Annotated in this window: 119 protein-coding genes, 2 tRNA genes and 3 pseudogenes; 58 read left to right on the top strand and 66 right to left on the bottom strand. The window is 63.5% G+C overall.

What is annotated here, in order from left to right:
• Nucleotides 1–255: 255 nt before the first annotated feature.
• Nucleotides 256–441, bottom strand: a complete 186-nt coding sequence (locus LB553_RS11515) for a hypothetical protein (RefSeq protein ID WP_224513254.1) — start codon at nt 439–441, stop codon at nt 256–258.
• A 556-nt stretch (nt 442–997) separates the two neighbouring features.
• On the opposite strand from LB553_RS11515, the gene LB553_RS11510 reads away from it, so the two are divergent.
• The gene (locus LB553_RS11510) at nt 998–2,395 is read left to right on the top strand and encodes a sensor histidine kinase (RefSeq protein WP_224513253.1); all 1,398 of its coding nucleotides are present in this window, start codon (nt 998–1,000) and stop codon (nt 2,393–2,395) included.
• Complete coding sequence (locus LB553_RS11505) at nt 2,392–3,048, top strand: response regulator (RefSeq protein WP_224513250.1); 657 nt, start codon at nt 2,392–2,394, stop codon at nt 3,046–3,048. Before LB553_RS11510 ends, LB553_RS11505 begins: the two co-directional genes overlap by 4 nt.
• Before the next feature lie 133 nt (nt 3,049–3,181).
• Here LB553_RS11505 and LB553_RS11500 read toward each other — a convergent pair whose 3' ends face one another.
• The 6 genes from LB553_RS11500 to minC all read right to left on the bottom strand — a co-directional run bounded on the left by LB553_RS11500 (nt 3,182) and on the right by minC (nt 8,193).
• Entirely contained in the window at nt 3,182–3,730 is a 549-nt protein-coding gene (locus tag LB553_RS11500) for a hypothetical protein (RefSeq protein ID WP_224513247.1), read from the bottom strand.
• 352 nt (nt 3,731–4,082) lie between these two features.
• Nucleotides 4,083–4,679, bottom strand: a complete 597-nt coding sequence (locus LB553_RS11495; protein WP_224513245.1) for a hypothetical protein — start codon at nt 4,677–4,679, stop codon at nt 4,083–4,085.
• Nucleotides 4,680–4,944: 265 nt separating this feature from the next.
• Complete coding sequence (locus LB553_RS11490) at nt 4,945–5,829, bottom strand: EamA family transporter (RefSeq protein WP_224513242.1); 885 nt, start codon at nt 5,827–5,829, stop codon at nt 4,945–4,947.
• A gap of 212 nt (nt 5,830–6,041) precedes the next feature.
• Nucleotides 6,042–6,314 (bottom strand): cell division topological specificity factor MinE, encoded by a 273-nt coding sequence (minE, locus tag LB553_RS11485; RefSeq protein WP_224513240.1) that lies wholly within the window; start codon nt 6,312–6,314, stop codon nt 6,042–6,044.
• Complete coding sequence (gene minD / locus LB553_RS11480; RefSeq protein ID WP_140757287.1) at nt 6,311–7,126, bottom strand: septum site-determining protein MinD; 816 nt, start codon at nt 7,124–7,126, stop codon at nt 6,311–6,313. Before minD ends, minE begins: the two co-directional genes overlap by 4 nt.
• Before the next feature lie 164 nt (nt 7,127–7,290).
• Nucleotides 7,291–8,193 carry a septum site-determining protein MinC gene (minC, locus tag LB553_RS11475; protein ID WP_224513238.1) on the bottom strand — a complete coding sequence of 301 codons (903 nt, stop codon included), beginning with the start codon at nt 8,191–8,193 and terminating at the stop codon, nt 7,291–7,293.
• A 181-nt stretch (nt 8,194–8,374) separates the two neighbouring features.
• Between minC and LB553_RS11470 the strand changes: the two genes are divergently transcribed.
• Nucleotides 8,375–8,923 (top strand): YybH family protein, encoded by a 549-nt coding sequence (locus tag LB553_RS11470; protein ID WP_224513236.1) that lies wholly within the window; start codon nt 8,375–8,377, stop codon nt 8,921–8,923.
• A 32-nt stretch (nt 8,924–8,955) separates the two neighbouring features.
• Here the strand turns inward: LB553_RS11470 and LB553_RS11465 are convergent, their stop codons facing one another.
• A complete protein-coding gene (locus tag LB553_RS11465) occupies nt 8,956–10,530 on the bottom strand; it encodes an FAD-dependent oxidoreductase (protein ID WP_224513234.1) in 1,575 nt (524 codons plus the stop codon).
• 91 nt (nt 10,531–10,621) lie between these two features.
• Nucleotides 10,622–11,494: a ferritin-like domain-containing protein gene (locus LB553_RS11460; protein WP_224513233.1), complete on the bottom strand. Its 873-nt coding sequence runs from the start codon at nt 11,492–11,494 to the stop codon at nt 10,622–10,624.
• Nucleotides 11,495–11,693: 199 nt separating this feature from the next.
• Here LB553_RS11460 and LB553_RS11455 point away from each other — a divergent pair, with 199 nt between their 5' ends.
• Nucleotides 11,694–13,073, top strand: coding sequence for an FAD-binding oxidoreductase (locus LB553_RS11455; RefSeq protein WP_224513231.1), 1,380 nt, complete (start codon nt 11,694–11,696; stop codon nt 13,071–13,073).
• A 101-nt stretch (nt 13,074–13,174) separates the two neighbouring features.
• On the opposite strand, the gene LB553_RS11450 is transcribed toward LB553_RS11455, so the two are convergent.
• Together LB553_RS11450 and LB553_RS11445 are read right to left on the bottom strand one after the other, a co-directional pair.
• The gene (locus LB553_RS11450; protein WP_224513229.1) at nt 13,175–14,032 is read right to left on the bottom strand and encodes a BA14K family protein; all 858 of its coding nucleotides are present in this window, start codon (nt 14,030–14,032) and stop codon (nt 13,175–13,177) included.
• A 374-nt stretch (nt 14,033–14,406) separates the two neighbouring features.
• Complete coding sequence (locus tag LB553_RS11445; protein ID WP_224513505.1) at nt 14,407–15,528, bottom strand: KamA family radical SAM protein; 1,122 nt, start codon at nt 15,526–15,528, stop codon at nt 14,407–14,409.
• Nucleotides 15,529–15,839: 311 nt separating this feature from the next.
• Between LB553_RS11445 and LB553_RS11440 the strand changes: the two genes are divergently transcribed.
• Nucleotides 15,840–16,778 carry a hypothetical protein gene (locus LB553_RS11440; protein ID WP_224513227.1) on the top strand — a complete coding sequence of 313 codons (939 nt, stop codon included), beginning with the start codon at nt 15,840–15,842 and terminating at the stop codon, nt 16,776–16,778.
• A gap of 43 nt (nt 16,779–16,821) precedes the next feature.
• A complete protein-coding gene (locus LB553_RS11435; protein WP_224513226.1) occupies nt 16,822–17,358 on the top strand; it encodes a hypothetical protein in 537 nt (178 codons plus the stop codon).
• Between the two features lie 42 nt (nt 17,359–17,400).
• Here the strand turns inward: LB553_RS11435 and LB553_RS11430 are convergent, their stop codons facing one another.
• Entirely contained in the window at nt 17,401–18,954 is a 1,554-nt protein-coding gene (locus LB553_RS11430; protein ID WP_224513225.1) for a serine hydrolase, read from the bottom strand.
• A gap of 145 nt (nt 18,955–19,099) precedes the next feature.
• The gene (locus tag LB553_RS11425) at nt 19,100–19,489 is read right to left on the bottom strand and encodes a VOC family protein (protein WP_224513224.1); all 390 of its coding nucleotides are present in this window, start codon (nt 19,487–19,489) and stop codon (nt 19,100–19,102) included.
• A 133-nt stretch (nt 19,490–19,622) separates the two neighbouring features.
• Between LB553_RS11425 and LB553_RS11420 the strand changes: the two genes are divergently transcribed.
• The 4 genes from LB553_RS11420 (at nt 19,623) to LB553_RS11405 (ending at nt 23,306) form a co-directional block, all read left to right on the top strand.
• A complete protein-coding gene (locus tag LB553_RS11420) occupies nt 19,623–19,796 on the top strand; it encodes a hypothetical protein (RefSeq protein WP_224513223.1) in 174 nt (57 codons plus the stop codon).
• A gap of 45 nt (nt 19,797–19,841) precedes the next feature.
• Nucleotides 19,842–20,429 (top strand): hypothetical protein, encoded by a 588-nt coding sequence (locus tag LB553_RS11415; protein WP_412033331.1) that lies wholly within the window; start codon nt 19,842–19,844, stop codon nt 20,427–20,429.
• A gap of 233 nt (nt 20,430–20,662) precedes the next feature.
• Entirely contained in the window at nt 20,663–22,321 is a 1,659-nt protein-coding gene (locus LB553_RS11410; protein WP_224513222.1) for an acyl-CoA synthetase, read from the top strand.
• Nucleotides 22,322–22,412: 91 nt separating this feature from the next.
• A complete protein-coding gene (locus LB553_RS11405; protein WP_224513221.1) occupies nt 22,413–23,306 on the top strand; it encodes a hypothetical protein in 894 nt (297 codons plus the stop codon).
• A 39-nt stretch (nt 23,307–23,345) separates the two neighbouring features.
• On the opposite strand, the gene LB553_RS11400 is transcribed toward LB553_RS11405, so the two are convergent.
• The 5 genes from LB553_RS11400 to LB553_RS11380 all read right to left on the bottom strand — a co-directional run bounded on the left by LB553_RS11400 (nt 23,346) and on the right by LB553_RS11380 (nt 27,170).
• The gene (locus LB553_RS11400) at nt 23,346–24,773 is read right to left on the bottom strand and encodes a hypothetical protein (RefSeq protein ID WP_224513220.1); all 1,428 of its coding nucleotides are present in this window, start codon (nt 24,771–24,773) and stop codon (nt 23,346–23,348) included.
• 438 nt (nt 24,774–25,211) lie between these two features.
• Nucleotides 25,212–25,721: an Hsp20/alpha crystallin family protein gene (locus LB553_RS11395; protein ID WP_224513219.1), complete on the bottom strand. Its 510-nt coding sequence runs from the start codon at nt 25,719–25,721 to the stop codon at nt 25,212–25,214.
• A gap of 91 nt (nt 25,722–25,812) precedes the next feature.
• Nucleotides 25,813–26,289 (bottom strand): Hsp20 family protein, encoded by a 477-nt coding sequence (locus tag LB553_RS11390; RefSeq protein ID WP_224513217.1) that lies wholly within the window; start codon nt 26,287–26,289, stop codon nt 25,813–25,815.
• Nucleotides 26,290–26,530: 241 nt separating this feature from the next.
• On the bottom strand, nt 26,531–26,809 hold the full coding sequence (locus LB553_RS11385; RefSeq protein ID WP_224513215.1) for an usg protein: 279 nt from the start codon (nt 26,807–26,809) through the stop codon (nt 26,531–26,533).
• Nucleotides 26,810–26,822: 13 nt separating this feature from the next.
• The gene (locus LB553_RS11380) at nt 26,823–27,170 is read right to left on the bottom strand and encodes a hypothetical protein (protein ID WP_224513213.1); all 348 of its coding nucleotides are present in this window, start codon (nt 27,168–27,170) and stop codon (nt 26,823–26,825) included.
• A gap of 331 nt (nt 27,171–27,501) precedes the next feature.
• Here LB553_RS11380 and groES point away from each other — a divergent pair, with 331 nt between their 5' ends.
• The 7 genes from groES (at nt 27,502) to LB553_RS11345 (ending at nt 33,292) form a co-directional block, all read left to right on the top strand.
• Nucleotides 27,502–27,816: a co-chaperone GroES gene (groES, locus tag LB553_RS11375; RefSeq protein ID WP_040988406.1), complete on the top strand. Its 315-nt coding sequence runs from the start codon at nt 27,502–27,504 to the stop codon at nt 27,814–27,816.
• Nucleotides 27,817–27,877: 61 nt separating this feature from the next.
• Complete coding sequence (gene groL, locus LB553_RS11370; RefSeq protein ID WP_224513211.1) at nt 27,878–29,506, top strand: chaperonin GroEL; 1,629 nt, start codon at nt 27,878–27,880, stop codon at nt 29,504–29,506.
• A 68-nt stretch (nt 29,507–29,574) separates the two neighbouring features.
• Complete coding sequence (locus LB553_RS11365) at nt 29,575–29,796, top strand: hypothetical protein (RefSeq protein WP_224513209.1); 222 nt, start codon at nt 29,575–29,577, stop codon at nt 29,794–29,796.
• Nucleotides 29,797–29,858: 62 nt separating this feature from the next.
• The gene (locus tag LB553_RS11360) at nt 29,859–30,260 is read left to right on the top strand and encodes a helix-turn-helix transcriptional regulator (RefSeq protein WP_224513207.1); all 402 of its coding nucleotides are present in this window, start codon (nt 29,859–29,861) and stop codon (nt 30,258–30,260) included.
• Complete coding sequence (locus LB553_RS11355; protein ID WP_224513205.1) at nt 30,241–30,543, top strand: DUF982 domain-containing protein; 303 nt, start codon at nt 30,241–30,243, stop codon at nt 30,541–30,543. The genes LB553_RS11360 and LB553_RS11355 overlap by 20 nt, the downstream gene beginning before the upstream one ends.
• Before the next feature lie 60 nt (nt 30,544–30,603).
• The gene (gene htpG / locus LB553_RS11350; RefSeq protein ID WP_224513203.1) at nt 30,604–32,496 is read left to right on the top strand and encodes a molecular chaperone HtpG; all 1,893 of its coding nucleotides are present in this window, start codon (nt 30,604–30,606) and stop codon (nt 32,494–32,496) included.
• Between the two features lie 115 nt (nt 32,497–32,611).
• Nucleotides 32,612–33,292, top strand: a complete 681-nt coding sequence (locus LB553_RS11345) for a type 1 glutamine amidotransferase (protein WP_224513201.1) — start codon at nt 32,612–32,614, stop codon at nt 33,290–33,292.
• A gap of 9 nt (nt 33,293–33,301) precedes the next feature.
• On the opposite strand, the gene LB553_RS11340 is transcribed toward LB553_RS11345, so the two are convergent.
• On the bottom strand, nt 33,302–34,924 hold the full coding sequence (locus LB553_RS11340) for an ABC-F family ATP-binding cassette domain-containing protein (protein WP_224513199.1): 1,623 nt from the start codon (nt 34,922–34,924) through the stop codon (nt 33,302–33,304).
• A 215-nt stretch (nt 34,925–35,139) separates the two neighbouring features.
• Between LB553_RS11340 and LB553_RS11335 the strand changes: the two genes are divergently transcribed.
• A complete protein-coding gene (locus tag LB553_RS11335; RefSeq protein ID WP_224513197.1) occupies nt 35,140–35,466 on the top strand; it encodes a GYD domain-containing protein in 327 nt (108 codons plus the stop codon).
• A 27-nt stretch (nt 35,467–35,493) separates the two neighbouring features.
• Here the strand turns inward: LB553_RS11335 and LB553_RS11330 are convergent, their stop codons facing one another.
• The 3 genes from LB553_RS11330 to LB553_RS11320 form a co-directional block, all read right to left on the bottom strand.
• Entirely contained in the window at nt 35,494–36,237 is a 744-nt protein-coding gene (locus LB553_RS11330) for a 2OG-Fe(II) oxygenase (RefSeq protein ID WP_224513195.1), read from the bottom strand.
• 123 nt (nt 36,238–36,360) lie between these two features.
• Nucleotides 36,361–36,885: a hypothetical protein gene (locus LB553_RS11325; protein WP_224513194.1), complete on the bottom strand. Its 525-nt coding sequence runs from the start codon at nt 36,883–36,885 to the stop codon at nt 36,361–36,363.
• 5 nt (nt 36,886–36,890) lie between these two features.
• Complete coding sequence (locus tag LB553_RS11320; protein ID WP_224513193.1) at nt 36,891–37,313, bottom strand: OsmC family protein; 423 nt, start codon at nt 37,311–37,313, stop codon at nt 36,891–36,893.
• Between the two features lie 321 nt (nt 37,314–37,634).
• On the opposite strand from LB553_RS11320, the gene LB553_RS11315 reads away from it, so the two are divergent.
• Nucleotides 37,635–38,879, top strand: a complete 1,245-nt coding sequence (locus LB553_RS11315) for a cytochrome-c peroxidase (RefSeq protein WP_224513191.1) — start codon at nt 37,635–37,637, stop codon at nt 38,877–38,879.
• A 448-nt stretch (nt 38,880–39,327) separates the two neighbouring features.
• Here LB553_RS11315 and LB553_RS11310 read toward each other — a convergent pair whose 3' ends face one another.
• Entirely contained in the window at nt 39,328–39,915 is a 588-nt protein-coding gene (locus LB553_RS11310; RefSeq protein ID WP_224513189.1) for a dihydrofolate reductase family protein, read from the bottom strand.
• Between the two features lie 97 nt (nt 39,916–40,012).
• Here LB553_RS11310 and LB553_RS11305 point away from each other — a divergent pair, with 97 nt between their 5' ends.
• Complete coding sequence (locus LB553_RS11305) at nt 40,013–40,471, top strand: winged helix-turn-helix transcriptional regulator (protein WP_224513187.1); 459 nt, start codon at nt 40,013–40,015, stop codon at nt 40,469–40,471.
• A 1-nt stretch (nt 40,472) separates the two neighbouring features.
• Here LB553_RS11305 and LB553_RS11300 read toward each other — a convergent pair whose 3' ends face one another.
• The 3 genes from LB553_RS11300 to LB553_RS11290 form a co-directional block, all read right to left on the bottom strand.
• On the bottom strand, nt 40,473–40,688 hold the full coding sequence (locus tag LB553_RS11300) for a hypothetical protein (protein ID WP_224513184.1): 216 nt from the start codon (nt 40,686–40,688) through the stop codon (nt 40,473–40,475).
• Nucleotides 40,689–41,223: 535 nt separating this feature from the next.
• The gene (locus tag LB553_RS11295; protein ID WP_224513182.1) at nt 41,224–41,370 is read right to left on the bottom strand and encodes a hypothetical protein; all 147 of its coding nucleotides are present in this window, start codon (nt 41,368–41,370) and stop codon (nt 41,224–41,226) included.
• 99 nt (nt 41,371–41,469) lie between these two features.
• The gene (locus tag LB553_RS11290) at nt 41,470–41,703 is read right to left on the bottom strand and encodes a hypothetical protein (protein WP_224513180.1); all 234 of its coding nucleotides are present in this window, start codon (nt 41,701–41,703) and stop codon (nt 41,470–41,472) included.
• Nucleotides 41,704–41,867: 164 nt separating this feature from the next.
• Here LB553_RS11290 and LB553_RS11285 point away from each other — a divergent pair, with 164 nt between their 5' ends.
• The 9 genes from LB553_RS11285 to LB553_RS11245 all read left to right on the top strand — a co-directional run bounded on the left by LB553_RS11285 (nt 41,868) and on the right by LB553_RS11245 (nt 51,608).
• Nucleotides 41,868–42,026: a hypothetical protein gene (locus LB553_RS11285; RefSeq protein ID WP_224513178.1), complete on the top strand. Its 159-nt coding sequence runs from the start codon at nt 41,868–41,870 to the stop codon at nt 42,024–42,026.
• 230 nt (nt 42,027–42,256) lie between these two features.
• Nucleotides 42,257–43,324 (top strand): type III polyketide synthase, encoded by a 1,068-nt coding sequence (locus LB553_RS11280; protein WP_224513176.1) that lies wholly within the window; start codon nt 42,257–42,259, stop codon nt 43,322–43,324.
• Nucleotides 43,321–44,043, top strand: coding sequence for a methyltransferase domain-containing protein (locus tag LB553_RS11275; protein WP_224513174.1), 723 nt, complete (start codon nt 43,321–43,323; stop codon nt 44,041–44,043). Before LB553_RS11280 ends, LB553_RS11275 begins: the two co-directional genes overlap by 4 nt.
• Nucleotides 44,040–45,293, top strand: a complete 1,254-nt coding sequence (locus tag LB553_RS11270; protein ID WP_224513172.1) for an NAD(P)/FAD-dependent oxidoreductase — start codon at nt 44,040–44,042, stop codon at nt 45,291–45,293. Before LB553_RS11275 ends, LB553_RS11270 begins: the two co-directional genes overlap by 4 nt.
• A 119-nt stretch (nt 45,294–45,412) precedes the next feature.
• On the top strand, nt 45,413–45,877 hold the full coding sequence (locus LB553_RS11265; RefSeq protein ID WP_224513170.1) for a DUF2231 domain-containing protein: 465 nt from the start codon (nt 45,413–45,415) through the stop codon (nt 45,875–45,877).
• Between the two features lie 652 nt (nt 45,878–46,529).
• The gene (locus LB553_RS11260) at nt 46,530–48,026 is read left to right on the top strand and encodes a tlde1 domain-containing protein (RefSeq protein WP_224513168.1); all 1,497 of its coding nucleotides are present in this window, start codon (nt 46,530–46,532) and stop codon (nt 48,024–48,026) included.
• 245 nt (nt 48,027–48,271) lie between these two features.
• The gene (locus LB553_RS11255) at nt 48,272–49,507 is read left to right on the top strand and encodes a glycosyltransferase (RefSeq protein WP_224513165.1); all 1,236 of its coding nucleotides are present in this window, start codon (nt 48,272–48,274) and stop codon (nt 49,505–49,507) included.
• 158 nt (nt 49,508–49,665) lie between these two features.
• On the top strand, nt 49,666–50,451 hold the full coding sequence (locus tag LB553_RS11250) for a ThuA domain-containing protein (RefSeq protein WP_224513162.1): 786 nt from the start codon (nt 49,666–49,668) through the stop codon (nt 50,449–50,451).
• 98 nt (nt 50,452–50,549) lie between these two features.
• Nucleotides 50,550–51,608: a Gfo/Idh/MocA family protein gene (locus LB553_RS11245; RefSeq protein WP_224513161.1), complete on the top strand. Its 1,059-nt coding sequence runs from the start codon at nt 50,550–50,552 to the stop codon at nt 51,606–51,608.
• Nucleotides 51,609–51,748: 140 nt separating this feature from the next.
• Here LB553_RS11245 and LB553_RS11240 read toward each other — a convergent pair.
• The 3 genes and pseudogenes from LB553_RS11240 to LB553_RS11230 form a co-directional block, all read right to left on the bottom strand.
• Nucleotides 51,749–52,471: pseudogene (locus tag LB553_RS11240) on the bottom strand (3-keto-5-aminohexanoate cleavage protein).
• Nucleotides 52,472–52,638: 167 nt separating this feature from the next.
• Nucleotides 52,639–53,571 carry a dimethylarginine dimethylaminohydrolase family protein gene (locus LB553_RS11235; RefSeq protein WP_224513159.1) on the bottom strand — a complete coding sequence of 311 codons (933 nt, stop codon included), beginning with the start codon at nt 53,569–53,571 and terminating at the stop codon, nt 52,639–52,641.
• Between the two features lie 31 nt (nt 53,572–53,602).
• On the bottom strand, nt 53,603–55,198 hold the full coding sequence (locus LB553_RS11230) for an amidohydrolase (RefSeq protein WP_224513157.1): 1,596 nt from the start codon (nt 55,196–55,198) through the stop codon (nt 53,603–53,605).
• Nucleotides 55,199–55,280: 82 nt separating this feature from the next.
• Here LB553_RS11230 and LB553_RS11225 point away from each other — a divergent pair, with 82 nt between their 5' ends.
• Nucleotides 55,281–56,177, top strand: coding sequence for a LysR substrate-binding domain-containing protein (locus LB553_RS11225; protein ID WP_224513154.1), 897 nt, complete (start codon nt 55,281–55,283; stop codon nt 56,175–56,177).
• A gap of 62 nt (nt 56,178–56,239) precedes the next feature.
• Nucleotides 56,240–56,914: a helix-turn-helix domain-containing protein gene (locus LB553_RS11220; protein ID WP_224513152.1), complete on the top strand. Its 675-nt coding sequence runs from the start codon at nt 56,240–56,242 to the stop codon at nt 56,912–56,914.
• A gap of 50 nt (nt 56,915–56,964) precedes the next feature.
• Here LB553_RS11220 and LB553_RS11215 read toward each other — a convergent pair whose 3' ends face one another.
• Nucleotides 56,965–58,080, bottom strand: a complete 1,116-nt coding sequence (locus LB553_RS11215; RefSeq protein ID WP_224513150.1) for an epoxide hydrolase family protein — start codon at nt 58,078–58,080, stop codon at nt 56,965–56,967.
• 235 nt (nt 58,081–58,315) lie between these two features.
• Here LB553_RS11215 and LB553_RS11210 point away from each other — a divergent pair, with 235 nt between their 5' ends.
• The 4 genes from LB553_RS11210 (at nt 58,316) to LB553_RS11195 (ending at nt 62,264) form a co-directional block, all read left to right on the top strand.
• Entirely contained in the window at nt 58,316–59,410 is a 1,095-nt protein-coding gene (locus tag LB553_RS11210; protein WP_224513148.1) for an ABC transporter ATP-binding protein, read from the top strand.
• Nucleotides 59,411–59,482: 72 nt separating this feature from the next.
• Nucleotides 59,483–60,595, top strand: a complete 1,113-nt coding sequence (locus tag LB553_RS11205; RefSeq protein WP_224513146.1) for an ABC transporter substrate-binding protein — start codon at nt 59,483–59,485, stop codon at nt 60,593–60,595.
• Between the two features lie 22 nt (nt 60,596–60,617).
• Nucleotides 60,618–61,451 carry an ABC transporter permease gene (locus LB553_RS11200; RefSeq protein WP_224513144.1) on the top strand — a complete coding sequence of 278 codons (834 nt, stop codon included), beginning with the start codon at nt 60,618–60,620 and terminating at the stop codon, nt 61,449–61,451.
• Nucleotides 61,452–61,454: 3 nt separating this feature from the next.
• On the top strand, nt 61,455–62,264 hold the full coding sequence (locus tag LB553_RS11195; RefSeq protein WP_224513142.1) for an ABC transporter permease: 810 nt from the start codon (nt 61,455–61,457) through the stop codon (nt 62,262–62,264).
• Between the two features lie 558 nt (nt 62,265–62,822).
• Here the strand turns inward: LB553_RS11195 and LB553_RS11190 are convergent.
• Nucleotides 62,823–63,182, bottom strand: coding sequence for an ArsR/SmtB family transcription factor (locus LB553_RS11190; protein WP_095767198.1), 360 nt, complete (start codon nt 63,180–63,182; stop codon nt 62,823–62,825).
• A 429-nt stretch (nt 63,183–63,611) separates the two neighbouring features.
• On the opposite strand from LB553_RS11190, the gene LB553_RS11185 reads away from it, so the two are divergent.
• Nucleotides 63,612–63,806: a hypothetical protein gene (locus LB553_RS11185; RefSeq protein WP_224513140.1), complete on the top strand. Its 195-nt coding sequence runs from the start codon at nt 63,612–63,614 to the stop codon at nt 63,804–63,806.
• 105 nt (nt 63,807–63,911) lie between these two features.
• A complete protein-coding gene (locus tag LB553_RS11180; protein WP_224513138.1) occupies nt 63,912–64,157 on the top strand; it encodes a DUF982 domain-containing protein in 246 nt (81 codons plus the stop codon).
• Nucleotides 64,158–64,657: 500 nt separating this feature from the next.
• On the opposite strand, the gene LB553_RS11175 is transcribed toward LB553_RS11180, so the two are convergent.
• On the bottom strand, nt 64,658–64,879 hold the full coding sequence (locus tag LB553_RS11175) for a hypothetical protein (protein ID WP_224513136.1): 222 nt from the start codon (nt 64,877–64,879) through the stop codon (nt 64,658–64,660).
• A 27-nt stretch (nt 64,880–64,906) separates the two neighbouring features.
• Here LB553_RS11175 and LB553_RS11170 point away from each other — a divergent pair, with 27 nt between their 5' ends.
• The gene (locus LB553_RS11170) at nt 64,907–65,149 is read left to right on the top strand and encodes a DUF982 domain-containing protein (RefSeq protein WP_224513134.1); all 243 of its coding nucleotides are present in this window, start codon (nt 64,907–64,909) and stop codon (nt 65,147–65,149) included.
• A gap of 286 nt (nt 65,150–65,435) precedes the next feature.
• On the opposite strand, the gene LB553_RS11165 is transcribed toward LB553_RS11170, so the two are convergent.
• Both LB553_RS11165 and LB553_RS30690 read right to left on the bottom strand, forming a co-directional pair.
• Nucleotides 65,436–66,395, bottom strand: coding sequence for a glycosyltransferase family 8 protein (locus LB553_RS11165; protein WP_224513132.1), 960 nt, complete (start codon nt 66,393–66,395; stop codon nt 65,436–65,438).
• A gap of 14 nt (nt 66,396–66,409) precedes the next feature.
• Nucleotides 66,410–66,991, bottom strand: a complete 582-nt coding sequence (locus LB553_RS30690; RefSeq protein ID WP_318011493.1) for a CatB-related O-acetyltransferase — start codon at nt 66,989–66,991, stop codon at nt 66,410–66,412.
• Between the two features lie 192 nt (nt 66,992–67,183).
• Between LB553_RS30690 and LB553_RS11155 the strand changes: the two genes are divergently transcribed.
• The 4 genes from LB553_RS11155 to LB553_RS11140 all read left to right on the top strand — a co-directional run bounded on the left by LB553_RS11155 (nt 67,184) and on the right by LB553_RS11140 (nt 70,744).
• On the top strand, nt 67,184–67,969 hold the full coding sequence (locus tag LB553_RS11155) for a hypothetical protein (RefSeq protein WP_224513130.1): 786 nt from the start codon (nt 67,184–67,186) through the stop codon (nt 67,967–67,969).
• A gap of 162 nt (nt 67,970–68,131) precedes the next feature.
• Nucleotides 68,132–69,058, top strand: coding sequence for a hypothetical protein (locus tag LB553_RS11150; RefSeq protein WP_224513128.1), 927 nt, complete (start codon nt 68,132–68,134; stop codon nt 69,056–69,058).
• Between the two features lie 57 nt (nt 69,059–69,115).
• Nucleotides 69,116–69,277 (top strand): hypothetical protein, encoded by a 162-nt coding sequence (locus LB553_RS11145; RefSeq protein ID WP_224513126.1) that lies wholly within the window; start codon nt 69,116–69,118, stop codon nt 69,275–69,277.
• 375 nt (nt 69,278–69,652) lie between these two features.
• Nucleotides 69,653–70,744, top strand: coding sequence for an acyltransferase family protein (locus LB553_RS11140; RefSeq protein WP_224513124.1), 1,092 nt, complete (start codon nt 69,653–69,655; stop codon nt 70,742–70,744).
• Between the two features lie 55 nt (nt 70,745–70,799).
• On the opposite strand, the gene LB553_RS11135 is transcribed toward LB553_RS11140, so the two are convergent.
• The 4 genes and pseudogenes from LB553_RS11135 to LB553_RS11120 all read right to left on the bottom strand — a co-directional run bounded on the left by LB553_RS11135 (nt 70,800) and on the right by LB553_RS11120 (nt 71,936).
• Entirely contained in the window at nt 70,800–71,108 is a 309-nt protein-coding gene (locus LB553_RS11135) for a HigA family addiction module antitoxin (RefSeq protein WP_224513121.1), read from the bottom strand.
• Between the two features lie 27 nt (nt 71,109–71,135).
• A pseudogene (locus LB553_RS11130) lies at nt 71,136–71,415 on the bottom strand (type II toxin-antitoxin system RelE/ParE family toxin).
• Nucleotides 71,416–71,498: 83 nt separating this feature from the next.
• Nucleotides 71,499–71,575: transfer RNA gene (locus LB553_RS11125), tRNA-Arg, on the bottom strand.
• A gap of 55 nt (nt 71,576–71,630) precedes the next feature.
• Nucleotides 71,631–71,936 carry an ETC complex I subunit gene (locus LB553_RS11120; RefSeq protein WP_224513119.1) on the bottom strand — a complete coding sequence of 102 codons (306 nt, stop codon included), beginning with the start codon at nt 71,934–71,936 and terminating at the stop codon, nt 71,631–71,633.
• A gap of 248 nt (nt 71,937–72,184) precedes the next feature.
• Here LB553_RS11120 and LB553_RS30785 point away from each other — a divergent pair.
• From LB553_RS30785 to LB553_RS11100, 4 genes and pseudogenes are all read left to right on the top strand, one after another.
• Nucleotides 72,185–72,745: pseudogene (locus LB553_RS30785) on the top strand (NADPH-dependent FMN reductase); the annotation flags it as partial.
• The gene (locus LB553_RS30780) at nt 72,719–73,153 is read left to right on the top strand and encodes a YybH family protein (protein ID WP_411962214.1); all 435 of its coding nucleotides are present in this window, start codon (nt 72,719–72,721) and stop codon (nt 73,151–73,153) included. The pseudogene LB553_RS30785 and the gene LB553_RS30780, both read left to right, overlap by 27 nt.
• Nucleotides 73,154–73,290: 137 nt before the next feature.
• A complete protein-coding gene (locus tag LB553_RS11105; RefSeq protein ID WP_224513499.1) occupies nt 73,291–74,472 on the top strand; it encodes a flavin-containing monooxygenase in 1,182 nt (393 codons plus the stop codon).
• Between the two features lie 215 nt (nt 74,473–74,687).
• Nucleotides 74,688–74,764: transfer RNA gene (locus LB553_RS11100), tRNA-Pro, on the top strand.
• A gap of 387 nt (nt 74,765–75,151) precedes the next feature.
• Here the strand turns inward: LB553_RS11100 and LB553_RS11095 are convergent.
• The 5 genes from LB553_RS11095 to LB553_RS11075 form a co-directional block, all read right to left on the bottom strand.
• A complete protein-coding gene (locus LB553_RS11095; RefSeq protein WP_224513118.1) occupies nt 75,152–75,574 on the bottom strand; it encodes a type II toxin-antitoxin system VapC family toxin in 423 nt (140 codons plus the stop codon).
• On the bottom strand, nt 75,571–75,825 hold the full coding sequence (locus LB553_RS11090; RefSeq protein ID WP_224513115.1) for a FitA-like ribbon-helix-helix domain-containing protein: 255 nt from the start codon (nt 75,823–75,825) through the stop codon (nt 75,571–75,573). The genes LB553_RS11095 and LB553_RS11090 overlap by 4 nt, the downstream gene beginning before the upstream one ends.
• Before the next feature lie 72 nt (nt 75,826–75,897).
• Nucleotides 75,898–76,602, bottom strand: coding sequence for a DnaA regulatory inactivator HdaA (gene hdaA / locus LB553_RS11085; protein WP_224513113.1), 705 nt, complete (start codon nt 76,600–76,602; stop codon nt 75,898–75,900).
• Between the two features lies 1 nt (nt 76,603).
• Nucleotides 76,604–77,866, bottom strand: a complete 1,263-nt coding sequence (locus tag LB553_RS11080) for an AI-2E family transporter (RefSeq protein WP_263484013.1) — start codon at nt 77,864–77,866, stop codon at nt 76,604–76,606.
• The gene (locus LB553_RS11075) at nt 77,763–78,395 is read right to left on the bottom strand and encodes a CDP-alcohol phosphatidyltransferase family protein (protein WP_224513109.1); all 633 of its coding nucleotides are present in this window, start codon (nt 78,393–78,395) and stop codon (nt 77,763–77,765) included. The genes LB553_RS11080 and LB553_RS11075 overlap by 104 nt, the downstream gene beginning before the upstream one ends.
• A gap of 381 nt (nt 78,396–78,776) precedes the next feature.
• On the opposite strand from LB553_RS11075, the gene purM reads away from it, so the two are divergent.
• From purM to LB553_RS11060, 3 genes are read left to right on the top strand one after another with little or no spacing between them, the layout of a single operon-like run.
• Nucleotides 78,777–79,856 carry a phosphoribosylformylglycinamidine cyclo-ligase gene (gene purM / locus LB553_RS11070; protein ID WP_224513496.1) on the top strand — a complete coding sequence of 360 codons (1,080 nt, stop codon included), beginning with the start codon at nt 78,777–78,779 and terminating at the stop codon, nt 79,854–79,856.
• On the top strand, nt 79,853–80,560 hold the full coding sequence (gene purN, locus LB553_RS11065) for a phosphoribosylglycinamide formyltransferase (RefSeq protein WP_224513108.1): 708 nt from the start codon (nt 79,853–79,855) through the stop codon (nt 80,558–80,560). Before purM ends, purN begins: the two co-directional genes overlap by 4 nt.
• Before the next feature lie 8 nt (nt 80,561–80,568).
• The gene (locus LB553_RS11060) at nt 80,569–81,084 is read left to right on the top strand and encodes a SixA phosphatase family protein (RefSeq protein ID WP_224513106.1); all 516 of its coding nucleotides are present in this window, start codon (nt 80,569–80,571) and stop codon (nt 81,082–81,084) included.
• Nucleotides 81,085–81,156: 72 nt separating this feature from the next.
• Here LB553_RS11060 and LB553_RS11055 read toward each other — a convergent pair whose 3' ends face one another.
• The 6 genes from LB553_RS11055 to LB553_RS11030 all read right to left on the bottom strand — a co-directional run bounded on the left by LB553_RS11055 (nt 81,157) and on the right by LB553_RS11030 (nt 83,337).
• The gene (locus tag LB553_RS11055; RefSeq protein WP_224513104.1) at nt 81,157–81,408 is read right to left on the bottom strand and encodes a DUF680 domain-containing protein; all 252 of its coding nucleotides are present in this window, start codon (nt 81,406–81,408) and stop codon (nt 81,157–81,159) included.
• A gap of 268 nt (nt 81,409–81,676) precedes the next feature.
• Entirely contained in the window at nt 81,677–81,883 is a 207-nt protein-coding gene (locus LB553_RS11050) for a DUF680 domain-containing protein (protein WP_224513103.1), read from the bottom strand.
• Between the two features lie 319 nt (nt 81,884–82,202).
• Nucleotides 82,203–82,409, bottom strand: coding sequence for a DUF680 domain-containing protein (locus tag LB553_RS11045; RefSeq protein WP_224513101.1), 207 nt, complete (start codon nt 82,407–82,409; stop codon nt 82,203–82,205).
• Nucleotides 82,410–82,463: 54 nt separating this feature from the next.
• Entirely contained in the window at nt 82,464–82,670 is a 207-nt protein-coding gene (locus LB553_RS11040; protein WP_224513100.1) for a DUF680 domain-containing protein, read from the bottom strand.
• A gap of 54 nt (nt 82,671–82,724) precedes the next feature.
• On the bottom strand, nt 82,725–82,955 hold the full coding sequence (locus LB553_RS11035) for a DUF680 domain-containing protein (RefSeq protein ID WP_224513099.1): 231 nt from the start codon (nt 82,953–82,955) through the stop codon (nt 82,725–82,727).
• A gap of 1 nt (nt 82,956) precedes the next feature.
• A complete protein-coding gene (locus tag LB553_RS11030) occupies nt 82,957–83,337 on the bottom strand; it encodes a hypothetical protein (protein WP_224513098.1) in 381 nt (126 codons plus the stop codon).
• A 95-nt stretch (nt 83,338–83,432) separates the two neighbouring features.
• Here LB553_RS11030 and LB553_RS11025 point away from each other — a divergent pair, with 95 nt between their 5' ends.
• A complete protein-coding gene (locus tag LB553_RS11025) occupies nt 83,433–84,110 on the top strand; it encodes a response regulator (RefSeq protein WP_224513097.1) in 678 nt (225 codons plus the stop codon).
• Nucleotides 84,107–85,480, top strand: a complete 1,374-nt coding sequence (locus LB553_RS11020; RefSeq protein ID WP_224513096.1) for a sensor histidine kinase — start codon at nt 84,107–84,109, stop codon at nt 85,478–85,480. The genes LB553_RS11025 and LB553_RS11020 overlap by 4 nt, the downstream gene beginning before the upstream one ends.
• A gap of 30 nt (nt 85,481–85,510) precedes the next feature.
• Here the strand turns inward: LB553_RS11020 and LB553_RS11015 are convergent, their stop codons facing one another.
• From LB553_RS11015 to LB553_RS10985, 7 genes are all read right to left on the bottom strand, one after another.
• Nucleotides 85,511–86,389, bottom strand: coding sequence for an ABC transporter permease (locus LB553_RS11015; RefSeq protein ID WP_224513095.1), 879 nt, complete (start codon nt 86,387–86,389; stop codon nt 85,511–85,513).
• Nucleotides 86,390–86,399: 10 nt separating this feature from the next.
• Nucleotides 86,400–87,209 carry an ABC transporter ATP-binding protein gene (locus LB553_RS11010; RefSeq protein WP_224513094.1) on the bottom strand — a complete coding sequence of 270 codons (810 nt, stop codon included), beginning with the start codon at nt 87,207–87,209 and terminating at the stop codon, nt 86,400–86,402.
• A 108-nt stretch (nt 87,210–87,317) separates the two neighbouring features.
• Nucleotides 87,318–88,319 carry an ABC transporter substrate-binding protein gene (locus LB553_RS11005; protein ID WP_412033332.1) on the bottom strand — a complete coding sequence of 334 codons (1,002 nt, stop codon included), beginning with the start codon at nt 88,317–88,319 and terminating at the stop codon, nt 87,318–87,320.
• 177 nt (nt 88,320–88,496) lie between these two features.
• A complete protein-coding gene (gene dapB / locus LB553_RS11000) occupies nt 88,497–89,273 on the bottom strand; it encodes a 4-hydroxy-tetrahydrodipicolinate reductase (protein WP_224513093.1) in 777 nt (258 codons plus the stop codon).
• Between the two features lie 62 nt (nt 89,274–89,335).
• Nucleotides 89,336–90,139 (bottom strand): agmatinase, encoded by an 804-nt coding sequence (gene speB, locus LB553_RS10995; RefSeq protein WP_224513092.1) that lies wholly within the window; start codon nt 90,137–90,139, stop codon nt 89,336–89,338.
• Nucleotides 90,140–90,227: 88 nt separating this feature from the next.
• The gene (locus LB553_RS10990; RefSeq protein WP_224513089.1) at nt 90,228–92,348 is read right to left on the bottom strand and encodes a molybdopterin oxidoreductase family protein; all 2,121 of its coding nucleotides are present in this window, start codon (nt 92,346–92,348) and stop codon (nt 90,228–90,230) included.
• 212 nt (nt 92,349–92,560) lie between these two features.
• A complete protein-coding gene (locus LB553_RS10985; protein ID WP_224513087.1) occupies nt 92,561–94,438 on the bottom strand; it encodes an ABC-F family ATP-binding cassette domain-containing protein in 1,878 nt (625 codons plus the stop codon).
• 137 nt (nt 94,439–94,575) lie between these two features.
• On the opposite strand from LB553_RS10985, the gene LB553_RS10980 reads away from it, so the two are divergent.
• From LB553_RS10980 to LB553_RS10970, 3 genes are all read left to right on the top strand, one after another.
• Nucleotides 94,576–94,812 carry a hypothetical protein gene (locus tag LB553_RS10980; RefSeq protein ID WP_224513083.1) on the top strand — a complete coding sequence of 79 codons (237 nt, stop codon included), beginning with the start codon at nt 94,576–94,578 and terminating at the stop codon, nt 94,810–94,812.
• A gap of 210 nt (nt 94,813–95,022) precedes the next feature.
• Nucleotides 95,023–95,790, top strand: coding sequence for a lysozyme inhibitor LprI family protein (locus tag LB553_RS10975; RefSeq protein WP_224513081.1), 768 nt, complete (start codon nt 95,023–95,025; stop codon nt 95,788–95,790).
• A gap of 293 nt (nt 95,791–96,083) precedes the next feature.
• The gene (locus tag LB553_RS10970) at nt 96,084–96,287 is read left to right on the top strand and encodes a hypothetical protein (RefSeq protein WP_224513079.1); all 204 of its coding nucleotides are present in this window, start codon (nt 96,084–96,086) and stop codon (nt 96,285–96,287) included.
• 2 nt (nt 96,288–96,289) lie between these two features.
• On the opposite strand, the gene LB553_RS10965 is transcribed toward LB553_RS10970, so the two are convergent.
• The 5 genes from LB553_RS10965 to LB553_RS10945 form a co-directional block, all read right to left on the bottom strand.
• On the bottom strand, nt 96,290–96,598 hold the full coding sequence (locus LB553_RS10965; RefSeq protein ID WP_224513076.1) for a hypothetical protein: 309 nt from the start codon (nt 96,596–96,598) through the stop codon (nt 96,290–96,292).
• A 3-nt stretch (nt 96,599–96,601) separates the two neighbouring features.
• Complete coding sequence (locus tag LB553_RS10960; RefSeq protein WP_224513073.1) at nt 96,602–97,045, bottom strand: MucR family transcriptional regulator; 444 nt, start codon at nt 97,043–97,045, stop codon at nt 96,602–96,604.
• A gap of 355 nt (nt 97,046–97,400) precedes the next feature.
• Nucleotides 97,401–97,622 (bottom strand): hypothetical protein, encoded by a 222-nt coding sequence (locus tag LB553_RS10955; protein ID WP_224513072.1) that lies wholly within the window; start codon nt 97,620–97,622, stop codon nt 97,401–97,403.
• On the bottom strand, nt 97,603–98,601 hold the full coding sequence (locus LB553_RS10950; protein ID WP_224513070.1) for a DMT family transporter: 999 nt from the start codon (nt 98,599–98,601) through the stop codon (nt 97,603–97,605). Before LB553_RS10950 ends, LB553_RS10955 begins: the two co-directional genes overlap by 20 nt.
• Nucleotides 98,601–99,434 carry a hypothetical protein gene (locus LB553_RS10945; protein ID WP_224513068.1) on the bottom strand — a complete coding sequence of 278 codons (834 nt, stop codon included), beginning with the start codon at nt 99,432–99,434 and terminating at the stop codon, nt 98,601–98,603. The genes LB553_RS10950 and LB553_RS10945 overlap by 1 nt, the downstream gene beginning before the upstream one ends.
• Before the next feature lie 113 nt (nt 99,435–99,547).
• Between LB553_RS10945 and LB553_RS10940 the strand changes: the two genes are divergently transcribed.
• A complete protein-coding gene (locus tag LB553_RS10940; protein WP_224513065.1) occupies nt 99,548–100,516 on the top strand; it encodes a LysR substrate-binding domain-containing protein in 969 nt (322 codons plus the stop codon).
• A gap of 256 nt (nt 100,517–100,772) precedes the next feature.
• Here the strand turns inward: LB553_RS10940 and LB553_RS10935 are convergent, their stop codons facing one another.
• Nucleotides 100,773–100,955: a hypothetical protein gene (locus LB553_RS10935; RefSeq protein WP_224513063.1), complete on the bottom strand. Its 183-nt coding sequence runs from the start codon at nt 100,953–100,955 to the stop codon at nt 100,773–100,775.
• 137 nt (nt 100,956–101,092) lie between these two features.
• Here LB553_RS10935 and LB553_RS10930 point away from each other — a divergent pair, with 137 nt between their 5' ends.
• From LB553_RS10930 to LB553_RS10920, 3 genes are all read left to right on the top strand, one after another.
• A complete protein-coding gene (locus tag LB553_RS10930) occupies nt 101,093–101,260 on the top strand; it encodes a hypothetical protein (RefSeq protein WP_095767064.1) in 168 nt (55 codons plus the stop codon).
• Between the two features lie 163 nt (nt 101,261–101,423).
• The gene (locus LB553_RS10925) at nt 101,424–103,505 is read left to right on the top strand and encodes an ATP-dependent helicase (RefSeq protein WP_224513061.1); all 2,082 of its coding nucleotides are present in this window, start codon (nt 101,424–101,426) and stop codon (nt 103,503–103,505) included.
• Nucleotides 103,506–103,725: 220 nt separating this feature from the next.
• Nucleotides 103,726–104,028, top strand: a complete 303-nt coding sequence (locus LB553_RS10920) for a DUF982 domain-containing protein (RefSeq protein WP_224513059.1) — start codon at nt 103,726–103,728, stop codon at nt 104,026–104,028.
• A gap of 86 nt (nt 104,029–104,114) precedes the next feature.
• Here LB553_RS10920 and LB553_RS10915 read toward each other — a convergent pair whose 3' ends face one another.
• The 4 genes from LB553_RS10915 to LB553_RS10900 all read right to left on the bottom strand — a co-directional run.
• On the bottom strand, nt 104,115–104,927 hold the full coding sequence (locus LB553_RS10915; RefSeq protein ID WP_224513056.1) for a sterol desaturase family protein: 813 nt from the start codon (nt 104,925–104,927) through the stop codon (nt 104,115–104,117).
• A gap of 90 nt (nt 104,928–105,017) precedes the next feature.
• Nucleotides 105,018–105,803, bottom strand: coding sequence for a GGDEF domain-containing protein (locus tag LB553_RS10910; protein ID WP_224513054.1), 786 nt, complete (start codon nt 105,801–105,803; stop codon nt 105,018–105,020).
• Between the two features lie 382 nt (nt 105,804–106,185).
• A complete protein-coding gene (locus LB553_RS10905) occupies nt 106,186–106,896 on the bottom strand; it encodes a hypothetical protein (protein WP_224513052.1) in 711 nt (236 codons plus the stop codon).
• A gap of 98 nt (nt 106,897–106,994) precedes the next feature.
• Nucleotides 106,995–107,206: DinB family protein (locus tag LB553_RS10900; protein WP_318011491.1), on the bottom strand; the 212-nt coding region annotated here is incomplete at its 5' end.

Below are 107,206 nucleotides of genomic sequence, written 5' to 3'. Positions count from 1 at the left end.
CGGGCTAAAGCGCCGACATTGGGTTTCCTTGGGGGGAGCCGGCGCAGGGTCAGAGTGTCCGTTTCCCATTGTGCCCACAATTGTTGCTGAGGTCCTATGCGCCAGCGCAATGGTCTGACCATGTGGCGCTGACGAATCACCCATCGCCGGAGCGCTCCACTGTTCGCGGAAACGGCGAACCGCTTTTTGCACTGACCCAATTCCGGAAGCTACGAAGGCGCCGGGCTCCCTGGCAACGCTTTACGTCCGGACGCTCTAGGCCCGCGTGACGCGACCGACGTTTTGCAGCGCTCTCTTGACGAACAACTCGGCGTGCCGCGCCCATTCCGCTTCGGCGACATCGTTCTCGCGAACAGACTGCCTGAAAGCTTCCCGCAGCGCCTCGAGCTCAAAGATCGAGAACGGCTGATTTCTTTTTTGCTTTTTTGTACCGGCATCCATAACGCGTTGCCAAGACCACAAGATTTTAACCCATTATGCGGTCGCTGGTCGCCCCATCAACAGCTTGGCCCAGACTTCTTTTGGGGGCAAATCTTACCGCGGCTCCAACGGCTTATGTCGGAAGGAGCAGCCGGTAGGACCCGGGGTTCCGAACCGGGCCATTCAAAGGACCAGCCGCTATATGGTTTCGTCCATAACGAACAGCGGGAGACGGCCAGCGGCCGGCATCGGCCGCCCTGTAGCGCTGTATTCGCCGAAGCATATGTCTTTTGATGTGGACCTCGGGGCCTATCGGTGATTGTCTCGGCAATGCAGAGCCGCAAGATGATCCAAATCCAGGTGGCGACCGGCCCGCGCCTTCCCCGTCAACAGGAGTGGCGCGGGCTTTTGCCGTCGGGAAGATGCATGAGCAGCCTTGCCTGGCTGCGAATCGGCGCCGGGCATGGGCCTGCAAACCGCCTCGCCATTAACCTTCCCCAAGGGCACGGACCAAGGTCGGTGTCGCAATTGCCTTCCCTGGCCTATACTCTGGCGAACGGGTGGGTGAACGGTGCCGATGTTTGGGAGGTATTTAAAACGACCTGCGCGGATCTGGAGCGGTCTGTCGCTGGCCTGGCAGTTCGTGATAGCGGGCGGCATCGGCCTTCTGGCCGTAATGCTCGTGGTTGGGCTGTGGGTGACATCGCAGATCCGTGACGGCGTCTTGCACAATTCCGCCGCCACCACCGCGCTCTATGTCGACAGCGTGATCGCGCCGCTGCTGCCAGACATGCGCAAGAGCCAGGAACTCGACGACACGGTCAAGCGGGCGCTGGACGAGACGCTCGGCCAGGGCGCACTCGGCAAAAGACTGGTGTCGTTCAAGCTTTGGCGGCGCGACGGCACAATCCTCTATTCAAAGGACGCAAGCCTGATCGGCAGGCAGATCAAGCCCAACGCCAACCTCATCGCCGCTTTCGCCGGCAACGTCATGGTCAAATACAACAGGCTCGAGGACGAGGAAGACGACAGGGAGCGGTCGATGGGCGCTCCGCTGCTGGAAATCTACAACCCGGTGCGCGAGCCCTGGTCCGGCGAGGTTGTGGCTGTGACCGAATTCTACGAATTGTCCGGCGACTTCGAGGAATCGCTCCACTCGGCCCTGCTGTGGACATGGCTGGTGGTGGCGGCCGCCACCGCCGCGGCGCTCGCCCTGCTCTCCGGCATTGTTTTCCGCGGCAGCCGCACCATTGTCACCCAACAGGCGGCGCTCGAGGCCAAGGTTTCGGAATTGCAGGCGGCGCTGGCGCAGAATTCGTCGCTGCGCCAGCGCGTACAGCGCGCCTCGCGCCGCGCCACCGCGATCAATGAACGGTATCTGAGGCGTATCGGGGCAGACCTGCATGACGGACCGGCGCAACTGGTGGCGCTCGCAGCGCTCAGGATGGACAGCCCGGTGCTGGTCGATCCGACCACATCGAGCACGCTGCGCGAGGCCGAGATCGCCGGCATCCACAAGACTCTGGGCGAAGCGATGCGCGAAATACGCGGCATCTGCAACGGGCTGGTGCTGCCGCAGATCGAGGCGCAGGCCATCGCCGACATTTTGCGGCTCGCGGTGGTCGAGCATGAGCGGCGCACCAGCACCAAAGTGTTGCTAACCCTGCCCGAGCGCTTGCCGGAACTCGGCACCTCGGAAAAGATCAGCATCTATCGCTTCGTGCAGGAAGGCCTGAACAACGCCTTCCGGCACGGCAAAGGCAAGGGCCAGCAGGTCAGAACCACGACGAAAGGCGGCAAGCTCCTCGTCGAGGTTGTGGACGCCGGCCCCGGGTTCGACCCGGCCCGAAGCGAGGGCCTTGGCCTTGCGGGCCTGAGGGAGCGTATCGAAAGCATCGGCGGGCAGTTCGAAACGCTGTCTGGCCCGGGAGGAACAAGACTGGTGATCACCTTGTCTGTCGAGGAGCAACCGTGAGCGCATCCATCCGCATCGCAATAGTCGACGACCATCCCCTGTTTCGCGAGGGCGTGGCGCGCAGCCTCGGCGAAATGGGGGGCTTCGAACTCGTGGGCGAAGGCGCCAGCGCCGAGGACGCCGAAAGGCTGGCGCGCGCCAGCACGCCCGATATCCTCCTGCTCGACATCAGCATGCCGGGCGGCGGCCTTAACGCGCTCGCCGGCATCCTTGCTGCGGTGCCCGAGCAGAAGATCGTCATGCTGACTGTGTCGGAGACCAATGCCGATGTCGCCCAGGCGCTGAAGGCCGGCGCGCGCGGTTATGTGCTGAAAGGCGTCGGCTCCAAGGCGCTGGCCGAGATCCTGCGCGACGTCGCCAATGGCCAGAGCTACGTATCGCCGAGCCTCTCGGCCAGGCTGCTTTCCGACCTTCTGCAGCCCACAGGCGGCAAGCCCGATCCGCTGAGCCAACTCACCGGCCGCGAGGCTGAGATCCTAAAACTGGTCGCGGAGGGGCTGAGCAACAAGGAGGTCGCCGCCCGGCTATCGCTGCAGGAGAAGACGGTCAAGCATCATATGACCAGAGTGCTCGCCAAGCTCAACGTGCGCAACCGCACCGAGGCGGCGCTGCTGATGCATGAGGCGCGGGAAAGGCAGCAAGTTAGGCAATAGGCAGGCAGTGGCGAAGATGACATCCCACTGCCTACTGCCTACTGCCTACTGCCTACTGCCTGAAGGCAATCACCCCCTCCATGGGCGGGGGTGACATGCGGGTGGGGGAGAAGGGATAGCTCTTCCAGAACCTTCACAGGTTCAGCAGGCGCGACAGGTCCTTCTCCGTCGCCTGCCGTTCGATGATTGTGCGGCCTTGCGCGTCCGTCATCTCGAAACGGCCGTTCTGGACTTGCTCCTTCATGCCGTTGCGATGAATGACGGTGACCTTATCACCGTCGATCGAGAGCGTGTCGCCTGTTGCGGCGTTGGTGTAGCTGTTCTTGCCGCCGGGATTGGTATTGCCCTTGCCGCTATTGTTGCCCGGCCCGGCATTGGGGTTGCCGCCACCGGCATTGCTGTTGCCGTTGTCGCCCTGGCCGTTGCTGTTGCCATTGTTGCCGCCATTGCCGGAATTCGAGCCGCCGCCGGAACCCGAATTGCCGCCACTGCCGTTGCCGCCGTTCCCGCCTCCATTGTTCCCGCCTCCATTGCCATTGCCATTGCCGTTGCCGGCATAGGCTGCGGATACGAGCTTGGTCATGTAGCCCGGCTTCACCAGACAGGGCGCGACGACAATCGCCAGCGCGCCAACGGCGCGCAGCACAAGGTAGGCTGGCCTTTTGCAGGCGGGTTGGTGCATCCCGTCCTTTCCTGCGGGTTCGTCTCGGCATGGCCGAAGTTCCGCTCACGGGACAGGCGCGACGGAACAGTGTCTCTGCAAGGATTCACATTCCGGCGGTCCGACGAAAGTGGCCCACGACCCATGCCCTGGCCAATCGGACCATTTCCGCCACCGTGACTGACCAATGTCGCAAGCGGCGGACATTGCCGAACTTGAAAAAATTACCCCCGCACGGAGGCGGGGGTAAGGTGAGTAGCCAAGTTCTACCGCAAGACGATCAGGACCGCAGAGACGAAGCAAAAGGTGGCAACCTGGTTTTGCAGCGCTGACCTTCGGTCCCTTAAGATCTAATCCCGATAAAACCTCGCTCTCACAAACTCTTCAGGCGATTGAGATCGGCCATGGTGGCCTTGCGGTCGATGATGGTGCGTCCGTATTTGTCTTCCATCCTGAACCGGCCGTTCTCGATCTTCTCCTTCATTCCATTGCGGTGCGTGACCTCGATTTTGGTGCGGGTGGCCTCAACCTTGTCGCCCGTCAGGGCATTCACATGATCATCGACATCGGCGGTGCTTGCCGCGCCGGCGCTGCTGCTCTTGCCGCTGTTGCCGTTGTCGCTGTTCCCGTTTCCGTTGTCGCCGTTTCCGCTATTGCCGCCGCTGCTATTACCGTTTCCGCTGCTGCCGCCATTGCCGGAATTCGAGCCGCCGGCCGAACCGGAGTTGGAGCCGCCGTTCCCGTTGCCGTTGTTCCCGCCTCCGTTGCCGTTCCCGCTATTGCCGCCCCCGTTACCGCTTCCACCACCCTTGCCGCCGCCGCCACCGTTTCCGCCGCCACCGCCGCCTTTGTCGGCATAGGCTTTGGTCACAACCAAACCATCAACGGAGAGACTGAAAGGCGCGACAACCAGCGCCACCGCAGTCAGCGCTTGCAAGACCAGCCTGCAGACCCTGCGCGATCCGCGCATTCCGCTCTCCCCATGCCAGCCCTTCAGCCCGTCGGCCGAGCTACCCCACCGGCAATGTCGCAGCATAAGCATCCCCAATCAGCAGGTCATAAGGAAGTGGCCCACGACCCTTGTCTTGTCCACTCGGACCTAATGCGTTTTACTGTAGGACCTAAGTCTTATTTCAACCACCGGATGTGGTCGGACACTACCGTCGTGGGATCAATTCCCAGGCCGAGCAAGCCGTTAACGAGATTCGCGCTCGCGGCATGTTCGCAAGACGCGCTCAGGCCAATGGCACCGGCCGCCGCGCCGCAAGCGCCGTGCCGAAAGCGGCAGCAATGACGGCGGCAACGCCCGCGCATTGCAAAAGATTGAGCTTCTCATGCAAAAACTGGAAGCCAGTCAGCGCGCCGCCAGCCGGCTCCAGGCAGACCAGCATGCCGTAGACCTTGGCAGGCATGCGGGCCAGCACCAGCATTTCCAGATAGAAGGGCAGCGCGCTGGAGAACAGGCCGACCACTGCCGCGCCCGCCATGATGTACGGATCGGCGAGGTAGGGCTGCGCGGTGCTGAAGCCGAAAGGCAGCGCCAGCATCGCGGCGATCGCCATCCCATAGGCGGAGGTGCGCACACCGAGCTCGGCGCCGGCCTTCTGGGCGAAGATAATGTAAAGCCCCCAGCAAGCGCCCGCCGCGAGCGCCAGCGCCACGCCCAGCGGATCGAGCCCGCGACTGATACCGGCAAAGGGCGACAGCAGCACGATGCCGACGACAGCCAGCGCCACCCAGACAAGGTCAAGCAGGCGCCTGGAGCCGAGCGTGGCGACAAACAGCGGCCCGGTAAATTCGAGCGCCACGCAGATACCGAGCGGAATGCGCTGGAGCGCGGCATAGAACAGCATGTTCATGGCGCAGACGGTGATGCCATAGGCGGCAAGCCAAGGCAGATTTTTCCGCGAGGGCAGTACCTTCCAGGGCCTCAGCACCACAGCCAGCATCAGCGCGCCGATGGCGAGCCTGAGCATGGTCGTGCCTTCCGGCCCCAGCACCGGGAACAGGCCCTTGGCAAAGGCAGCGCCCACCTGCACCGACATCATTGCGCCAAGCAGGCCAAGCACGGGCATGGCGCCGACGTGGCTCTCTTGGTTAACGGCCTGTGCTGTGGTCAATCCTGGCTCCATCCTCCCGGTTCGGGAATGGAGATAGGGCGCGCCGGTTGCGATGTCGTGAGGCAGCGGGCGGGGATGGATGGGACAGGATTGCCTAGGCGGAACGTCCGAAGGGCTGGCGGGACAGCATCCCCTCTGCCCTGCCGGACAGAGGGAAAGTGTGCGGGAACGAGGCCTTGCCAGATGCACGCCCGGCGCCTTCCCGAAATGCTTCACCCCGCCATGGCAAGCGGCGCGGCGCCCTTGTTGGGAATCTGGATGTCGATCTCCAGCGTCGACATGGTCGCGCCGCGATCCATCGAGACCTGGAGGTAGTCCTGGTCGATCTGCACGTGCTTGGCGATGACCGCCATGATCTCCTCGCGTAGGATGGAGACGAGATCCGGCTGGCCGCGGCTCTGGCGCTCATAGGCGAGCAGCAGCTGCAGCCGCTCGCGCGCTACCGGCGCGCTGGTGCGCCGTTTGAAGAGATCGAGGATGCTCATGCGGCCCTCCTTCCGAGCAGCCGGTCGAGGAAGCCTTTGCGTTCGAAGGGGACGACCACCGGCAGGTCTTCGCCTTCCAGGCGTCTTGCCGCTTCGAGGTAAGCTTTTGCGGCACCATTGAGCGGCTCCGAGAGCGTGACGGGCGAGCCGAGGTTCGAGGCCCGCAGCACATCCTGGCTTTCCGGGATGATGCCCAAGAGCGGCGTCGACAGGATCTCCAGCACGTCGTCGATCGACAACATCTCGCCACGCGCGGCGCGCGCCGCGTCGTAGCGCGTGACCAGCACGTGTTTCTGGACCAGCTCGCCCTGCTCCGCCTTCATGGTGCGGGCGTCGAGCAGGCCGATGATGCGGTCGGAGTCGCGCACCGACGACACTTCCGGGTTCGTGACGATGACCGCCTCGTCGGCGAAGCGCATGGCAAGCTGGGCGCCGCGCTCGATGCCGGCCGGGCTGTCGCAGAAGACGTAGTCGAACACCGAACGCAGCCGCGCGATGACTTCAGCCACGCCCTCTTCGGTCAGCGCATCCTTGTCGCGGGTCTGCGAGGCGGGCAGCAGGTAGAGCGTCTCCAGCCGCTTGTCGCGGATCAGCGCCTGCGACAGCTTCGCCGAACCCTGGATGACGTTGACGAGGTCGAACACCACGCGACGCTCGGCGCCCATGATGAGGTCGAGGTTCCTGAGGCCCACGTCGAAATCGACCAGAGCTACCTTCTTGCCGGTCTTGGCCACGGCGGCGCCGAGCGCGGCCGTCGAGGTTGTCTTGCCGACACCCCCCTTGCCCGAAGTGACCACGACTACCTTGCCCATATATCCAGCCTCCATTGGCGGTTTTTATTCTCTGGCCGTGCCGGGCACGGCGAACTCGTTCATTTCTTGGTGCATGTCGTTCTCCCAAAACCGCTGGGCACTTTTGGGCGACATGCACTCATAACTCTGGCACGCGAAACCGGTCCGAAGCTTGCGTTGCCGGACTAGCCGAGCGGCACCACGCACAGCGCATCATTATCGAGGAAGGCCTGCACGGCCTTGCCGCGCGAGGTGCCTTCCATCTCCTCGGCCGTGGTGTACCAGCCGTCGACGGCGAGCAGCTCGGCCTCGTTCTTGCGGCAAAAGATGCGCGCCGAAACATTGCCTTCGGAGCCGGCGATCGCGCGCCCGCGCAGCGTGCCATAGACATGGATCGAGCCGCCGGCGACGATTTCCGAGCCGGACGCGACCGAGCCCAGCACGATGACGTCGCCGTGCGGATGGAAGACCGACTGTCCCGAGCGGATCGGCGCCTTGATCATCAGCGTGCCGGCGGACGGCGTCGGCCCCTGCCCGGACCTTTCCGGTTCGGCCTGTCCGGCCTGGGTCGGCTCGATCCTGACCGCTTCCAGCCATGCTAGCTCGGGATCCACCGGCTCATCGCCGGACATCCCTATGGAGGAACCTTCCGCCTGCGGCGCCTCTGCGGCCAACGGCGTCATCTGGGCGGCCTGGACCCGCTCCCCGGCGGAGGCTTCCAGTTCCTCGGCCCGCGCCTTGCGCGCGGCTCGGCCCAGCAATCCCTCGGCCGTCGCTTCCTTGGCGCCGGCGAGCAGCGGCGGCAGCTCAGGCCCGAGCTCGGCGCCTTCGAGCTCGATGGCATAGACGCGGATGCCGCGCGAGCCGAGCACACCCACCAGTGCGCCGATCTCCTCCGGTCCCGGCTGCAGGACGTTCAGATCCAGCACCACCGGCCGCCCGTTGAAATAGCCCGGCGAGTTGGCGATCCAGTGATCCAACCCCTCCAGCCAGTCGGCGATCGGCGCCTCCGGCGTCAGCGTGAAAGCGACAAAGGAGCGGGCGCGAAAGCGGATCGATTTGTTGTGCAGAGGGGCGGCGAAGGTCACGTCCGGGCGAATCCTTACTCAATGGTTAAAGGGTGCCGGGCGAATGGTTAACAAAAGGTTAATTTTGGGGGTCGGTGCCGTTAACAGCTGACGCGGCTAACTTCTGTGGCCGGGCGGTGACAGTGCCCGCCGATGCCGCTATCGTCTCATCCAGCTGGAGGAAAGCAAGGGAGGTGATGTCATGGCGCTGGAAGTCAACAGGCCCGAGGATGCCGCGACTGCCTTTGCCGATGCCTGGAACAGACATGATATCGATGACTTCGCGGCGCTGTTTTCCGAGGATGCCAATTTCGTCAATGTCGTGGGCATGTGGTGGAAAAACCGCGCCGAGATCGAGGCGGCGCACCGCGCGACTCATGAGACCATGTTTCGCGACAGCCGATTGCAGGGTGTGGTCTCGCCAGTCGTCGAGCTATCTCCGGGCGTTGCATCGGTGCACTACAGATGGACCCTCACCGGTGCGTCCGCTCCGGACGGCTCCCCCGCCGGAACGCGGGAAGGCATTCTGCTTCTGGTGGTGAAGAAGGAACAGTCCGGCTGGCGGATAAAGGTGGCCAAAACACCGACATTGTTCCAGGGGCGATCGCTCCCCCTTCCAAGACCAGATAGCTGCATCGCGGCAGTTCGCAGTCGATGGCCCGGCGAAGCGAGGCGCACGAGTATCCCTGGCCCGGGACTTTCCTTCGAGAGGGCGAGACAGCCACACGCTCTGCGCGGCGGCCACAACTGAGGACCCGAGGCGGTTGCGCTGAACGTGAACCGTTACTCTCCCCCGGACGCCACCTTGGGCTCCGCGCGAGACCCGCGACCCTCCGGCCGGGCCAAGCCGCGGATGGCCGGGGCGTTGAGCACCGTACCGTCCGGCGCGAACTGCGAGCCGTGGCAGGGGCAATCCCAGCATTGCTCGGTCGAATTCCAGTGCACGATGCAGCCGAGATGGGTGCAACTGGCCGAATGCCGGTGCAGCTTGCCGTCGCGGTCGCGGCACACGGCGAACTTGCTCAAGCCGTCCTGCAGGATGCCGCCTTCGCCAGGCTTGAGGTCGCCGGCCGACTTGATCTCACCGGGCAGCAAGTAGCCGGCGAGGTTCTTCACTGTTGTAAGGTTCTCATTGACGTAGTGCGCGAGCGCGGCGGGCGGCTTCCGGTCGGGAGCATAGACGGCTTCCCATGGGTTCGATCCGTCCACGATCAGATCGCGGATCAGCAGTCCGGCCAATGCACCATGCGTCATGCCCTGGCCGGAATCGCCGGTGGCCATGAAGACGTTGCCGTTGCCGGGGCTTCGGCCGATGAAGCCGCAATAATCGATCGTTTCGAGAACCTGACCGGACCAGCGTGCTCTTTCTGCGCCAAGATCGGGCACCAATGCCCTGATCCATGCTTCAAGCGCGGCAAAGCGTGCCTCGCCGTCATCCGCTTCGCCCGATTTGTGATCGCGGCCGCCGGCGATGAGACAGTCCGTCTTGCCGGGGCCTGGATTGAGGCGGACGTAATAATAGGGATCGTCCATGTCCCAGTAGAGGGCATCCGGGAGGGTTCCCCTGGCGATGTCGAAAGCCATGGCATAGGTGCGGTAAGGCGCCATCTTGCTATGGATCTTGACCCATGTGTTGATCGGGGAATTGGTGGCAAACACCGCGTTCGAAGCCGTGACGGTGGAGCCGCCGTCGCATTTCAGGCGAACCTGCTCCCCCTCCTCGATCTCGACGACGGCGCTGTCGGCGAATGCCTTGCCGCCTCGCTTCTCGAAATCAGCCAGCAGGGCGCGCAAATATTTCAGCGGGTGGAAGGTGGCCTGTCCGGGGTAGCGCAGGATGGGCGCCGATTCATGACCCTTGAGCGGCACGCCTTTGCCATGTTCGGCCTCGGCGCCGATCTTTGCCGCAGCCGCATACTCCTTATTGCATTCTCTGGCGGCCTGCTTCTCGTCCATCCATGCGGCCGGGAAAAGGAAGCCGTCCAGCCGCCGGAAATCGCAGTCGATCTCCAGGCTGGCAACGTGCCGTTCGATGCGGTCGACGGCGGCTTGCTGGCTCTCCTGAAATCCGCGCGCCAGAGCCTCGCCGCGCATGTCGATCAGCGCGCTCAAGCCATCGTCGCAGATCGGCGCCAAATGAGCGGTCGTGCGCGATGTCATGCCCCCGAGCAACGGGCCGCGATCCACGAGCACCACCTTGCGCCCTGCCAGCGCCAGTTCATAGGCAATCGAAACCCCGGCGATGCCGGCTCCAACGACGGCCACGTCGCAATGTTCGTGCCGATCGAGGCGGGGCGCGCCGGGCAAGCTGGCGTCGAGCATCCAAAACGATCTGGTCGCTTCGCCGCTGACGTTCATCGCGTGCCCCGTCGAGACGATATCGGATGGCCAGCGACCAATGCTGCGCCGCGCGGGTTGTAGGTCATCGTGACCGGCTCCATCCTCGCGGCTAGGTGCTCTTGAGCGTTCCGTTCATCCCGTTCGGGTAAAAGCCGCCCTTGCTGACACCCGATTGGTCGGTCAGATAAACAATGCGCAGCACCTCCTGCGGCGTCCTTGTGAAGGCAATCGCATCGGGCGTTGAAGGAACGAAGTTGGCCTTGCCGTCGACGCGAATGCCCTGGTCCTTGTCATCGGGCCCGTCGATCTTGTCGCGTGCGTCGGAAATCGCATTCGCCGCCTTCCAGGCCTTCTCGCCCATGCGATAGAGCGACGACCGCGCCATCCCCATGTGGTAGGCCTCGACCGCGAGAATTCCAGCCGCGGCTGCCAGGAATTCCTTGTTCTTCAGGACGGTTGCCGCACCGGCGTAGGCGGTGACGCCGACATCCTCGAACAGCATGCCGCCAAGCACGAAGTTCATCTGGTTGCCGAAGGGGTCGAAGTCGGCACCGAGCCCGGCCGCCTTGGCGACCGCGGCAAAGCCGGCATCAAAATCGATCGCCGGCCGGTCCACCGCATTCGACGCCAGGGTCTTGCGGTAGAACCTGACATGGGCAAGTTCATTTTCCGCGACTTCCCGCAAAAATTCAGCCAGTGCGGGTGTTTCGAAGGGAACCTTCTTGCCGCCGACGACGTCGCCGGGCTTGGAACCGGCATCTGAATCGTCGATGCCTTTTCCTGTGGTGCCCCGGAGGTAGTATTCGGCCTCCATATATTCCAGGTTCAGCGCGAACCGGAAAATGTCTTCGTCCTTTATGTCATCTTGTGCGAAAGCAGGCGAAACGGGGGCGACGCCGGTCGCTGAAGCGAGCGTCGCTCCAAGACCAATTTGCAATGCGCCGCGGCGAGAAACATGAAGTGAAGGGGTGGCATGGATCATAGCTTCCTCCCGAAGCCCGCCATGAACCGGTGTGGCCTCAAACGAGCGGGCCGTCCTGTCAACTCCGCCAAACGCGGAATGTTCCTGAACCGAGCCGGTATGGTTGTGGACCCGGGCGATTCGATGGGCGTGCCGGCGTGACTCCCGGGCTGCGGTTCCTCTATAGGACGAGCTTCACGTCCGACGCCGGATCCATTTCATGGCCCTCCTCCCCTCTCTCCGCGCCGCCCTCCCCAACGCCACCATCTGGGACGCCGCCGAGCTCGCCTCGCGCGATCCTGGCTTCGACACCCGCAATTTCGGCGCCTCGGCTCTGGTGCGTCCGCGCGATGTCGAAGAGGTCGCGGCGCTGGTGAAATTCTGTTCGGAGCGGGGCATCAGTCTTGTCGCGCAGGGCGGGCGCACCGGGCTGGCGGGCGGAGCAGCCACTTCCCAAGGGCAGGTGATCTGCGACCTTGGCGGGCTTAACAGAATAGAGGACATCGATCCGTTCACGCGCGTGGCGATCGTGCAGGCGGGCGTGACGCTGGGCGCGCTGCAGGAGGCGGCAGCCCAGCATGGGCTCGACCCGGGCATCGACCTTGCCGCGCGCGGCAGCGCCACGATCGGCGGCATGGTTTCCACCAACGCCGGCGGCATCATGGCCTTTCGCAACGGCACAATGCGCCACCGCGTGCTTGGCTTGGAGGCCGTGCTGCCGGACGGGCGGTTGTTTTGCGATCTCACCCGGGTGCTGAAAACCAGCGCAGGCTACGATCTGAAGCATCTCTTCATCGGCGCGGAAGGCACGCTCGGCATCGTCACCCGCGTGGCGCTGCGGCTCGATCCGGTGGCCGGGGCGAGTGCCACCGCGCTTGTCGGCGTGCCGAATGCGGCCAGCGCCCAGCACATCGTGCGGCATTTTTTGACCTCGACCAGCGCGAGGCTCACCGCCGCCGAGATCCTGTGGCGTAATTTTGCGTCCCTCATGCAGCGGTCGCTGAACTATGCCTCGGGCAGCCTGCCGCTCGATGCGCCCTGTCTGCTGGTGCTGGGCCTAGGCGCCGACTCGATCGAGGCGGCGAGAAGCGCGCTCGAGGGCGGGCTGGCGGCGATCTGGGAAGAGGTCGGCATCGTCGACGGGCTGGTCGCGAGCTCCGAGGGCCAAGCCGCAGCGATGTGGCGGCTGCGCGAGGAGACTGTTGAGATCGAGCGCGCGCACCCTATGGCGCCCTCGTTCGACGTCTCCGTGCCGGCCGGCGCGCTGGACGCCTATGTGGCGCGCATCGAGGCGGGGCTGAAGAAGCTCGACGCCTCATATGCGCCCTATGTCTACGGCCATCTCGCCGACGGCAATCTGCACATCTCCCTCAATTGCGAAGGGCCGGTTCCACATGAGCGGCATGAGGCGATCGAGGACGTGCTCTATGAGGGGCTGCGCGAGGCCGGCGGTTCGTTCTCAGCTGAGCATGGGGTGGGGCTGGAGAAACGCGAGGCCTATGAGCGGCATGCTGATCCGGTTAAGCGGGATTTGGCGAAGGCGATCAAAGAGTTGATCGATCCGGGCAATGTGATGAATCCGGGGAAGGTCGTGGGCTGAGTTTGGCGGGGGCGCGCGAGAGGCTAGAGCGAACCTGCCTGTGTCGCAGCCCCTCTCCGGTCGCTTCGCGATCACCTCTTCGCTGTCGCGGGCCAGAAACACTACTCGCACTGGCGGCGCGGGCCGCCGTCGAAGGGCTGGTAGGTGTTGTCCTGCGGATCGTAGGAGCGGTAGCGGCTGAAGCAATCGTCGATATGGGCGGCCGAGATCTGCCGGCCCTGTGCCCGCACGGCCCCGGCCTCGGGCGAGATCTCTTCCGGCGGGCCGCCATAGGTGGTGACGTAGCCGTCGCCCGACGGGGCGTAACCTTCCATCTCGGCCTGGTCGTCGCTCGTCTGATCATCGGCCGCGGCGGGTTGCCCATCATCCGCTACCGCTTGACCACCCTGGCCTTGCCGATCGTTTGAGCCGGTCGAGGCGGTGCGGTGGCCCATCGGGTCGTAATAGGGTGAGATGCAAGGGCGCAGCTCGCCGCTGTAGGCGCGGTAGCTGTTTTCCGCCGGACGGTAGCTGCGATAGCGGGCCGAGCACCATTGCAGATGGGCCACGGGCAATTGCTGCTCGGCCTGCCGATCGGCCGGAGCCGGCTGGGAAGGCTGGGTCGCGTCAGGCTCGGCTGCGGGCTGGTTCGGCTGAGCGGTCGTGGGCTGCAACTGCTGCGGCTGCGCGGGTGCGGTCGGCGCCGCGAGCGTCGCCGTCTGCACTGCGCTGTCGGTCTTGGCCGGCTCGCCCCCTGGGGCGGGCGCGACGGCAGCCTGCTGGGCGGGAATGCGCTGAAGATTCTGCTTTTGCGGATCGACCGGCTGAGCGTCCTTGGTCCAGAGCTCGGAAACGCCGATCGCCGGGGTCGCCTGGCGCACTGGCTTGGCGGCGAGCAGCCAGGTGGCGAAGGCGAGCCCGCTGGCGAACACGGCAAGGGTCAGCACGAAGCCGCCGACAATTCCCAACAAAGCCTTCATGCCGAACTCCTTTAGTCCCCGCTGATAGAATGCGAGGCGCGGAATCCGGTTCCCACAGCAAGAGGGCGATGTTGCGCCCGGCGGTAACAAACGAAGGCCCCGCGTGCTCCGGGGAGGAGCACGCGGGGCTTCGAGAGGATCGCTAGGTGAACCCAGCTGGGGACTAGGCAGCTAAGGGACTTTACGATGATCCAAACGGATCGACGACAGTGTCGCGCCTTTGCTACGACGCCGCATCGTGCAAACAGAGGAATAAATGCAGGTGGTTCACATGGCAGTCCCACGCCTCGGACTCGCAGCCGGCGGCGGCCGGTCAGGCCCGGCAGAATGCCCCAACGAGGCGGCCGGGCCGCGCCCGAGCGGCATGCGGGCACTCAGCAGTCCGCCACCACCTCGCTGTAGCTCCTCGCCTTCCCGTCCTGGCCGCGAATGCGCCACGTTTCGCCGTCCCGCCCCTCGATATGGCTCGCCGCCAGCGGCACCTTGCCGCCGCCATCCGGCAGATCGATGACATAGGTCGGATTGCAGATTCCGGATAAGCGCCGGCGCAGTTCCGCGACCAGCGCCTGGCCTTGGGCAATCGTCGTGCGGCGATGCGCCATGCCGCGCGCGAGGTCGCCGTGGTGCAGGTAATAGGGTTTTACGCCGAGACGGTACATCAGCTCGCGGCAGAGCTCCTCCAGCACCTCGACCTTGTCGTTGACGCCTTTGAGGAGAACACTCTGGTTGAGCAGCACGAAACCTGCCTGGCGCATCGTGCGGCAGGCCGCCTCGGCTTCGGCGGTGAGCTCGCGCGGATGGTTGAAGTGCGTGACAACCGTCACCATCAGCCGGCCCTGCAGCGCCTCGACCAAGCCGGAGGTTACGCGCGACGGCAGCGCCACGGGCACGCGGGTATGGATGCGCAGAAGCCTGAGATGCGGGATCGCCTCCAGCCGGGCGCGGATTTCAGCCAGCGCCTTGTCAGGCAGCGACAGCGGATCGCCACCGGTCAGGATCACCTCGCGGATTTCCGGGTACCCGGCTATGTAGACCAGCGCCGGCTCCAGCGCTTCGCTTGTGTAGCCGCGGCCGATCGAGGTCAGCGATTCCTTGCGGAAGCAGAAGCGGCAATAGACCGCGCATTGATAGGTCGCGAACAAAAGCACGCGGTCGGCGTGGCGGTGCGTCAGGCGCGGCACCGGGCTGAAGGCATGATCGCCGATCGGGTCGTCGAGCTCGCCATCGGTGGCGACGAGCTCGCCCGGCGACGGGATCACCTGGGCGCGGATCGGATCGTTGGGGTCGCTCCAGTCGATCAGGTCGAGATAGGGTTTGGGCACGCGCACCTTGTGCGCGGTCGCGGCTTCTTGCATGACGGCGCGCTCGGCGGCCGAAAGCGGCAGGGACGCGAGGTCGCGGACATGGCGCACGCCGGCGCGGATGTCGGCTTGCCAGGCGTCGGGGGCGGCCAAAAGGACGTTCCGATCATCGGCCGGTTTGCAGCTCGCCTCCATCGGTTCGTCGCCCGTCCTGGCGCGATCATTGAAGATCATAGAAGACTCCTTGAACTCGAAGCGCCTGATACAGCATCCGCGCCAAGGCGCAAAAGACTTCGACCTCCTCCTTCGGGCTGGCGATGGGAGCATTCGCCTACCTGACGATTGGATCACGCCAATCGCTGCCCTCATCGCCGGATCGACGGCCGGAATTATGATCGCAGCCAAGTCGTTCCGAGAGAAAATTCAAACTGACCTAGCGTCAAAGCGAATGTGTTGAATCAAAAATGGTATTAGTCTGCGTTGTCCGGGGCTTTGGGGCGACGCGAATGGATTTCAACGCAGGCCATGGCTACCTTCTTATCGGCGGACTCATCTTGGTCGGCGCCGGGCTGCTGGTCCTTTCGCTGATTGTCAATCTGCATGTCGCGCGCAGCGTGCGCGACGACATACGCCACCGCGAAAAGCTTCTGGAATATTACCGCAACATCTTTTCGCAGTTGGGCGTGATCCTGATCGGCATCGGCGTTTCGCTGTTCATCTTCTTCTTCCAGCAGAACTATCAGGACCAGCGCAAACGCGAGATGGAGCTGCAGCAGGTCTTGGCCAGGCTCGCCGCGCGTGTTGCCCGCGGCGCCGCCGTCATTGAAACGCTCGGCGAGTTCGACGAGGTGCTGGACCAGGGCGGCGCCTATGTCGGTCCCGAACTCGGCGGAAACAACGCCGCGATCAACGCCAATGGAGCCGAGCTCGGCAAGCAGGTCGAAAAGATCCTGCTGGTCGAACGTGACATCGATGTCCGAGACTTCGATATCCTGAACCTGTCGCGCGATCTCGAAAACACCTTCGTCGTCAACGAGCTCGATCCGACGCTGTGGTTCAACATCGTGCGTGACGAAAACGAGATCAAATACGCCACGACGCAGTTGAGCCTCGACTACAAGGACCTGCATGACGCGATCGGCGACGAGCCGGTCGGGGCGGTGGTCGCCAACCCCGACAAGGAACAGAAGATCAAGCGCGAGGTGCTCGACATATTCTATGACGCCGATCTGCTGCGTCAGCGCAGCAGGCGGTTCCTCGCCCGCGCCTGCTGGCTCTTCAGCAAGGGCAAGAGTTTCGTCGCGCTTCCACCGGCCGACGCGATCGAGGCCGACACTAAGTCGCAGCAGCTATGGATCGACCGCGCGAAACCGGTGCTGACGCAGACAAAGTCGAGCAGCGGCGACTGCTTCAAATTGCTCCACTACAGAGGAATCTCCGAATAATCCCAGCGGTGCAGCTCAGGCCCCATAAATTGAAGTTGAGGTAATGCGAAACGCGACGGTGGCGGCACTCATATACGAGTTTCTTTTCGACGTTTACCGGCTACTCGACGCCGAGCGAGAATATAACTGCTGGCTGCCGGGCGAACATGGCGTGCCGCACGAAGCCTTCAATCACTGGTACACTAGCTGCTGGGAGTGGAGTACCTCCGTACTGGAGGAAGCTGGCGCCACCAAAGCCTTAGTCAGCAAACGAGAGACGAAGAGCGCTATTCGCGGCCCGTTCAGCTATCCCGTGATGACGTTGGATGAATGTCACCGTGCCGACTTCTCGGATTTCGAGACGTTCGATAATTATTGCTACGCAATGTTCGCCTTTCAGCAACTGATCAATCAAACATCAGGGAGTGAGGTCAATCTAGACGTCCGGTCTGACCGGTTCCTGGAGGAGGTTGCATCCAAGGACGATATATTTCTGATCGAGAGCATTCATTGCGTTCGATTCAAAAGCCTTCGCTTCGAGGAAAAGGTTTTGACGCGTTGGCGCGAGATGGACCTTCGTGTTTTTCGACGTAAGGACTGAGTGTAAGGGTGGCAGCACCCTGGGCTGGGTCGCACTCATTTGTTAGTCGCCCACGCGCGGCAGCGTGCCCAGATGATTGTCGTCGAGGAACCCGATGGTCACGGCCGATGCTTTGCCGTCCGGGCCGACGACAAAGCTCACGCCCACCGGCCTGTCCGGGGTCTCGGCGTCGGGATAGGTCAAGAACAGGTCGCCGTTGTAATGCGTCAAGGAATAGGACCGTGCTCCGGCCGGCCCGACCTTGAGCACAAGATCGTCTCCCGCCCGCGATACGACCGCATCGCCAATGAAGTCGTTGGCATAATGGCCGGCATAGGCGTTGGCCGGTGCCGCCGGCCGAGCCGCTGACGGCGGCGCGGCAAATCTGGCCTTGGCCGCCTCGACCACCGGACCGAACATGCCGGCGTAGATCGCATCCCACGCCTCGATCCAGTTCTTCTCGACCTTGCCTTCAAAGACGAGATCGGCAAAGCTGTCTGAAAGTCCTTCCGGCACGCCTGTCGGGAAGGCGTTGGCAAGGATGACGATGCCGAGTTTGTCCTTCGGGAAGATCGTCACCAGGGTGCGCGCACCGACGCTGAAGGCGCCCGCGTGGCCCCAACTCAGACCGTGCCGGCCGAATTCGATGTTCCAGCCGAGGCCGTAGAAGGATTCGCCACCGGAGACGGGGTTCTTGCCGCGCGTCATCAGTGGCATATGCGTCTGGTCCAAGGCATCGGCGGCGATCAACATCTTGCCGGCATAGACGCCGTCACCCAGCAGCAGGCGCACCCATTGCGCGAGATCGCGCGCGGTGGAGCTGACGCCGCCGGCAGGCGCCTGCGCGTCCGGATCGCGCTTGATCTTGGCGGCCCAGGCGCCGTCCACCTTGACGTGAAGCGCGGCACGGTTTGCATGCTTGGTGAAATCGGCGTTCCGGGAACTGGTCGAAGCCATGCCTAGCGGACGATAGAGCTTTTCATCGGCGACCTCCTCCCAGGATTTTCCCGTCGGCCTGGCGGCCGCGACTGCGCCCTCCGTCAGCCCGAAATTGCTGTAGGAGTAGCCTGCGCGAAAGCTCGACAATGGCGGCACGAAGCGCAAGCGGTGAAGGATCGTGGCGCGATCGTAGCCTATGTCCTCGAGATCGTCTCCAGCGGTGCCTGGGAGCCCGCTGCGATGCGAAAACAAGTCGCGGATGGTGAGCTCGCTCGCCGGATAAGGATCGGCGAGCCGGAAGCCCGGATCGAGGTCGGCGATCTTGGAATTCCAGGACACGACGCCGTCGCTGACCAGCGCCGCCACGACCGTGGCGGAGACCGGCTTGGAAAGCGAGGCGATCTGGAACACGGTATCGGCGTCGACAGTCTCGGGCTTGCCGGCCTCGCGATGGCCGAACCCCTTGAGGAAGACCACCTCGTCATTGTGCACGACCGCGATGGCGAGACCGGGCACCGCGCCATCGGCAACAGCGCCTTGCGCCAGCGCCTCGAGCTTCGGCAAGGCGACGGCGATCTGTTCGGGCGTGATGGGGTCGGCCGATGCCGCGTTGGACCAAAGCGACATTGCGATAAAGGCCGCAACCGTCAAATGGCAGAGATTCCGACCAAGCCGCATCACGCGCTTCCCTCCCTTCCCTGCATTCACCCTACGATCGTACAGGTCGGCGCTGTCGCGGCCAAGCCTTCGCCCGGGGACCCGGCGAACTGCGCAACCGCTGAAAGCGGCACATGGAAGCTCAAGGGATTGAACTGCCGCAAGGCTAGATATCCGCGTAAATCTCCAGCACATTGCCATCGGGATCGCGAAAGAAAAGCGTGCGATGGCCCCAGGGCCGGTCGGTCGGCCCGCTTTCGATCGCCACGCCCTTCTCACGCAACGTCTCGGCACATTGATCAACCTGGCTGGCCGTCACGCGGAAGGCGAGTTGCACGGAGAGCGCGCCCGCAGGCGTCGGCGCGTCATGGAACATCACGCCACGCTCGGTGAGCGCCAGGAGGCACGAGCCGACCTGGTAGGCAATCCAGCCCTCGCCCAGGCTGGAATGGGCGTGAAAGCCCATCACGTCCTCATAGAAACGGCGCATCTCCTTCATGTCGCGAGCGAAGATGACGGTGTAGTCGATATTCCTGATGTTTTTCAGCGCATTCATCTGCAGATCCTCTGGGTGGCGCCGCGTTCCGGCGCGGTAGTTGTGCGATGCGCTGCCTCATTATACTGGTAGTAAGGTGGTACAAGATGAGCGGCGCTGCTGGTAGTGCCGCTACCCCCTTCGAGGCGCAACGATGCTGGAACGGACCGCGGAGATCGACAGGCGCAAGGAACTCGGCCGCTTCCTGCGCGCCATGCGCGAACGCGTCGAGCCGTCACGGCATGGCATCCGCACCGGCACGCGACGGCGCGCAAGCGGGCTGCTGCGTGAGGAAGTCGCGCTGCTGGCAGGAATCAGCGCCACCTAGTACACGTGGCTGGAACAGGGACGCGAGGCCAATCCTTCCGCCCAGGTGCTCAATGCGCTCGCCGACGTGCTGGACCTCCTGCCCGTGGAACGCCAGCACCTGTTCAAACTCGCAAAGCCGGAATGGCTGCCCGAAGCGGCGCCGCTCGAAGGCCCCTCGCCCGATCCGCGCATTATCGGATTGCTTGCCACGCTCTCGCCCAACCCGGCCTATGCGCTCAACCGCGCCTGGGACTTCATTGCCTGGGACGACGAGGCGGCGGATTTGTTTGGCGGCTTCGATCAGGAGGATGCCGCAAGGCGCAACCTGCTGGCGCGGCTGTTCCTCGATCCCGCCTGGCGCGCGCTTTTCGCCGACTGGGAAGTAGTGGCTCGCTCGGCGATCGCGCAGTTTCGCGCCGCGACCGTCGAATACGCGTCGGCTGCTGACGTTCGCGCCGTGCTCGACCCGCTCAAGGCGCTGAGCCCCGACTTCGGGCGCCAATGGGCCGAGATGCGGGTGGAGGAAGCGCCGATCTGGTCGAAGCGGATGGTCGGTCCGAACGGCGAGGTGACGACCTATGATTACTTCATGCTGGCCCCAGCAGGGGTGGGCAAACAGATGACCATCAGTCTCTATCGGAAGCGTGGGTAGGCAGCTCAGACGCCGATTCAGGAACGGATGCCAACTTGCAGGTTGGAAAGGGCTTTGACCGACAACAGCTCGCGTTCCGTCGCGCCCCCTCTGTCCGGCGGCTCCGAGGCCGCCGTGGAGCGCGGCCTCGGTCGCTTGCTCGACTTTCGCCGCAATCGACCAGCGCCGTCTTTTCAGGCAATCTCCTCCGGCGGCGATCATGGGGAGATGATCCGCCGGCGAGGGAGGATGCCATGACCGAGACGCAGGCGCTGCCGCGCTATGAGGATGCCGTTGCGCAATTCCGCATCGAGGACGAGATCGCGCGCCTCCACGGCGATCCGGCGACCGGCATCAACGCCTATGTCGAATGCTGCGGCCGCTATACCGGCGACAACAGGCTGGCGCTGCGCGCGATCTCGGCTGCCGGTGAATTGCGCGAATACTCCTTCGACGATCTGGCCGACATGGCGGGCCGCGTCGGCACCCTGCTCAAAAGTCTCGGCGTGCGCCCCGGCGACGTCGTCGCCGGCATGCTGCCGCGCATCCCTGAATTGGTGGCGCTGATCCTCGGCACGTGGCGGGTCGGCGCGGTCTACCAGCCGCTGTTCACCGCTTTCGGGCCGAAGGCTATCGAGCATCGCCTGAACTACAGCAAGGCGAAGCTGGTGGTGACCAATCCCGCAAACCGCGCCAAGCTCGACGAGGTGAAAAACCATCCGCGCATCGCCACCATCCTTGGCCCCGGCGATGCCCTTGCAGCAGGCGACGTCGATTTCCGCGCGGCGCTCGCGGCTGCCTCCCTCGATAGCGAGCCGGTCATGCGCAAGGGCACCGACCTGTTCATGATGATGTCGACCTCCGGCACGACCGGGCACCCAAAGGGCGTGCCGGTGCCGCTCAACGCGCTGCTTGCCTTCGGCGCCTATATGCGTGACGCGATCGGGCTTCGGCCCGACGACATCTTCTGGAACATCGCCGATCCCGGCTGGGCCTATGGGCTCTACTACGCCATCACCGGGCCTTTGCAGCTCGGCATCGCCACCACCTTCTATGAAGGCGCGTTCAACGCCAAATCGACCTACGACATCATCGAGCGTCTGGGCGTCACCAGCCTGGCCGGCTCGCCGACAGCCTATCGCCTGCTAATGGCGGAAGGGCCCGAGGCCGCGGCCCGCGTCAAGGGCAGGCTGCGCGTGGTGAGCAGCGCCGGCGAGCCGCTCAATCCGGAGGTGATCCGCTGGTTCGACGCGCATCTTGCAGCGCCGATCCACGATCATTACGGCCAGACCGAGAACGGCATGATGGTCAACAACCATCATGGTCTGGCGCATACGGTTCGCGCCGGCTCGGCCGGCTTTGCCATGCCCGGCTACCGCATGGTGGTGCTGGACGAGGCAGGCAACGAACTCGGCCCCAACCAACCCGGCGTGCTGGCGGTCGATATCGCCAACTCGCCGCTGCGCTGGTTCGACGGCTACCACCAGGCGGAAACGCCGGCGATCGCGGGCGGCTACTACCGCACCGGCGACACAGTGGAATATGAGACGGACGGCTCCGTCTCCTTCATCGGGCGGGCCGACGATGTCATCACCTCGTCCGGCTACCGCATCGGACCGTTCGATGTCGAAAGCGCGCTGATCGAGCATCCGGCGGTCAACGAGGCGGCCGTCGTCGGCGTGCCCGATCCGCAGCGCACGGAGATCGTCAAGGCGTTCGTAGTGCTGGCGCCCGCCTTCAAGGGCAGCGAGGCGCTAGCCGAGGAACTCGCCCAGCATGTGAAGAAGCGGCTGTCTGCGCATTCCTATCCGCGCGAGGTCGAGTTCGTCAGCGAACTGCCGAAGACACCGAGCGGCAAGATCCAGCGGTTCTTGCTGAGGAAGGCCGAGGTGGAGAAACGCAAGCCGGAATAAAGATTTGGCTCTCCATGATTTCCGCCACGCAAAAGCCGCCAAGTCGGGCGATGGCTCCCAAGGGCTTTGATCGCTAATTTGGGGTTGCGGCATGCGGTTGGTTTTAACGCTTCTTTTCGCACTGGCGGGCAGCACGGCACTCGCTGCCTCGCCGGAGGACGATTATATCGCGGCGCGCGATAAGGCGATTGCCGACATAGCGGCACAGGCAAACGCCAACACCGCCATCGAAACCATCGATGCGCAGAACGAGAAGGCGCTGGCCGATCTGCAGCAGCGTCTCGCCGCCATTCTCGGCCCGCTTTCCGTGAAGGGTTTCCCGGCGACGGGCACCATCAACATTCAAAGCCTCAACGCTTCCGACATCGGCTATGGCATGCTGGATGGGTTGCGGTATGCCCAGAGCGAAGACGGTCCGAGCATCGTCGCGTCGACGCGCGGGCTAACAGAGCGCTGGCTGAAGTCCAAATCGAGCGAGGCGGAAGCGGATTTCAAGCTGCCCACCGACATCGGTGCGGCATTGAAACTCGACAGTTTCTACACCCAGGCCATCGGCAGCGACGCAGCATTCTCCGGCACGCTCGACTTTCCGCTGAAGAATCCCGACGGCGCCGACATGGCGATCGCGCGGCTCGGCGGCTGGACGCAGGATGTCGGTCCGATCTACGACCAGCATGTCGTGGTGACGGTCGTCAAAGGCGACCGCGTGCTGATCGCCGAGGCGCCGGCCTCGCCCGCCGTGCCGAAGATTGCGGCCTGCGATTCAATCTGGGCAGCCGCCGACGCCGCGGCGCAGAAAGCCCAGCAGGCCGATCAAGGCTCGGACCAGGACGACGCGCAGGCTTCCGATCCCGCCAACGCTGCCTGGGAAGAGGGCGACGCCGACTACCGCGCCTGCATGGCCCAGCGCCTGCCTGGCGACCCGTCTTTTCCGGCGCTGCTCAAGCAGGCGCAGGACCTCGCCGACGGCATGGCGGGCAAATAGCCCGCGAAGCCTCATTCCAGAAAAGTGCGCGGCGGTTTGTCAGCCCCCGTTCGCCCGCATGCTGCGCCGGGAAACGCGTCGCGCGACGGGGCGCGCCGCTTCCGCGATGATCCCGTTGGTTTGAGGCGCGGCATCCTTGCGCGACCTTGCGTCGGTCACCCGATGCAAGCGCTCGTAAGGCAGCAATTCCCGGATGCGGGCGTTGAGCGCTTCGACTTCGGCGCGCAAATCCTCGCATTCCTGCTTCTGGATGTCGAGCTGGATCTGCTCGGACGCCTGCTGCAGCGAAAGCCGTGAAAGATTGGTGCTGACCTCGGACAGGTTCTTCTTGTCGGCTTCGCTCTCATCCTTGAGAACGGCGAGCCTTTTCTCCGCAATCTGGCGCTCGGTGACGGCGTCGTTCAATTGCGCCTTGAGCCTGGCGATCTCAGCCGTGGCTTCGCCATTGTCGGTCGAGACCTTATCCAGACGCGACTGCAGTTCCTGGATCTCGGCACGCAAACCGCGCATTTCCGCCTGGCTGCGCGCCAATTCGGCGGTGCTGTCGCTTTCGGCGATACGCGCCGCCTCGACCGTTTCGGCAAGCTTGGCTTGCGTCGCCTCCAGGGCTTTCTGCAGCCGAGTCTCTTCCTTTTCGTGGTTGCCGAGCTGGGCCATCAACTCGGCAATATGAGCGGTTTCGCAGGCGTGGGTCGCCGCGAACTCATCGAATTTGTGCCTGGCCTCCGCTTCGCGCTTTTGCGCCTGCTCCAGATCGACCGAAAGGCCGACCTGCTTTTCGCGCAGCAGCTTGTTCTCGGCGCCGCGCCTGTCGACTTCGACGGTCTTAGCGGTCAGGGCTTTGGCGATCTCGCCGAACTCCGTCTCGCGCCTGGCGGCCTCATTGCCCATCTCCACCAGTTCCAGGCGCACGGCCGCAAGCGCCGAGCGCAGCTGCTCGCGGTCCTGGACGAGGCCCGCCTCGCGCTGCTGCCAGGCCTCGGCCGCGCCGTCACGTTCGCGCTGCTTGCGGGCGGCATCGAGCAATTGTTCGGAGAGCGCCTTGCGCTCGGTGGTGAGAGCGAGGTTTGCCAGCTCCAGTTCGTTGGAGCGCAACACGTCGCGATGGAAGACGTTGAGGACCTCACGCGTCATATGATGCGCGGTGGCGATCTCCGCCAGCTTCGCCTCGATCTCCTGCAGATGCCCCTGCCCGTCGCGGAAAAGCCCGGCCACAGCTTCAAGCGCAGCGAGCCGTGTCTGGGTATGCGGCGTCAGCCGCGACGGAGCCGCGTCGGGCTGCTCTTCGGACGGCGGCGGATTCTCGTCGCTTGCCACCAGTTCCTGGCCGGCAGCGGCATCGTCCTCCGACGGCGGCCGTTCATCATCTTTAAGAACGTCCTCGAATGCTTCCGCCAGATCCGATTGGAGTTCCTGAAATTCCTTATCGACGTCCTCGGCCCGCTTGATCAGAGACTTGAAATTCATCACGGCACATCCCTTACGCTCGACGACACACTTTTTACGCTCGCCCCCGGGCGTACTTAACGAATTGCTAATCTATCGCGTTGCCTTCCGTTCGGGAAGCCTGTGCAAATGAAACCAGAATTAAGGTTATCGCCGGTCTCAATCTTATGCGGATCCACCCCAGGTGATCCCCTCTTCGGCTCCTAAAATATGCTAATTTTCCCTCGAGTAGGCGCTGAAAGCATGCGCTGCAAAAGGGAAAGACGGCTAGCTGCTTGTCATCATTCAGATGAGCGATGCGAACACTGGTGGAGGGGCAAATGGAGCTCCCGCCGCATAATTTTCTCTATCTCAGCCGCCTGATCGGGCGGGAAGAGCTGCGCTGCGCGGGGCATCCGGTCGCTGTGGCTCTCATGGATTGCGACGCGGGAGGCGTATCGGCCTCCCGCGTCGATGCAGTCAACTCTTGATGTCGATGCGCTTGACCTGCGACTGCGCCTTTTCGCTCTTCGGCAAGGTGACGGTCAGCACGCCGTTCTTGAAGCGGGCATCCACCTCGTCTTCCTTGACCTCGTAGCCAACCGGGATGCGGCGCTCGAAGCGGCCGTAATAGCGCTCGGAGAACTGCCGATCCTTGTCCTCCGTCTCGGAGCGCTTCTCGCCTCTCAGCGTCAGCACGCCGTCGTCGAGCAGGACCTCGATGTCTTTCTGCTCGAGGCCCGGCACCTCGGCCATCACCTTGATCTCCTTCTCGCCGTTGGAGATCTCGACGCTCGGCCAACCGGCGCCGAGGGCGGAAACACCGCCCAAAGACGGCAAGCGGCTGTCAAAGCCGCGGAAAACGTCGTCAAACAGGCGGTTCACCTCGCGATGCAGCGACAGGAACGGGTCGCGCTCACCGTCGCGGAATATGCTTGGAAGCTGGTTGCCGTTGCTTCGGCCCCAGGGAATCAGATCACGGACACTCATGGTTTCGCTCCTTTCTGTTCATCGGCTCGAAAAGCTCCTGCGCGCCGGGCAGTGCCCGGCGCGTAGCGCGGATGCGCTCGCAGGAAGGCCCTCAAGCAGCGTGCTTCTCGGCTTCGATCTTCTTTGTCGTGCCTTTGAGCGTTGCGCTGTCGGCTGCGATCTCGATCCGTCGCGGTTTCATCTCTTCCGGGATTTCGCGCTTCAGATCGATCGTCAGCAGCCCATTGACCAAGCTGGCGCCAACGACCTTGACGTGGTCGGCAAGCTCGAAGCGTCGCTGGAACGCGCGGCCGGCGATACCACGATGCAGGTACTCACCCTTGTCCTCGCCGGCTTTCTGGCCCGAGACCATAAGCATGTTCTGCTCCTGGGTAATGGCCAGTTCATCCTGCGAGAATCCGGCCACCGCCATGGTTATGCGGTAGTCGTCATCCGCGGTCTTGGCGATGTCGTAGGGTGGCCAATTGTCGACGGTTTCGATCCGGCTCGCCGTTTCGAGCGCGTTCAGCATTCGATCGAAGCCTATGCTCGACCGGAACAGGGGACTGAAGTCAAACGTGGTTCTCATAGCTACATCCTCCATTGAGCAACATAGATACGAGGGGCGCCAAGGAAGCGGTGCCCCTTGACCTGCCGGTCTATCTCAAGCACCGGCCTCATCGATCTGGGAATTCAACGCCGGCACGTCAAGACCCCGCCCCGACGCGCCTTTAGGGTCGTGAAAAACTCGGCCTCGTCATCTGCATGCAGGCAGGCAAATCATGAATTGAAGGCGGCCGTGCAACACGACCGCCTTGGGGAGCTGGTCTTCAATGGATTGCGATGATCCCGTCGACGGCCCGCCATTCCGATGCCCTGATGAGCCGATGGTGGGCGACGCGGACGGAATGCAAGGCGCCAGCCAGCTCGCGCTCCCAAAAACCCAGAAAGCCCCTCAGCGCGGGGAAATCCGGGGCAAGATCATAGTCCTGCCAGACGTAAAGCTGGAGCAGGCTCGGATGATCGGGCAGATGATAATGGATCTCGGCAGTGGTCAAGCCATAGCCATTCATCTGCAAGCGGAATTCCCTGCTGACCGCTCTCGCCATCGCCTTCGGGCCCTCACGCGCTCAGCCGGTCGACCAACTGCCGGTGGTCGTTATCGGTAGGGCCGCTGGGCGACGGGGCTAGCGCATCAAGCCGGCGCAGCGCATCCATGATGTCGTCGAAGGAGACCGGCCGCTCGGCGCCCGGCGGCTGGCGCAGCGCGGGCATCGATTCCACGGCGCAGGCGTCAGATGCCCAGGACGAAAGGATCGCCCGCTTTTCCCATATGTCGAGCGAGCCTTCCTCCAGCACATCCCGCGGATGCTGAAAATGGCTGGCCGGCGACAGCAGCCGGTCGAGCGAAAGGTCTGATATTTCGGGAGCAAGGGAAGGAATGATCGGCGAAAGCGTCTGTCGGTCCATTTCTGTCCTCCGTCTCCAAAAAACTCCTTGTTTCGGGTTCCAGTTTCTCAACGGTCCCGGCGCTGCCGGGCGCCGATAATCTTGTTCAACTCAATCGCGAATTCAAGCCTCTCCGTTATCGGAGCGGTCCAATTTACCGCATGTTTTCAGCGCACTAGCACTCGGTGGTCGAGAGTGCCAAAAAATTTGCGGCACCCCCTTGAAAGTAGAAGAAGGCAAAACTAGCTCGACATGCGCGCGATGCCGAAAGGGTCGCGCGAGCCTCGCTCCGGTCCTGCCGGCCCGGAGCGGAGGAACCTCTCGCAATCTGTTTGTCCTGAAGGAGAACGATATGACGTTCCGTCCACTGCATGACCGCGTACTCGTGCGCCGCATCGAGGCCGAAGAGAAGACGGCCGGCGGTATCATCATCCCCGACACTGCCAAGGAAAAGCCGCAGGAAGGCGAAGTCATCGCCGTCGGCCCGGGGGCCCGCGACGAGAGCGGCAAGCTCGTGCCCCTCGACGTGAAGGTCGGCGACCGCATCCTGTTCGGCAAGTGGTCCGGCACCGAGATCAAGCTCAACGGCGAGGATCTGCTCATCATGAAGGAAAGCGACGTGATGGGCGTGATCGAGCAGGCCGCGACGTTGAAGAAAGCCGCCTGACCGGGGCTTCGATAGAACCGCAACCCAGTCAATGAAAGCTGCCTAAACAAGGAGTGATCCAATGGCTGCCAAGGAAGTCAAATTCCATTCCGACGCCCGCGAGCGCATGCTGCGCGGCGTCAACATCCTGGCCGACGCGGTGAAGGTGACCCTCGGTCCGAAGGGTCGCAACGTCGTCATCGACAAGTCGTTCGGCGCGCCGCGCATCACCAAGGACGGCGTCACCGTCGCCAAGGAGATCGAGCTCGAGGACAAGTTCGAGAACATGGGCGCCCAGATGGTCCGCGAAGTCGCTTCGAAGACCAGCGACATCGCCGGCGACGGCACCACCACTGCCACCGTGCTTGCCCAGGCGATCGTTCGCGAAGGGGCTAAGGCCGTTGCCTCGGGCATGAACCCGATGGATCTGAAACGCGGTATCGACAAGGCGGTGGATGCGGTCGTCGCCGAACTCAAGGTCAATGCCCGCAAGATCACCAGCAACGACGAGATCGCACAGGTCGGCACCATCTCGGCCAATGGCGATGCCGAGATCGGCCGCTTCCTGGCCGAGGCTATGGAAAAAGTCGGCAACGAAGGCGTCATCACCGTCGAGGAAGCCAAGACGGCCGAGACCGAGCTGGAAGTCGTGGAAGGCATGCAGTTCGATCGCGGCTATCTCTCACCCTATTTCATCACCAACCAGGACAAGATGCGCGTCGAGCTCGAAGAGCCCTATGTGCTGATCCACGAGAAGAAGCTCAGCAATCTTCAGGCCCTGCTGCCGGTGCTGGAGGCCGTGGTGCAGTCCGGCAAGCCGCTGCTGATCATCGCCGAGGATGTCGAGGGCGAGGCTCTGGCCACGCTGGTGGTCAACAAGCTGCGCGGCGGGCTGAAGGTAGCCGCCGTCAAGGCTCCGGGCTTCGGCGACCGGCGCAAGGCCATGCTGGAGGACATCGCCATCCTCACCGGCGGCACGGCCATCAGCGAGGATCTCGGCATCAAGCTCGAGAACGTCACGCTGGAGATGCTCGGCCGCGCCAAGAAGGTCGCGATCGAGAAGGAAAACACCACCATCGTCGACGGCGCCGGCAAGAAGGAGGAGATCCAGGGCCGCATCACGCAAATCAAGGCCCAGATCGAGGAGACTACCTCCGACTATGATCGCGAGAAGCTGCAGGAGCGGCTGGCCAAGCTCGCCGGCGGCGTTGCCGTGATCCGCGTCGGCGGCGCGACGGAAGTCGAGGTCAAGGAGAAGAAGGACCGTGTCGACGACGCGCTGCACGCCACGCGCGCCGCGGTCGAGGAAGGTATCCTGCCCGGCGGCGGCGTTGCCTTGCTCAGGGCGGCCAAGGCGCTCGACGCGGTCGCCGTCGACAACCCGGACCAGAGATACGGCGTCGATATCGTGCGGCGCGCGATCGAAGCTCCGGCGCGGCAGATCGCCGAGAACAGCGGGTCGGAAGGTTCGATCATCGTCGGCAAGCTGCGCGAGAAGACCGAATTCGCCTATGGCTGGAACGCCCAGACCGGCGAGTATGGCGACCTCTACAAGCAGGGTGTGATCGACCCCGCCAAGGTGGTGCGCACCGCGCTGCAGGATGCAGCCTCGGTCGCAGGACTGCTCGTCACCACCGAGGCGATGGTGGCCGAGAAGCCCAAGAAGGAAGCCGCTCCGGCCATGCCGGCCGGCGCCGGCATGGATTTCTGAGACGCTGACGAAAGGCCCGCTTCCGGCAACGGGAGCGGGCGCTTCACCAGCAACAATGGGAGGCCCTTATGGATATGATGAGCGGAAATGGCTCGGTTCCGGCGCCGACGCATCCGGCAAGCGAATTCCTTGCCTATGAAACCGAGTGCCGGAGCGCGCTGAAGCCGCTGCTGACACGCTTGCTCGACACGGCCGAATCCGCCGGATGGAACCGGCGGACGGTTGCCTCGACGCTGATGTTCCTCGCCGCACAGCAGGTATCGGCGGCGGAAACATCGGCGCGCGGCTGAGCCAAATCGGGCCCCGCTTCCAAGGCGGGGTCCATCCGATCGCGGAACGGACGAGGATTGCCATGATTGCGGGACGATTGCGGGAATGCCTGAGAACCTTGCGATGGGACGCCGCAGACCTCGCGCAGGAGCTTGGCTGCGCCAGAAACGACGTGGCGCGCTGGATTGAGGGGCGCGCGCCAGTGCCGCTGGCGGTCGCCGCCTGGATCGAGGCCCTGGCCAAGGCGCATAGCGCGCTGCCGCCGCCGCGCCTGAACCAGCAGAGTCCAGCGGCGCACACCACGCCGGCGGGCCCGGTGGTTGTGCAGGCCTTCACCGGCATAGGCCAGTCGCGGCCGCACGGCATCGTCCTGCAAGCGCCCTACCCGCGCCGGCCTGCGCTCGCCGGGACGACCGGCCTTCGCCCCAGCGCCATGGGCACCCACCCGAAAGAGGGTCCAGACCATGAACCACGACCGCTTTGAAGAGCCTGTCACTGTCCTCGTCGGCATGGGCTTGCCGGTGCGGCTGGAGACGGTGGCGGAAGCCTACGCCCTGCTGCAGGATTGGCCGGCTGCGAGCAGGAGCAGCGCATATGCGATCGCGCTCAACGCCTGCAAAGCCGGCATTGCCGGCCAGATCGACGCGGAAATGGTGCGGGCAACCCTTGTTGCCTTCGCCCGCCGCCACGATATTCTGGCGCCGGACGTGGTTTCGCTGGCGCCCGCAGCGCTGGCAGGGCGCGCGTCCACAAGCAATAATGGCTGAAGATTTGAAACCGGCGCGTGCTGGCGCGACGGACAAAATAACCGAACCCAGGAATTCTGAATGACGACGGACACCAAGGCGAAGGAAACCAGGACATTCGAGGCGGACGTCTCGCGGCTGCTGCATATGATGGTGCATTCGGTCTATTCGGACCGGGACGTCTTCCTGCGCGAGCTGATCTCCAACGCGGCGGATGCCTGCGAAAGGCTGCGCTTCGAGGCGGTGAGCCGGCCAGAGCTTCTGGGCGACGATGCCAAGCCGCGCATCACGATTGCCGCCAATCCGGACAACAAGGAACTCTCCGTCGAGGACAACGGCATCGGCATGAGCCGCGACGAGATGGCCGAGGCGCTTGGCACGATCGCGCGCTCGGGCACACGCGCCTTCATGGAGCGCGTCGAGGCGGGCAAGGCGGCGGAAGACACGCAGCTCATCGGCCAATTCGGCGTCGGCTTCTATTCCGCTTTCATGGTCGCAGACCGGGTCGACGTCATCAGCCGCCAAGCCGGCAGCAACGAAGCCTTCCGCTGGTCCTCCGACGGCAAGGGCACCTACGAAATCGCGCCGATCCCGCTCGAGGCCGCACCCAAGCGCGGCACGCGCGTCGTGCTGCATCTGATGGAAGACGCCTCTTCCTATACCACGCCTTACCGGCTCGAGGGGCTGGCGAAGTCGCAGTCGGGACATGTGCCGGTGCCGATCACGCTCGTCGAGAAACCCGGCGCCGAACCGCGCGACATCGCCGACGGCACGGCGCTTTGGGTGCGGCAAAAGAGCGAGATCAAGCCGGAGGAATATACCGACTTCTACCGCAGCATCGCCGGCCAGTATGACGAGCCAGCCTCGACGATCCATTTCCGCGCCGAGGGCCGACAGGAATACGGTGTGCTCGCCTTCGTGCCGGGATCGCGGCCGTTCGACCTGTTCGACCAGGACCGCAAGGGCCGCATGAAGCTCTATGTGCGGCGCGTCTTCATCACCGACGATGCCGATCTCCTGCCGCGCTACCTGCGCTTCGTGCGCGGCCTGGTCGATTCCGCCGACCTGCCGCTCAACGTCTCGCGCGAGATGATCCAGGAAAGCCCCCTGCTCGCAGCGATCCGCAAGGGCGTCACCAACCGCATTCTCGGCGACCTCGCCAAAACGGCCGAAAACGATGCCGAAGCCTACGCCAAAATCTGGGAGAATTTCGGCGTCGTCCTCAAGGAAGGTCTTTATGAAGACTACGAGCGGCGCGAGCAGCTGCTGAAGCTTGCCCGCTTCCGTTCGACGACTTCAGGCGAAGGCTGGCGCAGCCTTGCCGATTATGTCGGAGCGATGAAGGAAGGCCAGAAAGCGATCTTCTTCATGGCCGGCGACGATCGCGCCCGGCTCGAAGCTTCGCCGCAGCTCGAAGGTTTTCGCGCGCGCGGCATCGAGGTGCTGTTGCTCACCGATCCGGTCGACAGTTTCTGGGTGACGATGGCACCGGAATTCGACGGCAAGCCGTTCAAGTCGGTGACGCAGGGCGCGGCGGAACTTGCCGATATCGCGCTGCCCGAGGATACGGCGAAGCCCGAGGCCGAAACGTCATCGGATATCGCCGCCTTCCTGGCGTTCGTGAAGACGACGCTTGGCGAGAAGGTGTCGGACGTGAAGGCCTCCGACAGGCTGACCGAAAGCGCCGTCTGCCTTGTCGCTCCCGAGCACGGCCCCGATCGCCAGTTCGAGCGCCTGCTCAATGCCGCCGGCCGGCTTGACAAAGCGGCCAAGCCGATCCTTGAGATCAACCCCCACCACGAGCGCGTAGCGGCGCTGGCAAAGCTCGGCGACGACGACAAGGCGTTCAAGGAAGACGCCGCGCACCTGCTTTACGACGAAGCGCGCGTGCTCGACGGCGACAAGCCGGCGGACGCCAAGGCGTTCTCGGCGCGCCTAGCGCGGCTGATCGATCGCGGGTTGGCAAAGGGGTAAGCGCCGGCGCTGCGCTTGAATGGCTTGCCGGAGCCCAGCAGTAACTGGGCGCTGGCACATTTCCGACAGGCCGCTTAGCCTTATAGTTCCTACGGATAAGCGGCAGGAGCCTCTGATGAAACGTATTGTTCTCGTCCGGCACTGGGAAGAACCGGGCGACGATCGCGCCCAGACCACCCTGGAGGCCGTCGGCCATGCAATCACGACCGCGATGCCGTTCAAAGGCGAGACGATCGATCTCAGCGCTGTCGACGGCGCCGTGATCTATGGCGGACCATTCAATGTCTTCGACACCGACAAGCATCCGTTCCTCGACGACGAGGCTGCGCTGATCGAGCATTGCCTGGAGAACGACCTGCCGCTGCTCGGCATCTGCCAGGGCGCGCAGCAGATCGCCTGGCATCTGGGCGCCGATGTCGGGCCGGTGGGAAGCGGCATCAGAGAGTTCGGCTATTTCGAGATAACGCCGACGGCTGAGGCCGGCGACTTTCTCGACCGGGCGCTCTTCCTGCCACAGAACCATTTTCATACGTTCGCCCTGCCGGAAGGCGCCGTGCATCTCGCCTCGAGCGAGACTTTCCCCAATCAGGCGTTCCGGATCGGCGAGAAGACCTACGCGCTGCAATTCCATGCCGAGCAGGGTCCGGCCGGCTTTCGGCGCTGGCAGGAACGGCAAAGCGCGCCCTACGGAACGCTCGGCGCGCAGGACCGGGACGAACAGGACAGGCTGATGGAAGCTCACCACGCGGCACAGCTTGCCTGGTTCAGCGGCTTCGTGACGAAACTTTTCGGCTGAAAAGCGGCCCTACCCCCTCAGCCCAGGCGCTTCCTGGCCGGTGCGGGCGACATATTCCGTGTAGCCGCCGCCATAGGTGTGGATGCCTTCGGGTGTCAGCTCCAGCACGCGGTTCGACAGCGCAGCCAGGAAATGGCGGTCATGCGAGACGAAGAGCATGGTGCCCTCGTATTGCGATAGCGCCTCGATCAGCATCTGCTTGGTGGTGATGTCGAGGTGGTTGGTCGGTTCGTCGAGCACCAGCAGGTTGGGCGGGTCGAACAGCATCAGCGCCATCACCAGCCGCGCCTTCTCGCCGCCGGAAAGCACGCGGCACTTCTTTTCGATCTCGTCGCCGGAAAAACCGAAGCAGCCGGCCAAAGCGCGCAGCGGCGCCTGGCCTGCTTGCGGAAAATTGTCCTCCAGCGTCTCGAAGACGGTGCGCTCACCATCGAGCAGTTCCATGGCGTGCTGGGCGAAATAGCCCATCTTGACGCTCGGACCGCGCGCAACCGAGCCCTCGTCCGGCTCGGAGGCACCGGCCACCAGCTTCAAAAGCGTCGACTTGCCGGCGCCGTTGACGCCCATGACACACCAGCGCTCGCGGCGGCGTATCTGGAAGTCGAGGCCTGAATAGATCGAGCGGCTGCCATAGGATTTGTGAATGCCTTTCAGCGTCGCCACGTCCTCGCCGCAGCGCGGCGCTGGCTGGAAGTCGAAGGCTACCGTCTGGCGGCGCTTCGGCGGCTCGACACGGTCGATCTTGTCGAGCTTCTTCACCCGGCTCTGCACCTGCGCCGCATGCGAGGCGCGCGCCTTGAAGCGCTCGATGAAGGCGATCTCCTTGGCCAGCATCGCCTGCTGGCGCTCGAACTGCGCCTGCAGCTGCTTGTCGGCCAGCGCACGCTGCTCCTGGTAGAATTCGTAATTGCCGGAATAGGAGGTGAGCGCGCCGGCGTCGATCTCGATGATCTTGGTGACGATACGGTTCATGAACTCGCGGTCGTGCGAGGTCATCAGCAGCGCGCCGTCATAATCCTTGAGGAACTTCTCCAGCCAGATCAGGCTTTCGAGGTCGAGATGGTTCGACGGCTCGTCGAGCAGCATGACGTCGGGCCGCATCAATAGGATGCGGGCGAGTGCCACGCGCATCTTCCAGCCGCCGGAAAGTTTTGAAACGTCGCCGTCCATCATCTCCTGGGAAAAGCCGAGACCGTCGAGAACCTCGCGCGCGCGGCCGTCCAGCGCATAGCCGTCGAGCTCCTCGAAGCGGTGCTGCAATTCGCCATAGCGCTCGATGATCTCATCCATCTCGTCGGCGCGGTCGGGATCGCCCATGGCGTGCTCAAGCTCGCGCATCTCGGCGGCCACGGCGCTGACCGGCCCGGCGCCTTCCACGACTTCGGCGACAGCGCTCAAGCCGCCCATATCGCCGACATCCTGGCTGAAATAACCGATGGTGACGCCGCGATCGACCGACACCTGGCCCTCGTCCGGCTGCTCCTGGCCAATGATCATGCGGAACAATGTCGTCTTGCCGGCGCCGTTCGGGCCGACCAGCCCGATCTTCTCGCCCTTCTGCAAGGCGGCCGAGGCTTCGATGAAGACGATCTGTCGGCCGTTCTGCTTGCCGATATTTTCGAGACGGATCATGGGACGGTGCGGGAAACTGCGCTGAGATGGCGGGATTTGCCCGGGGCATACGCGAATGAGGGTGCGGAGGGAAGAGCAGAAGCGCCGCATACCGCGCTCGGCTATTCCTTCGAGGCAGAACCAAGCCGCGGTAAAATTGATTCGCGTCGCCGACAGATCGAGCGCTTAGTGCTGGAGCCAACCACTTGATAGGCTCTGGCAAGGGAGGTCCAACTATGGCCATGTACCTGACGCGCTTCAGCTACACGCCCGAGACATGGGCGCGAATGATCGAAAACCCCGAGGATCGCCGCAAGGCAGCCAGCTCATACATAGAATCGGTGGGCGGAAAGCTGCACGGGTTCTGGTACGCGTTCGGCGAACATGACGGCTGGAACTTGTGGGAGGCGCCGGACAATGTTTCGATGGCGTCCGTCGTGCTCGCCATCGGTGCCGGAGGGGCACTCAGCTCCTGCGAGACCACCGTCCTCCTCAGCGTCGAGGACACGATGGGCGCGCTGGGCAGGGCGAAATCGATTCGTTATCGGCGGCCGGGAGCGTAGAGGCGAAAAACGCCGCCTCGGGGAGTGTCACCTCGCGTCATGGAAGATAATGCCTAGCGTATGTCGCCTGCCCGAGCGCAGCCGGCTGACGCCGTGGCGCAGGTTGACGCGATAGTAACCTCGCGTGCCCTCCGCCGGCCGGTTATGCACGGCGAAGATCACCGCATCGCCGCGCTTGAGCGGCACCACCTCTGCGCGGCTCTGCATGCGCGGGCGCTGTTCGGTGAGCACGAATTCGCCACCGGTGAAATCCGCACCAGGTTCGGACAAAAGGATCGCCACCTGCAACGGAAAGGCAAGATCGCCGTAGAGGTCCTGGTGCAGGCAGTTGAAATCGCCGGGGCCGTATTGCAACAGAAGCGGTGTCGGTCTCGTCTGGCCTTCGTCGTGGCAGCGCTTCAGGAAGGCGGCGTGCTCGGCGGGATAGCGCTGGGCAACCCTCATCTTCTCGTTCCAGTCATTGGCGATCGTGGCGAGGCGTGTATAGAGGGCTGAGCGCAGGCCTTCGATCAGGTCAGGCAGCGGATATTTGAAGTAGCGATATTCGCCCTTGCCGAAGCCATGACGCGCCATCACGACGTGGCTGCGGAAATGCTCTTCATGCGGATAGAGGGCAGCGATATCGGCGCATTCGTCCGCCGACAGCAGGCCGGACACGACCGCGCAGCCATGGGCATTGAGGTCTGACACCAGCGCGCGCCAATCCTGCGCCGCGACACGGGATTCGGCGGAGCGGCTGGCGCGTTTGGTGTTCAGGGGATGGATGGTCATGGGTTCGCTCCATCGCTTGCTTGTCCTGAAGATGGGGCGCGCAGCCGGAGCGAACCACCCGTTTCATGACAAGGTGGCGAGGCGCTGGAGCGCTGATCTCCCTTGCGGGACAGATCAGCAGCTTCACCGCTTGCGATACATCTCCAGCTCCGGATCGAGATCCACCTTCACAGCATTGGTGAACACGCAGGTCGCCACCATGATGCCGGCGAAGGCGGTGAGGTTGACCAGCAGCGTCTCGTCATAGCGCGCCTTAAGCGCGGCCCACGTCTCATCCGGAACGGCGTTGGCATCAGCGGCGACCGCCTTGCCGAAGCCAATCAGCAGCGCCTCGTCGGCGGTGGGCTCGATCGCTTCGGGGTCGAGCCCGCTGTCGATCAATGCGCGGCGGAAGAAGGTCACGGGGATCTCGGCGCGCATCGTCCCGGCGATCGCCTTCGAGAACAGCCAGATGGCGCGGTCGTCGAGCGTGGGCTTGAGAAGGTCGCGCAGCATGAACCATTCCGCGTAGATGCGGTGGGCGGTCGGCGAGTGAAGCAGGATGCGTTTCATGTTGGTCATGCGGCCGCGCAGCGCGAGCTCTCGGTCGTGCTCGGCGCGGATGTCGTCCGAGGCGGTCGGGTAGTCGATCGGCGATAGATGCGCCATCGCGCTCACCCCAATGTGGCGCGAAGCGACGGCGCGCCGCGCAGCGTGTTGGAGACGGTGCAGATGTCTTCCGCGTCCGCCAGGATCCGCTCTTTCATTGCGGCATCGAGGTCGCCGGTGATCTCCAATCTGACGATGAATGTTTCGACCCGCGACGGCTCGTCCTTCGCCTTGCCGCCGCTCACATCCGCCCTCACCTCGCCGAGCCGGTCGACGACGCCAAGGCGGGTGGCGGCGATGCGGGCGCTGAGCACCATGCAGGCGGCTAAAGAGGCATAGAGCAGGTCGAGCGGGCTGAAGCCGGGAGCGCTGACCTGCGTGACCACGTCGACGGTACCGCCGGTCGGGGTTGTGACCGCCGGCAGGCCGCCCTGCGGCAGGACGGCAAGCGCGCCGGCGTTGCGGGTGCGTAGCTTCAGGTCAGCCATTGCGTTCCTCGTCAGATCGATAACCATCAATAGCGGACGATGATTGAGAAGGACAATCGCCAAGGGCCGGCGCTGCCCCTCATTGTCCTGCCGGACATTTCTCCCCGTAGCGCTGACAGCCTGCGCGGCCTTGAAGCCGGCTGGAACGCCAACTGCAGCTGCGACAATGCCCAGCTGCTTCGACGCCTTGTCACCTATGTGACAGTTCTGCAGCGGCCGAACACGGTTCGTGAGCGAGAAAGCCGGTCATTCAATCCGTTGCATTCGATCCCTACGTCGCGGATGATCGGGCGAAAGAAATCAGGGATGCCGCCGCATACGATGAAAAATCATGCGGTCGCCCTTCTGGCGGCCTCGATAGTCGGCTTCACCGCGCCTGCCAATACCGCGGAGCCATCCAGCCTTCACCCAGGCCCTATGTCGCGCCAGGAAGCCTATGCGCGAGCCGAGGCGCTGACGGCGCTTGGGCGGCAGATGTTTTTCGATCCGTCTCTCTCGGCATCGGGCAAGCAGGCCTGCTCGTCCTGCCATGATCCCAACCATGCTTTCGGCCCGGCCTCGGCCTCGCCGGTCGAAATGGGCGGAGCGAAGCTCGACCAGCCCGGCGTTCGCGCCGTGCCGTCGCTGCGCTACCTGCAGGCGGCGCCGGCCTTTACCGAGCATTTCTACGATTCCGAGGACGAAGGCGACGAGAGCGTCGACAATGGCCCGACCGGCGGCCTGACCTGGGACGGCCGCGCCGACCATAGCAAGGACCAAGCGAAAATCCCGCTGCTCTCGCCCTTCGAGATGGGCAACAAGGACGCGGCCCAGGTGGTCGCCAGCCTGCGCCAGGCGCCATATGCCGACGCCTTCAAGGGGGCGTTCGGCGCCGATGTCTTCGAGCACCCGCAGGACGCCTTCGACGCCGCGGTCGAAGCGCTCGGCACGTTCGAGCAGAGCAGCGCCGATTTCTATCCCTATTCCAGCCGCTACGACGCCTTCCTCGCCGGCAAGGCGCAGCTCTCCGCCCAGGAATTGCGTGGCCGCATGCTGTTCGAGGACGCGGCGAAGGGCAATTGCGCAAGCTGCCATCTCAGCGAAGCGGCCAATGACGGCGAGCCGCCGCAATTCACCGATTACGGCCTGATCGCGATCGCCGTGCCGCGTAACCCGGCGATTCCCGCCAATGCCGATTCCAACTATTTCGACCTTGGCTTGTGCGGTCCGCTGCGCACCGACTTCAACGGCCGCGCCGACTATTGCGGCCTGTTCAAGACGCCGACGCTGCGCAACGTGGCGCTCCGGAAAAGCTTCTTCCACAATGGCTATTTCCACTCGCTGCGCGAGGCGGTGGCCTTTTATGCCAGCCGCGACAGCGACCCCGCGCGCTGGTATCCGAAGAAGGCCGATGGCACGGTCAACAAATTCGACGACCTGCCAAAGGCTTATTGGGGAAACCTCAACACCGACCCGCCCTTCAACGGCAGAAACCCCGGCGACACGCCGGCGCTGACCGATGCCGAGATCGACGACATCGTCGCCTTCCTCGGCACGCTGACCGATGCCGACCAGGCGGGACAGTAGTCTAAACTGCCAGGACACATCGTTGGGACGCAACATGCGGCGACTCCAGTCGGCGCCCGGCTATCCACCTCAACTGTGTGCCAATGTGAGCCACATCATAGGAACGCCAAGTCGCGTCTGCTATATTGCCGATCTCTTCACAGGTGGAGTCTGCGATGAGGTTCGTAGCGGTGCAGAAGCCGGCCGGCAACAGCTGGGCGGTGTTCGATGCGGGCAACGGGGCGCCGGCCGAATAGGCCGGCCGGGTGCTTATCAGCCTGACATCCCGTGAAGCCCGCTGGTTCGTCGCCGCTGGGAACGAGCACAGCCTGGCTGCGGCCGGGACGGCCAGCCAGGCAACTCCGGCTCGTCAGCGGAGGCGGCTCCCAGCCGATCCGGGAAAGGCCCGGCCAACACGAGTTAGCAAGGCGCGCTGCCGGCTTGATTCAGCGCGCCTCGGTGGTGTCTGTCATTGCGCCGGCGCGTAGCGGCTCACCACCATGCCGCTTGCATAGGGCTTCGAGCCGAGGAGCTCCAGCCTGCCAAATCCGCCCTTGTCGAAGATGCGGCGGCCGCTGCCCAGAACCGCCGGATTGATGAAGAGGTGGTACTCGTCGACAAGGGCCGCGGCAACCAGCGCCGAGGCGAAGCCGGCGCCCCCGAACACGGCGACGTTGCCACCCTCGCCCTGTTTCAGCCTGTGCACCTCGCGCGGCAGGTCGCCGCTCACGACCCGCGTGCGTTCCCAGCGCGATACCCGGAGCTTATCGCTCGCCACCACCTTCTCAGCGTCGACGATGCGCCGCGCGAAGGCATAGAAAGGGTCCTTCGAATATTTCTTCGCCGCGTTACCCCAGTGGCTCAGATAGCCCTCCTCAGCCATCTTGCGGCTCAACAGGATGGTATCGATGGTCTCGAAAATGGCGTTGAAGTCCTGCTTGAGTTCCTCGTCCCAGGCGCTGTCGTCGCCCCAGTCCCAGAGCTGCCACCGACGGTCCTCATCGGCGCCGACGAAACCGTCGACCGACATCTGCATTTGCAGGATCAGCTTTTTCATCTCCGGTCTCCACTCAAATTGATTTACTTTTGGAACCATTTGACGCGATACGGCAATGGTGTCAATAGTAAATTGATTTAAAAATGGAACCGTACCGATGTCGACCAAGGGACGATCCGGCTGCCCGATCAATCTCTCGCTCGAACTGCTCGGCGACCGCTGGACGCTGCTCATCATCCGCGACCTGGTCTTCGCCGGGAAAAGGCATTTTCGCGAGTTCCTGCAATCCGACGAAGGCATCTCGTCCCGCACGCTCGCCGAGCGGCTGCAGACACTGGTGGACGAAGGCATCCTCACCCGCAGCGACGACCCGAGCCACGGGCTGAAGGCGATCTACCGGCTGACCGAAGCCGGCATCGACCTGTTACCGGTATTGGCGACGCTGGGCGCCTGGGGCAGCAAACATCGCAGCGCCGACGATAAGCTCGCGCGGATCGCGGATGAACTCGCGGCCGGCGGCGAGCCGGCGCTGGAGCGGATGAAGCGGAGGCTGAGAGCCGAGCATCTGGGCCAACGGGACGGCGCAGCTGCCCGTCTCCCCTCATGGGCGAGGTAGGCTAGCGGGCCCGTCGGCGTCGCAGCGGCCCGACCGGCTCCCCGGCCGGCGGCTCTCCGGGCAACCCCAAACGCAGCCGTTCCTCCTCGGCGAAGATCTCGGCCTGCGCCTGAACATCGAACACTTGCTGTGTCAGCCTGCCGCCATCGACGACGCGCACGATCCATTGGCCATTGATAGCTTTTACACGGACACTGTCTGGCTCGCTTGTTACCATATACAGCTCCTGCTCTTCGTTCGAAGAACTGCCTAACTCCGATCCAATATGATCTAGCGCGCCTGGAGTTGCCGAAAAGCGGGGCTTATTGGTCTTTAGTGCAAAGCGGCTCTCCGTTGTTCAGCACGTTTGCGGAGCCTCGCGAATAAAGATGAACATGTCGGAGCAGGCATGCCTTGCACCCCGGGGCAGCGGAAGTCCACTTTGCTACGACGTTCGGCCTGCGAGACGACGCGACAGTGGATTTCGAAAGCGTCAGGATGGGACTGTGAATCGCGCAGCCGGGCACTTGGCCGTGCATAAGTGGGAACGAATCCGTCACGGCGGCGGCCCGGCAGCCTTGGGGGGTGATACTGGGTTCGGCGGCCGGGCCTGACCGGAGTTTGCGAGGCCGCCGGCTGTCACAAACATGCGCCTGGGCCCGGGCAAGGACAAGAACGACCTAGGCCCTAGGACCAAAGCTAAAAGGATATGGCCTACACGACCAGTTGCGCTTTGACCGGCTGGGAAGAAAACGTGCCGAACGCCGGCCGCGTCAAAAGCCGAAAAAATGCCGGCCGACGAGATAGCCGAGTGCCGCGACGACCAGCGGAAACAGCGCCGGCGCGGCCTTGCTGAACAGCGAGGGGTTCACCTCCTTGGCGGGAGCGCTGGGTTTGGCATTGCCGAGGTTTTTGGTCATGAGCTCGTTACCGGTTGGGGGCTAGCTGCCGGCTGAGACATTAAATTAGAAGTTGCTTATTAAATTTCCCGGAAGGCCGCCGCTACAATTCGCGGCAATTTATTCCGATTGCTGGATACGCTCGGCAAGCGCGAAGGCCTGGAGATTGCGCGACTTGCCGGGATCCTGGTCGGCTTTGGCGATGATGGCGTGGAAGGCCGCGCGGGCGCTATCCTTCTTCTTGGCATGCGGATGCAGTTTTCGCACCGCCCTGAGCAGGTCTTTCGGTGTCATATCGGGTGTGACGACGCGCATCAGCGTATCACCTATGGCCTGCAATTCACTGGCATCCATAATGATGAACCCTGTTTTTGAATGATGAACCCTGTTTTTGGCGGCATCAGCCTAACGGGCGAGCGCGTCACTTTTGTGATGCGCCGTCCCGCTTGTCCGACGGGCCCCCGTTGGGTTTGGAACCCTTGCCGCTCTCGCAGGGTTGATATGCGAGGCGAAGCGCCATGGAAGACAAACCGCCTGCCGAAAACCCGGGAAGGATCCTCGCCACGGTGCTGGCGATCTGCCTCATCATTATCGCCTTGTTCTTTATCGGCTTCAGATATTCGGAGCGCGATCAGGGAGCCTTGATCGTGCCCGGAGCGGCGCAGGGCAGCAAGTGATCGGCCCGAAGGCCCGCCAAGTGTGGAAAGGGCTGTAACGCTTTGATTTTGCCTGCCATCCCTCGCAAACCTTTTAGGTTCGAGATCGCACGCCGGGGAAGAAACAGGTTTTCCGAAACGTTTATCCAACAGGCAACGCTCAGCGCCTTGCGCCTGACAAGGGCGCTCATGAGCCAGGAACCCTTCCGGCAACAGCGCGTACCCACGCCTGAGGCCCAGGGAGACAGAACATGTCCATCAACGCCTATATCAACCGGATCGCGACAGCGGTTCCGGAGCACGAGGTCCACCAGTTCTATCTAGCCTACGCGGCCTCGATGCTCGCCGCCGATCGCAGGAGGATATTCGAACGCATGGCCGGCCTTTCCGGCATCGAGCACCGCTTTTCATGTTTTGCGCCTGCTCTCGATCCCGAAGGGCCGTCGGCCGACCTTGCCGGAGCCTTCAAGCGCGGCGCGTTTCCCGGAACGGCTGCCAGAATGGCGATGTTCGCTGAAGCAGCACCCGTCCTGGCGCAAAAGGCCGTCGACGGACTGCGGCTCGGCGACGAGGAATCGCGCATCACCCATCTCATCGTCACCACCTGCACCGGCTTCTCCGCGCCGGGCATCGACCTCGACCTTGCCGCGCGATGCGGCCTGTCGGATGGTATCGAACGCACAATGATCGGGTTCATGGGCTGCTACGCTGCGGTCAATGCCCTCAAGCTTGCCCGTCACATCGTCCGCTCCGACGCGCGGGCCAGAGTCCTCCTGGTCAATATCGAGGTCTGCACCCTGCATCTGAGGGAAACCACCGAGCTGGAAAAGCTGCTGTCCTTCTGCCTTTGGGGCGACGGTTGCGCGGCGACGCTCGTAACCGCCGAGCCGTCCGGTATCGAGCTCGACTCCTTCCGCTGCACCGTCGCCGAGGAGCGGCGGGAGCTGATGACCTGGGATATCCGCGACCACGGCTTCGACATGTTTCTCTCAGGCAAGGTTCCTGCGGCGGTCCAGGAAACGTTGCGAAACAACCAGGACGCTATCCTGGGTGGCCGGCCACCGGAGGCGATCGACCTCTGGGCCGTACATCCCGGTGGGCGCAGTATTCTCGATGCCGTCGAGAAGGCGTTCGACCTCGCGCCGGCCGCGCTCGGGCCGTCGCGCGAGGTGCTGCGCCGATACGGCAACATGTCGTCGGCGACGGTGATGTTTGTAATGGAGAAGATGCTGAAGGCGCCGGGCGGCCAGCTTGGCTGCGGCATGTCGTTCGGACCCGGGTTGACGGCCGAGACCATGTTGTTCCGGACCGCCTCATGAACGCGCTCGATCAACGGACACTTGTCCCAGAAATCCTCGATCGCCTCGCCGCGGACGATCCGCGGGCGCTCCACTCGCGGCGCGATCTGCGCCGGATCAACGCGCTGATGTTCCAGGCGCCGATCATGGCGTCGCTGATGAGAAAATTCATGGCCAAGGCGCCCGGCCGCATCCTTGACATCGGCGCCGGCGACGGCACCTTCATGCTGAAAGTGGCCCGGCGCATGACAAGAGACTGGCCGAAGGTGGAGCTGACGATGCTCGATCGCGTCGGCCTCGTCACGCCCGAGCTGACGGCGGATTTCGCCGGTCTGGGATGGAAGCTCGAAACCTTCACCGCCGATGTCTTCGACTGGGCGCAGAAGGCGGATGCCGGGACTTTCGATGTGATCACGGTCAACCTGTTTCTGCATCATTTCGACGACGCCGAACTGCTACGTCTGTTTTCGCTGCTGGTTCGCAGGGCGCCATTGCTCATGGCGACGGAACCGCTGAGGGCAGGCTTGGCGCTCGCGACGACCCGCCTTCTGCCGGCGATCGGCGCCAATGACGTCACCAGGCATGACGCCGCTCAGAGCGTGCGCGCCGGCTTTCGCGGCAGCGAACTTTCCGATCTCTGGAGCGCTGCCGGCGGCCGGCCGCTCGAGGAGCGGCGTGCCGGCCCCTTCTCCCATGTCTTTGCCGGCGCCGCGTCGATGCCTGCTAAAGACGTGCCATGAGACCGGCATCGACCCACGATGCGATCGTCATCGGCGCCGGCCCGGCAGGCACGTCAGTGGCGCTGGGGCTGGCCCGGCGCGGCTGGACCGTGGCGATCGTGGAAAAGAGCGTGTTTCCGCGTCGCAAGGTGTGCGGCGAATATATCTCGGCAAGCAATCTGGCGCTCCTCGAGCGACTGGAGATCGTCGATGCGTGGCGGGCCGAGGCGGGTCCCGAAATTCACCGGGTCGGCTTCTTTTCCGGCGACACCATCGTCGAGGCGCCGATGCCGCGTGCGAAGTCCGTGCCCGCGGCAGGAGACGGTTTCGGCCGAGCGCTCGGCCGCGACATACTGGATTGCCTGCTGTTGGATGCGGCCCGCTCGGCCGGCGCGGACGTCTTCCAGCCCTGCCGCGCCGTCGCCATCGAACGTGATGGCGCCTGCCAAGCGGTGTGGATCCAGGCGGGAGCCGGGAATTCCCGCGACGAGGCGACGATCCTGCGGGCACCAGTCATTGTCGCCGCGCATGGCTCGTGGGAACCGGGACCGTTGCCGAGTCAGCTCGAGAAGAAAGGCCGTCCCTCGGACCTGCTCGGCTTCAAGGCGCATTTTTCAGGATCGACGCTGCCGCCCGACCTGATGCCGCTGCTGACGTTTCCCGGCGGCTATGGCGGCATGGTGCTCGCAGACCATGGCCGCCTGTCCATCTCCTGCTGCATAAGGCGCGATGTGCTCGCCGGGTTGCGCGCCAGCCGTGCCCGCGAGCACGGCGGCCAGGTCTCGGCGGCCGAAACCGTCGAGCATCATCTCAGGACGACATGCCGGGGGGCGCGAGAGGCGCTGGAGGGAGCCAATCTCGAGGGTCCGTGGCTTGCCGCCGGCCCGATCCGGCCAGGCATCCGCTCCGGCTACGACGGGGACATCTTTCGCGTTGGCAACATCGCAGGCGAGTCGCATCCGATCATCGCAGAGGGCATATCCATGGCACTTCAATCCGGCTGGCTCCTGGCGCTGGAACTCGGCGCGGCAGCAGGTGGGCAGGCGAGACGCGAAGCGGTCGGCAGACGCTACGAGGCGGCCTGGAGAGAATTGTTCTCGACCCGCGTCCTCGCCGCGGAAGCTATCGCGCGCATCGCTCTCGGCCATGGCGGCGCCGCCACAATGAGAGCAGTCGTCCGCAATTTTCCGCAGGCGCTGACCTTGGGAGCGCGGCTCAGCGGCAAGACGAGAGCGGTGCCGGGTTTGGCTGACGGGCGCGTGGCTCGATGAAGCACGCCGGGGTTATGGAACATTCCACAGTCGCCGGGGTTTTATGTCCGGTTGGGCTGTATCGTGGGTTGCCGGTTGCGTTGGCCAATGTCGGCGCCAGATACCTTGGAGGTATTGTTATGACTCATTACCCGCGTAGCACGGCAAGCATAGGCGGCCACCCGATCCATCCGATGTTGATCCCCTTTCCCATCGCCTTTTTCGTCGCCACCTTGGTCTGCGACCTGATCTTCTGGCGAACGGGCAATCCCGGTTGGGTGACAGGCTCGCTGTGGCTTCTCGGGGCCGGTCTGATCATGGCGGCCCTCGCCGCTGTTGCCGGCCTGACTGATGTGCTGGGCGATGACCAGGTCCGCAATCTTCGGGATGCATGGCTTCACGCCGGCGGCAATGTGATTGTCGTCCTGATTGAGCTCTACAACTGGTATTCGCGCTATGTTCATGGCGAGGCGGCGGTCATTCCGGTCGGTCTAATACTGTCCCTGCTCGTGGTCCTCATTCTTCTGTTCACCGGATGGAAGGGCTGGGAAATGGTCTATCGCCACCACGTGGGCGTCGCCGACAGCCCCGACGGCCGGCGCTGATTTTTCTTCGCTTTGCTGTTGCTCTGTCGGACAGCCCGCCCAAGATTTGGCCGTCACCCCTTGCGTCAGGAATCCCGCCGTCAGGCGGGGTGACTTCTTTTGGGTGATCCTCGCGACAAGACGGCTAACGACCACACCCGAGAACCCGCGTCGACTGGTCCAAAACTTTGGCGGCTGGCTTGTTCCGCCATTGGCCGGGCCGTCGCATTTTGACCCAAATCGGCCGCTAGCCGGCTGAGATGCTGCGGTTCCAGTGTTCACGGTTTCTTGACAGAGGCCGGAAAAACGGGCAGCAAAGCAGGTGAGGGAGAGCATTTTTACCGTGGCGGAGACCATGGAGGGCTCTTTTTTCGTATGGACCGTCGCCAAATCGGCGATTGGTGGAGGGATTGGTTAACCATCTTTGTCCATCTTTTGAATCAATCGGCAACAGACGCGTGAAGGTGCAGGGGGCACCGGCGAACTGTGATCGTGACGGGTGCCAGGTCCGCAAACCGGCATGCCGATTGAGAGTGGTCGTATGGCGTTTTTGCGTTTGAAGTACCGGGGTGACACTCCTGATGAGGGGGTAACTTCGAAGAAATCTGGTGGTCATCGTTGGGTTGTGGTGCCTGCTGTCGGCGCCGCCCTTGCCCTTTGGTCCATAGCCACGTTGGCAGGGCTGCATTCGGTAAGCACCTCCCTGACCGCCGCTTCCAATGGATTGCCGCAAGGCCTGCTTTCGCCGCGCAACATCGCGCTTGGCGACCAGCGCCGGCAGATCGCCAACGCCTGGGCGCCGCATCTTGCCGGCAATGGCGGCTACAAGGCAGGGTCGCTCACCGGCGGCTGCGATGCTCGCTGCGTCAGCCTCGCGATGAACTTCAGACATGACGGCCAAGCTGCTGAAAAGCTGATAAATAAAGGTCTCAACGGCAAAGCGGCGCGCCTTAAACTGCCGTCGCCCGACAGCGTCGCGCAGGAAAAGGTCGTGGTCGTGGCTTCGGCCGCCGGAGCCGCCGACCGTTTCGACGGCGTGGTGAAGCGCGCTGAGCTTTCGCCGCAAAAGCTTGCCGATGCCTTTGCCCGCGCCGAGAAGACGCCGTTCGTGCTGGCCAGCCTGCCTTCGGCGAGCCGCTTCGGCGGCGCGCTGCCGGGCGCCCCGGCGGAAGCCCGGTTCGGTTCGCCGCCGGCCGAAATCGCCGGCGCTTCCGAGCTGGCGCTTGCGCTCGCCAACATATCGCCGGGTGAGACGGCTGACGTTCCGACCGCCGTTGCGCTGCAAAACAGCGACGGGCCTGATGTCGCCGACAAGCCGGACAATGGCCCGGACAATGGCCGGGGCGGCGAATACCAGGTCGCTTCGCTGCCGCCGCAAGACGATTTGCCCGACACGATTGCCGTGCCCGGCCTGCGCCCGCGGACCACGCTCGAGCGCGCCACCGAAGCGCCCGAGCAGAACGCGTCCAAGCCGCAGAAACCCGAGACCGCGAAGCCGCAGGCCGCCAGGGCCAAGCCACAGCCAACGGCCGCCGACATCGCGCAAGGCGGGCCGACGGCGGCCTCGCCGAGAAGCGGCGACCAGGCCCTGCCCGGCGTTGCGGGCTCGAAGCCGTTCGTGGCCGACTCCAAACCTGGCAGGCGCAAGGCGCAGGCATCCGAGATGCTCGCCTATGCCAAGCCCGACACGCCGGAGAGCGGCGGCCTCGGCAGCGCGTTCCGCAACCTTTTCAATGGGCCTTCCACGGGCAATGGCGTCGCCGTCTACGATATTTCGGCGAGAACCGTCTACATGCCTGACGGCTCGAAGCTGGAGGCGCATTCGGGCCTGGGTTCGATGGTCGACCAGCCGCGCTTTGTCGACCGTAAGAATGTCGGTCCGACGCCGCCCGACACCTACAATCTGTCAATACGTGAATCGCGCTTCCATGGTGTCGAGGCGATCCGCCTGACACCGGCCAGCGGCCGGAACAAATACGGCCGCGACGGCCTGCTCGCGCACACTTATATGCTGCGCGGCGGCCGCGCGGAGTCGAATGGCTGCGTCGTCTTCAAGGATTATCACCGCTTCCTTGCCGCCTACAAAAAGGGCAAGATTAAGCGCCTCGTCGTCGTCCCGCGGCTCACAAGGTCCCCTACCCAGGTGGCCCAGGAAGGCCGCCAGGGTTAAACCTACCAGAGCCGGCGCACTGGTCGCCGGCTGTTATCGATCCCCACTTGCTGATCCGAAGGGCCTGGCGCCAACACGCGCCCGGGTAATTGCCGTCGCCGCGCCGACGCATGGCGATCGCACCCTCACCTGAGGAAGCGATTACGACCCTTCCCAGGAGGGAGATATGGCGCAGCCCGGGCTTGCGGCAAGCCCCCGGCCATGGCGTATCAACGCTGCTCCGCAGAACCACGATGGAGCATGGAATGCGAATCTTGTTATCGACTTACGGCTCGCGCGGCGACGTCGAGCCATTGGCGGCGCTGGGCGCGGCTTTGCCGGCGCATGGCGTCGACGCCAGGGTGAGCGCGCCCGCCGACGCCGAATTTGCCGCTCTTCTGGCCCGCGCCGGCGTGCCGCTGGCGCCGGCCTTCGCGCCGGTGCGCGAATGGGCGAAGGAAATGATCAACCGATCGCGATCGGCCACGCCAGAGGACCGGGCCAGGCTGATTTCCGGCCAGGCGGCTGAGATCGTCGCCAGACAATATGAGGCGCTGAGCGTGGCCGCCGAAGGCTGCGACGCCGTGGTGGCGTTCGGCCTCTTCCCGTCCTGCGCCGCCGCGCGGCTGGTCGCGGAACAACGCGGCATGCGTTACATGCTCGGCACGTTCTGCCCCATCTGGCTGCCCTCGCCGCACAACCGGCCGCATGAATATCCAAGCCATCCGCTGCCGGCCGGCGTGACCGACAACCGGCTCTTGTGGGAGATGGACATCCGGACCAAGAACGCGCTCTTCGGCGAGGCGATCAACGGCCATCGCGCATCGCTCGGGCTGCCCCCGGTGCAAAACGTCCGGGACTATGTCTACGGCAAAAGAGTCCTGCTCGCCTGCGATCCAACGCTAGGACCGTGGCTGCCCTCGGACCTGATCGACGCCGTGCAGACCGGCGCCTTCATCCTGCCGGATGAGCGGCCCCTGCCCGGCGGGCTGGAAGCCTTCCTCGGTGTCGGCTCGCCGCCGGTCTATGTCGGCTTCGGCTCCATATCGGTCGCGAGCGAAGCCGGCCGCGCGGCCATCGAGGCGATCCGCGCCAAGGGCCTCCGTACGGTGCTCGCGCATGGCTGGGCCGAGCTCGGCCTCGTCGACGATGGCGACGATTGCTTCGCCGTCGGCGAGGTCAACCAGCAGGCGCTGTTCGGCCGCGTCGCCGCCGTCATCCACCATGGCGGCGCCGGCACCACCGTCGCCGCCGCGCGGGCAGGAGCGCCGCAGGTGATCGTGCCGCAGATCGGCGACCAGCCCTATTGGGCGCGGCGGGTGGCCGAGCTCGGCATCGGCGCCGCGCATGACGGCCCAGTGCCGACGGCGGCGTCGCTATCGGCGGCGCTGGAAGTGGCACTGGCGCCGAAGGTCCGGCTTCATGCTCACAAGGTGGCCGCCGAGATCCACGCCGATGGGGCGGACGCAGCAGCGAGATGGCTGGTGGAGAGGATGAGGTGAAGAGAACTGAGAGTTGGGCGGGTTGGCGTTGTGCCGCTCTCTTCAGCCCTTTGTTCATACCGCCCTAAAGAAACCAAGCTCTCTGAAACCGCTTTCAATACCAGGCGAAGGCGCTATCTATGGCGCGGGGCGGCTCCCAATCACTCACGAGGCAATCCATGACAATTCGCGCTGTCGTCTGGGGCGAGAACATCCATGAGCGGACCAATGAGGTGGTGGCCTCCATCTATCCGGAAGGCATGCACGCGACCATTGCCAAGGCGCTCTCCGCCGACAAGGCGATCTCCGCCTCGACCGCGACGCTGGAGCAGCCGGAGCACGGCCTGCCGGAATCCCGCCTCGCGGAAACCGACGTGCTGGTCTGGTGGGGCCATAAGGACCATGGCGCGGTGGCCGACGAAGTGGTCGAACGCGTTGCGAAGCGCGTCTTCGAAGGCATGGGGCTGATCATCCTCCATTCCGGCCATTTCTCGAAAATCTTCAAGCGGCTGATGGGCACGCCCTGCACGCTGAAATGGCGCGAGGCCGGCGAGCGCGAGCGGCTCTGGGTGACGAGCCCCAGCCACCCCATTGCCGAAGGCGTCGGCGAATATTTCGAGCTGGAGAACGAGGAGATGTATGGCGAGCAGTTCGCCGTGCCCGAGCCGCTGGAGACCGTTTTCATATCCTGGTTCCAGGGCGGCGAGGTGTTCCGCTCGGGCCTGACCTACCGGCGCGGCGCCGGCAATGTCTTCTACTTCCGTCCCGGCCATGAAACCTATCCGACCTATCACGACGCCACCGCGCAGAAGGTGCTGCGCAACGCGGTGAGATGGGCGCACAACCCGCAAGGGTCGAAGCCCGGAATCCTCGATGCGCCGAATGTGCCGGTCGAGAAGGCGCTGGAGCCGATCGAGGAGCGCGGGCCCAGGCTGCATGCGCATGGCGAGGCCGGCTTCCGCTAAACAAGCGCCTCCCCGCTTCGCTTGGGATTGCGCGGAAACAGCGCCTGGGTCACATTCACATTATTGAATCGAACCAAATCGCTCGGAGGAGCAGGAAAATGCGGCTTTTGATATTAGGCACCGGGTGGATGGCGCAGGAACATGCCCGGCGCTTTGGCGCCATCGAGGGCGTCGACATCGTCGGCGCGGTCGACGTCGATATGGCCCGCGTCGGCGAATATGCCGACGCCTACAAGATCCCGAAGCGCTTCACCTCGCTGGAGGCGGCGCTCGACTGGGGCGATTTCGACGCGGTCGCCAATGTCACGCCCGACCGCATCCATCACCCGACCACCATGGCGCTGGTCGCCGCCGGCAAGCCCGTGCTGTGCGAAAAGCCGCTGGCGGAAAATTTCGGCAAAGCCAACGAAATGGCCAATGCCGCGGAAGCCGCCGGCATCGTCAACATGGTCAACCTCACCTATCGCAATGTCGCCGCGCTGCAGAAGGCGCGCCGGATGGTGCAGGCGGGCGAGATCGGGACGGTGCGCCATGTCGAAGCGTCTTACCTGCAGAGCTGGCTGGTGTCGAAATTCTGGGGCGACTGGCGCACCGATCCTAAATGGCTGTGGCGGCTGTCGCGCGGCCACGGCTCCAACGGCGTGCTCGGTGATGTCGGCATCCATATCCTCGATTTCGCCAGCTATGGCGCGGCGCTCGATGTCGACCATGTCTTCTGCCGGCTGCGTGCCTTCGACAAGGCGCCGGGCGGTCGCATCGGCGACTACCAGCTCGATGCCAATGACAGCTTCGCCATGACGCTCGACTTCGCCAACGGCGCCTTCGGCGTGGTGCATGCCAGCCGTTGGGCCACCGGCCACCTCAACGAGCTTCGGCTGCGCATCTATGGCGAGAAGGGCGGCATCGAGGTGGTGCACAATCTCGAAGGCTCGATATTGAAGGCCTGCGTTGGCGAAAATGTCGAGAACGCCAAGTGGGAAGAGCTCGACGCCGGCAGCGTGCTGACCAACTACCAGCGCTTCGTCGAGGCGGTGCGGAGCGGCGCGCAGACCGAACCGAGTTTCCGCCACGCGGCGGGCCTGCAGAAGGTGCTGGACCTTGCCGTGGTGTCGGACGAGAAACGGGCGGAGTTGAGGGCGCATACGGATACGCAGTAGCGCTTTCCTCGCCCCCGCCAAAGGCGGGGGAGAGGTGTCCGCGAAGCGGACGGAGAGGAGGTCTTCGTAGGGCGCTCCCCCTCTCCGTCTCGGCTTCGCCGAGCCACCTCTCCCCCACTTCGTGGAGGCGAGGAACAAGATCACCGAGCGCGATAAATCGCCACCGCCGCAGCCACCAGCGCGGCGTTGCCTTCCGCTACGCTTGCGTCCGGCAATTCCTTGCCGTCCTCCAGCCCGACCCGCGTCGAAAGCTTCCGCGCAGCCGCCCTTTCCACGAACGGCCATACCGTCGCGTTCTCGCCGTGCAGCAGAATCGAGCGGCGGAATGCCGGCGCGTTCCAGCACCGTCTCGATGCCGTCTGCGACGGCAAAGGCTTCATCCAGTGCCTGTTCGGAAATCTCGATCAGCACGCGCAGCACCGCCCGCCATGGTCGAGGCCGGCCAGGCGCTCGGCGTCGGCAATGGAGGCCAACCCCGCCTCGATGCCGATGCCGCGCTGGCGCAGGCTTTCCATGACGACGGGCGCCGCCGTTTCGCTGAGATTGAGCGAGGCATAGTCGGGCAGTTCGCGCCAGCCGGAGATGGCGACCAGCGTGCGCAAATCGTCCTTCTCGATCCAGGCGCCGGTGGAGACGCCGATCAGCGTGCCCGGACAGGCGCGGCGGAGTGCTGCGACCGTCTTGTCCATCGCTTCCGGCGCCAGGCTCTCCCGGCCATCGGCGCCGCGCGCATGGACATGCAGCTCGGCCGCGCCCGCCGCGATCGAGACGGCGGCGTCGAGCGCCATCGCCTCGGGGTCGAGCGGCAATGCGGGTTGGAAGTCGGCGGGTCGGGCGCCGTTGATGCAGGCCTGGACGATCATCGTTGTGGCAATCCTGTTTCGGCTGGCCGGAGCCTAGCGCAGGGCCAGAACGATCGGAACGGATATGGCGAAGTCTCCTGACAGGCCGACCTACAAGAGAAATACCCCTGGCCCGACAGCCAGGGGATAAGCTTTCATCGCCGGCAATTGCCGAGCTTCGAAATCGATTATGCCGGCACGCGCTTCAGCGCCTGCGCCATGCAGTGGATGCCGCCGCCGGTCTTGGAGATCTCGCTCATGTCGACGGCCGCGACTTCAAACCCGCGCGCCTTCAGCTGGCCGATGAGGCTCTGGCTGGAAGTCGGCGTGATCACCCTGTCCTTGCCGAGGGACATGAAGTTGCAGCCGAGCGCCATCGTGTCCTGGAAGGGCACGTCGATGATCTCGTGGCCCTTGCCCTTCAGCCAGTCGACGATGCCTGGCTCGGTGCAGGCGAGGCAGACGGCGGTGAGCTTCTCGGCGATCGGTACCACCATCAGGTCGATATGCACGTAATATTCGTCGATGAAGGCAAGCCTCGTCTCCCAGCCTTCCTTGTCGAACCAGGCCTGCACCTGGCGCGCGCCCTCTTCCTGGGTGCGGGCGCCGCCGCAGCCGATCAGCACCACGCCCTCCTCGATGACGTTGAAATCGCCGCCTTCGAAGGTGCCGGCGGTGACCATATCGTAGATCGGGATGCCGAGCTTCTCATAGGTGCGGATGGCGGCATAATTCTCGCCGCGCCGCCACCAATTGGCCATGGCGGTGATGAAGGCGCCGTAGGGAGTCATCACGCTGGAATCGCGCGAATAGACCTGCATCGGCAGTTCCGGCGTCGGCTCGTGCCAGTGGATGTTGACGCCGAAATGCTCATAGGCCGCGACGAGATCCTTGTGCTGCGCCTGCGCGATCTGGACGTTGCAGGGCGCCTCGCGCAGATGCTTGCGCGACAGCGAGCTGGTCGACAGGTGGCGCAGGAAATTGGGCGAGCCGAGCAGCACGTCGGTCAGCATGTCGGTCTCGTTGGCGAAGCCCCAGGCGGTCAGCGGCTTGGTGCCGCCATTGGGGTTGCGGCGCTGCAGCGAGAACGGCTCGGCGACGATGCGGTCATGGACGGTCATAGTGTTCTCCTCTGGATTGTTCTGTTGATGGTCATGCGGTGGAAGCGGCCGGGATCCACCAGTCGCGCCCGCGCGGCGTGGTGACATATTCGGGCCAGCGGAAGTTGATCGGCGGTTCGTAGTCGCAGAGCGGCGCGATCCAGTTCGAGCCGCCGACGCCGCCGCCGGTTCGCTTGACGAATTCGTCCATCGCGGCGTCACGCGCGGTCTTGTCCTCGAGCAAGCGCAGGGCGGTGAGCGCAACCGTCTTCGCGGCGCAGGTGACCATCGGGTCGATGGTCGCCGGAATGCCGCCCAGCGCGTTCATCACCCAGGCCGGATAAGCATGGCCGTTGGCCGCGCGCAGCGCCGGACGGGCGACATAGAAGCGCGATGTCGGCGCATGCCAGCTCATGTCGGTGTAATCGTCGGATGTGGAGTTCACCTGCGAGGGCGGCAGGTCGCGGCGCAGGATCGCCTCGGCCTCTTGCGGCGAAATCAGACGCTCCAGCTCGTCGATGAACGGGTTCTCCGTCGCCTCGCCGCCGGCATTGACCTGGACCTCGCGGGCGATCGCCCTCGCCTCTTCGTTCCAACGCGGCGCGCCGACGATGGAAAGCGCCTGACAGGTGATGTCGGCCATGGCGTGATTGGCCAGCCCCGGCCGCGACTTCGACACCCAGTGGCGCTCGTAGCGGCAGCCGCTCATCTTGGCAGCCGCCTCCGCGTTGCGGTCAAGCACGGTCATCACCTGCTCGGCCATGGCAATGGTCGGCACGCGGATCATGTACTGGATCTCGGCCAATCCCGCCGGCAGGTTGTCGGCGGTCGCCTGCCCCGCCGTCAGGATCGCCTCGCTGATCGACCAGCCGCCCTGATGCGTCAGCATGGAATCGCGCAGCGCCTTGGAGGCCATGTACATCATCACCAGCGCGTCGTTGGCGCCGGGCGCCCGGACCGCCGAATGCGCTTGCGGGATGGGTGCTGCGTCGCTTGCCGCGCGGGTCCAGTTCTCCGGATCCTCGCAGACAAAGCGGTAGATCATCGAATAGGCGGCGCCGCAATGCGTGTCCCAGCGCGCGGTGTTGCAAAGCGGCAGCATGTAGAAGGGATGGAAGGAGATCATGCCGGCGAGGCCGTCATAATAGCCCTTGGCCGCATGGATCGGCTTCGACCCCCTCACCTTCTCCGCCGGCTCGCCGGTGAAGCGCAGCGCGCCCGTAATCCCGTGCTCCAGCATCGCCGCCTTGGTGGCCAAAAGGCCGCCGAGGCTGCCGATGCCAAGGCCCGAATGTGGATCGGTGTGGCCGCCGGCCTCGACACCGAGACCCGGGCGCGGCCGCTTCACCGTCGCGGCATCTTGGCAATTGCCGGGCACGGCATCGTACTCGCCATACATGCCGATCACCGGGCCGTCGCCATTGGTCCAATGGGCGCAGAAGGCCGTGGGCATGCCGCCGGAACCTTCCTCAACCGAAAAGCCTTCGCGCTTCAGCCGGTCCACATACCAGGCTGCCGACTGGTACTCGCGCCAGGCGGTTTCGCCAAAGTCGAAGATGGTGCGGGTCCAGGCCGAGAGCAGCGGCTGGATGCTGTCGATGCAGGCAAGCGCGGTTTCTTGCGCCGAGGTCGTCACCGGTTTGTCCATGCCTCAAAGAAAGCAGTGAAGCGCCTCATCAAAAAGTGATATGTTTTTCCGGCTCGTGCAAATTCGGTTCACCTGAGGCCTCTTGCGAATACCTTCCACGCAGGCGCTGCGCGCCCTCGACAGTTTTGCCCGTCACGGCAGCGTCTGGCGCGCCGCCGACGAACTTCACCTCACCCGCAGCGCGGTTTCGCATCAGTTGAGACTGCTCGAACGCGACCTCGGCTTCGATCTTCTGCAGCGCATCGGCAAGGGCGTCGCGCTGACGCCCCGCGGCCAGCGCTACGCGGCCGACGTCAGGAAGGCGCTGACAGTGCTGGGCGATGCGGTGACGCAGGGCGGCGGCGCCGGTGTCGGCGGCTCCTTCGCCATCTCCTGCCCGCCCGGCTTCGCCTCGATGTTCCTGTGTACCCATATAGGCGAGTTCCAGCAGATGTATCCGGACGTTGCGCTCTCCGTGCTGACGCCACGGCGGCTCGACGATGTCAGCAATCCGGAGGCCGACGCCTTTATCGCCTTCGGCGTCGGCAATTGGCCGAACCGGGCGGTGGAACTGCTGTGCGAAGTCTCCTTCACGCCGCTCTGCAGCCCGACGCTGCTCAACAAGGTCGGCGGATTTTCCAAACCAGCCGATGTGCTGCGCGCCAACCTGCTGCATCTCAGCGACACCGAGGACTGGGCGCGCTGGCTGGCGTTGTCCAAAGTGGAAAATCCCGACACCGAGGGCGGGATCTTCTTTTCCGATATGAACCTCGTCTTTTCGGCGGCGATTGCCGGCCAGGGAATTGCGCTCGGCGACGAACTGACTGGACGCCGGGCGCTGGGCGAGGGCCGGCTGGTCAAACCGTTCGAAGCAACCGTGCCCTCGCCGCGCGCCTATTTCCTGGTCTTCGAGCACGCCAAGGCCGGACACCCGGTGCTCAATGCATTCAGCGACTGGCTGAGGGCGAAGCTGTCGGAGAACAGGCTGGCGACGTATTGAGGCGCTTGCCATGGATGCAGACTGAACGTCGGCTCGATTGTATTTCAACACGCCGGTGAGGCATGACCCAAAGACATATGCATCGTTCGTCACCCCATCCCTGGATCGACAGGGTCTGGCAGACGGTCTGCCTGGAGGATGGGATCTACAGATCGACTCCCGACGGCTCCTGGGATCTGATCCTGAGTGTCTCTCCCGACGGGCGACCGACGGTCTTCCTGAGCGGACAAGCAACCGAGCCGGTAGATGTTCCTTACCTGGCCGGTGAACATTCGGTGGTCATATCATTTGCCGCCCATGTCCATCTGACCAAGGACGAGGAGATCAGAACCGGCGCTGCGATACGGTTGCTGCCGGTTGAGGGCGGGGTTTTCCTGCTTGATGGCGTCGAACTCCCGCTGCCGAGCTTCGGCAATGCCGAACAGCTTACCGAGAGGATGGTCGAGGCAAATCTGCTGCAATCTGACGATCTGGTCGCCAAAGCATTCACCCCGAAGCCGAAAGCCGCCTCAAGACGGTCGGTACAGCAACATTTCAAGAAGACGACCGGCATCACCCAAAAGGATTTTCAGCTGATAAGGCGGGCACAGGAAGCTGTACGGCGGTTGAAACGGGGCGAGAATTCAGCCGCTGTCGCGGCCGATCTCGGCTACAGCGACCAACCGCATATGATCAAATCCATCAAGAAGATCATGGGGCACCTGCCTTCGAATCTCGACTCGGTCCACAAGATCTGAACACCGGGACAAGATAAGCTTGCCCGGTGTTCATCAGCACCAAACATGGATCATTTGGTCACAAGTGCCGCAAACCGCCTGATGTCGTCGACATAAAAGGCGGGGTCCTCCCAAGCCGCGAAATGGCCGGCGGTCTCCATATCGTGAAACTGGACCACATTGCCGGAGGTCTGGCGGTCAGCCCATTCGCGCGGGAGCCGCACGCCGCCCGGGATCGGCGCCTCAGTCGCCACGGCGACCGGAACCTTCGTGTCCGCCCCCCTGATCGTCGGCTGCTGCATGGCGTTCTGGTTGTAGATGCGAAACGACGAAGCCGCCGTTTCGGTCAGCCAGTAGATCATGATGTTGGTCAGCAATTCGTCACGCCCAAACCGCGCGTCCGCATCGTCTCCAAGCCCCATACCGGCCATGAAGCTCATGATCCATGCGGCAAGGCCGACTGGCGAGTCGTTCATGGCGAAAGCCAGACTTTGCGGTTTGGTGGCCTGCACCAGATTGAACGCGCCATGGCTGAAGAACCATCGCTGAATTGCACCTGCGTAGGCTTGCTCGGGCGGGCTCAGCAACGCGAAATCGGTGGTGTGGTCAGGATATCCAACATCAGTCACGTGATAGCCCAGGAGCTTTTCCGCATGCCGCTGCGCCAGCGACATGGCGATCACGGAGCCTGTATCGCCGCCGGCGGCGATGAATTTTCCATATCCGAGGACATCCGTCATGAGCGTTGCAAGGAGGTCACCGACCTTGTCCATCGCCAGCGCGGTCCTTCCGGAGAAGCCGCTCCCCGGGATCGACGGCACCACAACGTGAAAATCGTCGGAAAGCGGCTCGATCACCTTATGGTAGCGGTAGAAGGAGTCTGGCCAGCCATGCAGCAAAAGCAGCGGCGTCGCATCCTTTTTCTTTGAAGGATGATGCACGAAGTGGAGCTCGATACCATCGATGCCGACCTTGAAATTGTGCAGGGCGTTTATGGCTGCCTCGGCCTTGCGCCAGTCATAACCGTTGATCCAGTGGTCGGTCAGCTTTTTCATGTAGGCGAGGTTCGTACCGAGCATCCAGCCAACATCAGCAGGTTCATCCGGCCAGCGAGTATGCTCAAGCCGGAACTTGAGGTCGGCTAGTTGCGATTCAGAGATGATGACGTTGAAGGGCATCGGGGCCATGAAAAAGTCTCCTGTTGGCGGCGTTTCGTCTCATGGTGTGCTGTGATTTATCAACCTACGCGGGATGGCGGAAACCGATTGTAAAAATGCGCAAACTCGATGCGATACCCGCCGCGGACATCCGCCCCAACCTCGCCACACGTGAATCAAATTTGCCGGTCAGACGAAAACTATTCGGTTGCGGTGAGCCGCAGCCGTGCCTACGATTTGGCTTGACGGTGAGGATAGAAGCAGGATGCAGCAACCCGGCCGGGCCGCAGAGATCAAGGCGAACGGGATCGGCAAGAGCTTCGGCTCGTTCCGGGCGCTCGATAATCTCACGCTCGATATCGGCCGCGGCGAGTTCCTGACGCTGCTCGGACCATCCGGCTCTGGCAAGACCACCTTCCTGATGATCCTCGCCGGCTTCGTGCAGCCGAGCGAAGGCAAGCTTTTCAGCGACGGCGTCGACATCACCAACCGGCCGGCCGAGCAGCGCGCCGCCGGCATGGTGTTCCAGGGCTATGCTTTGTTCCCGCATATGAGCGTGGAACAGAACATCGCCTTCCCGCTCAAGGTGCGCAAGAAATCCGCCGCAGAGATCAAAAGCCGTGTCGGCGAGATGATCGAACGCGTCGGTCTCAGGGGCCACGAGAAGAAGCTGCCGGCGCAGCTTTCGGGTGGCCAGCAGCAGCGCGTGGCGCTGGCTCGCGCGCTGGTGTTCGAGCCGGGGGTGCTGTTGCTCGACGAGCCGTTCTCGGCGCTGGACAAGAGCCTGCGCGGCCAGATGCAGGCCGAGATGAAGCGGCTGCACCAGGAGACCGGCACAACCTTCGTCTTCGTTACGCACGACCAGAGCGAGGCGCTGGCGCTGTCGTCGCGCGTCGCCATCTTCAATCACGGTAAGCTCTTGCAGGTGGGCAGGCCCGACGAGGTTTATGACCGGCCCGCCAACCGCTTCGTCGCCGAGTTTCTCGGCGAGATCAACATGCTGCCGGTGAAGGGCGTGCGCCCCGCCGACAATGGCGCCACCGGGCTCTGCGAGGACCGCGCGGTCAACATGCGTTGCAAGGCCGAGGCGATCAAAGGCGACGCGATCCTCGCCATCCGTCCCGAGGATATGTCGATCGCGCCGGAAGCGTCGGTCAACGAGAACGGCATCGCGGCGACCGCTGTCGCCTCGACCTATCTCGGTGCCGCGACTAAGCTCGATCTCACCACCCGCCAGGGCGCCAAGGTCACCGTCTCGGTGCCGAACGAGGTCGCGGCCGCGGCGCTGAGCAAAGGCAATTCCGTCTGGCTGACCTGGCCGGCGGAGAAGGGTTTCCTCCTTCCGGACGGAGGACAGTAAGCACCCGCCGCCGCGGCCCGAAATCGCCGCGCTGGCTTCCGGTTCAAATCAACGACAACAAGGGGAACTGACATGAACGATACGAAGAAACAGACAATCGAATCCCTCGCCGAGCGGACCAAGCGCGGCGAGATCTCGCGCCGGCAGTTCGCGCAGCTTGCGGGCCTCGTGCTCGCCGGCACGCCGATGCTTTTGCGCTCGACCGGCGCTCGAGCCGAGACCAAGGGGCTGGTGCTGGTGAATTGGGGCGGCGACGCCATCACGGCTTACGACGCCGCTTACGGCCAGGCCTTCACCAAGGAAACAGGGATCCCGGTCAAGATGGACGGCTCGGGCCCGACCGAAGGCGCGATCGCCGCGCAGTTCAAGAGCGGCGCGCCGACCTGGGACCTGGTCGACGTCGATCCGTTCTCTGCCATCACGCTCGGCGGCCAGGGCATGCTCGAGCCAATCGACTATAAGATCGTCGACAAGAGCAAGATGCGGCCGGGCTTCGGTTGGGAATATGCCGCCTCGACCTACTTCTTCTCCTATGTGATCGCCTACGACTCGCAGAAATTCGGCTCCAACGCGCCGACCGGCATGGCCGATTTCTTCGACGTCAAGAAATTCCCTGGCAAGCGCTCGCTCTACAAATGGGGCGTGTCGAGCTGGGAAGCGGCGCTTCTGGCCGACGGCGTGGCGCCTGGCTCGCTCTACCCGCTCGACCTGAAGCGCGCGCATGACAAGATCGCCGCCTTCAAGGAAAACGTCGTCTCCTATTGGGGCGGCGGCGCCGAGAGCCAGAGCGTATTGCTCAACGGCGAGGCTTCGATGGCGATCGTGTGGTCGACCCGCGCCTCGCTGATCGAGCAGGACTCCGGCGGTCAGATCAAGTTCATCTGGGACCAGGGCCTGATCTCGCCCGGCGCACTCGCCGTGCTGAAGAACAATCCCGGCGGCAAGGACGCGGCGATGAAGTTCATCGCCAGCACCCAGGATCCGCAAAAGGAACTGGTGATGTTCGAGAAGCTCGGCCAAGGCCCGGCGAACCCGGCGGCCGACGCGCTGATCCCGGCCGACAAGAAGCGCATCAACCCTGTCGATCCGGCGAACATGGCCAAGCAGATCCCGCTCGACATGGAGTGGTACGCCAAGAATTACGGCGCAGCACTCGACGAATACACCAAGATTATCTCGGCCTGATCGGGCCGAGAACTGCTTGGCGATGAGAGGCACCCTCTCCGACAGGACGGGCGCGGCGCTGTTGATGGCGCCGCTGCTCCTGTTCCTCGTGCTTGCCTATGCCTGGCCCTTTCTCGGCGTGGTGAAGTGGAGTTTTACGCTCCCCACCCCCGGGCTTGGCCAGTACCACGCCTTGCTCACCGACGACCTGGTGCAGTCGGTGTTCATCCGCACGCTGCGCATCGCGGCGATCGTCACCGTGGTCTCGGTCACCGCCGCCTATGCCATCACCGTGGTGTGGGTGCGCGGCAGCCCGGTGCAGCGTGTGCTTGCCGAGTTCTGTATCCTGGTGCCATTCTGGATCTCGGTGCTGACGCGCGCCTTCGGCTGGGTGGCGCTGCTCTCCAACCGCGGCCTGATCAACACCTGGCTGCAATCGATCGGCTTCATCTCCGAGCCGCTGACTTTGGTGCGCAACGAGTTCGGCGTCATCGTCGGCATGTCGCATTTTTTGATCCCCTTCGCGGTGTTCCCGCTGGCTTCCGCCATGCGCAGCCTGGACGAGCGCGTGCTGCTTGCGGCGCGCGGGCTTGGCTCCAGCCGCATGCGCACCTTCTGGACGGTGTTCGTGCCGATGACGCGCTCCGGCATCATCGGCTCGGCGCTGATCACCTTCGTCTTCTCGCTCGGCTTCTTCGTCACGCCGGCAATCCTCGGCGGCGGCCGCAGCGTGATGATCGCGGAGCTCATTTACCTGCGCATCTTCCAGAGCCCGGATTGGGGGCTGGGCGCAGCGATCAGCGTCGTGCTGGTGGTGTTCGTCGGCGCGCTGATGGCGCTTGTGTTCCGCTACGTCAGACCGAAGCAATTGGTGTAGCCAATGCCGACCTATCGCCCCGGCCCCGTCTCGCTCATCCTCGCCGTGCTGGTGGCGCTGTTCCTGTTGATGCCGCTGCTTGCCGTCATCCCGGTGTCGCTTACGCCGAGCCGCATGCTGGCTATGCCGACGGGTGAACTGTCGCTGCGCCATTACCGCTCCCTGATCGAGGATCCACGCTGGCTGGACTCGATCCTGCTGTCGCTCAGGATCGGCATCGTCAGCAGCATCCTCTCGACGGCGTTGGCGCTCACCTTCAGCCTCGGCGTGTGGATGTTCCAGCCGCGCTTCACCGCTGCGCTCGTCGGCTTCGTGCTGCTGCCGATGGTGGTACCGCCGGTGGTCTCGGCGGTGACGCTCTATTTCCTGCTCACCTCGGTCTCCGGCCTCACATCGTTCTTCGGCTACGACACCTGGCTGGGCGTGGCCATGGCGCATTCAGTGATGACCGTGCCTTTCGCTACGGTGCTGATGCTGGTGTCGCTCAGCCAGCTCGACCGGCGCATCGACCTTGCCGCGCGCGGCCTTGGCGCAACCGTGTGGGAACGCGCGACGCGCGTCATCATGCCCAACATCAAGTTCGGCATCGTCACCGCGGCGCTGCTGTCGTTCGTGCTTTCGTGGGAAGAAATCGGCGTGACGCTGTTCATTACTTCGGTCAACGCCATCACCCTGCCGCGGCTGATGTGGATGGGCCTGCGCGACAACATCGATCCGGCGATCGCGGCCCTCTCGGTGATCCTGATCATCATCACCGTGCTGGTGCTTGCGGTGCGCAGCTTCATCACGAGGCAGCGTCCCGCGAAACCCTGATCGGGCAAACCTGACCGAGACGCGACCGAACCTGCCGGGATCACCGGTGACTTCGTCGCCGGGCTCGACTTCTATCGGCTTAACAGGTGCCGGTTATCACCACCTGCCCCGCCGCTTCCCACGACACCAAGCCGGTGACGCCCGCGGTGAACGCAGCAAGCCACGCAACCCAAAACGAAAGAGGCCCGCCGGGAGCGGCGAGCCTCTTACGGAGCCGAAGTGGAAGTTCGGCGCCGTCATGATCCGGGGGTGTGGATCGACTTGGAATTTAGCCAACAGCGCCCGGCGAGGCGACTTACAAATCTGTAAGCTTCGGCTGAGCCGGGTCCCGCTCATACAAGAGAACCAATTACTATCAGCGACTTGCAGCGAATATCGGGCTTCGAAGCATCGTCTCTCAAACAAACGTGATGAACCCCCGGCGAGCGGCATGGCAAGAGCGGCGGTTCAACGAAACGTGGGCGGCGTCGCGATGCGGCCCGCTTATATGTCAGTCTGCGCCGTCGAGGCGCCGCGCCGGACGAAGGCCCCTGGCCCCGTCCGTGCGTGGCAAGCAGCTCAGGCAGCCTGCGGCCGCCGCATCCTCTCGACCAAAGCCTGCCTTGCCGGTCCGGCAAGCGGCTTGTCCGTCGTCAGCAGGCCATCGAGCAGTGTCAGAAGCTCGCGCGCTGCCGACGACTTGCAGGAATAATAAACCATCTGACGATCGCGGCGGGTTTCGACCAGGCCAAACCTGCGCAGTTTGGCCAGGTGTTGCGACAGCGCTGACTGGCTGAGTTCGACCTTGTCGGCGAGCACGCCGACAGAGAGTTCGCCCTCGGCGAGGTAGTTCATGATGAGCAAACGCTTCTCGTTGCCCATCACCGCAAGAAAGGCTGCCGCGCTTTCTGCGTTGGCGGTAAGTTTCTTGGTCACCATCGATTTCCCCATGGTTCATGCTCTTCCGAAGGCCATGGGGGCAATGGCTTCAGAGTTCCAGAGCGTTGATGAGCCTGCCCCGGTTTGAATGCGGGACCTGCCCTGCTTCTTTTTCGACCAGAACCCTTTCGTAACCCGGTTGCCACCACGTCGGAGGTGCTGGTCTCGGACAGAACGCGCGGCGCTTTTCTGGGCTCAAGTCAATGCAGACTCAGAAAAATTCCGCGCTGCTAATGCGTATCAGCGCAGCGCTCGTTCGGCAAGAATATAACGAGGCCGGCAAAACAGCGGCCAGCCGCAAGTAAGGAAGCACAGCAACCGGTGTGCCCGGCTAAGAAACCTTGGCCACGATGTTGCCGCGACTCACTCCCAATCTCGAAGCGTGCTATTATTGGCCGGGCAAGAGGGGCCGGGCTGGAGGAAGAAGCCATGTCCGTTGTACGCAACACGTTCAACCCCGACGAGACGGCCATGCTTGGCCGTGTCTACCAAAACGGCAATTTCGAAGGCGAGACTGCCGAGCAGAAGGAAGCGCGCGCCTCGCGTATCATCGCTAATTACATGGCGGGTATCACCGACGAGGCGGAACTGGTCGAGCTTTCACGGAGGCCGCTTGGAAGATGAGCAACCTACGCCAGCTTCGTGAAACGCTTCACGCCAAGTTGACGTTTCGCGACGCAACTCTACGATAATATATCGTGTTCCGATATACTTCGGGAGGTTTTAGTGATGATGCAGGGATGGTTCTCCAGGCCGGTCGAAGTCGCCGTCGGGGTGTCCGGCTCGATCCGCCACATATCCAACGCCGAGCAGGCCGTCGAACTGCTGACCGGCCAATGGCGCGATGCCGGCAGCGCGCTACATGGCGCGGCGCTGCGCGCCTGCCGGCGGGCGATCCGTGGCGACGTTGCGGCGGATAACGCCAGGGAGGCCTTCATCATGGCCGCGCGCGAGGCGCACGTACTAGTGGAATAGAACAACGGCGCCCGGCGCTCCACAGGCTGCCTATCGATAGTAAAGCCATAAAAGCACCAGCACCGCTGACGCCGCCGGAGAAAGCAGGATTCGGCCCGAAAGATGCATATGGCCAGCTGAAGCGGAGTGATCATGCCTGGCGGGAAACCGATGCTCTGTTCGAAACGCGCGCGCACGATCCGTCTCAGCGCGCGAGCGGTTCGGTCGCGCTTCCTCGTAGAGCCCGAACGCGGTCGCCATCAAGGTGGCAACGGTCATGGTGGGATGCTAGCACGGCGATAAGCATGAGAGGTCCTCCCGCGTTTCATCAGCCTGCCGGATTCATTAGATCAGGATGACGTTCCGGTAGATCGCCAACCGGTTCCCACTGTGCATCCGCTGACTTTCGGTTCGCAATCTAGCGCCACCCGCGAGAGTACGGCAGTGACTTCGGTCCCGCGATTTTCGACCATCCGCACTCGCCGGATTGGCCGCCCTTGAGCCCGTCCGGACGCAGCGTTTCACCGTTTCACAGAAACGGTGAAACGGTCTATCTCTTTGTCTTTACGCAACTCCGGACGGAAGGCTGCGGCGGAGGCGCCGAGCCACCCGCCCACGCTTTTCCTGGAATTGCCGTAGCCTTGAAATTCTTCGGAACCTAACGCGCGGTGATTGGTTAACGCGCGGGTCCGCAATCGCGGAACCGCATCGGGCGCGTCATCCGGCGCCGATTGCTTGCTCAAAAGACGATCATAAGAACGGAGGAAGTGATGAACGATGTCTGGTTTTCCGAGCCGGTCGTGATCGATTTCCAGCCAAACGGTCAGCGCAAGGTTTCGAGCTGCTTCGAGGCGATGGAATGCCTGGACCAACGCTGGCCCAGACAGGCGCGGGGCGGCGCCTGGCGCTCGGCGAGCCGCGTCTGCCGCGACGCGCTCGATGGGCTGCGCAGCCCGGTGGAAGCCCGCAAGACACTGCGCAAGGCTGCCAAGGTCGCCGGACTGCTGGCGTAGCCTCGATTTTCCCACGGCGCCCGTGAGGGGCGTCACCAAGCCCGTCGCGGTTTCCCATTGCCGCGGCGGGCTTGTGTTTTCATGCAGCGAAGTGGCGGCCGACGCATACTTGGAACGCGTTCAAGCACGCGTCCCGCTGATACATGAAAACGCCGGCCGCTCGGCTTCGGGGTTGCCTGACGGGTTCAGGCCGCTCCATTTCGGCGAGTCGACCGGCAGCCGCAACGCGAGCACCGGGACGTGGTAAATGGGCGGTTACTATCCACAGGCCGTGGCGGCGGATGGTTCAGCCAAAGCCGCCAAGCACTTCCGGGAATTGGACGGCCAGTGCGCCTTCTTCTGCCTGCCGGGCGTAGATTTGATGCATCTTCGCGCCGTCATATCTGGCGCGGCGGCGTTGGACATCGTTTCCGAAAAGACCGGCAACAGCGTCGAAACGGCGCAAAAAGCGCTTCATCACGCCGCGCTCGAAGGGTATGCGCTGCTCGAACGGCTTGCGCCAGGGCGTGTCCCTTGCCAGGTCGCGCCAGATGCTCAGCGCTTCCAGCTCGACCCCAACCTGGTTGCCCCACGGCTTGCCGCCGGCGAAATGCCTGGCCCAAGCCTGGGAGAAGCGGAACTGCCTTGTCCCCAGCGATTGCAGGTTCCAGTTCGGATGCATCGTCTGCCATTTGCCCTCGAAGACGACGTTGAGGGCATTCTGGTCGTTCATCTTGCCTTGAATGGCGGTGTTGCGCGTGCGCTCCAGCAGTCCGTCCGTCCGAACAGCGCCCATGTCGAAAACCACGACACCGGAGTTGAAGTAGGGCGCGCCCGCCTTCAGCCCGAGCTTTTGTCTGTAGGACGGCCGAAAATACATGTAGTCGTCATGCGCCGCGAGCATGGGCGCATGCAGCTGCTGCCCGGCAAGATCGTTGATATCCCTGTTGAAGAGAACATCGCAGTCCGTGTAGGCGACACGATCATATGGCCCAAAAACCGGGAGCTGGTCGGCGAAAAGACGAGTGTAGGCGGCGATGCTGTATGTTCCGAAGCGGAAGCCGTAGCTGGTCATGAAATCCGCGACGTCGACCAGCTCGACCTTGCCTTTCAGCAGATGGCGGCCGGCTTCGAGATCCGGTTCGCTGGCGCCGGTATAGAGCAGGTAGCCGTCGATCGGCGTGGAGACGTCAACGATCCGACGCGCCGCCAGGCTGGCATACGGAAGATATTCAGCATCCGCGGCCAGGAAGAAACACTTCGTCATTCGCACCGCGACCCTTATCCTACTGCGGTGCCTGCCACAAAATGCTTCTCGACGAAAGCCTCGATCGGGCCGGTGAGCGACGCCGCCTCACGCTTGACCTTATCGTCGTCCCAGCGCCACCACTGGATCGCCAGCAGCTTCGCTATGATCTCCTCGGGAAATCGATATCTGATCAGCCGGGCTGGAGACCCCCCGACGATCGCATAGGGCGGCACGTGTTTGGTGACGACGGCACCGGCGCCGACGACTGCACCATCGCCGATCTCCACCCCCGGCAGGATCATCGCGCCATTGCCGATCCAGACATCATTGCCAACAGTGATGCCGGCCGGCTTGCCGCCATTTGCGGTTGGCTCCGGCTGATTCAGCAATCGGCTGTAGATTGGAAACGAGGTTGCGCTCTCGGTCGGATGCTGGCCGGAGCAGATGAAAACCACCCGACCGGCAACTGAGCAGAAAGCGCCGACTTGCAGCGGAGCATCCTTCAAGGGGGCCAAGACTTTTCGCCATGTCACACCATAGGTGTGGCGGCCAACGGTCACATGTTCCGGCAATCCGGAGCGCATATCCCTCAGCCATTTGGAAAGCGCCGACATCCAGATACCTCCCCAATGCTTCTGTGACATAGCCTCGGACCGGCCGAACCATCAACCGGGAACTTTGGCCGGCGCAAGCGAGCGATTCACCGAAAAACCTGTTATCCGCACACCGACGTTGGGAAATTTCGAGTGGATTGCGGTTGCCTGTGTTGGTAGTGGGAGCGTCTCAGACACACTCCCATAGATCGAATGAACGACGTTTTTGGCTATATCGCCTATGGCGATAACGAGGTTTATCACTTTGGCGCGCTGCTCAGCGCGCTTAAGCTTTTGCACAATTGCCCAGGCGCCAAAATAATCGTCGCAACCGACAGACCCGAACTCTTTCGCTTATACCCCGTAGAGACGATCGCAATAACCGCCGACCAGAAAGAGTTGATGTCTTTCGGCTGGCGCTATCATTTCGGCGTCAAGGCTGCATTCCTGATCGAGATCCTGAAGCGAGCGGACCGCCTGATCTTCATGGACTCGGACCACTATCCTTATGTCGATCCATCCAGAGGGTTCCGACAGATTTCACCGACGCGTTCCTTCATGCGTAAGTGTGAGGGTGAGCATCGGCTTTACCCGGTTCTCACAGGCAAAGGCATCAAAATCGGAGACTACACTCTGACTGGGCACGAACCGATGTGGCAAAGCGGAATCCTTGGCATTCATCGAGCCAATATTCGTGCATTAAACGAAGCCTATTCCGCGATGCTGGCCGTACGCGAATTGACCAATACAGATGCGCCGGAGCAGTTTTGCATCGGGGTCGCGCTCTCTCGAAATGGCCTGGCCCTCAGCCGACACCACCTTCCGGTCAGCGACTACAACACACGTGGCAAAAAGGCTTTCGCCAGCCCGCGCGTGCTGCAGTTCTTCAACATGTACGGCGACGCTCCGATAGCCGAACAGGTAAGGAGAGCCGGGTGGTATCGCTTGTGGCGAGCTCCCATGGACCTATGGCGGCAGCGGGATAGGTGGTCGCTTTAAATTGGCCGTGAGATTTTACGGCAAAAGAAGAATGTCTCGCTGTTCGAGCGCGTCGCGAATATTCATTTCCTTTTCGGTTTTGCCACTGGAGACGCCTTCGATGTCTATTCCATTGAAAATGGCGGACTTCCGTTTCTCCTGGCGTCACGTTATGCAGGCCAAATGGGTCTGAAGATCGTCGATGTCATAACCAGAGCGCCGGCAATCATCGCGGCGAAGGAAGCCAGAAATAGGCTAGTATACACGGCTTTCGAGCATCGGGGCCGAGCTGCTGGACGCGCTTTTGCAGACCGCCTGAAAGCCACTGGTGCATCGCGTGTCTGCTTTGCGGTGGCGTTCAACACGCCTTGGGTCATAGATGCGCTGGCCAAGGCCTGGCAAATGCACCCGCCGGGAATGACGCTGGCAGTTGTCGACAATTCGACCGGTCGGGCGTCGAGAGAAGCAATAGAAAGCATCTGCAAGGTAAGAGACGTGCCTTATTTGGCGCTTCCGATGCGGGTAGAAAAACATCTGTCCAGATCGCACGGAACCGCGATAAACTGGACCTATCATAATATCATACGGCACTTGGAGCCTGAGTTATTCGGCTTCATTGATCATGACTGCTTCCCGGTAGTGCCATTTGACATCCCGGCCAAGATGGAAGAAAAGGCTGTCTACGGTAAGCTGTTCCTTCCAGGTCGAAATCATATCCACGAGCCGAAGCCGACCGATCGACACTGGAATTTATGGGCAGGTTTCTGCTTCTATCGCTTCTCCGCCACGGCGGGACGAAAGCTGAACTTCGAACCCCGCTTGAACATGGGGCTCGATACTGGCGGCGCAAACTGGAAAGTCCTTTACTCGCATTTGGACAGGGCAAGTGACGTTGCTGTAGCCGTCGCGCGGGAAAACCCGATGACGATGGCGGGTGCGGTCGGACACCATGAGATCATCGAGGAAGCATTCTTCCATGTTGCCGGCGTATCCTACCCCGACCGTCCCAGTTATCACCGCAGAACAACCGATCATCGAAAACTGATCCGCGACTACGTCTGGAATACATACCTTGGCGGCACGAGCGGCAGGGTAGCCCAAGATTTCTAAGTGCTGACCAGATCTTCGGGCTAGTCCGCCCGAAAACGCAAGCTAAACGACAGGCCCATGAGCCGATCCCGCAGCAATACCCCGATCGTCGGCATGACCACAGCCGACAGCGACAACGCATTCAAGCAAGCCGAGTATCGACGCGAGCGGCGGGTTGTGAAGGTGCGGCTCGAGCTTGACGAGGAAGCATTGCCCATCAAGGAATCCGTGGGCCAGTGAGAAGGACGACAAGCAATGGCTGACCGATCCCTCCCCTGAGCTGATGCGGAAGTAACATCCGTGCAAAACGGCGCCAGAAGGAACTCGCACTGCCAAGTCAAGTCGCAGCGTGAGGCAAAGACGAGAGGATTGTTAAGCTAGCTGGGCGGACTGGGCAAATCCACCAAAGCCGTATTGCCACAGAGTGGCCAGCGCCCGTTCGTTGCCGCGGCGTCTGCCGCAATGATCCGGGCGCCGGCGGTTGTCCAATCGTCTGGGAAGTGGATATGACGCGTTCGTTTTTGCGGTCACTTTGAATGATGCCGCCATCTCTCGCCAGAATGGTTGACTGTAGCCGGGAATTGACCGCCATGCAGCAGCATGGTTCAAGGCTGCATGGCATTGGAACGAACCAACTCTCGGTTTGAATGGATCGACTATGCGCGGTTCGCCGCGGCGCTGTCGGTCATGAGTTATCATTATCTCGTCAACGGTATCCGCAACGGCAAACTGACAGGCATAGGGCCATTCGAGGGGGCCGGAGCGCTGTTTCAATACGGGTATCTGGGTGTCCCGCTCTTTTTTATGATCAGCGGCTTCGTAATCATGTCGTCCGCCCGATCGGGGTCACCGGTGAAGTTTGTGATTTCGCGAGTCTTCAGGCTGTGGCCGGCGTTCGTCTTCTGTATGACATTGACCTCGATTGTGCTTGCCATCTGGCCGTCGCCGTTGATGCCGATATCGGCGGGACAGTATTTCGTCAACCTGACGATGATCCCGACGTCTTTTGGATGGCCAGTTGTCGACGGTGTCTACTGGACCCTCAAAACGGAGATCATCTTCTATGCCTCGGTGCTTGCCATCCTTTCGCTAAACCTGATCAGCTATGCCCAAATTATAGTTGAGATATGGATAGCCTGGCTGATAGTTTCTTTCGCGGTGTGGGGAGGTCATGGGTTCCTTGGGGGATATGACGCGTTCTTCGCCGCCGGGTGCTCCTTCTATTTCATGTACCAGGACGGTTTCTCTCCGCGGACACTGCTCGCGACCTCAGCCTGTGCAGTCATGGGCCTCTGTGTTGCCGAATTGCCCACCACGGACTTCATTAATGCGACCTATGGCCCGACGCTTTCGCGCTACGTCGTTGGGGTTATCGTGCTCGGGTTCTTTGTCGTCTTCCTGGGTATGAAGGCATCCAGAGCCGAATCGAAACCATTGCCTTTTGCGAGACAGATCGGCGCGTTGACCTATCCAATGTACCTTCTGCACGCGTATATAGGATACACGTTGATGTCGCGGTTCGGATCCTCGGATCGCCCCCTTTTTACTGTCTTTATCATGGCTGTGGCAGTTCTCATCGCAAGCTATTTGGTAGCCCGTTTCGTTGAGCTGCCGGTGCAAAGACTTCGCCCTGTCGCGGAGCGTGGGCTTAGCATGCTTCTTCGTCCAGCCCGAGGAACTACTCCTTCAGAGCAGCCTGAAGCCTAAATTAGAAGGCCGGTGCTCTATCCAGCTGAGCTACAGGGCCGGCTAGCAAAGTTTGTTAAGCCGCGCGCAAAGTCGGTATAGCGCTCACATCCACTTCCCGTTCGGCGTGCCAGGCATCATGGGCCGCCTGCATGCGAAGCCAGATTGCAGCGCCGTCGCCGAACATTTTTCCGAGCCGAGCCGCGATGGCCGGCGATACCGGCTTCCGTTCGCGGGTGATATCGTAGAGCTGCTGTCGGGAGATTCCGAGCAGCCTGGCAATTTCCACCTTGGTCTTTCCAGTCGCTGGGATGATGTCCTCAAGCAGCGCTCCCGGGTGGGACGGGCAACGCTCGACGGGACGCTTCGGCTTGTGCTCGCTCATAAATCCAATTTCCCCAATCTGTCCGCCTCAATGATACTGTTCGAAATCGACGCGGGCGGCGTCTTGGCCGTCGAATTCAAATGTGAGGCACCACGGGCCGTTCACGTGGAACCGTATAGCGGGTCGGGTCGAAGCCTCTCAGCGTGTGAAAATCAAACCCTGGCAGGTTCATATCTTCCGGCCGCTCGGACGCCTCAAGGCGGTCAAGCCTGATCAGGATGCGCTTATGCATCTTGACATCGATCTTCCCGGTTTTCCCGGTCTCGAACAAATCGGCTAGCGCTTTGCTCTTGAATGACTTGATCATGCCACACGTAAGCAGATAGCTTACATAAGTCAAGCAAATGTAAGCAGAACGCGTACATTACCATCGACAAGAATGCCAAAGATTGGCGATCCCGGCAGGATTCGAACCTGCGACCATCGGCTTAGAAGGCCGGTGCTCTATCCAGCTGAGCTACGGGACCGTCGGCCGGGCTAGGCCGGCTGGTCTATCATGCCGCGCGACGAAAGACTCGAAAATCAGTGCGTCCAGGGCGTCCTGCGGTCATAGCGGAAATTGTCCGAATAGGAAATCTGCCGGCGCTTAGCTTCCTTGGGCTCTTCAACCCGGTAGGCGATCTTTTCCTTCTCGGCATAGGCGATCGCCTCTTCCTTCGTATCGAAGGTGAGCTTCACCTGGCTCAGCATGTCGCCCGAGGAGGTGTAGCCCATCAGCGGGTCGATCTTCTTGCGCTGGGCGGGCTCGAATTCGAGCACCCAATGTCCGGTCTTGGCCTTGCCGGACTGCATCGCGGTTTTGGCTGGACTGAAAATGCGCGCGGACATGACCACCTCGTTGCCGCCCGGGGACCGGGCACCGTTGTTCAGCGCGCTATTTCCAGGATCCCATCGGGAGCCTGAACCTCGCGCCAATCCGTCATTACTGTGCAATGACCGCTGCGGCAAGGCCGCAGCGGCCCGGCGCACGCTATGGCGCAGGGAACCTCGCTGCGCTGCCGACATTATCGAAACGTCGGGCAGGCCGCGCCGTGCCGGCCTTCCCTGTAAGCCATCAGCAAAACGGACGTTTCGCCATGACCGATGCAACCGAACACGCCGTCCTCCAGCTCGCCGTGCTTGTCGGCAGCCTGCGCGCCCAGTCCTTCAGCCGCAAGATCGCCAAGGCGCTGGCCGCCCGCGCGCCGGATTCGGTGCGCTGCCGTTTCGTCGAGATCGGCGAGTTGCCGCTTTATAACGAGGATCTGGACGGCGACAGCCCGCCGGCGGCATGGTCGGCCTTCCGCGCGGCGATAAAAGAATGCGACGCGGTGCTGTTCGTCACCCCGGAATATAACCGCTCAATCCCGGGCTGCCTGAAGAATGCGCTCGATGTCGGCTCGCGTCCGTCCGGCAAGAGCGTGTTCAAGGGCCTGCCCGCCGGGGTCGTCAGCGTCAGCCCCAGCAAGATCGGCGCCTTCGGCTCCAACCAGGCGCTCAGGCAGACCTTCGTCTTCCTCGACATGCCGGTGATGCAGCAGCCGGAGGCCTATATCGGCAATGTCGCGGAGCTGCTCGACGATAAGGGGGCCGTTACCAATGCCGATACCGCAGCCTTCCTCGAGAATTTCATGGCCGGCCTGGAAAGCTGGGTCAGGAGGGTGCATCCCGGCGGCTCGTCCTTCGATGCCTTCATGAAGCAGCGCGAGAAGATCGCTGAGGATTATGTCAACGGCGATCCCACGTCGCTGAAGGCGATCGTCACCCATGCCGGGCCGGCGACGTTCTTTTCGCCGCGCGGCGATCATCTCGAAGGCGCCGAGGCGATTGCGGGCCGCTACGAACGCGACGCGGCGAGCTTCCAAAAGGGCGGCAGCACCGACCTCGAGGTGCTGCAGGCTGCGGCAAGCGGCGATCTGGCCTTCTGGACCGGCTTGCAGCATGCCAAGACGCGCATGGGCAGGAACGGCGAGGCGACCGAGATGACCTTGCGGGTGACGGAAGTGTTCCGATTGGAGGACGGCGGGTTCAAGCTGGTGCATCGCCACGCCGACCCGGTTCATTAGCCGGCGCTCGTACCAATCCGCGACACAATGCCGGAGGTTTTTGCAACAGCCACCTATTCCTTTTGGCGGGTGGGCGGCATATGTCAGATACAGGATCATGCCACTTGAAAGGCATGATGACGGCGATAAAGACACAAATGGGCGCGGAAGCGAAAGTCTTGCCGTCGGGGGTCGGCGAGCCAGCGATATTGGACGGAGCGATTGTCATCGGCGCGGGCGCCGCAGGGCTTGCCGCCGCGCATGCGCTGGCCAGGGCCGGCGTGACGGTGCAAATCCTGGAACGCGAGCGGCGGCTGGCCGAGCCCTGGCATCGCCGTCACGATAATCTGCACCTCAACACGCATCGTGACCTCTCCTCATTGCCCGGCGTTTCCTTTCCGGCAGGGACGCCGGCTTTTCCGCATCGCAGCGCCGTCATCCGTCATCTCAACGATTTCGCCGAAACGCACCGGCTGCCGATCGCCTTCGACGTCAAGGTCGACGAAATCGAATTCCATGGCGACCACTGGCTGCTGCGGACAAGCGCGGGGCTGAAGGCGGCACGGCATGTGGTGATCGCCACCGGACGCGACCGGCAACCCTTCATTCCGGCCTGGAAGGGCATGGAGGATTTTTCGGGGTCGGTCATCCACTCGGCCGAGTTCGGCAAGGCGAGCGACTATGCCGGCAAGAAAGTGCTGGTGGTCGGCGCCGGCAATTCCGGCTTCGACACGCTCAACCATCTTTCCCGCGTCGAGACGGGTCTGATGTGGCTTGCGGCACGCAACGGACCTTCGCTGCTGCCCAAGCGCATCGGCAAGATCGCCGTGCATCGCATATCGCCGCTCATGGCCAGCCTGCCCACAAGGCTCGCGGACGCGGTGATGGCGGCAACGCAGCGCCTGGTGTTCGGCGATCTGACGAAATACGGCCTGCCGCCTGCCCCGGCGGGCGGCGCCAGCCGGCTCGGCTCCGACTATACGGCGATCGCCGCCGACGACGGCGCGGTCGAGGCCATCAAGGCAGGGCGCATCATCGTGGTGCCGCAACTGCGCGAATTCAGGCGCGACGGCGTCGTACTGGACGGTGGCCAGACGATCGCGCCCGACATCGTCATTGCCGCCACCGGCTACCGTACCGGGCTGGAGACGATGCTGGGCCGACTCGGCGTGCTCGACGCCAAGGGCGTGCCGCTGTTCAATGGCGCCGCGAACGATCCGAAGCTGCCCGGACTCTGGTTCACCGGCATGCGCCCGAGCATTCGCGGCTGCTTTGCCAATGCGAGAATCCAGGGCACCGCGATCGCCAAGAAGATCGCCGGCCAGCAGCGCCAGAGCTGATCGGCATTTCTGCATGAAGGCCGCGAAGGCATCGGCGCAGGCGGCAAGGCTTTCAAACGCCGCTTGCAGCCACGCCTTGCAGGTCACGGTAGCGATCCGGGCACCGTAGGCGAACCGAGGGCTGGCGCTCTTCAACACTGCGGCATCGATCCAGGTCGGGCCTGCCGTTTTTGTGTTGCCTTCCGGGCGCCCGCCCCCTATACGCCGCGGGACGTCGGAGTGTAGCGCAGCCTGGTAGCGCACCTGATTTGGGATCAGGGGGTCGCGTGTTCGAATCACGCCACTCCGACCATCGCTTCCTTCCTCGACCAAATCGGTCTCGCCTTTCCTGCATTACAGCCGGAAGGACAGGGACAATTGAGACGCCAACACTTTCCAGGCAGCGGCTGACATGGGGGCTCCGCGATCTGCGGTCCTCCTCTCATCAACGACGCACGTCAATGCGGCCTCGCCATAAGTGGCGGCAGCTTGCTGCTCGATGCGGGACAGGCTCACGGCAAGCGGGACGAGCCATTCAACGCCGCAGTTCGGAGGAACGGTAAACCCGCCGGGCGAGAACCCCAACACCTCGAGCCCGGCGAGCCTACAACCCGATCTGGAACGCGATCGGGACCGGGATCAACCGGCGACGGCTGCGTTGCAAAAGTGATGCCTGAAAGATTGTTCCGAAACGGGACGGCTACGCCGCATGCTCCCACGGATTGATAACCGGCACCCCGGCCGCCTGAAACGGCGCGATGTCGCGTGACGCGGCCTGGAAGCCCTTCGCGGCGGCGATGGCTGCGATATACCCGACAGGCACGGGAAATCCCTTTCCGGCCGTTCTGGCCTTTACAGCAAGACCGGCATAGCGACGTGCCGCCTCGGCGTCGAAGACCAGGATACGTTGATCGAAGATTGCACAAATCCCGGCAAACGTTTCGGCCAGCGCGTTCTTGCGGCGGCTTGCTGCCATGGCCTCAATCCCGAACAGCACTTCCGCAAGCGTGATGCTGGAAAGGTAGAGTGTTTCGGCGGCCTGAGCATCCAGCCAAGCCAAGACTGTGGGATGCGGCTCTGCCCTCATCACCTCCGACACAACATTGGTGTCCAGGAGGATCATTCGAATTTCAGGGGCTCGGCAGGGCTTTTGTCCAAGGCTTGCTCCAGAGCATCGACATCCTCGTCTTTCACACCGGCCCGGCGAGCGATGCTTGCAAGCAAGGAGCCCAGTTTGACACGGCCCTCCGGCCGGACGGCATCCTCAAGGATGGCGCGGATTTCCGCTTCCGTGCTGCGGCCGTTGATGGCCGCGCGCACGCGCAGGGCGCGATGTGTCTCTTCCGGAAGATTTCTGATCGTGACCGCTGTCATTGATATCGATTCGATCTCGTTGCTATCACATAGCATAGTGGACCCTGATTGTCACGCGCAGGCAGTTCAGCCTCAAATATCGAACTCGCCCTGCCCTTCGTCCATGGCGCTGACGGTCTCGGCGGCCAAAGCGCGGGTGATCGGCGTCTTGCGTTCGAGCGCGGCGCGGTCGAGGCGTTCGACGACGCGCATGGCGGTGCCGAGCGAGCGCTCGATGCGGCGCACCAGATATTGCACCACATGCGGCTCGACCTCTACCTGCCGGTCTGCGAAGAGCTTTGTGAGCACGCCGGCGAGCAGCAGGTCGTCGGGCTCGTGGATCTCGATCGTCGCCGCCGCCTTCAATCGCGAAACGAGATCCGGCAGCGCGACGCGCCAAGCCGAAGGGAAACGCCGCGCGGTGAGCAGCAGCGTCGAGCCCGCGCCGCGCACGGCGTTGATCAGGTGGAACAGGCCCGGCTCGTCGATCGCCGCCTTGTCGATGTCATCGACGAGCACCGGCCTGCTGCCGAGACCGGCAATGTGCTCGCCGATCCGACCGGGATCAACGATGACGGCGTGCGCCCTATCCTGCCAGATGCGGGCGAGATGCGTCTTACCGGAGCCGGGCGGCCCGGCCAGCACGACCACCGGCGACGGCCAGTCCGGCCAGCGGTCGATCAGCGATGCCGCTTGCGCATTGGTGCCCGAGACGACGAGCTCGTCGCGCGAATAGCCGGTGCCGTGGCCGAGATCGAGCGGCAGCTGGCGCGGTGTATCTGCTGGCTGGGCAGCCATTTCAGCCCCGAGACGAGCGGTGGCCGCCACGGCGATCGGCCGGCAATGGCGGCGCGGGCTGAGTGCCGTTGCCCTTATAGAGCGGCGATTCGAGATAGCGGCCGATGGCGAAGCGCACCAGCACGGCAATCGCCGCCGAGGCCGGCACGGCAATCAAAAGGCCGACGAAACCGAACAGCGCGCCGAAGGCAAACAGCGCGAACATCAGCCATACCGGGTGCAGGCCGACGCTCTTTCCGACCAGCCGGGGCTGCAGGATGTTGCCCTCGATGAACTGGCCGACGAAAAACACGCAGGCCACAAGCAAGACCATCGTCCAGTCCGGCCAGAACTGTACGAAGGCTACGCCGACGGCGAGTACCAGCCCGGTCAGCGAGCCGACATAGGGGATGAAGGAGATCAGCCCGGCGAAGAAGCCGATGAGGATGGCGAAGTTCAAGCCGGTCAGCGTCAGTCCCGTGGCATACATGGCGCCGAGCACCAGGCAGAGCGTGCCCTGCCCGCGCACGAAGCCGGCGGTGGCGGTGTTGATCTCGCGAGCGAGCGTTCTGACCGTCTCGACATAGTCGCGCGGCACCCAGCTGTCGACAACGGCCACCATGCGGTCCCAGTCGAGCAGCATGTAGAAGGCGACGACCGGGGTAACGACGAACAGGCTGACCACCGAAACCAGCGCCACGCCCGAGCTCCAGATCGAGGTGAAGACGGTGGTAAGCAGCCCGAAGCCGGTGGTGAGCAGCGAATTCAGCCCCTCGCGCAAGCCTGCGGCGTTGACGCCAAAACGCTGCTCCAGCCATTTCGGGTCGAAGCTGGTGATGAGCGATTGCAGGCGGGTGAGATATTCCGGCAGCTTGCGGGCGAAATCGGCCATTTGCGTGGCCAGCACCGGCACCAGGATGACGAAGGCCAGCACCACGACTACGATGAAGGCGATCAGGATCACCACCGTCGCCATCAGGCGCGACAGGCCTAGCCGCTGCAGCCAGTCGGCGACCGGGTCGAGGAAATAGGCGAGCACCATGCCGGCCACGAACGGCAGGAGGATGCCTGAGAAGATATAGAGGAACAGCGCCAGCAGGACCGCGGTCACCAGCCAGAAGAAGACCTGGCGGCGAAGCCCGCCCGAGCCGTCGTCAGCGACGATCACCGCGCCGTCATTGTCAGGCGTCCGTGCTGGAGCCGCCCGACTTGCCGATGCCCGACTTGATGTCGCCCGACTTGATGTTGTCGGTTGGGGAGTTGCTCGTCCGGGAGCCTTCGCCATAGCCGCTCATATGCCTTAGCCAAGCCACGAGATAGGCTGCGGCCGAAGCCACGGTCAAGACCCCGGTCAGCAATATGAGCGCGGTCCGCAGCGGGCCCAGCTGCACCGAAAAGGCGAGTTCGCCCAGCACAAGCGACGCCAGCACGATCTGCGCCGCGGTGTTGATCTTTGAAACGAGGAGCGGCTTCACCTCGATCGGATGGCTCATCACGCTGGACAAGAGCACGGCGCAAACGATCAGCCCGTCGCGCGAGACCATGGTTACCACCAGCCAGAGCGGCAGCTCGCCGGCAAAGCCCATGACGACGAAGACCGAGACCAGCAGGAGCTTGTCGGCGACCGCATCGAGATAGGCGCCGAGGCGGGACGATTGGTTCCAGCGACGCGCGATAAAGCCATCGACACCATCGGAAATGCCGGCGACGAGGAATCCGGCGAAGGCCCAACCCCAAAGCCACTGCAGCATGGCCAACACCACGGCCGGCACCAGCAGCAGCCGCATGATCGTAATCATGTTGGGAAGGGTCACGTGAGGTCCCGTCGTGATTTTGTTTGAGAATAAATGATGGAGATACGTAAATTGGGCAAGGGAGAAGCGGCGTGAAGCCGCCGATCTCCCCCCTTGCGGGGGAGATGCCTGGCAAGGCAGAGGGGGTGCTGTCCGTCGGCATCTCGGAGTTTTTCTTTCGCCGTGCCGGCAGAACCATTATCGATGCTGGTATTCCTTCACACCCCCCTCTGTGCTGCCGGACATCTCCCCGCAAGGGGCGAGATTGGCCGCCATCTCGGCCTTCGCCAATCGCCTATGTCGGTGCCCACTTTCCACGATTTTGTCAGTCGCAACGACATCCTTGCTCCCCGAAACCATTCATGCGAAGAGCCCGCAATGACAAACAGGGACGAGCCGACGATGAGCAAGGGCGAAAAGGCCAAGCGCAAGAACGGGCTCACCTATGCCGAGGCTGGCGTCGACATCGATGCCGGCAATCTGATGGTCGAGAAGATCAAGCCGCTGGTGCGCGCCACGCGCCGGCCGGGCGCCGATGGCGAGATCGGCGGCTTCGGCGGACTGTTCGATCTCAAGGCCGCCGGCTTCACCGATCCGGTGCTGGTCGCCGCCAATGACGGCGTCGGCACCAAGCTCAAGATCGCCATCGATGCCGGCAAGCACGACACGATCGGGATCGACCTCGTCGCCATGTGCGTCAACGACATCGTCGTGCAGGGCGCGGAGCCTTTGTTCTTCCTCGACTATTTCGCCACAGGTAAGCTCGACCCCGAGCAGGGCGCATCGATCGTCGGGGGCATCGCGCAGGGCTGCCGGCAGGCCGGCTGCGCGCTGATCGGCGGCGAGACCGCCGAAATGCCTGGCATGTATAACGACAAGGATTATGACCTTGCGGGCTTCGCGGTAGGTGCGGCCGAGCGCGGGCAACTGCTGCCGACCGACGACATCGTCGAAGGCGACGTGCTGCTCGGCCTTACTTCGTCCGGCCTGCATTCCAACGGCTTTTCGCTGGTGCGCCGGATCGTCGCCGCGAGCGGCCTCGGCTGGAGCGATCCAGCGCCGTTCAACGAAGAGCTCAGCCTCGCCGAGGCGCTGCTCGAGCCGACGCGCATCTATGTGAAGTCGATCCTCAAGGCGATCCGCAACACGCATGGCATCAAGGCGCTCGCCCACATCACCGGCGGCGGTTTCCCGGAAAATATCCCGCGCGTTTTGCCCAAGGATTTTTCGGCCGAGCTCGACCTCGAGGCGATCGACGTGCCGCCAGTGTTCTCGTGGCTGGCCAAGACCGGCGGGGTCGCGCCGGAAGAGATGATGCGCACCTTCAACTGCGGCATCGGCATGATCCTCGCCGTCGCCTCCGGCCAGGCGGCGCAGGTCGCGGCGGTGCTGCAGGAGGCCGGCGAGACGGTGACGCCGATCGGCCGCATCGTGCCGCGCCGCGACGCCGGCGTCATCTACAGGGGCTCGATCGGCCTATGAGCAGGAAACGCACGGTCGTCCTGATCTCGGGACGCGGCTCCAACATGACGGCGCTGATCGCGGCCGCCGCCGATCCAAGCTATCCGGCGGAAATCGTCGGCGTCATTTCCGACCGCGCCAACGCGGCCGGCCTCGGCATCGCCCAGTCGCGCGGCATCGCCACCAAGCTCATCCAGCGCGCCGATCATCCGAGCAAGGACGCCTATGACGCCGCGATCGACGCCGCGCTCACGAGCTTCGGCGCCGATATCGTCGCCTTGGCCGGCTATATGCGCATTCTCGGCCGCGGCCTCGTCGAGAAATGGCAGGGACACATGGTCAACATCCACCCTGCACTGCTGCCGGCGTTCAAGGGGCTGGACACGCATGCGCGCGCAATCCGTGCGGGCGTTCGCATCCATGGCTGCTCGGTGCATTTTGTCACGCCCGAGATGGATGACGGCCCGATCATCGCGCAGGCCGCCGTGCCGGTCATGGTCGGCGACAACGAAGACATGCTGGCGGCTCGGGTGCTGAAGGCCGAGCACCGGCTCTACCCGCTGGCGCTGGGTCTGGTCGCCGAAGGCAAGGCGCGCATGGAAAAGGGCCACACCGTGTTTGCCCATTTCGTCGACGATGCCGAAAACGCCACCTCGGTGGTGATGGCGCCGGACCCGCTGCGCGAGGAGACTGATCTCGAACAGCTGGCGCGGATCACGCCGTAGGGGCTGCAATGCCTGTGAGACAGTTGCTCATCCTTCGCCACGCCAAGTCGAGCCGGGACGATCCCAAACTTGAGGATTTCGACCGGCCGCTGGCCCCGCGCGGCTTGAAGACGGCGCCGTTGATGGGGCGAGAGCTTGCGCGACGCGGCTGGTTGCCGGATCTGGCGCTGGTCTCGCCGGCGCTGCGCACACGCGACACCTGGAGGCTGGTCGCGGCCGAACTGCCGAAGCATGTGCAGGCGGAGTTCGCCGAGGAGCTCTACGAGGCGACGCCGGCCGCCATCCTGGCGCGCGTGCGCCAGGTCAAAGCTACAAGTGTGCTGGTGATCGGCCACAATCCCGGCCTGCAGCATTTTGCGCTTCAGCTGGCGGGCGCCGGATCGGATCAGGGCGTGTTCAAGAAGATCGAAGCGAAGTTTCCGACGGCGGCACTTGCGCGGCTCACGCTGGACGAGGATTGGGCAAATCTCGACTTCCACGGTGCGCGGCTGACGCATTGCGTGAGGCCGAAGGATTTGACGTAGAGCCCGAAGCCGGCCAGTCCATAAGCAAGGCGGCGGGCTTTGCCGCCGCCTTCAATATTTTCAGAGACGGGGTCAATTGCCCCAATTGTCCGATGGCGGACCCGGCCAATCCGCAGCGCCGGTCGCACCAGTCTTCATCTCGGTATCGACCTTCGGGGCCGGCTTGACTGTCTTGTGCTTCGGGATCGAAGCCGTGACGCTGGTGTCGGAGCCAACGGCGGCGGCTTGGTTCACGCCATCAGCGCCGTAGTGATCGCTGCCGGCGGATGCGGTGCTCATGGCGGCGGCAAGTATGGCGGCCGCGACTAATGCAATCCTGGTCATGTTCCATTTCCTCGTTTCGTGTCTTTCATCGGCGGTGGCCTTGGGAGGATGGCCCCGCTGCCGAAAAGACCCGCGGCGGCCGGGATTTATTCCCGGCGGGTCGCCTTTTCAGCGGCCACAATGCGTCGACCAAGACCTCGCCGGAAAAAAGACTATTGCAACTGCTTGTGATACAAACTCTTGTGAAGGCGACTTGATATTGCCGCTAGGCGGCTGCACAAAAGCAGGCGGCGGGACAGGCCCGCCGCCTGCTATTTTCCGGGTCGGATCAGTGGTTGCCGAACAGGTTGTGATCGGCGCCCTGCACCACCGGCCTTCGGACATCCGCGTCCGACTTCGCGATCGAGGTCGTCACGGTCCGGTCGATGGTGACGCCCGGCTGGTTGGCATCGGCCGCTCTGTAATTGTCCGAGCCGGCGAAGGCGGCACCGGTGGCAGTGAGAAGGGCGACGGCGATAAGTGCGATCTTGGTCATTTCAAATACTCCTGGTTCTGGGTTGCGCTGTTTGATCGGGCGCGATTGACGATCCGATGACCCGGTGGATCGGCACAGCCTCGGACATCGCCCGGGCGCTGCCCGCTCGTTCCACTCACTTGAATTTCCTTGCATCGGCCCCGTTTATCGGCCCTTGCTCCCACTTCGGAGACGCCCAAGACGTCGTTACAGGCATCACCGCTTCGTGATGAATGCTTGATAAACCACCATGAAAGCCGGCCCAGCGGCCAGCCGGCGGCATAAAAGCAAAGCGGCGGGACAAGCCCGCCGCTTTGAGGTCTGTCGAGGACAGAACCGTTTAGTGGTTGCCGAACAGGTCGTGATTGGCACCTTGGACGACCGGCTTCTGGGCATCCGCATCCGACTTCTTGACCGAAGCGGTGAGCGAGGTGTCGACCGAAGCGGCCGGCTGGTTGGCATTAGCCGAACCGTAGTTGTCCGAGCCGGCGAAGGCGGCACCAGTGGCAACGAGAAGGGCAGCGGCGGTAAGAGCGATCTTGGTCATTTGAGTTACTCCAAATTCAAGTTTGTTGGTTCGAAGGTTCGCCACGCGAACCGATTAGCGGTTGCCGAACAAGTTGTGGTCTGCGCCCGTGACGACCGGCTTCTGTACGTCCGCGTCCGAGTTGTTCGTGGAAGCGGTGATCGAGTTGTCGACCGAGGCGGCCGGCTGGTTGACATTGGCCGAGCCGTAGTTGTCCGAGCCGGCAAAAGCGGCACCGGTAGCAACGAGAAGAGCAGCGGCGGTAAGAGCGATCTTGGTCATTTGAGGTACTCCAGATTCAAAGTTGTTGGTTGACATTGGTCAGGGAGGGACCGCTTAGCGGCCCCAGATGCCCTGGCCGGATTCCGGCTGGTTCTGAGCCGGCTTGATGTGAAGGTCGCGTTGCTCGAACTTGCGGATCGAACCCGTGACGGTGTTGTCGACCTTGCCCGCCGGAGCGGTCACGGCCGGCTGGTTGACGTTGTCGGAACCGTAATGGTCGCTGCCGGCGAAAGCGCTGCCCGTAGCAACGAGGAAAGCAGCGGCGGCAAAAGCAATCTTCTTCATTTTAGATACTCCAGATTTCAAAGTCGTGTCCGTCTAGTGGCGTGCCGTAATGGAAATTCGCGTCGCTCGGACCACCCCGAAATGGGTCGGCCTTGTTGCCATTTCCAATCACGAAAAGTTGTGAACCGAACCGTTCGGTTCGATCTTGAAATTGACTGCACGACGCATCGGCCACATTCTTATCGTTTGGGATCAATGCCTTACGACGATCGTGGCGCGATGCGGCATCTGGGTAACGGTGCTGCTGTTCACCCCAGCTATACGAACCGTCAACATTAATTGAACCGAACGGTTCGGTTTCATCGTTTGCAGGACCGAACAGATGGCTCGGCAGGAGCCACGACGGGGGGTCGACCGCCGAGAAACCACGTTTGCCTTGCACGCGGATCGATACTATCGGTTGCCTCGGGAACCAATTTGGACGCCGCCTGCCCTTTGGCGACGGTCGATGTCATTGGGAGGAAACAGCGACAAACGATGCGGCTGCTGCTTGTCGAGGACAATCGTGAACTGGCCGATTGGCTGAGCAAGACACTGCGCCAGGCGAGCTATGTCGTCGACGTCGTACATGACGGCGAGGATGTCGAGCATGCTTTGGCTGCCGGCGACCATGCCCTGATCATCCTCGACCTTGCCCTGCCCCGCATGGGCGGCATGGAGGTGCTGAAAAGACTGCGGGCGCGCGGCAACCCGGTGCCGGTGATCGTGCTCACCGCCAATGCCAGCCTCGATGGCCGGGTCAAGGGCCTCAACGAAGGCGCCGACGACTATCTGGCGAAACCCTTCCAGATCGAGGAGTTGGAGGCGCGCATCCGCGTGCAGCTGCGCCGCGCCAACGATCGCACCGCGCCGGTCATTGCCTGCGGCGACCTTGTCTTTGACACCAACACCCGCCTGTTCTCGCTTGCCGGCGCGACGCTGACGCTGACGCCGCGCGAGCACGCTGTGCTGGAACAACTCGTCGTCAAAGCCGGCCGCACGGTGAGCAAGACGGCGCTGTCGGCCGCGATCTACGACTTCGAGACCGACGCCGATCCCAGCGCCATCGAAATTTATGTGCACCGCCTGCGCAAGAAGCTCGAGGGCTCGCGCGTCCAGATCGCCACCTTGCGCGGCCTCGGCTACCTCCTGCGCCATGACGATCCGGCGCCATGAGGATCGGCAGGCTTCGGATCAGCAGCCTTCGCCTGCAATTGCTGGCATGGGTGGTGCTGCCGCTGGCGGGGCTCACCGCCATCAATTTGTGGACCAGCCACGGCAATGCGCTCGCGACTGCCGATTTGATTGCCGACCGGATGTTGATGGCGTCGGCGCGCGCCATCGCCGAGCAGGTCGCGGTGAAAGACGGCGTGCTCGACGCTATCATCCCGCCGGCGGCAATCGAAATGTTCGATACCGGCGACCGTGACCGGGTCTACTACCATGTCGAGACCGCGGGCGGACGCCTGCTTACCGGCTATCCCGACCTGCCCAAGGCGACAAACCGCGGCAGCATCGAGACCGGCTTTCGCGATCACCGTCTGCGGCTCGCAACGCTAAGCCATACAGTAATCGGCGCCGGCGCGGATTCGCCGATCACGGTCACAGTCGGCGTGACGCTCGGGGGGCATGACGCGATGGTGAGGCGTCTGTGGTTGAGCGCCTTCGGCCAGCAACTGGCGCTGGTGGCGATTGCCGGCGTGTTTGTGCTGCTTGGCCTGCGCCGAGGGCTGGCGCCGCTGATCCGGCTGCGCGACGCCGTGCGCTCGCGACACCGCAGCGATCTCGAGCCGGTCGAGGTCGCGGGCGCACAAAGCGAGATCCGGCCGCTGATCGAGGCGCTCAACGCCTATATGGAGCGCGTGCGGGGGCAGATGGCGGCGCAGCGCCGCTTCATCGCCAATGCCGCGCACCAGCTGCGCACGCCACTGGCGCTGTTGTCGACACAGGCAAGCTATGCCTTGCGAGAAACCGCGACCGACCGGCGACAGGAGGCGCTGGTAGCGTTGCAGGCAAGCTCCGGCAAGCTGGCACGCCTCGCCGAGCAACTTCTTACGCTCTCGCGTGCCGAGCCCGGCAGTCGCCGGCCGCGTGCCGACCGCATCGACCTCACCGACGCCGCCCGCCAGGTGCTGGAAAGCCAAGCGCCGAAAGCGATCGAACGCAACATTGACCTCGGCCTCGAGGAGAGCGGGCCGGTGCCCGTGATCGGCGACGGCACGATGCTGCGAGAGATGATCGTCAACCTGGTCGACAACGCGCTGCGCCACTCCAAAGCCGGCGGGAGCGTGACGGTCAAGCTCGCCGCCGTCGATGGCGAGGCGGCGCTCACCGTCACCGATGACGGGCCTGGCATTCCAGCGGAAGAGCGCGAGCATGTCTTCGAGCGCTTCTACCGCATTGCTGGATCTACGGAGGAAGGCAGCGGGCTCGGCCTGGCCATCGTGCGCGAGGTGGTCGAGAATGCCGGTGGCGGCGTCACGCTGGGCGACGCTGCCATGGGTGGGCTGAAGGTCGAGGTCCGGCTGCCGCTGGCCGGCTCCTGAAGGGCGGCCGCCGGCGAAGCGTTATCTTGCCTACTGCGTCTCGTGCAACGGCTGCGGCCGCCACTTCGCCAACCGGCTCTCGACCAGCGTCATCAGATACTCGGCGCCGAGCGCCACGACCATCACGATGACGATCGCTGCATACATGCCGGCGGCGTCGAACGAGCCTTTGGCGACGTTGATCAACAGGCCAATGCCGAAGCGCGAACCGACGAACTCGCCGACGATAGCGCCGATGATGGCAAAGCCGAAGCTGACATGCAGGCTGGCGAAGATCCAGCTCATTGCCGACGGCACGATGACAGAGCGCGTCAGCTGCCAATCGGAGGCGCCGAGGATGCGGGCATTGGCGATCATCGCCCGGTCGGCCTCACGCACACCCTGGAAGGCGTTGTGGAAGACGACGAAGAAAACCATGACGAAGGCCAGCGCCACCTTGGAGGCAAGCCCGAGGCCGAGGATCATGATGAAGATCGGCGCCAGCACCACGCGCGGGATCGAGTTGATCACCTTGATGTAGACCGAGAAGATGTCGGCGGCCATGCGGTTGCGGCCGAGCGCGACGCCGATGACGATGCCGGCAATCGAGCCGGTGACGAATCCCAGCACCGACTCCTCCATGGTGACATAGAGATGGTACCAGAGCGGACCTTCCGAGGTGCCCTCGGTGATCCACTCATAGAGCCGGCCGGCGATCGTGCTCGGCATGGCGTAGAAGAAGGGGTCGATCCAGGCCATGCGGCCGGCGATTTCCCACAAGCTGAGGAAGGCGATCAGGATACCCAGCCGCCAGAACGTGACGGTGCGGCGGCGATGGGCGGCGGCCCTCGCGGCCGCCGCCTCGATCTCGGCGTCCGAGGTGCCGGGCCGGAAGCTGGCCGTGGTGATGTTGACGGTGGCGTCTGTCATCTCGCCCTCCTCAGGCCGCCGCGCGGGCGTAGCTGGTCTCGACCTCTTCCTTGAGGTCGGCCCAGATGGTGCGCGAATAATCGATGAAGCTCTGCTCGTAACGTATGTCGGCGACGACACGCGGGCGCGGCAGGTCGATCGAGTAGACGGATTTCACTGTCGCCGGCCCGGCGGTGAGCACATAGACCTTGTCGGCCAGCGCGATCGCCTCCTCGAGGTCGTGGGTAACGAACACCACCGACGCCTTCGCCTCCGACCATAGTCGCAACAGTTCCTCATGCATGAGCACGCGTGTCTGCACGTCGAGGGCCGAGAATGGCTCGTCCATCAGCAGGATCTCGGGGCCGTTGATGAAGGTCTGGGCGAGCGCCACACGCTTGCGCATGCCGCCGGAAAGCTGATGCGGATAATGCTGCTCGAACCGCGCCAGGCCGACGCGCGCCAGCCAGTCGCGCGCCGATGCCTCGGCCTGCGGCTTCGATTTGCCGCGAAACAGCGGTCCGGCCATGACGTTCTCGATCACCGTGCGCCATGGGAAAAGCGCGTCGGTCTGGAAAACGAAGCCGATGCGCGGATCGATGCCCTTGACCGGCGCGCCCATGACACGAACCTCGCCGGCGCTCGGGCTGGCGAGCCCGGTCACGAGATTGAGCGTCGTCGACTTGCCGCAGCCGGTCGGGCCGACGACGGCGACGAACTCGCCGCGTTCGACCGTCATGGTGAAATCGCGGAGCGCCGTCAGCGACTTGCCGGTGGGGGAGAGGAAGCGACGGCTGACATTGATCAGTTCGATCGCCGGAGCGGGTCTTTCGACTGCCATGGTGAAATACTCCAAGGCCGCGCGATCGCCACGCAGACGCATCGCCGGACACACTGATAGGGCTGATACAGGCGCGATGTCCGATTGACATCGCGCCGACGGTATCGGCTACTTCACGTTCTTGACGAATTCCGTGGTGTAGGTCTTCGAAAGATCGATCTGCTTGCCCTGCAGTTCCTTCTTGAAAGCCGACAGCACGGTGAGCACCGTCTCGGGGCCGCCCTCGGGCATCACGCCATCGGGGGTGAACATCGCCTTGCCGGCATCGAGGGCCTTCACATAGCCCTCCTTGTCGCCGACGTAGTAATCCTTCGGCATCTTTTCGGCGATCTCGGCGCCGCTGTGGGTGCTGATGAATTTCAGTGTCTTGACGAAAGCATTGGCAAGCTTCTGCGTCTCGTCCTTATGCGCTTCGACCCATTCGGTTTGCATATAGAGCGAGGCGGCCGGATAGGTGCCGCCCAGAGCCGCCTTGGTCCCTTCGATCGTGCGCATGTCGATCAACACCTTGGCCTCGCCGGTCTTGAGCAAGCGCGTGATCGTCGGCTCGGTCGTCATGCCGGCCTGGATCTTGTCCTGTTGCATGGCGGCGATGAAAGTATTGCCCGCGCCGACCGGCACCGAGGTGAACTCGCCGAGCTTCAGGCCGTTCTTGACCGCCAGGTATTCGGTCAGGAAGTTGGTTGAGGAGCCGAGACCCGTGACGCCGAGGCTCATGCCCTTGAAGTCGGCCGGCGACTTGATCTCGGGGTGCTTGGAGGAGACCAGCTCGACCTCGCCCGGCGCCTGGCTGAACTGGACGACGGATTCGACGAACTTGCCCTTGGCCTGCAGGTCGATGCAATGATCGTAGAAGCCGACCACGCCCTGCACGGCACCCGCCAGCATCTCGTTCTCGGCGTCGACGCCGGCAGGTTCGTTGAGCAGCTCGACATCGAGGCCTTCATCCTTGAAATAGCCGAGCGCCTCGGCGAGCTTCGCTGGCAGGTAGATCTGTTTTTCATAGCCGCCCACCATGATCGAGATCTTGTCGGCGGCCGAAGCCGTCGTTGCACCAGCGGCAACCGTGGCAACCGCCAGCAGCGCGGAACGAAGGGCCCATTTAGAGATGAAACCGGTCACGTAACTTCCTCCACCTGGCGGCGCGGCGCGCCGCATTTCCTCCTTACCGGCCACTCCCAGCCGGTTGCGTGGCGAACGCCACGAAACTGTCATGGCACGGCCAAGCTTTCAGCTGGCTTTCAGCGGTTTTAGCACCCGTTGAAACGAAATCCGGTGAAATTCCAGTCAAGAGTCAGCGAACCCGAGCACATCGCGCATGCCATACTCCCCGGGCGGCCGGAAGGCGACCCAGAGCGCCGCCGCGACGGCGCCGCGGGCGAACATCGAGCGGTCGCCGGCGAGATGCGAAAGCGTGAGCCTCTCGCCGTCGCTGAGAAAGCTGACGCTGTGCTCGCCGATGATGCTGCCGCCGCGCAGCACGGCAAAGCCGATCTCACCGGCGGAGCGCGGGCCGGTGACGCCGTCGCGGGCACGCTTCGCCACATCGTCCAGCCTGACGCCACGTCCTCGCGCAGCCGCTTCGCCCAACATCAGCGCCGTGCCCGACGGCGCGTCGACCTTGAGGCGATGATGTGCTTCGAAGATTTCGATGTCGCAGTCATCAGGCCCAAGCGCCGTTGCCGCCTGTTCGACCAGGCCGGTCAGCACATTCAGGCCGAGCGAATAGCTGCCGGAGCGCACGATGGCGATCTTCTTCGCCGCTTCCGCTATGGCTTGCAGATCAGCGACGTCAAAACCTGTCGAGCCGATCACCAGCGCCGGACCGCCGCGCGCGGCGCAAGCTTTTGCCAGTTCGGCAGAAGCCGCGGGCGTGGTGAAGTCGACGACCACATCGGCAAGCGCCAGCGCCTCGTCGCGCTCGACCAGCCCCTCTCCCGTGCTGCCCGGCCGATGGAAGCGGGCGACGAGTTCCAGTCGAGAATCGGCAGCGACTGTCTCGGCCATCTGCCGGCCCATGCGGCCGAGCGCGCCGGCGATGGCTATCCTGAGCGGCTGCGGCATGGCGATCCCTGTCGAAAGCTGAGTCGGAACAATCCTCTAGCATGCCGCCTTGGCAAATTGACTCAAACCGCGCCGTTGGTCTTCAGCATCATGCCGGCGATCTCCTTGACCAGCTTGGCGGCGACCAGCGCCGTCAGGTTGGAAAGGTCCTGGCGCGGATTGTATTCGACGACATCGGCGGCGACTATTCGTCGGTCTATTGCCTGGATCAGACCGATGACCTGGCGCGTGGTCAAGCCGCCGGGCTCACGGTGAGAGATACCGGGAGCGAAGGCCGGATTGAGAGCGTCGATATCCATCGAGATGTAGACAGGCGTCTGGAGGTCGAGCTGCAAGCCTTCCTTGAAATGCCGCATCTCCACCACCTCGACACCGAAGCGCTTGAACTGGTCGCGATGGTGATCATTGACGGTGCGCAGGCCGATCTGGATCAGCCGGTCGGCCAGCTTCTCTTCCATGATACGGGCGAAGGGCGAAGTGTGCGAACGCGGATTGTCGTCATAGGAATGATAAATGTCCGGATGCGCGTCGATATGGACAATCGTGAGGCTCCGGTAACGGCGGCGCACCGCGCGCAGCACCGGCCAGGAGATCGCATGGTCGCCGCCGAGCGAGATCAGCGGATGGCCGGCGTCGAGCGCGTGGCCCACCTCCGCCTCGATCCGCTGCCACGGGTCGCCACCTTGCGTGAAATCGATGTCGCCGTGGTCGACGAAGCGGTCCGTCAGGTCGAAGCCGGTTTCGGTCCAGGAACTGTAGGCGTCGCTGGCGAGCTCGCGCCGGATCAGCGGCGGCGCCTCAGCGGGCCCGCGCAGATAGGATGAATTCTCGTCATGCGGAATGCCCAGAAGCGAGACCTTGGCCACGACATCCTCCCTCGTTGCCGAGACAAGGGGCCTCTATAGACGCCGGAGCTGGCGGGCGCGACGAGAGGCGCTTGGGCCAGATGGGAGGCTAGGCGCCGGACTCTTCAGCTTTCCGCAGCCACACCTTGTTGTCGTGGACGGCGGCGCCACCATAGGGTGCCGGCGCATCGGCGCCGGTCAGGACGTTGATGCCTTCGCCGCGCTCATGCGCGCTGTTCGGCCAGATGCCTTCCGCGATCACCACGCCGCGCTTCAGGCCGTCGAAGAATTTTGCGTGCAGCACCACGTCGCCGCGCCGGTTGCCTACCTCGACACGGCCGCCATCCTCGATGCCGAGCGCTGCCGCATCCTGCGGGTGGACAAGCAGCTCCGGCCTGCCCTCCTTGGCCTTCGACACCGGCGTTTCGGCAAAGCTCGAATTGAGGAAATTGCGCGCCGGCGAGGTTGCCAGCCGGAACGGATGCTCCTCGTCCGCGACCTCGATCAGCTCGACATGGTCGGGGAGTTCCGGCAGCCGCTCGACCGGGCCGAACAGGCCCATGCTTCTCGGCGGCCGGTTGGGCGCCGACTGCCCGGTCCAGTTGGGCCGGAAGTGGAATTTCTTGTCCGCATGGCCGAAACCGTTGATGAAATGCGCGTCGTCGAAGTCGGGCTGCAGGTCGACCCACTTCTTCGCCTTCAGATTATCGAAGCTGCCGAGCCCGCGCTTGCCGAGGATGATGTCGATATGCTCGCGCTCGGTCAGGCCGAAGCCGGGCCGGTCGCCGACCCCGAGCCGCTTGCCGAGTTCCTCATTGACATAGTGGTTGGTGCGCGGCCCTTCCGGCGGCTCGATCAGCTTGGGACCGAGGGTGATGTGCTGGTTGCCGCCACCTTTGTAGATGTCATCATGCTCCAGGAACATCGTCGCCGGCAGCACGACATCGGCGAGCTTGGCCGTATCGGTCATGAACTGTTCGTGCACGCAGGTGAACAGGTCTTCGCGCAGAAAACCCTTTCTCACCAGCCGCTGCTCCGGCGCGACATTGGCCGGATTGGTGTTCTGGATCAGCATCGCCGTCACCGGAGGGCCGCCATAGAGCGCGTCGGCCGCGCCCGTCAGCACCGGGCCGATGCGCGAATGATCGAGATAGCGCACCTTCGGGTCGCGCATCGCGGTGCCCTCGAGCACGTCCTGGTTCAGCTTGAAGATGCCGGAATTGGAGTGGAAGGCGCCGCCGCCCTCATACTGCCAGGCGCCGGTGACGGCGGCGATGCAGGAGACGGCATGCATGTTGACGGAGCCGTTGCGCTGGCGTGCGAAGCCGTAGCCAAGGCGGAAATAGGTTTTCTTGGTCTTGCCGACGAGATAGGCGAATGCCTCGATCTCGGCGACGGACAGCCCGGTAATCGCGGCCGCCCATTCGGGCGTGCGCGTCTTCAAATGATCTTCCAACCCGCGCGGATCGTCGGTGTATTTCTCGAGATAGGAGCGGTCGGCGAGCCCGTCGCGGAACAGCACATGCATGACCGCGCAGGCGAGCGCGCCGTCGGTGCCGGGCTTCAGCACCAGGCCAAGATCGGCCTGCTTCATCGTGGCGTTGTCATAGATGTCGATGACGACGATCTTCGCCCCACGCTCCTTGCGCGCCCGCATCGCGTGGGTCATGACATTGACCTGGGTGACCACGGCATTGGTGCCCCAGATCACCACGCAGTCGGACTTCGCCATCTCGCGCGGATCAGGGCCGCGCAAGGCGCCCACACCCATCATCCAGCCGGTCCAGGCCAGATTGGTGCAGATCGAGCCGAAGAAACCGGAGTATTTCTTGGCGTGGCGCAGCCTTTCGATGCCGTCGCGCTGCACCAGCCCCATCGTGCCGGCATAGAAATAGGGCCAGACGGTTTCCGAGCCGTATTTCTCTTCGGCCGCGATGAATTTTTCCGCCACGAGATCGAGCGCCGCTTCCCAGCTCGCTTCCTTCCAGGCGCTCTCGCTCTTGGCGCCGGCTCGCACCAGCGGCTTCAGCAGCCTATCGGGATGGTGGACACGGTCGGCATAGCGGGCGACCTTGGCGCAGACGATGCCCGCCGTGTAGCTGTTCGCCTTGGCGCCATGCACGCGGCCGATGCGGTTGGTGTCGAGCAGCTCGACTTCGAGCGCGCAGGTGGAAGGACAGTCATGCGGACAGGCCGAATGGCCGATCCGGAGCTTGGCGTGCTGGTTCATGCGGGGGGTGTAGCGGGTTTTGGGGACGAGGTGTAGGGCCAGAGATTAGCCAATCTCCGACCTTGTGGGGGATATGTCGCCAAAGGCGACAGAGGGGTCGTTGCGCGTGAAGCGCCAGCGCCTTCGAGACAAAAGAGGGTGTTGGCGATCTAGGTGAGACGACCCCCTCTGGCCTGCCGGCCATCTCCCCCTCAAGAAGGGAGATCATGCTCTCACTCCGCGATCCCTTCCTCATACTCCGCGGACATGGTCAGCCACTTGTCTTCGTTTTGCGCCAGCGTCTGCGCCAGTTGCGAGCGTTCCTTGGCAAGCCGCGTCGCAGTCGAGGGGTCCTTTTCGTAGACTGCCGGATTGGCGAGTTCGTCCTCGATCAGGTCGATGCGTTTGCGGATGCGGTCCATCAGCGCCTCGGTGGCGCGGATCTCCTTGGCTAAAGGCTCGAGCGCGGCGCGGCGCTGGGCGGCTTCGCGGCGGCGGTCGGCCTTGGACGCCTTGTCGGCCTCCTTCTGCTCGCGGCGGTTGGAGGACACGCCGGTGACCAGCGTCTTATAGTCCTCGAGGTCGCCGTCATAAGGATTGACCGCGCCGTCCTTGACTAGCCAGAGCCGGTCGGCCGTCGCCTCGAGCAGGTGCCGATCGTGCGAGATCAGGATCACGGCGCCCGGAAAGTCGTTCAGCGCATGGATCAGCGATTCACGGCTGTCGATGTCGAGGTGGTTGGTCGGCTCGTCGAGGATGAAGAGGTTCGGGCCCTCGAAGGCCGATAAGCCCATCAGGAGGCGCGCCTTCTCGCCGCCGGACAGGTCTTTCGCCGCGGTGTTCATCTTCTCGGTCGAGAGACCGAACTGGGCGACGCGGGCGCGCACCTTGGCTTCCGGCGCATCCGGCATCAGCCGGCGCACATGCTCGTAAGCGTTTTCCTCCGGCCTGAGATCATCGAGTTGATGTTGGGCAAAGATCGCCACCTTCAGCCCAGGCGCGATCGTCATCGTGCCGGCCTCCTGCTTTAGCCGGCCGGACAGAAGCTTGCCGAAGGTCGACTTGCCGTTGCCGTTGGCACCGAGCAGCGCGATGCGGTCATCGGCATCGATGCGCAAGGTCATCTTCTTCAGGATCGGCTCACCAGGCGTATAACCGACACTGACGTTGTTGAGCGCAACGATCGGCGATGCCACCGTCTTCACCGGTTCCGGAAACGAGAATGGCCGCACCGTGTCGTTCACGATCGCCGCGATCGGCTTCATCTTTTCCAGCGCCTTGATGCGCGACTGCGCCTGCCTGGCCTTGGAGGCCTTGGCGCGGAAGCGCTCGACGAAGGATTCCATATGCTTGCGGGCGGCTTCCTGCTTGATGCGGCCCTTCTCCTGCTGTTCCTTTTGCTCGGTGTACTGGCGCTCGAACTGGTCGTAGCCGCCACGCCAGAAGGTCAGCTTCTTCTGATCGAGATGGACGATCGAGTTGACGGCGCGGTTGAGCAGGTCGCGGTCGTGCGAGATCAGCAAGACCGTGTGCGGATATTTGGAGACATAGTTCTCCAACCACAGTGTTCCTTCGAGGTCGAGATAGTTGGTCGGCTCGTCGAGCAAGAGAAGGTCCGGCTCGGAGAAGAGCACCGCGGCCAGCGCCACGCGCATACGCCAGCCGCCTGAGAAGGACGAGGCCGGACGCTTCTGCGCGGCATCGTCGAAGCCGAGGCCGGCAAGGATGGTCGCGGCGCGGGATTCGGCCGAATGGGCGTCGATATCGGCCAGCCGCGTGTGGATCTCGGCGATGCGATGCGGATCGGTCGCGGTCTTCTCTTCTTCGAGCAAGGCCTGGCGCTCGACATCGGCTTTCAGCACGATGTCGATCAGCGGCTCCTCGGTTCCCGGCGCTTCCTGCGCCACCTGGCCGATGCGCGTGCTCTTCGGCAGGCTGATAGAGCCGGTCTCCGAAGGGAAATCGCCGGTGATCGCCTTGAACAGCGTGGTCTTGCCGGTGCCGTTGCGACCGACGAGGCCGGCCTTGGTGCCGGCCGGCAGCGTCAATGAGGCATGATCGAGAAGCAGCCGCCCCGCCATGCGCAGCGTAAGATCGTTGATGATAAGCATAAGCGGGCTTTTGCACAGGACATCGGCGCTTCGCAAGAGCCAGCGCCTGGACGAGGGCCCTCCGCGCGCTGTCTACGGCCATTCGGCAAAAACTCGACGGACTGGAACCAGTTGCCTGCCGGAGCGTTTTGGAGCCCGTGATCCGCTATCTCGCCCTCGCCTTCATCTTCTTCCAGGTCGCCACGACAACCGCGCTGGCGACGCAGGTGGTTCTGTTCGAGGACGGGACCGCTCACATTGCTCTCGCCGCTGAACCCGCGAGCGGGCCGCAGGCCCAACCAGCCTCCTCCCAAGCGGCCAAGGTTGCGAGCCGGCTAGAGACGCGGGAGCCGGAACACCTGCTGATCCAAATCGATTCCGGAAAAACATCTTAGGCTTTGCCTATGATTGACGAAGAGGCTGACGGACAGGCCGCCAACTCTGCCGGCCCAATTCCCCTCAAGGAAAGATTGTCGTTCCTCCGCTTTCGCCAATCACCGGTCACACTTTGCTTGCCACGTCACAGGTTTGGCGTTGATCGCCGCTGTTGTCTCAACCTATGCTGGCGCGAGCGGCGGGTTCGGTTCAAGCAGAGGACAGATCAGATGCCGAGCAAGACCACGCTCCTTTCGGCCTCGCTGGCGGTCGCGATTTTCGCAGTCGTCGCCGGGCTTGCCATGCTTCTCACCAGTCCCGTGGCCCGTGCGGCAGCCATCGACTGCGCGGCAGCGAAGACGCAGGCCGACCTTGCAACCTGCACGGCCGCGAATGCCGCTTCGGCGGACGCGGGGCTCAATGCAGTCTACAAAGCGCTGGCGGGCCGCCTCGCTCCCGCCGACCTGTGGCGCCTGCGCGACGCGCAGCGCGCCTGGATCCCGTTCCGCGACAAGGAATGCGCCTTTCGCACTCAGCCCTATGCCGATGGCTCGGTGTATTCGAGCCTCGTCGAGACCTGCAAGGCGGAGTTGACCAAGGTGCGGCTGGCGCAGTTGCAGCACCAATTGCAATGCCCGGAAGGCGACCTCTCCTGCGTGCCGCAAAGCGGCGGCAATGCCGCGCCCACGAAGAACGCGCCTGCGGCGGCCGAGGCCGCGCCTGCGACGGCCAAGGCCGCGCCTGCGACGGCTGGCGCCGCGCCTGCGAAACCCGCCCCTGCCCAGTCAAGCCAGAACGACACGAAGCCATGCGTGCAATCGGCCGGCAAGGCGAAGTCGGACCAGTATGTCTCGCAGTGCATCCAGGTGTCGCCGGCGACCAATCCGCCCTGCAACGGGCAGAATGCATGCAGCATGATGATTGACGAGATCAAGCGCGGCTGCGCCATGATCGGCAACGACAACCCGCCGGGCTTCTGCTCTGCCTACAAGAACTAAGCCGCTCGCTCCTGCCTGCCTCGGCGATCAACATTCCCGGAGAAAGATCAACCCGGCGCAAAAAGACAACCGCAAGCTTGCCTTGTGCTCAATATTTATGCAGCAAGCGACCATGCCACCCAAAAAGGACAGCGAAATCTTGCCGGCCAAGCATGATGCTTATCAAAAATCGATTTCAGTTTTATCGCAAACCTGCAAATCTGTAGACGCGCCGTGAGTCGTGAGTGGGCGCCAACGATAACTTGGTCCCAACATACCTTGGCCCAGATACTTGGCCGCATCAGGAGCTCACGATGGATGGAGCGCCCAGCGATTTACGAACGTTGAGATATGTCGCGGAGATCACGCGCAAGCTGGCAAAAATGCTCTCGCATACGCGCTATCAGATGCTTGTCTATCTTCTTGAAATGACAGCGGTTGAAGCGGAGAGCCTTGCCGGCGAGCAAGATCCCAAACGCACTCGCCCGGTCAAGCCATCTCAGGCCCGCCCCAGCTAGTTCTAACAGTTCGTGCGCGGCCGACCGTTTGCTGCAAGGCGGTCCAGAACGGCCAGGCAGTTCAGCCTGCGCGCCTCGATGACCGACGGGTCGTCGCATTCAACAATAGCGCGCTCGAACCGGTCGAGCGCGTCGAGCGCGGCTAGCAGGTCGCCGGACGGCTCGCCCAGTGAAAACAGGATGCGCCGCGCCTTGACGCCGTTGGCAGCGTCCACCGAGGACTGGGCAGCCACCCCGCGGCGCAAAGCGTCGAGAGCAGCCCTACGGTCGCGCCATGACCACGGCGCGACGTCACCCGTTGCGGGTGCCATGCCTCAGGCCTTGGCTTTGCGCTTGCCCTTGCCTGCATCGCCCCCGGCCGGCTTGCGGCCGAGGCCGGACGATTTGGCCAACGCCGAGCGGGTCGCCGAATAGCTCGGCGCCACCATCGGATAGTCGGCGGGCAGGCCCCATTTCGCGCGGTATTCGTCCGGCGTCAGGCCGTGATCGGTCGCAAGGTGGCGCTTCAACGACTTGAACTTCTTTCCGTCCTCGAGGCACACGATGTGGTCGGGGAAAACCGAGCGCTTCGGGTTGACGGCAGGCGTCTGCGCCACCGCCTCCTTGACAACGCTGCCGCTGGCGAGCTTGCGCACCGAGGCGCTGACGCTGGCGATCAGGTCAGGCAGGCCAGAGGCAGGAAGCGGATTGTTGCCGACATAGGCCGAGACAATGTCGGCGGTCAGTTCGATTGCAGTCTTGTCGTCGAGGTTGGACAATTTTTTCACCTTCTGCTGGCCCTCAAATCGCCAGCTCTTTTTAAGACTTTCGTCGGTGTATCGAATTGGACGTGTCCCCCAACGGACCGTCCAGAGTCAGTAAAGCTACGAGACTCAATACCCGACGATGTTTCTACACGGACTGGAGATGCGCAAGTTAGGAATTCTAATAGCTATAGCGAATGCTTTATAGCACCGGCTGCCCGCCTGGATAGGTAAAAGGGGCTATAGCAATTCAACCTGCGGTAGGAGTTGCTGAAAAATCGAAGTTCAGACCAAGTTCCAGCACGGCAACGAGTAACCCGCCGGCCGGACAGTCGACCATGCGCGATTCGGCGCTGCCATGGCAAATCGCTCATTTGCCGGCGAGGCTGCGCCTGAGTTCCGCAGGCGGCGTGTCCGCGAGGACCTCCAGCACGCGCTTCCAGCGCGCGCAGCGGCCGAAATCCTTCTGCTCGATGGCCTTTTCCGCCTTCATGGCTGCATAGAGCAGCGCCTCCGCGCCAAACTCCCTGACCAACCAGCGCGCCTCCTGCCTGGCGCGGCGTTCGTCCTCGTCAACGGCCATTTTGGACATTGTGCCTGGTCTCCGTACCTTCGATGCCGACCGCAAGGCAGCTGCCAATGACGAGGACGGCGCCGGCAACCGCCGTCATCGACAGGCTTTCGCCCGACAAGGTCAGCAGAAACGTGGAAGCGATCGGCGCCAGATAGGCGACGATCGCTATCCTGCCGCCGTGGTCGAGCTTTGCCGCGCGTGACCAGAAATAGTAGCCGAGCCCCATCGGGCCGATGCCGAGATAGAGGCCGAGCAGAAGGTGCGCGACGCTCGGGCGCACGACGCCGTCATGCAGGCACCAGGCGAAGGTGAGCGCGACGCCGATCAGCGCCGAGGGCAAAAGCAGACGCTCGGGCGACACGGCAAGGCGGCCGACCGTGAGCGAGTAGAAGGCCATGCAGAGCGCTGAGCCGAAAGCGGCAAGATAGCCGACGAGGCTGCCACCTTCAAACCAGGCCCTGCTGGACCAAAGATGCGCACGGCCGCCGGAAATCACCAGCGCCACGCCGACAAAGCCAAGCGCCGCCGCCAGCCCGAGCAACAGCGGACGCCGCGGCCGGCCAAGCAGTATGACGGCCGCGGCGGTGATCAGCGGCCAAGTATAGGCGACGAGGTTTGCCTCGATAACCGGTACCGAGGCGAAACCGATATATTGCAGGACCATCGTGCCGACCAGGCCGAGGAAACCGACCGCGTAGGCGAGCGCAGCATTTCCCTTCTCGCCTTGTGGGATCCGAAGGACGGGAGAAGGGAAGAACCGGATCAGCGCGAAGACCAGGGTCGCGCCGCAAAATTGCAGGAACTGCACTAGCGACACCGGATAAGCGGCAAGCAACGTCTTGCCGACCAGTGCGTTGGTCGCCCACAGCGCCACGGCGCCGAGGGCGAAGGCAAGCACCGCCCCGTGGGCGCCGGGACGGCTTTGGCTTTCCGGCACGACCGGACCGAAGCTCAGCGACACTGAGGGTGGCTGACACTCGATCGGATCGTTGGTCATTACCAAGACTCCCTCGCCCCGCCGGAAACCGCTTCCGCCGTCGGCTGCGGCACAGGATGCTCCTCGGCATGGCGGCGGTAGGCGGGCAGCTGGTTGGTCCAGACATCCTCGGCCAACTCGTTCACCCAGGCACGGTCATGGTCGTTGTCGGCGGCAAGATAGAACATGCGGTTGTCGTCGACATAGGGTTTGATCGCCGAGCGCTGATTGAGCACCAGCGTGACGCGATCGCCGAGCTGGATCGGCGCGGTGCGGTGGAGCACGCCGAGGAACTGGCCGAGCGTGGCGTAGTTCATCTTGTGATCGATGCGCATGATTTTGTTGCGCGGCAACTCGCGGCCGGATTCGAGGATCGAGCGGCCGGTCTCGGAATCGTCGCAGTAGATTTCAAGATGACCGCCGATGAGCGGATCGCTGATCGACAGCGGAATGAGCTCCGTCACCGGAACGCCGTCGCAATGCCATTCGACCGCGCCGTCCCTGGGGTTCATGAAAGTGACGGTCGAGCCGACGATCGACAGCGGATACGGCTCGAGCTTGGTGCCCATCATGTCGGACAGCCCTTCCAGGCGCAGCTTGTCGTGCAGGAGTTCCTTGATCTCCGGAATATAGCGATCGGCCCCGGTGATGAAGGTGAGGTCGAGGTGCTTGTGCACGGCATGGCTGGCCTTCAACTTCAGGGCCGCTTCTTCGATGGCGGCAAGCAGAGCCGGGTCGTAACCGTGACGATACTGGGCAACGCCGAAACCCGACACTTTCCAGGAGGTCTCGTGACCAATGATGGCCTCGCGGCTCATTGCACAGCGCAGTTCGGGAATTGTATGGGCGTTCATTCTATTTTCTCCAGATGGGGGCAACACTTGGTTAACAGTCATTTAAACGCCTACCCCTGTAAATTTAGGAATGCTGGTGGTAGCGTAAGCCCAGCTTAAGGTCGAAAAACCCCGTGCGTCTGCTCAGTCAGGTCAACCTCAATTCGCTGAAAATCGTGGAGAGCGCCGCGAGACACAGGAATTTCACGCGCGCCGGCGAAGAGCAGTTCATCACCGCTTCCGCCGTCAGCCAGCGCGTGAAGAGCCTGGAGGATCAGCTGCGCTTCAAGATCTTCGAGCGCGGCGGCAATGCGGTGTCGCTGACGCCGGAGGGCGAGACCTATGTGGCGCGCGTGCGCGAGGCGCTGGAGCGCATCGTGGCGGCCAGCATGGAGGCAACCGGCCAGTCGCAGGCGCATGTACTGCGGATCTGCGTGCTGCCGACCTTCGCGGCGCGCTGGTTGTTTCCGCGGCTTTCGGCCTTCCAGCATCAATATCCCGACATCGAGATGCGGGTGTCGACCTCTTACGCCACGCATGAATTCTCGATTTCCGAATACGACCTCGAAATCCGTTATGGCGACGGCAATTTCCCCGGTCTCACGTCGGAGCTGCTGTTCAAGGAAGATCTGACGCCGGTGTGCAGCCGCAAGCTCTTCCACGAGGTGCTGGGCGACAAACCGCTGTCGAAGGTGGTGCCGGAGGACCTGCGCTACTTCACGCTGCTGCACTCCGACACGTGCACGCAGAACTGGCAGTCGTGGCTGGGCTTTGCCGGCGCGAGCTTCGTGCTTGGCGAAACGAGGAGCGTCTATTTCGATAGCTGCATGATGTCCTACGAAGCGGCCAATGCCGGCATGGGCTTTGCCGTCGCCAACCGCGCTTATATGGCAAGCGACATCCGCGCCGAACGGCTGGTGGCGCCCTTCGCGGTCCACCAGCCCAACACGGCGGGCTGGTATTTCGTCAGCCCTATCAAGGCCCTCGGGGCCCGCAAGGTCGAGCTGTTCAAGCGGTGGATCATGGCCGAAGCGGCGCTGACGCAGCGCCAGTTGGACATCGAGATCGCCAACGTGCCGGTGCGGCGCGTGGCGATGGCGTGAAGAGCACGCTTCCACAAATGCTCACTTGAGCGAACCTTCGGCGGCCCTCGCAATGGCTGGCCCTGCCGAATTTCGTGATTTCCGGTGGCTCTATAGCCGGCTAGCGCGATCACGCCATGACGCGATGTCGAGACTCAGCTATGTTGGATTGTGCGGCGGGCCTGATTTTCCCGCTTGGCCGGCGCTACCCAGCTTCCTCCCAAGCAGCGCCGGCCTTCTTCGTTTCGACGATAATCTTGGCAGGCCGGCCTTGGCGCTATTGCTTCGGCGGCGTGCCCGGCTGGTCTCCGCCGGTGGTCGATTTCGGCACCGGGTTTTTATCGACCTGAGGGTTCTGGTTGACCTCATTGCTCGGCGCCTTGGTGGGCTGCACATTGTTGTCGCAGGCGGCGAGCGCGAGCCCTGCCGCAAGAGCCAGCAGTACAGGACGTTTCTTCATGACGACCTCCTCTCGTTCGCCGCTTTCATGAGGGGCAAACGAGGCGGTGGCGGTTTGGTTGCGTGGACCGGCGGGAACCAACTGACCCCGAGTCCGGTTGAAATCCCGAGCCAATCGAACGCAACGAGGAACTGAACATGGTCCGCCTTCTGCTTGCCGGCCTTTTTGCCTACACCGCCTATCGCGTTGCCGTGAGGATCATCGACGAGGTGCCTGGAAACGTCGCGCCGCTGGATATGCCGGGCGACGAAAGGCGCAGGCTGCGGCGGCAGTCGGCCGCGATGGGAGTCGAGCCGAAGCGGTAACGGCTGTTTCGGGTGGGAATAGCCGCTTCCGATGAATATAGCCCCTTCCGATGAATCGTGGATGCCGGCGCAGCCCCTCTCGGCCGCTTCGCGGCCACCTCTCCCCGCTCGCGCGGCGCGAGGAAATTATTGCGAACAAAGGGGAAACGATGCTTGATGGGCGATGAACATCGCCGCCCGTGATTCGTCCTTCGAGACGCCCGCCTATCTTGGCCGGCTGAACGACGAGCAGCGGCTGGCGGTGGTGCATGGCGACGGCAAGGTGGCGGCGCCGCTGCTGGTGATCGCCGGCGCAGGGTCCGGCAAGACCAACACGCTGGCGCATCGCGTCGCCCATCTCGTCGTCAAGGGCGCCGATCCGCGCCGCATCCTGTTGATGACCTTCTCACGCCGCGCCGCCGCCGAAATGGCCAAGCGCGTCGAGCGCATTGCCGGCGAGGTGCTGGGCCGCGACGCGGCAATCATCGCCGACGCGCTGGCCTGGGCCGGCACGTTTCATGGCATCGGCGCGCGACTGCTGCGCGACTATGCCGAGCAGATCGGCCTCGATCCCGCCTTCACCATCCATGATCGCGAGGATTCCGCCGACCTGATGAACCTTGCCCGGCACGAGCTGGGATTCTCGAAGACCGAAAGCCGTTTCCCGACGAAGAGCGCCTGCCTGCAGATTTATTCGCGGGCGGTGAATGCGCAGGCGCCGCTGGGTGAAGTGCTGGGCTCCGCCTTCCCCTGGTGCGCGGCATGGGCGGACCAGCTGAAGGAGCTGTTCGCGGCTTACGTCGAGGCCAAGCAGGCGCAGAACGTGCTCGATTACGACGACCTGCTGCTCTACTGGGCGCAGATGGCGGCCGAGCCCGAGATCGCCGCGCATCTCGGTTCCCGCTTCGACCACGTGCTGGTCGACGAGTACCAGGACACCAACCGGCTGCAGGCCTCGATCCTGCTGGCGCTGAAGCCCGACGGCGCCGGGCTGACCGTAGTGGGCGACGACGCGCAGTCGATCTATTCCTTCCGCGCCGCGGAAGTGCGCAACATCCTTGATTTCCCGAAACAATTCGCAAAGCCCGCCGAGATCGTCATGCTGGAGCGCAATTACCGCTCGACCGTGACGATTCTGGCCGCCGCCAACAAGGTGATCGGCGAAGCCAGCGAGCGCTTCACCAAGAATCTGTGGACCGAGCGCCAGTCTTCGCACAAGCCGCAGTTGGTCAGCGTGCGCGACGAGGCCGAGCAAGCCAATTATGTCTGCCAGGCGATCCTGGCCGAACGCGAGGCCGGCACAGCGCTGAAGGCGCAGGCGGTGCTGTTTCGCACCTCGAGCCACAGCGGACCGCTGGAGGTGGAGCTGACGCGCCGCAACATCCCCTTCGTCAAGTTCGGCGGCTTGAAATTCCTCGACGCCGCGCATGTGAAGGACATGCTGGCCATGCTGCGCTTCGCCGAGAACCCGCGCGACCGTGTCGCCGGTTTCCGCGTGCTGCAACTCATGCCGGGCATCGGCCCCTCCGCCGCCTCGCAGATCGTGGACGCCATGACGACGTCGCTCGACGAAACGCTGGGCCTTGCCCGCTTCCGGCCGCCGCAGCGCGCCGCGCAGGATTGGCCGGTCTTCCTCGACATCTATAGCGGGCTGCGCGCGGGCGCCAAATGGCCGGCCGATCTGGAACGGATCAGGCTCTGGTACGAGCCTCATATGGAGCGTATCCATGAGGACGCGATCACGCGACGCGCCGACCTCCTGCAGCTCGAGCAGATCGCATCGACCTATCCGTCGCGAGAGCGCTTCCTGACCGAGCTCACCCTCGATCCGCCCGACGCCACAAGCAACCAGGCCGGGCCGCCGCATCGCGACGAGGATTACCTCATCCTGTCGACCATCCATTCGGCGAAGGGCCAGGAATGGAAGAACGTCTTCGTGCTCAACACGGTAGACGGCTGCATCCCGGCCGATCTCGGCGTCGGCACCAAGGAGGACATTGAGGAGGAGCGGCGCCTGCTCTATGTCGCGATGACCAGGGCCAAGGACAGCCTGCATCTGGTGGTGCCGCAGCGTTTTTATCCGCACAACCAGGCGGCGCGCGGCGACCGCCATGTCTATGCCTCGCGCACCCGCTTCATCCCGGCCTCGATGCTTTCGGCTTTCGAACAATCGTCCTGGGCAAGCGCGGCGCTCAAGGACGACCCGCGCCAGAAGCCGGGCGTCAAGGTCGATCTCGGCGCCCGCATGCGCGGCATGTGGAAATAGGCTGCCTGGCCTCTCCAGCCGACCACCAGGGCCGCTCGGCGTTCGCTAGAGTCGCTTGGCTGCTCCAACTCCAGGCGTTGAAGCCTTTGGTTCAGGCGAGGGATCAAGTCCAATGCGGAAAAATCCGCATGCGCGGAACTTCCGGTCGCAAGCCGCGTTGTGTGGCGTCCTTCCCCAGACCGGAGGCCCGCCGCCTCCGCAGCCAACAGACGAGGTCCGAATGCACGACAGGACGTTCTTCACCCCGGTCGCCCTCAGCGTCGGCGCCGGCCACAAGCGCATGATCGCCTCGCTGTTCGACATGCATGACTTCCTGACCGAGTTTCCGCCCTCGCGCCGGCGCCTCAGCTACGGCGCCGCGGTGAAGGCCTGCGAGGCCGCGCGGAGTGGAGAAATCTCGGTCGAGGCCGCGCGCGATGCGCTGATCACCTTCGCGGTGACGGCCGGCGTGCTCTGGCCTTCGGAGCCGCCGATCGTCTCGGTCAAGCCGGTGGCGCGCGGCTGTGGCGGCTTCGCAGCCTGACAACAAGGTACTACCCTTTCGGGAGTCCTGCCACTTATGAACCGACCCCCGCAGGTCAGTTCACCGAGGCGGGCATTTCCGCGCCGTTATTCCGGCTTGGCGGCCGCCGGCGAAGCTTCGGCGATCGGCGCGGCCGGCCCAGCCGCGGTCACGAAGGGATAGACGAGCTGCTGGTGATAGAGCTGCGGCACCGGCTCGTCGACACCGTATTTTTCCGGCATATGTTGCGGCATGAACAAGGTGCCGATCATGTCGAGGACGGACAACTGGGCGGCGAAATTCCTGTCATAGGCCTGGCGTTCGTTGGCATGATGCCAGTGATGAAACTGCGGCGAGGCAATCAGCCATCTCAGCGGCCCGAACTTGATGCGGGTGTTGGCGTGGATGAACACCGACTGCCAATGATAGATCAGCACATAGATGAGAAGCGCCTCGCCTGAAAAACCCAGCGCGAAGAGCGGCAAGAACGAAGCCGACTTGGTCAGGATCTGGTCCACCGGGTGCACGCGGTGGGCTGCCAGCCAATCCATCTCCTCGATCGAGTGATGGATAGCGTGAAAACGCCACAGGAACGGCACCGCGTGAAAGGCGCGATGGGCAAGGTAGAAGCCTATATCGGCGATGATCAAGGCCTCGATCACCTGCAGCCATAAAGGCTGTGACTGGAGGGCGGCGGGAAGCGCCTCGGGAACGACGCGCGGGACCACCAGCATCGCAGCGCCGATCACCAGCAACAGGCCGAACTTGATGACGATGCCGTTGAAGAGCAGATAGAAGACGTCGTTCAGCCAATGCCGGCGCGTAGCCGATTGCTCGGCATGCAGCGGCAGGAGCTGCTCGAGCGGAATGAAGATGAGGGCGATGACCAGCACCGCCTTGTAGTCGATGAGATCGAACACGGTCGCTCGCGGATCGGCTGAGGCCAGTCTCCGACACTAGCCGCCAAAGGATGAACGGACCGTTGCCGGCCAGAGCATGATGCAATTGAATTAGTGGACCGTGCCAGACGCGTCGCCCGCCGGCGTGCCGCGCGGGATTTCGAAGCTCACCTGGTCGCGGCCATTTGACTTGGCCTTGTAGAGATGGCGGTCGGCGACCTGGAACATGTCATGGTAGGTGGTCGGGCCGCTGAAGGCGGTGCCGCCGATGCTCACAGAAAGCGGCCAGGGCCGCCCGCCGGGTGCAAACTCGGCCTCGCGGATGCGGCGCCTGATGGATTCGGCGACCAGAAAGGAGCGTGCGGCGTCGGCGCCGGGCAGGAAGACCGCGAACTCCTCGCCGCCGATGCGTCCGACAATGTCGGCGCCGTGCAGTTGCCCTTTGATCGTCGCGGCGATCAACCTGAGCGCCTGGTCGCCGCAATCGTGACCGAGGCGGTCGTTGATCGATTTGAAGTGGTCGGCATCGACGATCAGCAGCGCGCCGGTGTCGGCGACCGTTTGGCCGCGCGCCCGCTCGAGATATGCCTCGACCAGCATCGAGAAGGCGCCGCGGTTGAAAACCGCCGTCAGGCTGTCGGTCGCGGCAATGACGCCGAGTTCCTTCTGCGTGATGGCCAGCTGGCGCATCTTCCACATCAGGAAGAACAGGAAGGAGCCGCCAAGGATAAGCGGCAGGAAAAGATCGGTGAGTTGCGCCCAAAGCAGCGCCTGCGGCGACAGCGAGGGAAAATTGAAGGAATCGACGAAGAAGGCGGCGGCAATGAAAAAGGCGGTACCGGCGGCGGTGACCACCACGACCCTGCCCCAACTTGTCGGGGACAAATCGATGCGCATTTCATTGCTCCTACTGCACTGGCTTATTGTGGAGCGCGAGCGCAAAAGAAGTCCTAAAATATTAGCTTCGATGCAAATGTGGTTAACACGCCGTCCGCACCGCCCGCGGTGGTGGGCAAGCAGAAAACGCACCGGGGAGGTGGCAGGCTCTCCGACTGGCCGGAGGTCCTCGTCAGCGCACCGCCGGTCGCAGACGGCAACGCGGTAGGAGTGCCGCAGAGCCTCACAGCCGGTTCGACACTCCCCGTTGAGCCGTTGGTATTGCCCCGCTGCAATCGGTCGATTGTCCAGCGGGAGAACAATATCGGCTTCAATGCAAGCTCGGTGCGCGCAGCGATGACGCGAAGCAACCGGCAGGCCCGCCCATGGCGGGCTCTGCCTTTTAGTGGGCGGTCGAGCTGCCCGAACCACCCACGGTGCCACCGATTCCACCGGTCGAGGTATTGCCGGAACCCATGGTGGAGCCGGCGGCCGAGCCGCTGATGCCGGCGTTGAAGCCGCCAGAGCCGCCCAACGTGCCGGTGCCGCCGACGCCGCTGGTCGCACCGAACGAGGTGCCGGTGGTCGTGCCCGCGGCGGCGCCGATCGAGCCGGTAGTGCCGGCGTTGAAGTCGCCGGAGCCGCCCAACGTGCCGATGCCGCCGACGCCGCCGATCGCACCGAACGAGGTGCCGGTGGTCACGCCTGCGGCGCCGCCGGTCGAGCCAGCGGTGCCGGCGTTGACGCCGCCGGAGCCGCCCACTACGCCGGTGCCGCCGACAACGCCGGTCGCACCGAACGAGGTGCCGGTGGTCGTGCCCTCGACGCCGCCGATCGAGCCGGTAGTGCCGGCGTTAAAGCCGCCGGAGCCGCCCACGCCGACGCCACCGATGCTGCTGCCAAAGCCCGTGCCGAGACCGGTCGAACCGCCCATCGAGGAGCCCGCGCCGGTGATCGCGCCGCCCGGACTGCCCGCAGTCACGCCGGTGTTGCCGATACCAAAGCCGATGTCGAGACCAGCGGCATTCGCCGGCAGGGCGAGAATGGCGATGCCGCCGACCAATGTGCCCGCGATTTTTTCTGTGCCCGCGATTTTTTCTACGATACCATTCATGGCATTCTCCTTCGTTGCCACATTTTTCCGCATCGCCGGTTCCTTGATGTTGGTTTGATCAACAATTGGCTCGCGGAAAAGCCCGGACGATGCTGTGCTCAGGCGTAGGCGCGACCTTCCTCGGAGCGCTGGAACAGCGCCAGGTCGAGCGGCACCGAGGGCCGGCCGAGCACCGTGAGCACCATATGCGCCTGGCCGCGATGGTGGGTCTGGTGGTTGAAGAAATGTCCGAGCGCCGGCGAAAGGCGCTGCGAGACGGTGCGCATGTCGACGGTCATGTAGGAGAAACGGCCGGCGAGCGCCTTGTCGG

This window comes from Mesorhizobium sp. CA8 (assembly GCF_020164955.1).
Taxonomy (GTDB): Bacteria; Pseudomonadota; Alphaproteobacteria; order Rhizobiales; family Rhizobiaceae; genus Mesorhizobium.
The sequence above is the reverse complement of the archived record's forward strand: the minus strand, read 5'-3'. Positions and strand labels throughout refer to the sequence as shown.

What these genes read in the sequence shown, in the direction of transcription:
- LB553_RS11515 (WP_224513254.1), bottom strand. Translation starts at nt 441, where the DNA reads ATGGATGCCGGTACAAAAAAGCAAAAAAGAAATCAGCCGTTCTCGATC.
- LB553_RS11510 (WP_224513253.1), top strand. Translation starts at nt 998, where the DNA reads ATGTTTGGGAGGTATTTAAAACGACCTGCGCGGATCTGGAGCGGTCTG.
- LB553_RS11500 (WP_224513247.1), bottom strand. Translation starts at nt 3,730, where the DNA reads ATGCACCAACCCGCCTGCAAAAGGCCAGCCTACCTTGTGCTGCGCGCC.
- LB553_RS11495 (WP_224513245.1), bottom strand. Translation starts at nt 4,679, where the DNA reads ATGCGCGGATCGCGCAGGGTCTGCAGGCTGGTCTTGCAAGCGCTGACT.
- minE (WP_224513240.1), bottom strand. Translation starts at nt 6,314, where the DNA reads ATGAGCATCCTCGATCTCTTCAAACGGCGCACCAGCGCGCCGGTAGCG.
- minD (WP_140757287.1), bottom strand. Translation starts at nt 7,126, where the DNA reads ATGGGCAAGGTAGTCGTGGTCACTTCGGGCAAGGGGGGTGTCGGCAAG.
- LB553_RS11470 (WP_224513236.1), top strand. Translation starts at nt 8,375, where the DNA reads ATGGCGCTGGAAGTCAACAGGCCCGAGGATGCCGCGACTGCCTTTGCC.
- LB553_RS11465 (WP_224513234.1), bottom strand. Translation starts at nt 10,530, where the DNA reads ATGAACGTCAGCGGCGAAGCGACCAGATCGTTTTGGATGCTCGACGCC.
- LB553_RS11460 (WP_224513233.1), bottom strand. Translation starts at nt 11,494, where the DNA reads ATGATCCATGCCACCCCTTCACTTCATGTTTCTCGCCGCGGCGCATTG.
- LB553_RS11455 (WP_224513231.1), top strand. Translation starts at nt 11,694, where the DNA reads ATGGCCCTCCTCCCCTCTCTCCGCGCCGCCCTCCCCAACGCCACCATC.
- LB553_RS11450 (WP_224513229.1), bottom strand. Translation starts at nt 14,032, where the DNA reads ATGAAGGCTTTGTTGGGAATTGTCGGCGGCTTCGTGCTGACCCTTGCC.
- LB553_RS11445 (WP_224513505.1), bottom strand. Translation starts at nt 15,528, where the DNA reads ATGGAGGCGAGCTGCAAACCGGCCGATGATCGGAACGTCCTTTTGGCC.
- LB553_RS11440 (WP_224513227.1), top strand. Translation starts at nt 15,840, where the DNA reads ATGGATTTCAACGCAGGCCATGGCTACCTTCTTATCGGCGGACTCATC.
- LB553_RS11435 (WP_224513226.1), top strand. Translation starts at nt 16,822, where the DNA reads ATGCGAAACGCGACGGTGGCGGCACTCATATACGAGTTTCTTTTCGAC.
- LB553_RS11430 (WP_224513225.1), bottom strand. Translation starts at nt 18,954, where the DNA reads ATGCGGCTTGGTCGGAATCTCTGCCATTTGACGGTTGCGGCCTTTATC.
- LB553_RS11425 (WP_224513224.1), bottom strand. Translation starts at nt 19,489, where the DNA reads ATGAATGCGCTGAAAAACATCAGGAATATCGACTACACCGTCATCTTC.
- LB553_RS11420 (WP_224513223.1), top strand. Translation starts at nt 19,623, where the DNA reads ATGCTGGAACGGACCGCGGAGATCGACAGGCGCAAGGAACTCGGCCGC.
- LB553_RS11410 (WP_224513222.1), top strand. Translation starts at nt 20,663, where the DNA reads ATGACCGAGACGCAGGCGCTGCCGCGCTATGAGGATGCCGTTGCGCAA.
- LB553_RS11405 (WP_224513221.1), top strand. Translation starts at nt 22,413, where the DNA reads ATGCGGTTGGTTTTAACGCTTCTTTTCGCACTGGCGGGCAGCACGGCA.
- LB553_RS11400 (WP_224513220.1), bottom strand. Translation starts at nt 24,773, where the DNA reads ATGAATTTCAAGTCTCTGATCAAGCGGGCCGAGGACGTCGATAAGGAA.
- LB553_RS11395 (WP_224513219.1), bottom strand. Translation starts at nt 25,721, where the DNA reads ATGAGTGTCCGTGATCTGATTCCCTGGGGCCGAAGCAACGGCAACCAG.
- LB553_RS11390 (WP_224513217.1), bottom strand. Translation starts at nt 26,289, where the DNA reads ATGAGAACCACGTTTGACTTCAGTCCCCTGTTCCGGTCGAGCATAGGC.
- LB553_RS11385 (WP_224513215.1), bottom strand. Translation starts at nt 26,809, where the DNA reads ATGGCGAGAGCGGTCAGCAGGGAATTCCGCTTGCAGATGAATGGCTAT.
- LB553_RS11380 (WP_224513213.1), bottom strand. Translation starts at nt 27,170, where the DNA reads ATGGACCGACAGACGCTTTCGCCGATCATTCCTTCCCTTGCTCCCGAA.
- groES (WP_040988406.1), top strand. Translation starts at nt 27,502, where the DNA reads ATGACGTTCCGTCCACTGCATGACCGCGTACTCGTGCGCCGCATCGAG.
- groL (WP_224513211.1), top strand. Translation starts at nt 27,878, where the DNA reads ATGGCTGCCAAGGAAGTCAAATTCCATTCCGACGCCCGCGAGCGCATG.
- LB553_RS11365 (WP_224513209.1), top strand. Translation starts at nt 29,575, where the DNA reads ATGGATATGATGAGCGGAAATGGCTCGGTTCCGGCGCCGACGCATCCG.
- LB553_RS11360 (WP_224513207.1), top strand. Translation starts at nt 29,859, where the DNA reads ATGATTGCGGGACGATTGCGGGAATGCCTGAGAACCTTGCGATGGGAC.
- LB553_RS11355 (WP_224513205.1), top strand. Translation starts at nt 30,241, where the DNA reads ATGAACCACGACCGCTTTGAAGAGCCTGTCACTGTCCTCGTCGGCATG.
- htpG (WP_224513203.1), top strand. Translation starts at nt 30,604, where the DNA reads ATGACGACGGACACCAAGGCGAAGGAAACCAGGACATTCGAGGCGGAC.
- LB553_RS11345 (WP_224513201.1), top strand. Translation starts at nt 32,612, where the DNA reads ATGAAACGTATTGTTCTCGTCCGGCACTGGGAAGAACCGGGCGACGAT.
- LB553_RS11340 (WP_224513199.1), bottom strand. Translation starts at nt 34,924, where the DNA reads ATGATCCGTCTCGAAAATATCGGCAAGCAGAACGGCCGACAGATCGTC.
- LB553_RS11335 (WP_224513197.1), top strand. Translation starts at nt 35,140, where the DNA reads ATGGCCATGTACCTGACGCGCTTCAGCTACACGCCCGAGACATGGGCG.
- LB553_RS11330 (WP_224513195.1), bottom strand. Translation starts at nt 36,237, where the DNA reads ATGACCATCCATCCCCTGAACACCAAACGCGCCAGCCGCTCCGCCGAA.
- LB553_RS11325 (WP_224513194.1), bottom strand. Translation starts at nt 36,885, where the DNA reads ATGGCGCATCTATCGCCGATCGACTACCCGACCGCCTCGGACGACATC.
- LB553_RS11320 (WP_224513193.1), bottom strand. Translation starts at nt 37,313, where the DNA reads ATGGCTGACCTGAAGCTACGCACCCGCAACGCCGGCGCGCTTGCCGTC.
- LB553_RS11315 (WP_224513191.1), top strand. Translation starts at nt 37,635, where the DNA reads ATGAAAAATCATGCGGTCGCCCTTCTGGCGGCCTCGATAGTCGGCTTC.
- LB553_RS11310 (WP_224513189.1), bottom strand. Translation starts at nt 39,915, where the DNA reads ATGAAAAAGCTGATCCTGCAAATGCAGATGTCGGTCGACGGTTTCGTC.
- LB553_RS11305 (WP_224513187.1), top strand. Translation starts at nt 40,013, where the DNA reads ATGTCGACCAAGGGACGATCCGGCTGCCCGATCAATCTCTCGCTCGAA.
- LB553_RS11300 (WP_224513184.1), bottom strand. Translation starts at nt 40,688, where the DNA reads ATGGTAACAAGCGAGCCAGACAGTGTCCGTGTAAAAGCTATCAATGGC.
- LB553_RS11295 (WP_224513182.1), bottom strand. Translation starts at nt 41,370, where the DNA reads ATGACCAAAAACCTCGGCAATGCCAAACCCAGCGCTCCCGCCAAGGAG.
- LB553_RS11290 (WP_224513180.1), bottom strand. Translation starts at nt 41,703, where the DNA reads ATGGATGCCAGTGAATTGCAGGCCATAGGTGATACGCTGATGCGCGTC.
- LB553_RS11285 (WP_224513178.1), top strand. Translation starts at nt 41,868, where the DNA reads ATGGAAGACAAACCGCCTGCCGAAAACCCGGGAAGGATCCTCGCCACG.
- LB553_RS11280 (WP_224513176.1), top strand. Translation starts at nt 42,257, where the DNA reads ATGTCCATCAACGCCTATATCAACCGGATCGCGACAGCGGTTCCGGAG.
- LB553_RS11275 (WP_224513174.1), top strand. Translation starts at nt 43,321, where the DNA reads ATGAACGCGCTCGATCAACGGACACTTGTCCCAGAAATCCTCGATCGC.
- LB553_RS11270 (WP_224513172.1), top strand. Translation starts at nt 44,040, where the DNA reads ATGAGACCGGCATCGACCCACGATGCGATCGTCATCGGCGCCGGCCCG.
- LB553_RS11265 (WP_224513170.1), top strand. Translation starts at nt 45,413, where the DNA reads ATGACTCATTACCCGCGTAGCACGGCAAGCATAGGCGGCCACCCGATC.
- LB553_RS11255 (WP_224513165.1), top strand. Translation starts at nt 48,272, where the DNA reads ATGCGAATCTTGTTATCGACTTACGGCTCGCGCGGCGACGTCGAGCCA.
- LB553_RS11250 (WP_224513162.1), top strand. Translation starts at nt 49,666, where the DNA reads ATGACAATTCGCGCTGTCGTCTGGGGCGAGAACATCCATGAGCGGACC.
- LB553_RS11245 (WP_224513161.1), top strand. Translation starts at nt 50,550, where the DNA reads ATGCGGCTTTTGATATTAGGCACCGGGTGGATGGCGCAGGAACATGCC.
- LB553_RS11235 (WP_224513159.1), bottom strand. Translation starts at nt 53,571, where the DNA reads ATGACCGTCCATGACCGCATCGTCGCCGAGCCGTTCTCGCTGCAGCGC.
- LB553_RS11230 (WP_224513157.1), bottom strand. Translation starts at nt 55,198, where the DNA reads ATGGACAAACCGGTGACGACCTCGGCGCAAGAAACCGCGCTTGCCTGC.
- LB553_RS11220 (WP_224513152.1), top strand. Translation starts at nt 56,240, where the DNA reads ATGACCCAAAGACATATGCATCGTTCGTCACCCCATCCCTGGATCGAC.
- LB553_RS11215 (WP_224513150.1), bottom strand. Translation starts at nt 58,080, where the DNA reads ATGGCCCCGATGCCCTTCAACGTCATCATCTCTGAATCGCAACTAGCC.
- LB553_RS11210 (WP_224513148.1), top strand. Translation starts at nt 58,316, where the DNA reads ATGCAGCAACCCGGCCGGGCCGCAGAGATCAAGGCGAACGGGATCGGC.
- LB553_RS11205 (WP_224513146.1), top strand. Translation starts at nt 59,483, where the DNA reads ATGAACGATACGAAGAAACAGACAATCGAATCCCTCGCCGAGCGGACC.
- LB553_RS11200 (WP_224513144.1), top strand. Translation starts at nt 60,618, where the DNA reads ATGAGAGGCACCCTCTCCGACAGGACGGGCGCGGCGCTGTTGATGGCG.
- LB553_RS11195 (WP_224513142.1), top strand. Translation starts at nt 61,455, where the DNA reads ATGCCGACCTATCGCCCCGGCCCCGTCTCGCTCATCCTCGCCGTGCTG.
- LB553_RS11190 (WP_095767198.1), bottom strand. Translation starts at nt 63,182, where the DNA reads ATGGTGACCAAGAAACTTACCGCCAACGCAGAAAGCGCGGCAGCCTTT.
- LB553_RS11185 (WP_224513140.1), top strand. Translation starts at nt 63,612, where the DNA reads ATGTCCGTTGTACGCAACACGTTCAACCCCGACGAGACGGCCATGCTT.
- LB553_RS11180 (WP_224513138.1), top strand. Translation starts at nt 63,912, where the DNA reads ATGATGCAGGGATGGTTCTCCAGGCCGGTCGAAGTCGCCGTCGGGGTG.
- LB553_RS11170 (WP_224513134.1), top strand. Translation starts at nt 64,907, where the DNA reads ATGAACGATGTCTGGTTTTCCGAGCCGGTCGTGATCGATTTCCAGCCA.
- LB553_RS11165 (WP_224513132.1), bottom strand. Translation starts at nt 66,395, where the DNA reads ATGACGAAGTGTTTCTTCCTGGCCGCGGATGCTGAATATCTTCCGTAT.
- LB553_RS30690 (WP_318011493.1), bottom strand. Translation starts at nt 66,991, where the DNA reads ATGTCGGCGCTTTCCAAATGGCTGAGGGATATGCGCTCCGGATTGCCG.
- LB553_RS11155 (WP_224513130.1), top strand. Translation starts at nt 67,184, where the DNA reads ATGAACGACGTTTTTGGCTATATCGCCTATGGCGATAACGAGGTTTAT.
- LB553_RS11150 (WP_224513128.1), top strand. Translation starts at nt 68,132, where the DNA reads ATGGGTCTGAAGATCGTCGATGTCATAACCAGAGCGCCGGCAATCATC.
- LB553_RS11145 (WP_224513126.1), top strand. Translation starts at nt 69,116, where the DNA reads ATGAGCCGATCCCGCAGCAATACCCCGATCGTCGGCATGACCACAGCC.
- LB553_RS11140 (WP_224513124.1), top strand. Translation starts at nt 69,653, where the DNA reads ATGGCATTGGAACGAACCAACTCTCGGTTTGAATGGATCGACTATGCG.
- LB553_RS11135 (WP_224513121.1), bottom strand. Translation starts at nt 71,108, where the DNA reads ATGAGCGAGCACAAGCCGAAGCGTCCCGTCGAGCGTTGCCCGTCCCAC.
- LB553_RS11120 (WP_224513119.1), bottom strand. Translation starts at nt 71,936, where the DNA reads ATGTCCGCGCGCATTTTCAGTCCAGCCAAAACCGCGATGCAGTCCGGC.
- LB553_RS30780 (WP_411962214.1), top strand. Translation starts at nt 72,719, where the DNA reads ATGGCCGGCCTGGAAAGCTGGGTCAGGAGGGTGCATCCCGGCGGCTCG.
- LB553_RS11105 (WP_224513499.1), top strand. Translation starts at nt 73,291, where the DNA reads ATGGGCGCGGAAGCGAAAGTCTTGCCGTCGGGGGTCGGCGAGCCAGCG.
- LB553_RS11095 (WP_224513118.1), bottom strand. Translation starts at nt 75,574, where the DNA reads ATGATCCTCCTGGACACCAATGTTGTGTCGGAGGTGATGAGGGCAGAG.
- LB553_RS11090 (WP_224513115.1), bottom strand. Translation starts at nt 75,825, where the DNA reads ATGACAGCGGTCACGATCAGAAATCTTCCGGAAGAGACACATCGCGCC.
- hdaA (WP_224513113.1), bottom strand. Translation starts at nt 76,602, where the DNA reads ATGGCTGCCCAGCCAGCAGATACACCGCGCCAGCTGCCGCTCGATCTC.
- LB553_RS11080 (WP_263484013.1), bottom strand. Translation starts at nt 77,866, where the DNA reads ATGGCGAAGGCTCCCGGACGAGCAACTCCCCAACCGACAACATCAAGT.
- purM (WP_224513496.1), top strand. Translation starts at nt 78,777, where the DNA reads ATGAGCAAGGGCGAAAAGGCCAAGCGCAAGAACGGGCTCACCTATGCC.
- purN (WP_224513108.1), top strand. Translation starts at nt 79,853, where the DNA reads ATGAGCAGGAAACGCACGGTCGTCCTGATCTCGGGACGCGGCTCCAAC.
- LB553_RS11060 (WP_224513106.1), top strand. Translation starts at nt 80,569, where the DNA reads ATGCCTGTGAGACAGTTGCTCATCCTTCGCCACGCCAAGTCGAGCCGG.
- LB553_RS11055 (WP_224513104.1), bottom strand. Translation starts at nt 81,408, where the DNA reads ATGACCAGGATTGCATTAGTCGCGGCCGCCATACTTGCCGCCGCCATG.
- LB553_RS11050 (WP_224513103.1), bottom strand. Translation starts at nt 81,883, where the DNA reads ATGACCAAGATCGCACTTATCGCCGTCGCCCTTCTCACTGCCACCGGT.
- LB553_RS11045 (WP_224513101.1), bottom strand. Translation starts at nt 82,409, where the DNA reads ATGACCAAGATCGCTCTTACCGCCGCTGCCCTTCTCGTTGCCACTGGT.
- LB553_RS11040 (WP_224513100.1), bottom strand. Translation starts at nt 82,670, where the DNA reads ATGACCAAGATCGCTCTTACCGCCGCTGCTCTTCTCGTTGCTACCGGT.
- LB553_RS11035 (WP_224513099.1), bottom strand. Translation starts at nt 82,955, where the DNA reads ATGAAGAAGATTGCTTTTGCCGCCGCTGCTTTCCTCGTTGCTACGGGC.
- LB553_RS11025 (WP_224513097.1), top strand. Translation starts at nt 83,433, where the DNA reads ATGCGGCTGCTGCTTGTCGAGGACAATCGTGAACTGGCCGATTGGCTG.
- LB553_RS11020 (WP_224513096.1), top strand. Translation starts at nt 84,107, where the DNA reads ATGAGGATCGGCAGGCTTCGGATCAGCAGCCTTCGCCTGCAATTGCTG.
- LB553_RS11015 (WP_224513095.1), bottom strand. Translation starts at nt 86,389, where the DNA reads ATGACAGACGCCACCGTCAACATCACCACGGCCAGCTTCCGGCCCGGC.
- LB553_RS11010 (WP_224513094.1), bottom strand. Translation starts at nt 87,209, where the DNA reads ATGGCAGTCGAAAGACCCGCTCCGGCGATCGAACTGATCAATGTCAGC.
- dapB (WP_224513093.1), bottom strand. Translation starts at nt 89,273, where the DNA reads ATGCCGCAGCCGCTCAGGATAGCCATCGCCGGCGCGCTCGGCCGCATG.
- LB553_RS10990 (WP_224513089.1), bottom strand. Translation starts at nt 92,348, where the DNA reads ATGAACCAGCACGCCAAGCTCCGGATCGGCCATTCGGCCTGTCCGCAT.
- LB553_RS10985 (WP_224513087.1), bottom strand. Translation starts at nt 94,438, where the DNA reads ATGCTTATCATCAACGATCTTACGCTGCGCATGGCGGGGCGGCTGCTT.
- LB553_RS10975 (WP_224513081.1), top strand. Translation starts at nt 95,023, where the DNA reads ATGCCGAGCAAGACCACGCTCCTTTCGGCCTCGCTGGCGGTCGCGATT.
- LB553_RS10970 (WP_224513079.1), top strand. Translation starts at nt 96,084, where the DNA reads ATGGATGGAGCGCCCAGCGATTTACGAACGTTGAGATATGTCGCGGAG.
- LB553_RS10965 (WP_224513076.1), bottom strand. Translation starts at nt 96,598, where the DNA reads ATGGCACCCGCAACGGGTGACGTCGCGCCGTGGTCATGGCGCGACCGT.
- LB553_RS10955 (WP_224513072.1), bottom strand. Translation starts at nt 97,622, where the DNA reads ATGTCCAAAATGGCCGTTGACGAGGACGAACGCCGCGCCAGGCAGGAG.
- LB553_RS10950 (WP_224513070.1), bottom strand. Translation starts at nt 98,601, where the DNA reads ATGACCAACGATCCGATCGAGTGTCAGCCACCCTCAGTGTCGCTGAGC.
- LB553_RS10945 (WP_224513068.1), bottom strand. Translation starts at nt 99,434, where the DNA reads ATGAACGCCCATACAATTCCCGAACTGCGCTGTGCAATGAGCCGCGAG.
- LB553_RS10935 (WP_224513063.1), bottom strand. Translation starts at nt 100,955, where the DNA reads ATGAAGAAACGTCCTGTACTGCTGGCTCTTGCGGCAGGGCTCGCGCTC.
- LB553_RS10930 (WP_095767064.1), top strand. Translation starts at nt 101,093, where the DNA reads ATGGTCCGCCTTCTGCTTGCCGGCCTTTTTGCCTACACCGCCTATCGC.
- LB553_RS10925 (WP_224513061.1), top strand. Translation starts at nt 101,424, where the DNA reads ATGAACATCGCCGCCCGTGATTCGTCCTTCGAGACGCCCGCCTATCTT.
- LB553_RS10920 (WP_224513059.1), top strand. Translation starts at nt 103,726, where the DNA reads ATGCACGACAGGACGTTCTTCACCCCGGTCGCCCTCAGCGTCGGCGCC.
- LB553_RS10910 (WP_224513054.1), bottom strand. Translation starts at nt 105,803, where the DNA reads ATGCGCATCGATTTGTCCCCGACAAGTTGGGGCAGGGTCGTGGTGGTC.
- LB553_RS10905 (WP_224513052.1), bottom strand. Translation starts at nt 106,896, where the DNA reads ATGAATGGTATCGTAGAAAAAATCGCGGGCACAGAAAAAATCGCGGGC.